101 protein-coding genes and 1 pseudogene (2 of these 102 cut by a window edge) are annotated in these 115,343 nt (G+C 45.9%); 41 read left to right on the top strand and 61 right to left on the bottom strand.

What is annotated here, in order from left to right; genetic code table 11:
• The 3 genes and pseudogenes from ACMA1I_RS11160 to ACMA1I_RS11150 all read right to left on the bottom strand — a co-directional run.
• Positions 1 to 817, bottom strand: the 5' portion of a protein-coding gene (locus tag ACMA1I_RS11160) for an Rne/Rng family ribonuclease (RefSeq protein WP_337068410.1). The gene continues 788 nt to the left of window position 1, outside the view; only the first 817 of its 1,605 coding nucleotides appear in the window; its start codon is at positions 815 to 817; the stop codon falls past the left edge of the window.
• A gap of 210 nt (positions 818 to 1,027) precedes the next feature.
• Positions 1,028 to 1,888: a tetratricopeptide repeat protein gene (locus ACMA1I_RS11155; protein WP_337068409.1), complete on the bottom strand. Its 861-nt coding sequence runs from the start codon at positions 1,886 to 1,888 to the stop codon at positions 1,028 to 1,030.
• A gap of 64 nt (positions 1,889 to 1,952) precedes the next feature.
• Positions 1,953 to 2,282: pseudogene (locus ACMA1I_RS11150) on the bottom strand (HU family DNA-binding protein); the annotation flags it as partial.
• Positions 2,283 to 2,770: 488 nt separating this feature from the next.
• Here ACMA1I_RS11150 and mutY point away from each other — a divergent pair.
• The 5 genes from mutY (at position 2,771) to recG (ending at position 8,998) form a co-directional block, all read left to right on the top strand.
• Positions 2,771 to 3,865, top strand: coding sequence for an A/G-specific adenine glycosylase (gene mutY, locus ACMA1I_RS11145; RefSeq protein WP_337068408.1), 1,095 nt, complete (start codon positions 2,771 to 2,773; stop codon positions 3,863 to 3,865).
• A 126-nt stretch (positions 3,866 to 3,991) separates the two neighbouring features.
• A complete protein-coding gene (locus tag ACMA1I_RS11140; protein WP_337068407.1) occupies positions 3,992 to 4,465 on the top strand; it encodes a single-stranded DNA-binding protein in 474 nt (157 codons plus the stop codon).
• 26 nt (positions 4,466 to 4,491) lie between these two features.
• On the top strand, positions 4,492 to 5,862 hold the full coding sequence (gldE, locus tag ACMA1I_RS11135) for a gliding motility-associated protein GldE (protein ID WP_337068406.1): 1,371 nt from the start codon (positions 4,492 to 4,494) through the stop codon (positions 5,860 to 5,862).
• A gap of 25 nt (positions 5,863 to 5,887) precedes the next feature.
• Positions 5,888 to 6,439, top strand: coding sequence for a gliding motility lipoprotein GldD (gldD, locus tag ACMA1I_RS11130; protein ID WP_414703904.1), 552 nt, complete (start codon positions 5,888 to 5,890; stop codon positions 6,437 to 6,439).
• A gap of 465 nt (positions 6,440 to 6,904) precedes the next feature.
• Positions 6,905 to 8,998 (top strand): ATP-dependent DNA helicase RecG, encoded by a 2,094-nt coding sequence (gene recG / locus ACMA1I_RS11125; protein ID WP_337068404.1) that lies wholly within the window; start codon positions 6,905 to 6,907, stop codon positions 8,996 to 8,998.
• A 6-nt stretch (positions 8,999 to 9,004) separates the two neighbouring features.
• Here recG and ACMA1I_RS11120 read toward each other — a convergent pair whose 3' ends face one another.
• A complete protein-coding gene (locus ACMA1I_RS11120) occupies positions 9,005 to 9,190 on the bottom strand; it encodes a hypothetical protein (RefSeq protein ID WP_337068403.1) in 186 nt (61 codons plus the stop codon).
• 515 nt (positions 9,191 to 9,705) lie between these two features.
• On the opposite strand from ACMA1I_RS11120, the gene ACMA1I_RS11115 reads away from it, so the two are divergent.
• Positions 9,706 to 11,187, top strand: coding sequence for a hypothetical protein (locus ACMA1I_RS11115; protein ID WP_337068402.1), 1,482 nt, complete (start codon positions 9,706 to 9,708; stop codon positions 11,185 to 11,187).
• On the opposite strand, the gene ACMA1I_RS11110 is transcribed toward ACMA1I_RS11115, so the two are convergent.
• The 7 genes from ACMA1I_RS11110 to ACMA1I_RS11080 form a co-directional block, all read right to left on the bottom strand.
• A complete protein-coding gene (locus ACMA1I_RS11110) occupies positions 11,150 to 11,902 on the bottom strand; it encodes a glycosyltransferase family 2 protein (protein ID WP_337068401.1) in 753 nt (250 codons plus the stop codon). The two genes, ACMA1I_RS11115 and ACMA1I_RS11110, sit on opposite strands and share 38 nt — an antisense overlap.
• Positions 11,903 to 12,351: 449 nt before the next feature.
• Positions 12,352 to 14,145: an acyl-CoA dehydrogenase family protein gene (locus ACMA1I_RS11105; RefSeq protein WP_337068400.1), complete on the bottom strand. Its 1,794-nt coding sequence runs from the start codon at positions 14,143 to 14,145 to the stop codon at positions 12,352 to 12,354.
• A 95-nt stretch (positions 14,146 to 14,240) separates the two neighbouring features.
• Positions 14,241 to 14,570, bottom strand: coding sequence for a four helix bundle protein (locus ACMA1I_RS11100; protein WP_337068399.1), 330 nt, complete (start codon positions 14,568 to 14,570; stop codon positions 14,241 to 14,243).
• Positions 14,571 to 14,614: 44 nt separating this feature from the next.
• The gene (locus ACMA1I_RS11095; RefSeq protein ID WP_337068398.1) at positions 14,615 to 15,793 is read right to left on the bottom strand and encodes an acetyl-CoA C-acyltransferase; all 1,179 of its coding nucleotides are present in this window, start codon (positions 15,791 to 15,793) and stop codon (positions 14,615 to 14,617) included.
• A gap of 78 nt (positions 15,794 to 15,871) precedes the next feature.
• A complete protein-coding gene (locus ACMA1I_RS11090; protein WP_337068397.1) occupies positions 15,872 to 18,274 on the bottom strand; it encodes a 3-hydroxyacyl-CoA dehydrogenase/enoyl-CoA hydratase family protein in 2,403 nt (800 codons plus the stop codon).
• A gap of 25 nt (positions 18,275 to 18,299) precedes the next feature.
• Positions 18,300 to 18,734 (bottom strand): MarR family winged helix-turn-helix transcriptional regulator, encoded by a 435-nt coding sequence (locus ACMA1I_RS11085; RefSeq protein WP_337068396.1) that lies wholly within the window; start codon positions 18,732 to 18,734, stop codon positions 18,300 to 18,302.
• A gap of 288 nt (positions 18,735 to 19,022) precedes the next feature.
• Entirely contained in the window at positions 19,023 to 20,783 is a 1,761-nt protein-coding gene (locus ACMA1I_RS11080) for a long-chain fatty acid--CoA ligase (protein ID WP_337068447.1), read from the bottom strand.
• 240 nt (positions 20,784 to 21,023) lie between these two features.
• Between ACMA1I_RS11080 and ACMA1I_RS11075 the strand changes: the two genes are divergently transcribed.
• The 4 genes from ACMA1I_RS11075 (at position 21,024) to murQ (ending at position 24,605) form a co-directional block, all read left to right on the top strand.
• Entirely contained in the window at positions 21,024 to 22,184 is a 1,161-nt protein-coding gene (locus ACMA1I_RS11075) for a formimidoylglutamase (protein WP_337068395.1), read from the top strand.
• Positions 22,185 to 22,460: 276 nt separating this feature from the next.
• Complete coding sequence (locus ACMA1I_RS11070; protein ID WP_337068394.1) at positions 22,461 to 22,733, top strand: cytochrome b5 domain-containing protein; 273 nt, start codon at positions 22,461 to 22,463, stop codon at positions 22,731 to 22,733.
• Positions 22,734 to 22,792: 59 nt separating this feature from the next.
• A complete protein-coding gene (locus tag ACMA1I_RS11065) occupies positions 22,793 to 23,650 on the top strand; it encodes a hypothetical protein (RefSeq protein ID WP_337068393.1) in 858 nt (285 codons plus the stop codon).
• Positions 23,651 to 23,798: 148 nt separating this feature from the next.
• On the top strand, positions 23,799 to 24,605 hold the full coding sequence (gene murQ / locus ACMA1I_RS11060; RefSeq protein WP_337068392.1) for an N-acetylmuramic acid 6-phosphate etherase: 807 nt from the start codon (positions 23,799 to 23,801) through the stop codon (positions 24,603 to 24,605).
• Between the two features lie 430 nt (positions 24,606 to 25,035).
• On the opposite strand, the gene ACMA1I_RS11055 is transcribed toward murQ, so the two are convergent.
• Positions 25,036 to 26,100, bottom strand: a complete 1,065-nt coding sequence (locus ACMA1I_RS11055) for a hypothetical protein (RefSeq protein ID WP_337068391.1) — start codon at positions 26,098 to 26,100, stop codon at positions 25,036 to 25,038.
• Between the two features lie 266 nt (positions 26,101 to 26,366).
• Between ACMA1I_RS11055 and ACMA1I_RS11050 the strand changes: the two genes are divergently transcribed.
• Positions 26,367 to 26,936 (top strand): hypothetical protein, encoded by a 570-nt coding sequence (locus tag ACMA1I_RS11050; RefSeq protein WP_337068390.1) that lies wholly within the window; start codon positions 26,367 to 26,369, stop codon positions 26,934 to 26,936.
• A 48-nt stretch (positions 26,937 to 26,984) separates the two neighbouring features.
• Here ACMA1I_RS11050 and ACMA1I_RS11045 read toward each other — a convergent pair whose 3' ends face one another.
• The 4 genes from ACMA1I_RS11045 to era form a co-directional block, all read right to left on the bottom strand.
• Positions 26,985 to 27,158, bottom strand: a complete 174-nt coding sequence (locus tag ACMA1I_RS11045; protein ID WP_337068389.1) for a hypothetical protein — start codon at positions 27,156 to 27,158, stop codon at positions 26,985 to 26,987.
• A 177-nt stretch (positions 27,159 to 27,335) separates the two neighbouring features.
• Positions 27,336 to 27,512 carry a hypothetical protein gene (locus ACMA1I_RS11040; protein WP_337068388.1) on the bottom strand — a complete coding sequence of 59 codons (177 nt, stop codon included), beginning with the start codon at positions 27,510 to 27,512 and terminating at the stop codon, positions 27,336 to 27,338.
• Between the two features lie 73 nt (positions 27,513 to 27,585).
• Positions 27,586 to 28,899: a ribosome biogenesis GTPase Der gene (gene der, locus ACMA1I_RS11035; RefSeq protein WP_337068387.1), complete on the bottom strand. Its 1,314-nt coding sequence runs from the start codon at positions 28,897 to 28,899 to the stop codon at positions 27,586 to 27,588.
• A gap of 78 nt (positions 28,900 to 28,977) precedes the next feature.
• Positions 28,978 to 29,865, bottom strand: a complete 888-nt coding sequence (gene era / locus ACMA1I_RS11030) for a GTPase Era (RefSeq protein WP_337068386.1) — start codon at positions 29,863 to 29,865, stop codon at positions 28,978 to 28,980.
• A gap of 891 nt (positions 29,866 to 30,756) precedes the next feature.
• Here era and hemH point away from each other — a divergent pair.
• Complete coding sequence (hemH, locus tag ACMA1I_RS11025; RefSeq protein ID WP_337068385.1) at positions 30,757 to 31,785, top strand: ferrochelatase; 1,029 nt, start codon at positions 30,757 to 30,759, stop codon at positions 31,783 to 31,785.
• A gap of 249 nt (positions 31,786 to 32,034) precedes the next feature.
• On the opposite strand, the gene ACMA1I_RS11020 is transcribed toward hemH, so the two are convergent.
• The 3 genes from ACMA1I_RS11020 to glmM form a co-directional block, all read right to left on the bottom strand.
• Positions 32,035 to 32,616, bottom strand: a complete 582-nt coding sequence (locus ACMA1I_RS11020) for a TIGR00730 family Rossman fold protein (RefSeq protein WP_337068384.1) — start codon at positions 32,614 to 32,616, stop codon at positions 32,035 to 32,037.
• Between the two features lie 138 nt (positions 32,617 to 32,754).
• Positions 32,755 to 33,897: a cysteine desulfurase family protein gene (locus ACMA1I_RS11015; protein WP_337068382.1), complete on the bottom strand. Its 1,143-nt coding sequence runs from the start codon at positions 33,895 to 33,897 to the stop codon at positions 32,755 to 32,757.
• 138 nt (positions 33,898 to 34,035) lie between these two features.
• Entirely contained in the window at positions 34,036 to 35,427 is a 1,392-nt protein-coding gene (glmM, locus tag ACMA1I_RS11010; RefSeq protein WP_337068381.1) for a phosphoglucosamine mutase, read from the bottom strand.
• 390 nt (positions 35,428 to 35,817) lie between these two features.
• Between glmM and mazG the strand changes: the two genes are divergently transcribed.
• The 8 genes from mazG to ACMA1I_RS10970 all read left to right on the top strand — a co-directional run bounded on the left by mazG (position 35,818) and on the right by ACMA1I_RS10970 (position 43,456).
• Positions 35,818 to 36,627, top strand: a complete 810-nt coding sequence (gene mazG, locus ACMA1I_RS11005; RefSeq protein ID WP_337068380.1) for a nucleoside triphosphate pyrophosphohydrolase — start codon at positions 35,818 to 35,820, stop codon at positions 36,625 to 36,627.
• A gap of 515 nt (positions 36,628 to 37,142) precedes the next feature.
• Positions 37,143 to 38,024, top strand: a complete 882-nt coding sequence (locus ACMA1I_RS11000) for a MotA/TolQ/ExbB proton channel family protein (RefSeq protein WP_337068379.1) — start codon at positions 37,143 to 37,145, stop codon at positions 38,022 to 38,024.
• A gap of 17 nt (positions 38,025 to 38,041) precedes the next feature.
• Positions 38,042 to 38,647: a biopolymer transporter ExbD gene (locus tag ACMA1I_RS10995; protein ID WP_337068378.1), complete on the top strand. Its 606-nt coding sequence runs from the start codon at positions 38,042 to 38,044 to the stop codon at positions 38,645 to 38,647.
• Between the two features lie 15 nt (positions 38,648 to 38,662).
• On the top strand, positions 38,663 to 39,178 hold the full coding sequence (locus ACMA1I_RS10990; protein ID WP_337068377.1) for a biopolymer transporter ExbD: 516 nt from the start codon (positions 38,663 to 38,665) through the stop codon (positions 39,176 to 39,178).
• A 15-nt stretch (positions 39,179 to 39,193) separates the two neighbouring features.
• Positions 39,194 to 40,030 carry an energy transducer TonB gene (locus ACMA1I_RS10985; protein WP_337068376.1) on the top strand — a complete coding sequence of 279 codons (837 nt, stop codon included), beginning with the start codon at positions 39,194 to 39,196 and terminating at the stop codon, positions 40,028 to 40,030.
• 609 nt (positions 40,031 to 40,639) lie between these two features.
• Positions 40,640 to 40,897, top strand: coding sequence for a hypothetical protein (locus tag ACMA1I_RS10980; protein ID WP_337068375.1), 258 nt, complete (start codon positions 40,640 to 40,642; stop codon positions 40,895 to 40,897).
• Complete coding sequence (locus ACMA1I_RS10975; RefSeq protein WP_337068374.1) at positions 40,878 to 41,828, top strand: substrate-binding domain-containing protein; 951 nt, start codon at positions 40,878 to 40,880, stop codon at positions 41,826 to 41,828. Before ACMA1I_RS10980 ends, ACMA1I_RS10975 begins: the two co-directional genes overlap by 20 nt.
• A gap of 41 nt (positions 41,829 to 41,869) precedes the next feature.
• Complete coding sequence (locus tag ACMA1I_RS10970) at positions 41,870 to 43,456, top strand: tetratricopeptide repeat protein (protein ID WP_337068373.1); 1,587 nt, start codon at positions 41,870 to 41,872, stop codon at positions 43,454 to 43,456.
• Between the two features lie 352 nt (positions 43,457 to 43,808).
• Here the strand turns inward: ACMA1I_RS10970 and ACMA1I_RS10965 are convergent, their stop codons facing one another.
• The 14 genes from ACMA1I_RS10965 to ACMA1I_RS10900 all read right to left on the bottom strand — a co-directional run bounded on the left by ACMA1I_RS10965 (position 43,809) and on the right by ACMA1I_RS10900 (position 57,441).
• Positions 43,809 to 44,843, bottom strand: coding sequence for an RluA family pseudouridine synthase (locus tag ACMA1I_RS10965; RefSeq protein WP_337068372.1), 1,035 nt, complete (start codon positions 44,841 to 44,843; stop codon positions 43,809 to 43,811).
• 84 nt (positions 44,844 to 44,927) lie between these two features.
• Complete coding sequence (locus ACMA1I_RS10960) at positions 44,928 to 45,548, bottom strand: OmpH family outer membrane protein (RefSeq protein ID WP_337068371.1); 621 nt, start codon at positions 45,546 to 45,548, stop codon at positions 44,928 to 44,930.
• 38 nt (positions 45,549 to 45,586) lie between these two features.
• Positions 45,587 to 46,267: an OmpH family outer membrane protein gene (locus ACMA1I_RS10955; protein ID WP_337068370.1), complete on the bottom strand. Its 681-nt coding sequence runs from the start codon at positions 46,265 to 46,267 to the stop codon at positions 45,587 to 45,589.
• A 15-nt stretch (positions 46,268 to 46,282) separates the two neighbouring features.
• The gene (bamA, locus tag ACMA1I_RS10950; protein ID WP_337068369.1) at positions 46,283 to 48,775 is read right to left on the bottom strand and encodes an outer membrane protein assembly factor BamA; all 2,493 of its coding nucleotides are present in this window, start codon (positions 48,773 to 48,775) and stop codon (positions 46,283 to 46,285) included.
• A gap of 9 nt (positions 48,776 to 48,784) precedes the next feature.
• Positions 48,785 to 49,528 (bottom strand): isoprenyl transferase, encoded by a 744-nt coding sequence (locus ACMA1I_RS10945; protein WP_337068368.1) that lies wholly within the window; start codon positions 49,526 to 49,528, stop codon positions 48,785 to 48,787.
• 59 nt (positions 49,529 to 49,587) lie between these two features.
• Complete coding sequence (locus ACMA1I_RS10940) at positions 49,588 to 50,352, bottom strand: DUF6089 family protein (protein ID WP_337068367.1); 765 nt, start codon at positions 50,350 to 50,352, stop codon at positions 49,588 to 49,590.
• A 48-nt stretch (positions 50,353 to 50,400) separates the two neighbouring features.
• On the bottom strand, positions 50,401 to 51,402 hold the full coding sequence (locus tag ACMA1I_RS10935; protein WP_337068366.1) for a DUF6089 family protein: 1,002 nt from the start codon (positions 51,400 to 51,402) through the stop codon (positions 50,401 to 50,403).
• A 109-nt stretch (positions 51,403 to 51,511) separates the two neighbouring features.
• Positions 51,512 to 52,399: an NAD kinase gene (locus tag ACMA1I_RS10930; protein ID WP_337068365.1), complete on the bottom strand. Its 888-nt coding sequence runs from the start codon at positions 52,397 to 52,399 to the stop codon at positions 51,512 to 51,514.
• Positions 52,400 to 52,479: 80 nt separating this feature from the next.
• The gene (locus tag ACMA1I_RS10925) at positions 52,480 to 53,883 is read right to left on the bottom strand and encodes a BamA/TamA family outer membrane protein (RefSeq protein WP_337068364.1); all 1,404 of its coding nucleotides are present in this window, start codon (positions 53,881 to 53,883) and stop codon (positions 52,480 to 52,482) included.
• A 6-nt stretch (positions 53,884 to 53,889) separates the two neighbouring features.
• Complete coding sequence (locus tag ACMA1I_RS10920) at positions 53,890 to 54,555, bottom strand: CBS domain-containing protein (RefSeq protein WP_337068363.1); 666 nt, start codon at positions 54,553 to 54,555, stop codon at positions 53,890 to 53,892.
• On the bottom strand, positions 54,552 to 55,328 hold the full coding sequence (locus ACMA1I_RS10915; RefSeq protein WP_337068362.1) for an alpha/beta hydrolase: 777 nt from the start codon (positions 55,326 to 55,328) through the stop codon (positions 54,552 to 54,554). The genes ACMA1I_RS10920 and ACMA1I_RS10915 overlap by 4 nt, the downstream gene beginning before the upstream one ends.
• A gap of 55 nt (positions 55,329 to 55,383) precedes the next feature.
• Positions 55,384 to 55,950 carry an aminodeoxychorismate/anthranilate synthase component II gene (locus ACMA1I_RS10910; protein WP_337068361.1) on the bottom strand — a complete coding sequence of 189 codons (567 nt, stop codon included), beginning with the start codon at positions 55,948 to 55,950 and terminating at the stop codon, positions 55,384 to 55,386.
• A gap of 164 nt (positions 55,951 to 56,114) precedes the next feature.
• The gene (locus ACMA1I_RS10905; protein ID WP_337068360.1) at positions 56,115 to 56,633 is read right to left on the bottom strand and encodes a CvpA family protein; all 519 of its coding nucleotides are present in this window, start codon (positions 56,631 to 56,633) and stop codon (positions 56,115 to 56,117) included.
• A gap of 346 nt (positions 56,634 to 56,979) precedes the next feature.
• A complete protein-coding gene (locus tag ACMA1I_RS10900) occupies positions 56,980 to 57,441 on the bottom strand; it encodes a GatB/YqeY domain-containing protein (protein ID WP_337068359.1) in 462 nt (153 codons plus the stop codon).
• 169 nt (positions 57,442 to 57,610) lie between these two features.
• Between ACMA1I_RS10900 and ACMA1I_RS10895 the strand changes: the two genes are divergently transcribed.
• The 4 genes from ACMA1I_RS10895 to ACMA1I_RS10880 all read left to right on the top strand — a co-directional run bounded on the left by ACMA1I_RS10895 (position 57,611) and on the right by ACMA1I_RS10880 (position 61,010).
• Entirely contained in the window at positions 57,611 to 58,324 is a 714-nt protein-coding gene (locus tag ACMA1I_RS10895) for a pyridoxine 5'-phosphate synthase (RefSeq protein ID WP_337068358.1), read from the top strand.
• A 338-nt stretch (positions 58,325 to 58,662) separates the two neighbouring features.
• Positions 58,663 to 59,169, top strand: coding sequence for a hypothetical protein (locus ACMA1I_RS10890; protein ID WP_337068357.1), 507 nt, complete (start codon positions 58,663 to 58,665; stop codon positions 59,167 to 59,169).
• Positions 59,170 to 59,273: 104 nt separating this feature from the next.
• The gene (locus tag ACMA1I_RS10885; RefSeq protein ID WP_337068356.1) at positions 59,274 to 60,041 is read left to right on the top strand and encodes an alpha/beta fold hydrolase; all 768 of its coding nucleotides are present in this window, start codon (positions 59,274 to 59,276) and stop codon (positions 60,039 to 60,041) included.
• A gap of 255 nt (positions 60,042 to 60,296) precedes the next feature.
• Positions 60,297 to 61,010 (top strand): SAM-dependent methyltransferase, encoded by a 714-nt coding sequence (locus ACMA1I_RS10880; protein ID WP_337068355.1) that lies wholly within the window; start codon positions 60,297 to 60,299, stop codon positions 61,008 to 61,010.
• 165 nt (positions 61,011 to 61,175) lie between these two features.
• Here the strand turns inward: ACMA1I_RS10880 and feoB are convergent, their stop codons facing one another.
• From feoB to ACMA1I_RS10865, 3 genes are all read right to left on the bottom strand, one after another.
• A complete protein-coding gene (gene feoB, locus ACMA1I_RS10875) occupies positions 61,176 to 63,329 on the bottom strand; it encodes a ferrous iron transport protein B (protein WP_337068354.1) in 2,154 nt (717 codons plus the stop codon).
• Positions 63,330 to 63,334: 5 nt separating this feature from the next.
• Complete coding sequence (locus ACMA1I_RS10870; RefSeq protein ID WP_255474278.1) at positions 63,335 to 63,547, bottom strand: FeoA family protein; 213 nt, start codon at positions 63,545 to 63,547, stop codon at positions 63,335 to 63,337.
• Between the two features lie 308 nt (positions 63,548 to 63,855).
• Positions 63,856 to 66,312, bottom strand: a complete 2,457-nt coding sequence (locus ACMA1I_RS10865) for a bifunctional UDP-N-acetylmuramoyl-tripeptide:D-alanyl-D-alanine ligase/alanine racemase (RefSeq protein ID WP_337068353.1) — start codon at positions 66,310 to 66,312, stop codon at positions 63,856 to 63,858.
• Between the two features lie 352 nt (positions 66,313 to 66,664).
• Here ACMA1I_RS10865 and ACMA1I_RS10860 point away from each other — a divergent pair, with 352 nt between their 5' ends.
• Positions 66,665 to 67,615 (top strand): EamA family transporter, encoded by a 951-nt coding sequence (locus tag ACMA1I_RS10860; RefSeq protein WP_337068352.1) that lies wholly within the window; start codon positions 66,665 to 66,667, stop codon positions 67,613 to 67,615.
• A gap of 408 nt (positions 67,616 to 68,023) precedes the next feature.
• Here ACMA1I_RS10860 and ACMA1I_RS10855 read toward each other — a convergent pair whose 3' ends face one another.
• Together ACMA1I_RS10855 and ACMA1I_RS10850 are read right to left on the bottom strand one after the other, a co-directional pair.
• A complete protein-coding gene (locus ACMA1I_RS10855; RefSeq protein ID WP_337068351.1) occupies positions 68,024 to 68,377 on the bottom strand; it encodes a hypothetical protein in 354 nt (117 codons plus the stop codon).
• 291 nt (positions 68,378 to 68,668) lie between these two features.
• Positions 68,669 to 71,272 carry a DUF5686 and carboxypeptidase regulatory-like domain-containing protein gene (locus tag ACMA1I_RS10850; RefSeq protein ID WP_337068350.1) on the bottom strand — a complete coding sequence of 868 codons (2,604 nt, stop codon included), beginning with the start codon at positions 71,270 to 71,272 and terminating at the stop codon, positions 68,669 to 68,671.
• Positions 71,273 to 71,502: 230 nt separating this feature from the next.
• Here ACMA1I_RS10850 and ACMA1I_RS10845 point away from each other — a divergent pair, with 230 nt between their 5' ends.
• Positions 71,503 to 71,982: a regulatory protein RecX gene (locus ACMA1I_RS10845; RefSeq protein ID WP_337068349.1), complete on the top strand. Its 480-nt coding sequence runs from the start codon at positions 71,503 to 71,505 to the stop codon at positions 71,980 to 71,982.
• 96 nt (positions 71,983 to 72,078) lie between these two features.
• On the top strand, positions 72,079 to 72,381 hold the full coding sequence (locus tag ACMA1I_RS10840) for a PLD nuclease N-terminal domain-containing protein (RefSeq protein WP_337068348.1): 303 nt from the start codon (positions 72,079 to 72,081) through the stop codon (positions 72,379 to 72,381).
• 39 nt (positions 72,382 to 72,420) lie between these two features.
• Here ACMA1I_RS10840 and ACMA1I_RS10835 read toward each other — a convergent pair whose 3' ends face one another.
• Complete coding sequence (locus tag ACMA1I_RS10835; protein ID WP_337068347.1) at positions 72,421 to 73,056, bottom strand: DUF4230 domain-containing protein; 636 nt, start codon at positions 73,054 to 73,056, stop codon at positions 72,421 to 72,423.
• A 714-nt stretch (positions 73,057 to 73,770) separates the two neighbouring features.
• On the opposite strand from ACMA1I_RS10835, the gene ACMA1I_RS10830 reads away from it, so the two are divergent.
• Positions 73,771 to 74,424 (top strand): hypothetical protein, encoded by a 654-nt coding sequence (locus ACMA1I_RS10830; protein WP_414703902.1) that lies wholly within the window; start codon positions 73,771 to 73,773, stop codon positions 74,422 to 74,424.
• 1,140 nt (positions 74,425 to 75,564) lie between these two features.
• Here ACMA1I_RS10830 and ACMA1I_RS10825 read toward each other — a convergent pair.
• The 4 genes from ACMA1I_RS10825 to ACMA1I_RS10810 form a co-directional block, all read right to left on the bottom strand.
• Positions 75,565 to 76,464, bottom strand: coding sequence for a 1-aminocyclopropane-1-carboxylate deaminase/D-cysteine desulfhydrase (locus ACMA1I_RS10825; RefSeq protein WP_337068345.1), 900 nt, complete (start codon positions 76,462 to 76,464; stop codon positions 75,565 to 75,567).
• 246 nt (positions 76,465 to 76,710) lie between these two features.
• Complete coding sequence (locus ACMA1I_RS10820) at positions 76,711 to 79,158, bottom strand: YfhO family protein (RefSeq protein WP_337068344.1); 2,448 nt, start codon at positions 79,156 to 79,158, stop codon at positions 76,711 to 76,713.
• Between the two features lie 42 nt (positions 79,159 to 79,200).
• Positions 79,201 to 79,476 carry a DUF4834 family protein gene (locus ACMA1I_RS10815; RefSeq protein WP_337068343.1) on the bottom strand — a complete coding sequence of 92 codons (276 nt, stop codon included), beginning with the start codon at positions 79,474 to 79,476 and terminating at the stop codon, positions 79,201 to 79,203.
• 345 nt (positions 79,477 to 79,821) lie between these two features.
• Positions 79,822 to 80,724, bottom strand: coding sequence for a hypothetical protein (locus tag ACMA1I_RS10810; RefSeq protein WP_337068342.1), 903 nt, complete (start codon positions 80,722 to 80,724; stop codon positions 79,822 to 79,824).
• A gap of 240 nt (positions 80,725 to 80,964) precedes the next feature.
• On the opposite strand from ACMA1I_RS10810, the gene ACMA1I_RS10805 reads away from it, so the two are divergent.
• The 5 genes from ACMA1I_RS10805 to ACMA1I_RS10785 all read left to right on the top strand — a co-directional run bounded on the left by ACMA1I_RS10805 (position 80,965) and on the right by ACMA1I_RS10785 (position 87,122).
• Complete coding sequence (locus ACMA1I_RS10805; RefSeq protein WP_337068341.1) at positions 80,965 to 81,594, top strand: RNA polymerase sigma-70 factor; 630 nt, start codon at positions 80,965 to 80,967, stop codon at positions 81,592 to 81,594.
• A 356-nt stretch (positions 81,595 to 81,950) separates the two neighbouring features.
• Positions 81,951 to 82,967, top strand: a complete 1,017-nt coding sequence (locus ACMA1I_RS10800; protein ID WP_337068340.1) for a FecR family protein — start codon at positions 81,951 to 81,953, stop codon at positions 82,965 to 82,967.
• A gap of 18 nt (positions 82,968 to 82,985) precedes the next feature.
• A complete protein-coding gene (locus ACMA1I_RS10795) occupies positions 82,986 to 85,592 on the top strand; it encodes a TonB-dependent receptor (protein WP_337068339.1) in 2,607 nt (868 codons plus the stop codon).
• A gap of 6 nt (positions 85,593 to 85,598) precedes the next feature.
• Positions 85,599 to 86,531 (top strand): DUF4249 domain-containing protein, encoded by a 933-nt coding sequence (locus tag ACMA1I_RS10790; RefSeq protein ID WP_337068338.1) that lies wholly within the window; start codon positions 85,599 to 85,601, stop codon positions 86,529 to 86,531.
• Between the two features lie 18 nt (positions 86,532 to 86,549).
• Complete coding sequence (locus tag ACMA1I_RS10785) at positions 86,550 to 87,122, top strand: hypothetical protein (protein ID WP_337068337.1); 573 nt, start codon at positions 86,550 to 86,552, stop codon at positions 87,120 to 87,122.
• Between the two features lie 181 nt (positions 87,123 to 87,303).
• Here the strand turns inward: ACMA1I_RS10785 and carB are convergent, their stop codons facing one another.
• Together carB and ACMA1I_RS10775 are read right to left on the bottom strand one after the other, a co-directional pair.
• On the bottom strand, positions 87,304 to 90,117 hold the full coding sequence (gene carB, locus ACMA1I_RS10780) for a carbamoyl-phosphate synthase large subunit (protein ID WP_337068336.1): 2,814 nt from the start codon (positions 90,115 to 90,117) through the stop codon (positions 87,304 to 87,306).
• Positions 90,118 to 90,895: 778 nt separating this feature from the next.
• A complete protein-coding gene (locus tag ACMA1I_RS10775) occupies positions 90,896 to 93,430 on the bottom strand; it encodes an L-rhamnose mutarotase (protein WP_337068335.1) in 2,535 nt (844 codons plus the stop codon).
• Between the two features lie 225 nt (positions 93,431 to 93,655).
• Here ACMA1I_RS10775 and ACMA1I_RS10770 point away from each other — a divergent pair, with 225 nt between their 5' ends.
• The 6 genes from ACMA1I_RS10770 (at position 93,656) to ACMA1I_RS10745 (ending at position 99,408) form a co-directional block, all read left to right on the top strand.
• Positions 93,656 to 93,814: a hypothetical protein gene (locus ACMA1I_RS10770; RefSeq protein WP_337068334.1), complete on the top strand. Its 159-nt coding sequence runs from the start codon at positions 93,656 to 93,658 to the stop codon at positions 93,812 to 93,814.
• 428 nt (positions 93,815 to 94,242) lie between these two features.
• A complete protein-coding gene (locus ACMA1I_RS10765) occupies positions 94,243 to 94,641 on the top strand; it encodes a hypothetical protein (RefSeq protein WP_337068333.1) in 399 nt (132 codons plus the stop codon).
• 144 nt (positions 94,642 to 94,785) lie between these two features.
• On the top strand, positions 94,786 to 95,712 hold the full coding sequence (locus ACMA1I_RS10760) for a M28 family peptidase (RefSeq protein WP_337068332.1): 927 nt from the start codon (positions 94,786 to 94,788) through the stop codon (positions 95,710 to 95,712).
• A 3-nt stretch (positions 95,713 to 95,715) separates the two neighbouring features.
• Positions 95,716 to 97,059: a lysophospholipid acyltransferase family protein gene (locus ACMA1I_RS10755; RefSeq protein WP_337068331.1), complete on the top strand. Its 1,344-nt coding sequence runs from the start codon at positions 95,716 to 95,718 to the stop codon at positions 97,057 to 97,059.
• Between the two features lie 221 nt (positions 97,060 to 97,280).
• Positions 97,281 to 97,799 (top strand): hypothetical protein, encoded by a 519-nt coding sequence (locus ACMA1I_RS10750; protein WP_337068330.1) that lies wholly within the window; start codon positions 97,281 to 97,283, stop codon positions 97,797 to 97,799.
• Positions 97,800 to 97,896: 97 nt separating this feature from the next.
• Complete coding sequence (locus ACMA1I_RS10745) at positions 97,897 to 99,408, top strand: HTTM domain-containing protein (protein ID WP_337068329.1); 1,512 nt, start codon at positions 97,897 to 97,899, stop codon at positions 99,406 to 99,408.
• 153 nt (positions 99,409 to 99,561) lie between these two features.
• On the opposite strand, the gene ACMA1I_RS10740 is transcribed toward ACMA1I_RS10745, so the two are convergent.
• From ACMA1I_RS10740 to ACMA1I_RS10725, 4 genes are all read right to left on the bottom strand, one after another.
• Positions 99,562 to 100,020, bottom strand: a complete 459-nt coding sequence (locus ACMA1I_RS10740) for a hypothetical protein (RefSeq protein WP_337068328.1) — start codon at positions 100,018 to 100,020, stop codon at positions 99,562 to 99,564.
• Between the two features lie 97 nt (positions 100,021 to 100,117).
• Positions 100,118 to 101,206 (bottom strand): DUF3616 domain-containing protein, encoded by a 1,089-nt coding sequence (locus tag ACMA1I_RS10735; protein ID WP_337068327.1) that lies wholly within the window; start codon positions 101,204 to 101,206, stop codon positions 100,118 to 100,120.
• Between the two features lie 127 nt (positions 101,207 to 101,333).
• Positions 101,334 to 101,654: a hypothetical protein gene (locus tag ACMA1I_RS10730; protein WP_337068326.1), complete on the bottom strand. Its 321-nt coding sequence runs from the start codon at positions 101,652 to 101,654 to the stop codon at positions 101,334 to 101,336.
• A 177-nt stretch (positions 101,655 to 101,831) separates the two neighbouring features.
• Positions 101,832 to 102,644, bottom strand: a complete 813-nt coding sequence (locus ACMA1I_RS10725) for a phosphatase PAP2 family protein (RefSeq protein ID WP_337068325.1) — start codon at positions 102,642 to 102,644, stop codon at positions 101,832 to 101,834.
• A gap of 340 nt (positions 102,645 to 102,984) precedes the next feature.
• Between ACMA1I_RS10725 and ACMA1I_RS10720 the strand changes: the two genes are divergently transcribed.
• On the top strand, positions 102,985 to 103,542 hold the full coding sequence (locus ACMA1I_RS10720) for a DUF4864 domain-containing protein (RefSeq protein ID WP_337068324.1): 558 nt from the start codon (positions 102,985 to 102,987) through the stop codon (positions 103,540 to 103,542).
• Between the two features lie 191 nt (positions 103,543 to 103,733).
• Here ACMA1I_RS10720 and ACMA1I_RS10715 read toward each other — a convergent pair whose 3' ends face one another.
• From ACMA1I_RS10715 to ACMA1I_RS10695, 5 genes are all read right to left on the bottom strand, one after another.
• Positions 103,734 to 104,210 carry a GNAT family N-acetyltransferase gene (locus tag ACMA1I_RS10715; protein WP_337068323.1) on the bottom strand — a complete coding sequence of 159 codons (477 nt, stop codon included), beginning with the start codon at positions 104,208 to 104,210 and terminating at the stop codon, positions 103,734 to 103,736.
• 154 nt (positions 104,211 to 104,364) lie between these two features.
• A complete protein-coding gene (locus tag ACMA1I_RS10710) occupies positions 104,365 to 105,462 on the bottom strand; it encodes an efflux RND transporter periplasmic adaptor subunit (protein WP_337068322.1) in 1,098 nt (365 codons plus the stop codon).
• Positions 105,463 to 105,523: 61 nt separating this feature from the next.
• Positions 105,524 to 106,774: an ABC transporter permease gene (locus tag ACMA1I_RS10705; protein ID WP_337068321.1), complete on the bottom strand. Its 1,251-nt coding sequence runs from the start codon at positions 106,772 to 106,774 to the stop codon at positions 105,524 to 105,526.
• Positions 106,775 to 106,880: 106 nt separating this feature from the next.
• Positions 106,881 to 108,125 (bottom strand): ABC transporter permease, encoded by a 1,245-nt coding sequence (locus ACMA1I_RS10700; protein ID WP_337068320.1) that lies wholly within the window; start codon positions 108,123 to 108,125, stop codon positions 106,881 to 106,883.
• A 218-nt stretch (positions 108,126 to 108,343) separates the two neighbouring features.
• Entirely contained in the window at positions 108,344 to 109,063 is a 720-nt protein-coding gene (locus ACMA1I_RS10695) for an ABC transporter ATP-binding protein (protein WP_337068319.1), read from the bottom strand.
• Positions 109,064 to 109,383: 320 nt separating this feature from the next.
• On the opposite strand from ACMA1I_RS10695, the gene ACMA1I_RS10690 reads away from it, so the two are divergent.
• The gene (locus tag ACMA1I_RS10690; RefSeq protein WP_337068318.1) at positions 109,384 to 109,965 is read left to right on the top strand and encodes a hypothetical protein; all 582 of its coding nucleotides are present in this window, start codon (positions 109,384 to 109,386) and stop codon (positions 109,963 to 109,965) included.
• A 41-nt stretch (positions 109,966 to 110,006) separates the two neighbouring features.
• Here ACMA1I_RS10690 and ACMA1I_RS10685 read toward each other — a convergent pair whose 3' ends face one another.
• The 7 genes from ACMA1I_RS10685 to lpdA form a co-directional block, all read right to left on the bottom strand.
• Positions 110,007 to 110,807 carry a nuclear transport factor 2 family protein gene (locus tag ACMA1I_RS10685; protein ID WP_337068317.1) on the bottom strand — a complete coding sequence of 267 codons (801 nt, stop codon included), beginning with the start codon at positions 110,805 to 110,807 and terminating at the stop codon, positions 110,007 to 110,009.
• 232 nt (positions 110,808 to 111,039) lie between these two features.
• Positions 111,040 to 111,237, bottom strand: coding sequence for a hypothetical protein (locus ACMA1I_RS10680; RefSeq protein WP_337068316.1), 198 nt, complete (start codon positions 111,235 to 111,237; stop codon positions 111,040 to 111,042).
• A 48-nt stretch (positions 111,238 to 111,285) separates the two neighbouring features.
• On the bottom strand, positions 111,286 to 111,654 hold the full coding sequence (locus ACMA1I_RS10675) for a GntR family transcriptional regulator (RefSeq protein ID WP_337068315.1): 369 nt from the start codon (positions 111,652 to 111,654) through the stop codon (positions 111,286 to 111,288).
• A gap of 1 nt (position 111,655) precedes the next feature.
• Entirely contained in the window at positions 111,656 to 112,405 is a 750-nt protein-coding gene (locus ACMA1I_RS10670; RefSeq protein ID WP_337068314.1) for a hypothetical protein, read from the bottom strand.
• A gap of 38 nt (positions 112,406 to 112,443) precedes the next feature.
• Positions 112,444 to 112,617: a hypothetical protein gene (locus tag ACMA1I_RS10665; protein WP_337068313.1), complete on the bottom strand. Its 174-nt coding sequence runs from the start codon at positions 112,615 to 112,617 to the stop codon at positions 112,444 to 112,446.
• Between the two features lie 3 nt (positions 112,618 to 112,620).
• On the bottom strand, positions 112,621 to 113,457 hold the full coding sequence (locus ACMA1I_RS10660) for an ABC transporter ATP-binding protein (RefSeq protein ID WP_337068312.1): 837 nt from the start codon (positions 113,455 to 113,457) through the stop codon (positions 112,621 to 112,623).
• A 787-nt stretch (positions 113,458 to 114,244) separates the two neighbouring features.
• Positions 114,245 to 115,343 carry the 3' portion of a dihydrolipoyl dehydrogenase gene (lpdA, locus tag ACMA1I_RS10655; RefSeq protein WP_337068311.1) on the bottom strand. Its footprint extends 305 nt past the window's final position, so only the last 1,099 of its 1,404 coding nucleotides appear in the window; its start codon lies off the right edge, out of view; its stop codon occupies positions 114,245 to 114,247.

Raw genomic sequence — 115,343 nt, 5'->3', positions numbered from 1 at the left:
GTTTATCTGGTGCAATGCTGCCGATGTATGTTTTGATCTCTTCATAAAGCTGGACATCATCCACTATTATGTTGTCAAAACTTTCGTTTAGTAAATCTCTCAAAATGGACGAAGAACGGCCTAACTCCCCGATAACCTTATCGCTTGTTTTAGCTGTCTTCAACGCTTTAAAGCCCTCATCCCAGTTGTCGAGCATGTTGCGCATGTCTCTGTCGAGTTCTGCCACTTCACGCCCTTCGGCCACCGTCCTGATAATTACGCCAAAATTTTCTGGCTTGATCGACATGATCAGGCGTTTTAGGCGTGTGCGCTCTTCTTTGCTAACGATTTTTTTAGATACGCTTACCGTATTAGAAAACGGCACGAGTACCAGGTATCGTCCTGCAAGAGAAAGCTCGCAAGATAAGCGGGGCCCTTTGGTAGAAATAGGTTCTTTTACAATCTGAACTAACAGCTGCTGCCCTTTTTTAAGCACATCAGCTATTTTGCCTAGTTTGTCTATTTCAGGCTCAAATTTTAACTGGTTGAGTTTTGGAGAAGCGTTTTTTTGTGTCTGGGCTACTTTTATAAACTTGTTGAGTGTTTTGATATTGGCTCCCAGGTCATGGTAATGCAAAAAAGCATCTTTATGGTAACCAATATCAATAAAAGCAGCATTAAGACCGGGCATTACTTTTTTTACAGTACCCAGAAAAATGTCACCAACAATATAGTTTGTATCCTTTTTCTCGTGGTGAAACTCAACTAGTCTTTTATCCTGCAAAAGCGCAATGCGCTCCCCATCTTGAGTAGAATTGATGATTAATTCATTACTCAATTTGTCTTAAAATAATTATTTGTATGTATAGACCAAAGCCCACTATCGCCTAAGCAATGTGGGCCTCAAAGTATTAAAAAGAAATTACTTCTTCTTATGTCTGTTCTTTCTAAGACGTTTCTTTCTTTTGTGGGTAGCGATCTTATGGCGCTTTCTTTTTTTTCCGCAAGGCATAATTTTAATTTTTTATTTTATGAATTATTTCTTTTCCTATTTCAGTTCTGCCAGGTACTCATCTACAGAAGCAGCAAGTGCCGGGTCGTTGCTTAAGCCTTTTACTTTGTTAAAGTAGGTCACTGCCTCCTCTTTCTTACCTGTTCTTGCCAGCGACACAGCCAGGTAAAAAGTTCCTTCTACGTGCTCCGGATTAACCGAAACCAGCTTTCGGAAACGCTCTTCGGCTTTATCAAACTGGTTAGACTGCATAGACAACAGACCAAGGTTGAATAAAGCCTTTTGATTATTGGGATCTGCTGTAATTACCTCTCTTAACAATGTAATGCCCTGCATCGGATTTTCTGTCGCGATGTAGGTCATGGCAATATTTGTCTTAGAATCCAGATCCGACGGGTTATTTTTCAGCACTTGCTCGTACATAGCACGCGCTTTGGCTCCCAGTTCACTGGCTCTTCCCTGCGAAGGCGCATACGTGAAGGCTTCAAAATAGCTGTCGCCAGCTTGTTTGTAGCTCTTCTCGCCTGGGCGGGCATTAGCAGCTAGTTCATAATAATAGCCGGCACTGTCGAATTTGCTTACTGTAGTGTAAGCGGCGGCCAATTCAGTAGCCACCCGGCTACGGGTCTGGTCGTCAGAAGCTTTGTTATACCGGGCACGCACAGTAGCCAGTTCCAGTAGTTGCTCCGGACTTGCCGTCATGTGAGCGTTGCCAGCATTAGCTGTTTCAGCACCATGGTTATGGCCGTCGTCTTCGGAGTGTCCTTCGGGTATGGCGGTGTCGGTCTTAGTAAAGCTCTCTTTATCTTCCTCATTAACAACTACCTTAGGCAAAAAGAATAGAACGACTACTATGGCAAGAGCCGCTACTAAAACTAGTATTTGAGACCGTGACATTCTTTTCGCCTAAGTTAAGTTGATTACAAGTTGATAAGTTTAGAACCGCAAAGATACAAAAGAATTAAGAATGAGCTAACTCTTTGATTTTTTTGCTGTTCTTAATCTTTTGAATAAATGTTTTTGACGGCTTAAAGCTAGGAATAAAATGCTCGTCAATGATGATGGATGTGTTCTTCGAAATATTGCGAGCCACTTTTTTTGCTCGCTTCTTATTTACAAAGCTACCAAAACCTCTCACATAGATGTTGTTACCATTAGCCATTGAGTCTTTCACAACTTTGAAAAAAGCCTCAATCGTGGATTGTACATCAGCTTTATCAATCCCTGTTTTATCAGCAATCTCTGATATTACTTCTGCTTTAGTCACTTTCTTATAATTTATAAATTGACAATAATATGATTTTCTTTATACAACGGGCAAGAATTCCTGTCCTTTCAGGGATTTTCGGGGCACAAAGGTAGCCCTTCTTTTCGATAAGTAAAAGCTTTAGTGTTAAATTATTAGAGCTTTCTACTCCCGGCATTTCTTACTTGGTGTTACAACACAACACCTGTGCCAATAGTGCCTCCCTCTTCCCACCTAACGTGCTGCCAATCATTATATTTTATTATGCAATGTCCGTTACTTGGCCTGTATCCAGCTAAAATATAGTGCAAAACATTTTGCCATTATGGCTTGTTGAAACACTGCCTGCAGGTTATCAGCGGCTTACTTCCCGCCTGCAAAAAGGCTTCTGCTTTTTTTAGTGAATACTACAAAAAAACTTCTCAACCCCCTTCTTTTAAACGTCTTTACAGGAATTTAAAAAAGAAAAAAGGTAAATTCAGTTTCTTATTCGGCAATTTGCAACGCAAAACACGAATTTCTGACAAGCAGGTATGGCAACAACTATCGATCCAAAATTTATTTCCTCCTCCCTTATTCGTTGGTACGGGCAACATAAGCGGGCTCTCCCCTGGCGCGATACTCGTAACCCCTATTATATCTGGCTCTCAGAAATAATTTTGCAGCAAACAAGGGTGGCACAGGGGCTCCCCTACTACCTGAAGTTTGTAGAAACATACCCTACTGTGCAGGAACTGGCTGCCGCCCCAGAAGATGATGTGTTACGGCTGTGGCAGGGCTTAGGCTACTATTCCAGAGCCCGAAACATGCATCATACTTCGCGCCAGGTAGTGCAAGAGCACAATAGTATTTTCCCGGACAGCTATGCTCAACTGCTCCGGCTCCGCGGAGTAGGAAGCTATACGGCAGCCGCCATTGCCTCTTTTGCTTTTCAGGAGAAAGTGGCCGTGTTGGATGGCAATGTGTTCCGGGTACTGGCCCGGATTTTTGGAGTAGCAGATGACATTGCTGTTCCGGCTTCGCGCAAAACGTTTCAGGCAATTGCCGACTCACTTATACCTGCCGATGCACCAGACACCTTTAATCAGGCCATTATGGAATTTGGCGCTATCCAATGCACGCCGCTTATGCCAGATTGCCTGTTTTGTCCGCTACAGCAGGTCTGCTTTGCCTTTAACCATGGTATGGTGCAGGAGTTACCTGTAAAAAAGAAGGCTAAAGCCGCACAACCACGGTTTTTTCATTACTTTGTGTTCAGACATCAAGGCCAGTACTATATGCGGAAGCGCCTGGCTGGCGATATCTGGCAGGGGTTATACGATTTCTACCTTTTCGAAAGTACCGATAAGGCCACACAGCCAGCCGAACTGGCAAAAGAGCTGCAGAACAGTGGTTTGGAGGTACAGGAGGAGCAGATTCAGCTTCCGCGCAAAGACTATAAGCATGTACTTAGTCACCAAAAAATAACCGCCAGATTCTATCTTATAGAATTAGAATCTCGTTTAAGGGAAGAAATAACACAAGAGACAAGATTAGCCGCTTTTACCACCGCCGAAATAGAAGCGCTGCCAAAGCCGGTGCTCATCAGCAGCTATTTGAAAGATGCGGGAATTTTAGTAAATTTATAATCTTGAACCTTTGGCAGGGCAAAAGCATTATATGTTTCTTACAGAGCAACATACGCAGAAACATGTAAGGTGTAGCCCACAAAAAAGAAAGACAGAAACAGCTTTTATAAACAAAACTCACACCACATGGCAAGTGTTAACAAAGTAATATTGATCGGTAATTTAGGCAAAGATCCGGAAGTACGTCATTTAGAAGGCGGCGTGGCCGTAGCCCGTTTCCCGATTGCTACTTCCGAAACATTTAAAGACCGTAACGGAGCAAAACAGGAAAGAACAGAATGGCACAACATCGTGCTCTGGCGTGGCTTGGCCGAAGTTGCTGAAAAGTACTTACGCAAAGGCCAGTCTGTTTTTATAGAAGGCCGCATCAGAACAAATAATTACCAGGATAAAGATGGCATCCAACGTTACAGCACTGAAATTGTGGCCGATAACATGACCATGCTCGGCGGCAAAAGCGATGGAAGCAACAACGGTGGCAGCAATGGCGGCTACCAGGAGTCGTCTGCATCATCTTCGGCAAACAACTACAGCAGCGCTCCTTCGCAAAGCGGAGCTTCTGCCGGCGCGAACGACGAGCCAGACGACTTGCCGTTCTAAACTATGTTTAACTAAATAATAGAACTTTGGACAGTATAGATCCCGGAGACCCCCTGAGTTATAGCTTTTTTCAATTCATCCAGATAATAACCGCTGTACTCAGTTTTGAATATGTGGCAGCCAGCATGGCTTGCTTCTTCTTACTGCTGCTCTCTGCGCTCGCCTCGGGCGCAGAGGCAGCTTTTTTTGCTCTACCAAAAGAAGAGCTGGAGAAATACAAAAACAGCCAAAACAAAGCCGAGCAAAAGGTACACCATCTGCTGCAAACGCCCCGTAGGCTACTCACCACCCTCCTTATTATCAACAACGGCATTAATGTAAGCATCATAACCTTATTTGCCTATATCTCCTGGCAGGTATTTGGCACACAATCTTTATCGGCTCTGGCTATTATAGGCTGTATGTTGGTTGCCACCTTTTCCATCGTTTTTTTTGGCGAGGTACTGCCCAAAATTTACGCTAACAAACGTGGCGCAACTGTTGCACGCAAAACAGCTCCTGCTATTAGCCTTTTGCAGGAGCTCTCAGAGCCTCTCTCTAAACTGTTGATGGGAATTAGTGCCTACATCGAAAAACACTACCTCTCTAAATCTTACACCCACTCCTTGGAGGAGCTACACCACAGCCTGGACATTGCTTTGATAAACGAGGAGAGCTCGCCCGAAGAGCGCAAATTGCTGCGTGGCATCGTAAACTTTGGCTCTATTACTGTAGGCCAGATCATGCGTCAGCGAAAAGATATTGTCGCCTTCAGCCTCGATGCCACTATACCAGAGCTGCTTCCGCTTATTCTCAAGTGGGGCTACTCCCGTGTGCCGGTTTATGCGCAGAGTAAAGACAAAATAAAAGGCATCTTGTACATTAAAGACCTGTTGCCGCACATTAACGAAGGGCCTGACTTTAAGTGGCAGCACCTGATCCGGACACCGTTGCTGGTTACAGAACAAAAGCATATTTCCGAACTCCTCAACGATTTTAAGGACAAACATGTGCACATGGCCATTGTGGTAAACGAGGAAGGCTTGGCCACTGGCTTACTTACCCTGGAAGATGTGGTGGAAGAAATTGTAGGTGAGATCAACGATGAGTTTGATGACGATGAAGAAATTATCTACTCTCAACTAGACGAAAATACTTTTATCTTTGATGGCAAAACATCTTTGCACGACTTTTGCAAAATTGCAGAGATCCCGTTCGATGCCTTTAACGAAGTAAAATCAGAAGCCTCAACGGTAGCCGGACTGATGCGATCGTTTTTTGGCCGCGTACCCCGTGTAGCAGAAAGTATATCGTACGGGCGTTTCCATTTCACAGTAGAGTCGGCGGACATGAAGCGTGTAAAGCGAGTAAAGATTAATGTTGCAAGCAAAAAAGAAGTTCTCCAGAAAGCCGGTTAGCCTTAAAATCTTTTTATGGGGCCTGATGGCAGCAGCCATGGTCGCCTGTGGCGCAGAGTATACCCCCAAGCCTAAAGGATTTAACCGCATAGATTTACCAGAGCCAGCTTACCAGCAGTTGCAGGAAGAGCACCCCTACACATTTGAGTTTTCGAAGTACGCCAAAATAAGGCCAGACTCCTCCTCTATTGCACAGCCGCATTGGATTACCATTATTTACCCAAGGTTTGGAGCTAACGTGCAGCTCACGTACAAAAAACTTAATAACAGTCCCAAGGTACTTGACGACCTAGTAGAAGACGCCCGCAAGCTTACGTCAAAACACCAGGTAAAAGCTTACTCTATAGAAGAAACAGAGGTAAAAACCCCACAGGGTGATGTAGCGGCCGTGTTCGAGCTGACAGGTGAGGTTCCTAGCCAGTTCCAATTTTATGTAACGGATACCACTACTCACTTTCTGCGCGGTGCCCTTTACTTTAGAACAGCAACCCAAAACGATTCGCTTTCTCCAGTAATTGAGTTCATGAAGAAAGATATTATGCACCTGCTCAACACACTGGAGTTTAAGGATAAGTAACCCACGTGCTCACTGTTTACCTAAAGGCTAATACACTAAAAACACCTCAGGAAGCTCCTTTCTATTAGAATAATTTGGTTGTTGGTTGTTAAATGGCTAAATGATTTAACAGTTGACCAAAGATAGCTAGAAGAGCTCACCGTATGCGCAGCTCCTGTGAGTGTCTAGGAGAAGTAAATCCACTATCAAAAACCAGTTTTAGAAAAATTCTGGCATCTACCATCTTAGATCTAAAGTCTCAAAAAAGCCTCTGGAAGGTCCTTTTCATTAGCAGAATTCATTTATTAAAAGATCTGCGAGCAACTGCCCCAATAACGCAGGCCGCGGCAGGCATGCCAAATATAACCTGATGTTGGCAGCAGATGAAAGACACAAAATCACTGCTTAACAAGGTCTTTTGCGCTTCCTCTTTTATCTTTGTAGCCGTACAACTGTCAGTCTCTCACTAAAACCGGCCAAACTGCCTTGAGCAACTTTTTCCATACCAAAATTGAATTTCTGAAAGGCGTGGGGCCGCAGCGGGCAGAGCTGCTGCAGAAGGAGCTCGGCATTTTCACTTACGGCGACTTAATTCAGCATTACCCCTTCCGCTACCTCGACCGCACGCAGTTCTACAAAATCGCAGAACTCGACGAATCGCTGCCTTATGTGCAGATAAAGGGCCGGATACGAGGCAAAGAGTTGCTGGGCGAAGGGCGCAAACAACGGCTATCGGCAAGGCTGGTAGACGAAACCGGCGAGATTGAACTAGTTTGGTTTAAGGGGGTGAAATGGGTGGAGAAAGCCTTAAAGAACCACACCGACTATATAGTATTTGGCAAGCCCACCGAATTTAACGGCCGCTACAACATAGCGCACCCCGAGCTGGAAGAAGTAACCGAGGTAAAGCAATCAAATGCTTTTCTGCAGCCCGTTTACAACACCACCGAAAAACTTAAAAGCTTCCGCGTAGAGAGCAAAACCATCTCAAAAATGATGGAGGTGCTGCTCAACATGGCAGCTCCGCAGATTCAGGAAACCCTTTCGCCCGACCTGGTGGACCATTACCGGCTCATGGGCAAGCGCGATGCACTGCTCAACATCCACTTTCCGGAGTCGGCTGAAAAATACAAGGCAGCGAAGTTTCGACTGACCTTCGAAGAGCTATTTTATATTCAGTTGAGGCTGCTGCGCCAGCGGGTGGTGCGCCGTGTGGAGCTAAAGGGGCAGATTTTCAAGAACATCCCTACCCTGAACGAGTTCTATAAAAACCACATGACCTTTGACCTAACCAATGCGCAGAAGCGGGTGGTAAAGGAAATCTACAAAGACCTGACAGCCGGCAAGCAAATGAACCGCCTGCTGCAAGGCGATGTGGGCAGCGGCAAAACCATTGTGGCTTTTATTACTATGCTTATAGCCGCAGACAACGGGGCACAGTCGGTACTAATGGCTCCTACCGAAATTCTGGCCGACCAGCATTACCAGGGCCTCAAAAAATTTGCCGATAGCCTGGGCATTTTGCTAGGCAAACTTACGGGCTCCACTAAAACCAAAGAGCGCAAGGTGTTGCACGAGCAGCTACGCTCCGGCGAAATGAAAATGATTGTAGGCACCCATGCGCTGCTGGAGGATGTAGTACAGTTCCAGAACCTGGGCCTTTGCATTGTAGACGAACAACACCGCTTCGGGGTGGAGCAGCGCTCAAAGCTATGGCGCAAAAACCCCCAGATTATACCGCACGTGCTCGTTATGACAGCTACACCCATACCACGCACCCTGGCCATGACCCTGTATGGCGACCTCGATGTGTCGGTGATAGACGAGCTGCCGGCCGGCCGAAAAGAGATCGTAACCGTTCACCGCTTCGACAGCCACCGGTTGCGCGTATTTGAATTTATCCGGAAAGAGATTAAGCTGGGGCGGCAGGCCTACATTGTGTACCCGCTCATAGAAGAATCGGAAGGAATGGATTACAAAGACCTGATGGATGGCTACGAAAGCGTAAGGCGGGCCTTTCCGGAGTTCCAGATCAGCATGGTGCATGGTAAAATGAAAGCGCAGGACAAAGATTACGAAATGCAGCGGTTCGTCAAAAACGAAACCCACATTATGGTAGCTACTACCGTTATAGAAGTAGGCGTAAATGTTCCGAATGCATCTGTAATGGTTATTGAGAGTGCCGAACGATTTGGGCTCTCGCAGCTACACCAGTTGCGTGGACGAGTTGGGCGGGGCGCCGAGCAGAGCTACTGTATCTTAATGACGGGCTACAAACTCAGCAAAGACAGCAAAACACGCCTGGAAACGATGGTGCGAACCAACAACGGGTTTGAAATTGCAGATATAGATTTAAAATTACGGGGCCCCGGCGACCTTATGGGAACGCAGCAAAGCGGTGTGCTGGATCTGCTAATTTCTGACTTGGCGAAAGATGCGCCCATTCTTCAAGAAGCGCGTGCAGCCGCCCAAAGAATACTAGAAGAAGATCCCCAGCTAGAAAAGGACCAGCATCAGAACATCCGGAAGCACATCCAATCGCTGAGTGCGAATACCGTGAACTGGAGCCGGATAAGTTAAGAGATATTAGTTAAAGAGCTTATCGGTTTGCTCATCCCGCGAATCATTAACAAGTGCAGTTTGCTTGTCGTAACTAACAACAGTGCGGGTTTGTCTGGCAGGAGCTTTTATTTCAATGATGTCGGCTTCCCGAGTAATTTTGCTAATAACGATCAAAGCCACAAACACTAAAACTTTAAGTAAAGACTTCATATCATAAATTTGGGTAAACGAGTAAAATAAACGCTTTTGCAAAAGTACGGATAAAGACTAAAAAGCGATTACTAACAAGTGTTAAATTTTGTTAGTATTTTTTAACAAAATGTTAACTCCCAAAACCTTGTTAATCTACCGATCACCTAATTGCTTCACCACCAGAACCTTGGCACTAAAAACACTAACGTGCATTAAGGTCATAAATATTTTATCAAAAGGAAGAAAATTTTCAACTTTCTGATTATTAGATATCTTATCCCGGATCAATATCCGCTCAGGCAATCCATTTCCGGCAGCTGATTTCCGCCTGTTGTATCGTTTGCTGGTATATAATCTGATTGGCTGTGGGCTCCCGTGGCTGGCTTGCCGAAATATAATGTTGCTTGCCCAAACATTTTGCCTCTGCTGCTGCTACCTGCCTATGAGCTTGTTTCCTTCCACAGGCTTTGAGTTGCTAATCTGATTTAATCAGGTTAATTTTCGCATGGATTCATCTTTACAACACCCAAACTGTGATAAGACTTTCAGTTATTCTGCTCTCGCTATTATTGCTGCTGTACCCTACCGCTCCTACTCAGGCACAAGCAAAAATCAAGGCAGCATTGCCGTTTGCCTACACGCTAGATCCTACTGAAGATGTATACAACGAGCAGATTTCGCGCAAGACTCGACCTTTAAGCGCGACAGAGTTTGTGGTACTGCAAAAGCAGGGGCAAAGCGAATATAGCGTAGATAAATACACCGATAACCTGAAAAAAGCCTGGAGTGCCAAGGTACCAGTGGCAGGCGTCGAAACAGTAATTGCTTTTATAAGGGCCAAAGATGCCGTGCTGGTAATTACCCATCGCGACAATGGCCAAGGCTCGCAACAGTTACACGGTCACCAGATAAACCTGGCCACTGGTGCAACAGAAAAAAGCCTGATGCTGCTCGAAGCGCCTATGACCTTCAGAAAAGCCAATGTGGCCGCCTCTGAGGACGGCGGGCGGTTGCTTGCGTACCAGTACCAGACAGACCAGAACCAGCAAATCACCAACATCAGAGGACATCTTTATGATAGTCAGCTCACGAAGATAAAAGACACTAACTACACCCTTGGCGACCTCAGTACCATATTCTCAGCCGACATTCAGCTCAGCAGCAACGGCGACCAGTATGTAAGCCTGATTTCGGACAACATGCAGCGCCTGACGGTAAGGAGATATACCCTTGCCGGTGCCACACCCAAAAGCCTTTCGGTGCTGGCAGGTGGTGCAACAGGAGGCAACAAACTATATATTCTGGATGGCAAGTACAAACTCCTGCCCGATGGAAAACTGTTTGGGGCTGTATTAACAGCCGACGAAAAAACAGCCGTTTACCACAGCCTCAGAACCATTAAATTCGATTTTGAGGCAGAAGACATGATATTTGCCGAAGAGTTTAAGTTTACCCCTGCTTACCTGGAGAGCGTGAACAACATGGGCAAAGTAAGAGGTGTGGTGGCAGAACGCCTGGAAGACATTTATCTATCTGAAATTCTGATGACCTCTGAAAACAGGCTGATCGTGCTGGCTGAGAAGAAGTTTGCTGCCGGTGGCGAGAATGCACCTTATTTTGGTTTGGAACTGCACCTGTTTGCCTACAACGATGTGTTAAACGTGTCGTGGAATTCTGTAGTGATGAAGCAGCAGGAGGCGCCTGCCAGCCAGGGTTTTTCCGGCATCTCGTATAAAGCTAACCTCTCCGGAAACACATTGCTCTCCGGAAACACATTGCAACTCCTGACACTGGAACAACTAAACGGTAAGCACGATCTGTTTCTCCGTTCCATCAATACTGTAACGGGTGCTGCCAAAGCCCCCGTTGCACTTGGCCTTGGTGTAGCAAAGGGCAGCGAGGTACCTTACATCAAAAGTTTTACAGCCTGGCTTACCGAGAAAGAACTGGTAACTATAGCCCGAACGGCCAAAGCATCTAGTAGTTTGCAGCTGCTCCGGCTAACACTAAAATAGCGCGAAACGTTTTTACAGGCAACTTGTGGGCGCCTCCTGTATCGAGGCGCTTAGTGGCAAAGGAGGTCAGTTGCAGCACCATGTTCAGAAGGCCTACATACGTTACAATGTCGGCGTACATTTTAAGCTCCTTAAAAGAACCGTCTAGCTTTCCCCACTTTTGCACTTTGTACGTATTAAGCGCAGAGCAAGGCAGCCAACGCACTTGCTTGTGGTGCCGGAGCATGTAATTATTGATAGCAACCTCGAGTTGGTACCTCTCCACCTGACCTGCCAATATTTGCTCCAGGTCGTTTTTTTTCACTAGCCTCTCTCCTGAAAGCAAAATGTCGCTGCGGTAAAATTTAACGAACCAGGGCGAGTTCATGCGCCGGAGAATAAGCATATCTACCCCCTTGTTGTCGACAAAGGAGGTTACTGCCATCTCCAGTTCCGCTTTGTTAAGCCCCTGCAAATCAGCGTCCATTAACAGCACCGACTCGTTTTTCACAAACCGAAGACCGTGCTTAATGGCTGCAGCCTTACCCTGATTGCCCGACATCTCCACCACCTGCACCTTTGGCCAGTTTTGTCTTATATATCGGGCTGTTCCGTCTGTAGACCCATCGTCTACACACAGCACCTGCTCTATATTTTTCACTTTTAACACTACCCTCAGAACCTGCGCAATCCGGTCCTTTTCGTTATAAACGGGTATCAGACATGTTGCTCCCATAGTATATTTCTTCTGCTGCCTATTACATACGGCTATAGATTATTTTGTATCGTTTTACAATAAGAATGAGGGTTTTATCATGAGCCGAAATAAGTATAAACCCTTATTGTTTCTTCCACCTTTTTGTCTATTTCCATTTAAATTATTCTAATGAAATGGCTCTTCCGGAGGCTTATACGAGATTTTAAACACTAGATGTTAGACGATGAATTTTGTCTTGGTTAAGAGTTAACTCATAAAACAGTACCATCACCCTAAGAAAAATCATTAAGTAATTTCCCTTATACTAATTGAACCCTTTAGCAAGGGTAATCAACAGCCAAATTCTTCTAATGAAAAAGGCCTTCAGGAGCTATTTCTGGATTTCGGAGCATAAGGGCATGATAGCTTGTAAAAGCCAGAAAGGCCAACTCTTTGAGAGTGGGCCCTTCTAAAATAAATGTTTCTAATTAATAAATGTATTCGTTTGCTTCTATGAGCGTGGCAGCTATACGGCGGCGGGCTTCTTTTGTGTTGTAAAGATCTTTTTTAGTGAACCGCTTAAGGCCCATAAACAGCAGACGTTGCTCATCTCCTTCTGCCATGGCGGCAATAGCCTCTTTTCCTGCTTTAAATGCAATATCCACAGCATCATTCACCACTATTCGCGCCATATCTATCTGGTTAGCTACTGCTTCTTCGCCTTTTTGGCCGATCAGTTTCTCTACGCGCAGCAGCGTAGACTCTGCCACATAAGTTTTGATGGCCATATCCGAAATGTTCATGAGCACCTCCTGCTCCTTGGCAAGCGAGTTCATGTACTTTTGCACTGCTGTACCGGCTACCAGCAAAATGGCTTTCTTCAGGTTACGAATCGCTTTATGCTCGGCAGCGAACAAGCTCTCTTCTTCTTCAGCGCCAAAATCCGGTATGGCCATAAGCTCCTGCTGCACCGACTGTGCCGGCCCCATCAGGTCGAGCTCGCCTTTCATGGCTTTCTTCAGGATCATGTCTACCGTTAGCATACGGTTGATTTCGTTGGTGCCCTCAAAAATGCGGTTAATGCGGGAGTCGCGGTAAGCACGGTCCATGGGGTAGTCGGCAGAATAGCCGTAGCCGCCATAGATTTGCACACCTTCGTCCACCACATAATCTAACACTTCAGAGCCTTCTACTTTTAGAATAGCACACTCTACGGCAAATTCGCGGGCTGCTCCCAGCAATGCTTCGTTCTCGTCTTTACCTGCGGCCAGCAGCTCCTGCTCCATACGGTAAACATCCATACCAAGTCGGTAGAGGGCTGATTCTACAGCAAATATTTTGATGGCCTGCTCCGCCAGTTTGTGCCGAATGGCTCCAAACTTAGAGATGGGCAGTTTAAACTGCTGCCGCTCGTTGGAGTATTTCACCGAAAGATCGGCCACGCGTTTGGAAGCTCCCAATGTAGCAGCGCCTAATTTTATGCGGCCAATGTTCAGGATGTTGAAGGCAATGAGGTGGCCTTTTCCAATTTCGCCCAGCACATTTTCTACCGGCACCTGGCAATCGGTAAAGAACACCTGCCGGGTAGAGGAGCCTTTTATACCCATTTTATGTTCTTCGTTGCCAAGGCTTACGCCCGGGAAATCTTTCTCCACAATAAAACCTGTAAACTGGTCGCCGTTTACCTGCGCAAACACAATAAACACATCGGCAAAGCCTGCGTTGGTAATCCACATTTTTTGGCCGTTCAGGATGTAGTGTGTTCCTTCTGCATTTAAAACGGCTTTTGATTTGGCAGCCAGGGCGTCAGAACCAGATCCTGGTTCGGTCAGGCAGTATGCCGACATCCACTCGCCGTTCACCAGTTTAGGCACATACTTCTCTTTCTGCTCCTCGGTACCGAAATATAAAATTGGCAGCGTGCCAATACCTGTGTGTGCCGCAAAAGCCACCGGAAAAGAATGGCCGCCCCCTACCGATTCTGTTACCAGCAGGGCCGTGTTAAAGTCCATGTTCAGGCCACCGAATTGCTCGGGCATCGACACGGCAAACAAACCGAGTTCTCCTGCCTTTTTCATGAGGTTCTCCATCAGTCCCTCCTCGTGGTTATCGAGGCGGTCGAGCAGCGGCAGCACTTCTTCACGCACAAAATCGCGGCAGGTCTGCGCCATCATCTGCTGCTCTTCATTAAACTCTTCTGGTATAAATACATCCTGCGGATTAGTCTCCCTAATCAGGAACTCCCCGCCTTTTATGCTAGCTGCTTTTACTGAATTTTCCATTTGCTTGTCTTTTATCTTTTTTAGTATCACGATGCACGTATCATGTATCACGAGATTTCTGTAGTGAAGTAGTACCCTCCAGAATATTCAAATTTTCACAACTTGTTTATCAACCCATTTAACATTATTTGCACATTAAATACCTGTTGTGCCAATTTCTGATGTTGTGATGCCGTAACATATCCAAAAGCTTCTGCTAAAATCATCTGTGTCTCCAATTCGAAAGCAGAGCCTAATGCTATCTTCAGAAATTGTGCAAATTCTTTATTTGATCCTCTTCCTGCCCCTTCTGCTATATTAGAAGGCACCGACACAGCAGCTCTATTGATTTGTGACCTCAAGCCATACTTTTCTTCCAACGGATAAAGCGCAGATGATTCGTACACAAGTTTAGCCAGCTCCATCGCCTCTTTCCATACCCTCAAGTCTTTGAAATTATCGTTTGTCGTGATACGAGATACGTGATACGCTACCGAAGAAGTTCATACACACCAGCTACACCTTGTCCGCCTCCTACACAGGCTGTTACAATACCGTATTTCTTGCCGAGACGGCGCAATTCGCTGAACTGCTGCACGCTTAACTTGGCACCAGAACAGCCTAATGGGTGGCCCAGGGCGATGGCTCCGCCACTAATATTGAGCTTGGCCGGATCGAAGTCTAGGTGGCGCATAACGGCAATAGATTGTGCAGCAAACGCTTCGTTCATTTCTATCAAGTCTATGTCAGCGAGTGTCATGCCAGCTTGCTTTAGTGCTTTAGGCACAGCTGCGATTGGCCCCATGCCCATAATGCGCGGGTCTACGCCGCCGGTACCATAGCTGATGAGGCGGGCAATAGGTTCCAGGTTCAATTCTTTGACCATGCGCTCGCTCATGACCAGTACAAAAGCGGCTCCATCTGATGTTTGAGACGAGTTACCGGCTGTTACAGTGCCTCCTGCTGCAAATACTGGCTTTAGCTTGGCTAATCGTTCTAATGAAGTGTCGGCTCTTGGGCCTTCGTCGGTGTCTACTACATAGCTACGGGTTTTCTTTTTGCCGTTTTCGTCTACATAAGTCTCCTCCACTGTTATGGGTACAATCTGATCTTTAAAGTAGCCATTGGCAATAGCGTTAAGCGCCTTCTGGTGCGACTGAAAAGCAAACTCATCCATGTCCTCGCGGGTTACATCGTAGTCTTTGGCTACGGCTTCTGCTGTAAGGCCCATGCTCAGGTACCAGTCGGGATTATTTTTTGAGATTTTATAGTTCGGTACTGTTTTCCATCCTGCTGTAGGTACCATCGACATAGATTCTGTGCCACCAGCAATAATACACTCCGCCATGCCTGCCTGAATGCGGTTACAAGCTATGGCTATGGTTTCTATTCCGGAGCCACAGTAGCGGTTCACTGTCATACCGGACACCGACAGCGGCAGCGACAACAGCGAAATCATACGGCCGATCTGAAGGCCCTGCTCCGCCTCCGGCACTGCGTTGCCCACAATCAGGTCGTCTACCCGCTCCGGATCCAGCTCCGGCACAGCGGCCATCAAATGCTTGATTACGTCGGCGGCCAGGTCATCGGGTCTGGTGAACCGGAAAACACCGCGAGGCGCTTTTCCTACGGCACTGCGAAATCCGGCTACGATATAGGCATTGTTCATATTTTTAATTGTTGAATTTCTGAATTGTTAAATTGTTGTTCTTTCTGCTATCGCACGGACAGGTTGCGACCTGCCCCCTTAATTGCGCAGCGGCTTGCCTGTTGTCAGGATGCTTTGGATGCGCTCCAGTGTTTTGCGCTCGCCTGTCAACGACAGGAAGGCTTCGCGCTCCAGGTCGAGCAGGTACTGCTCACTCACCTCGGTAGGCGCAGACAAATCGCCGCCGCACATCACGTAAGCCAGTTTTTCTGAGATTTTCCGGTCGTGCTCCGAAATATAGCGGCCAGTCATCATGGCATTGGCACCGGTCAGGAACATACCCAAGGCTCCCCTGCCCTGTACTTTGATGTTGGTTTTGGGCACTGGCTTTGTATAGCCTCTTTCTGCCAAAAGAATAGCCTGTGCTTTGGCATCGGCCAGCAAGCGGTTGTTGTTAATGGTAATACCATCGCTTTTGCGGATATAGCCCAGATCAACCGCTTCAGCGGCTGAGGTAGACACCTTGGCCATACCTATGTTGAGGTAAATATTTTTGAGCGTGTTCAGCTCTATGTCGCCTTCTTCATACAAATCTGAAGCTCTCAGAGTCATTTCTTTTGTTCCGCCGCCACCTGGTATCAGGCCAACACCAAACTCTACCAGACCCATGTAAGTCTCGGCAGCCGCCTGTATGTGGTCGCAGTGCAGGTTTAGCTCGCAGCCACCACCCAGAGTCAGGCCATGCGGCGCTCCTACTACCGGAATGGCAGAATACCGCATGCGCATCATAGTGTCCTGGAACTGCTTAATCATGAAGTTAATTTCGTCGAACTCCTGCTCGATGGCATACATGTAAATAAGGGCCACATTGGCACCCGCCGAGAAGTTAGCCGCATCGCTACCCACTACCATGCCTCTGAACTCTTTTTCGGCTATCTCTATGCCTTTGTGCAGACCAGCTACCACATCGCCGCCCATGGTGTTCATTTTGGTATGAAACTCCACATTAAGGATGCCGTCGCCCAGGTCTATGAGGCTGGCTCCACTGTTTTTCCAGACAACTTTGCTGCCACGCAGGTTATTCAGTATGATGAAGTTTTCGGCTCCCGGAATGGCTTTATACTCTTTTGACTCGATGTCGTAGTAGCGGCGCTGGCCGTTCTCTACAACGTAGAAAGACTCTTTGTTGTGGCTCAGCATGTCCTCTACCCAGGCTGCCGGTTCATAGCCTGCCTCTATCATGCGCTGTACTCCTTCGCGAGCTCCTATGGCATCCCAGTACTCGAAGGGGCCAAGTTCCCAGCCAAAGCCAGCGCGAAGAGCATCGTCTATGCGGTAGAGCTCATCCGAAATCTCCGGAATACGCTTAGATACATACTGGAACAAGCCGAACAAGGTCTCGTTGAAAAACGCAGCTGCCTTGTCGGTTTGCGCAGAGAAAGTTTTAATACGTTTTTTCAGGTCCTCTATTGGTTTCAGCACCTCCAGACTCTGGAACTTTACCTTCTGCTTTGGCCCGTACTCCATGGTGTTAAGGTCCAGCGTCAGGATATCGGTTTTACCTTTGGCGTCTTTTGTTTTTTTGTAGAAACCCTGCCCGGTTTTGTCGCCCAGCCATTTGTTCTCAGCCATCTTTTCGACGTATGCTGGAATTTTGAACAGGTCGCGCGACTCATCCTGCTCCCCTGCCTGGTACAGTCCATTGGCTACGTTGATGGTGGTGTCTAAGCCAACTACATCTAAGGTGCGGAAGGTAGCGGATTTCGGACGGCCCACTATCGGACCAGTTATTCTATCAACCTCATCTATGGTGAGGCCAGTTTTTTCCATGGCCTTGAGGGTTTGCATAATGCCGTAGATGCCTACGCGGTTAGCAATAAAGGCGGGAGTGTCTTTGGCCAGCACCGTGGTTTTTCCCAGGTACAGGTCGCCGTAGTGCATCAGAAAGTCTACTACTGCCTGGTCGGTTTCCGGAGTTGGGATAATTTCGAGCAGTTTGAGGTAGCGTGGCGGGTTAAAGAAGTGGGTACCGCAGAAATGTTTCCTAAAGTCGTCGGAGCGGCCATCTAGCATCAGGTGAATGGGTATGCCAGAAGTGTTAGAGGTGATGAGCGTGCCGGGCTTACGATGCTGCTCCACCTGGTCGTACACCAGCTTCTTAATCTTCAGGTTCTCCACCACCACTTCTATAGTCCAGTCGGCAGTCGCGATGCCTTTCATGTCGTCTTCGAAGTTACCGGTTTGAATAAGGCTGGCATCAGACTTCCGGTACAAGGGCGAAGGGTTAGAAGCAATGGCCGCCTGCAATGAATTGTTTACAATACGGTTCCGAAATTGCTTACTATCGATCGTTACTTTTTTAACCTGATCTTCAGGCGTAAGCTCCTTAGGGACAATATCCAGCAGCAGTACCTGCACACCTATATTGGCGAAGTGGCAGGCAATGCGCGAGCCCATTACACCGGAGCCAAGCACGGCTACTTTTTTAATAATTCTTTTCATAGAAATGTTTGTGATTGCCTATGTATTAGAAGATTTTTTTATTTTCTACCATATTGATGAGTTTGCTGCACACCTGGAAAAAGGTTTGCAGTTCCTCCTCCGGAATTTCATCGCGCACGATGTGGTTAAACTGCTTTACCGTACGTCGCGATACCTCCTTCTTCTCCAGTCCCTTCTCTGTTAAGAAAATGCGCACCAGCCTTTTGTCTTTTTCGTCAGATACCTTGTAGATCAGCCCATCTTCTTCCATGCTTTTAAGAATACGGGTAAGGCTGCGGGCTTCCAGGCCCAGGAGAGGAGCAATTTTGGTGGCCGGGGTGCCTGTTTCCTGGTTTATGTTCAGGAGTACAAACCCAATGGACGTAGTGATGCCATTTTTGCCCGCCTCTGTATTATACATACGTGAGATAGCATGCCAGCACACTTTCACATTATAATCTACGGTTTCTTCTGGCTTCATAGTCGTTTGGTGGTTATACCAAATATAAAAATAAATGTTATGCTTGCATACTATTTTAACGAAAAAATAATGCCCCTGTTGCGGGCTAAGGCTCATAAATTTTTAAGTCATGCGTATCGACTTTCCGGAGCAGTCACAAAAAAGCCCTGCTGCAACAGCAAGGCTTTTTGAGTAGCATAATGGCCTCTTTAACAGCAAAAAGTTAAATACAGCCTTGAAAGGCCTAGTGCGAAAACAGCTTATTTTATCTCCGGAAGAGTCTTTTCATTAAAAGAATTTGCTAAGCTGCTAATACATGCTGTTGATTTCGTTGGAGTACCTGGCAGTGATAATACGGCGCTTAACACTTAGTTTTGGCGTTAGCTCTCCGCTTTCTATGGTCCAAAGCTTAGGGAGCAGCTTGAATTTCTTGATGGTTTCGAACTGAGCCAGCTGCTCGTTTGCCTTGTCAATCTCCCGCTGAAACTTCTCCAGTATTTCTGGCTTGGTTATCATGTCTTCGTCTGTAGTGTAGGTGATGCCTTTAAACTGACAATAGTCCTGCAAACCTGCGAAAGAAGGCACAATAAGAGCTGCAGCATATTTCTGCCCGTCGCCCACCACCATCGTCTGCTCTATTAATACCGATTCTTTGAGCTTGTTCTCAATCATCTGAGGCGCAATGTATTTACCACCCGAGGTCTTGAGCATCTCCTTCTTGCGGTCCGTTATTTTCAGGTACTTGCCCCCAATAATTTCACCAATATCGCCCGTATGCAGCCAGCCATCTCGGTCTATTATTTCGGCCGTCAGCTCCGGCTGCTTGTAGTAGCCTTTCATAATGTGTGGCCCACGGGTCAGAATCTCGCCATCTTCAGGCGAGATTTTAACCTCAACGCCATCTATGGCTGGACCTACAGTGCCTATCATATTGTTTTCAGGCTCCCAGCGGTTTACAGCTATTACAGGCGATGTCTCCGTTAACCCGTAACCTTCCATTACCCTGATTTGAGCAGCCCAGAATACCCGCGCAAGCCTTGGCTGCAGCGCAGCCCCACCAGAGACCACAGCGCGCACATTGCCACCCAGTGCTTCGCGCCATTTGTTGAAAATAATTTTGTTTGCCAGTTTTAGTTGCTGCTCATACAACCAGCCTTGGTTTGCCTGGGTATCGTACTTCAGGCCAAGCTCCAATGCCCAGAAAAACAGCTTGCGCTTGATGCCAGTAAGCTCCATGCCTTTGGCCACAATCTTATCGTATACCTTCTCGAGCAGGCGTGGTACAGTGGCAAATACATGCGGCTGCACCTCCCTCAGGTTATCGGCTACTTTCTCTATACTTTCGGCATAGTAAATAGAAACCCCCGCATAAAAATACAGGTACAGCAGCATGCGCTCAAACACGTGGCTAAGCGGCAGAAAGCTAAGGGCACGGTGTGTATGGTCTACCGGCACATAAGGCATGGCACCCAGCAGGTTGCTTACGAGGTTGTTGTGCGTCAGCATTACGCCTTTGGGGTTGCCGGTAGTGCCGGAGGTATATATCAGCGTTAAGATATCGTCGGGTGCCACAGCCGCTTTCAGAGGCTCCAGTTCCTCCGGATCATCGTGCTCGCCGAGCTGTGCCACCTCGCTCCAGTGGCTTGCCCCCTGCACCTGATCAAAGGTATAGATGCCTTGTATGCTGCTCATGCCGGCAGTAGCAGCCGATACCTTGTTGTACAGCGCGCTATCCGCCACAAACACAACACTAACGCCTGCATCATTAAAAATAAACCGGTAATCTTCTACCGTTATGGTAGGATACATGGGCACGCTAACAGCACCCAGCTGCTGAATTCCAAAATCCACCAACACCCACTCCGGCCTGTTGAAGGAAATAATTGCCACTTTATCATCCTTTTTAATACCTAATTTCCTGAGCCCCAGGCTAATTTGGTTTGCTTTATCCTGAACATCCTGAGTGCTGTGCTTTACCCAATTATTGTTAACTTTTGCGGCAAGACAATCAGGCTGAGGGTATTTCCGGAGTTGGTGGCTTAAGAGGTCAAATGTACGGGTAACCGTCATAACCTTCTTATCTGTAGTCGATTGCGTAGTTATCATATGAATAGCATTTCTCTGGATCAAACTCTTTTTTACTTACGCATGTTAGTTAAAATTTCACTAAAATGCCATGCTAAGTAACTAGATTTTTTTGGGTTAATGCGATTTCTTGAAAAATTTAACCCCACTACTATCTAGTCAAAACACAGAATAGAGCCGGTGTTCTATTCTTTTACTATTTTTGAGGCTTTCGGATACAATTGTATGAATCTTTCTATTTTCTTTGAGCCTCTGAACGAGGATTTGTTCGCCATGTTCAGCAAGCCGCGCACACTGGGCTCCTACATCAGCCGGTTTGTGAGCAGCTTTCCGGACTGGCGCTCTGCTGATATTGCCATTATAGGTATACACGAAACCCGTGGACGCGACCAGGTAGACCCGGACACGCAAACCTCTCCACCTCCTGCCCGTGCCGTGCGCAAAAAGCTCTATGGCATGATGAAAGGAACAGGAAGCTGCAAAATTGTAGACCTGGGGAACCTCCGCCCCGGTATTACCCTCGACGATACTTATCTGCGCCTGAAGGAGATCGTGGAGCTGCTGGTATCGCATAACACAGTTCCGGTTATTATAGGCGGCTCCCAGGACCTGGAGTATGGGCAGTATTTAGGTTATGAGCATCTGGAGAGGGCCGTGAACATGGTAACCATAGACAGCCGCGTAGATATGCTGGAGGAACTCGATGAACCAGCTAACCGCAAACAGCTCCGCCAGATACTCATGCACGAGCCCAATTACCTTTTTAGTTTTGGTCAGATTGGCTACCAGTCGTACCTGGTGGAGCCCGAAGTAATGGCTACGCTGGAGAAACTGCATTTTGAGGCATACCGTGTGGGCGAGGTGCACCAAAGCCTGCAGGAAATGGAGCCGGTGATCCGCGGAGCCGACCTGCTGACTTTCGATATTTCGGCCATCAGGCACCAGGATGCCCCTGGCTACGACCCAGCCAACCCGTTTGGCTTAACCGGCGAAGAGGCCTGCCAACTTTGCTGGTACGCCGGCCTCAACGACAATCTTACTTCCATTGGTTTTTACGAATACCAGCCCGAGCTCGACAAGCGGCAACTAACAGCCACCACCCTGGCCACCATGATCTGGTATTTTATAGAAGGCTACTATCACCGCAAAAACGAAATGCAGTTCAGTAGCAACAAGTTCACCAAATATGCAGTAGGTTTTCATGACAACCCCGATAAGATGATCTTCTACAAGAGCAAGAACAGCGAAAAGTGGTGGCTCGAAGTAGAAGCACTTTCGGCAGACAAAGGCTCTCGAATTGTACCCTGTAGCTACGAAGATTACCTGCAGGCTATAAAAGGCGAAGTACCTAACCGCTGGGTGGTAACGCAGGCACGGATTGGTTAATCTGGTTTTGTAGTACTAAGTGGTTGAGCAAAAAGTGAACTAGCCATTTTACCTGTTCGCCACCAACAAGGGCTAATACCAGCAATGTTCAATATGCTTCCGGAAGGCTGTTTTGATTAGAATAATTTGATTGCCAGCTAAGCTTTATTGAACGAAATAGAAAGCTAATTTCAATTAAACCGAACTGCTTGCACAACACTGCAAAAACAAGCGTGACAGACAAAAATATTTTAACTATGTTTGAGTATACTCTCAACCCGTTAACCCTTAGAGCTAATGCCTGATGTAGAGGACAAGGCAAACAACGCTCTGCCGGAATACACGCTGCAACAGCTCGCCCTGCGCAACGGGCAGGACCGGGATGAAGTGTGGGTGGCCTACAAAGGCATTATTTATGATGTCCGGAAGTCGAGGTTGTGGCGCAGTGGCAACCATTATGAGCATTGGGCCGGGCAGGACTTAACGGCAGAACTGAAAGATGCCCCACATACAGAATATGTTTTTGATAAGTTTACAGCAATAGGAACTGTAAAAAACTCTAAATACTAAACGGATATCCGCAGAAGGACTGTAGTCTTTTGTTTGGGTACATTATTATCTATAACATTATGATCTTATTAGCAGATAGCGGCTCAACCAAAACAGACTGGCGCCTCATGGACGAAACCGGCTCTCACCAGCAGGTTTTCACGGCAGGCATAAACCCACAGTATCTCGATTCTGAGGAGATATATGCCATACTGGAAAATGAGCTTGTGCCAAACCTGGAGCAAAAGAACCCAACATCTATTTACTACTATGGTACCGGATGCAGCTCGCCAGACCGTAACAAACGTGTTGGAGACGCGCTACGTTGTGCCTTTCCGGCAAGCACGGTGCAAGTGGACCATGACTTGATAGGTGCGGCCCGGTCGCTCTGCGGACACCAGCCAGGCATTGCCTGTATTCTGGGCACAGGCTCTAATTCCTGCCTCTACGATGGCAAAAAGATAGTGGACAATGTGCCATCGCTTGGCTTTTTAATGGGCGACGAAGGCAGCGGTGCTTACCTGGGCAAGCTACTGATTAGAGCTTACCTGTATCGGGAATTGCCTGATGAACTGGCAGCGTCGCTGAAAAACACGTATAACCTTACCAAAGATGGCATTCTGGACGCAGTGTACTACACCGACATGCCTAGCACCTACCTGGCTACTTTTGCTAAATTTATGGGCCAAAAGAGCAAGCATCCGGTTATACATGCTATGATCTACGAGAACTTCAATGAGTTCTTTGAGCGCCATGTTTGCAAGTACAAAGATTTCGATAAGCTTCCTATTAACTTTGTCGGTTCTATTGCTTATCATTTCTCAGACATTCTGCACCAGGTAGCAAAGAAATTTGGCGCCCATATTGGCCTTATTCTCCAAAGCCCAAGCGAAGGCATGGTACGCTACCACCAGGAGCAGCTTGAGAAGGGGCAATAAAAAATTTGAATGAGTGGATGAGTGGCAGAGTGAATATTACAGAAACATGTAAACAATTCTACTGCACCTCCTCCACCCATTTCCATGCCTTTATTTAGCCACACCGCCCTTTACAACTTTCTAACTCTTTAACTTTATAACTCCCAACGTGTCTACTACAGAATCTGCGTCTCATTACAATAACCTGGAGCAGCTATCGGTGCAGGAATTATTGGTATCTATTAACCAGGAAGATAAAACGGTTCCGCTTGCTGTAGAAAAAGCTATTCCGCAGCTGGAGCAACTGGTGGAGGTTACTGTGCAGAAACTCCGAGAAGGAGGCCGGCTGTTTTATATTGGTGCCGGAACAAGCGGCAGACTCGGCGTTGTAGATGCCTCAGAATGCCCGCCAACTTATGGTGTTCCGCATGGCATGGTTGTAGGTATTATTGCAGGAGGCGATGGCGCTATCAGAAAAGCAGTAGAATTCGCTGAAGACGATGAAGCACAAGCCTGGAAAGATTTACAGGCGCACCAGATTAGCACGAAAGATATTGTGGTTGGCATAGCCGCTTCTGGCCGCACGCCCTACGTTATAGGCGGGTTAAACGCCTGCCGCAGTGCCGGCATCAGCACAGGTTGTATTGTGTGCAATGCAGGCAGTGCCGTAGCCCATTCAGCCGATTATCCAGTAGAAGTGCTTACTGGGCCAGAGTTTGTTACCGGCAGCACTCGCATGAAGGCCGGCACCGCTCAAAAGCTGGTCCTCAACATGCTCACCACCGCCACCATGATCCGGCTAGGCAAAGTAAGAGGTAATAAGATGGTAGACATGCAGCTCTCGAACCACAAGCTTGTAGACCGCGGCACCCGCATGCTCATGGAAGAACTGCAGATTACGGAAGCCGAAGCAGCAGCCCTGCTACAACAGCACGGCAATGTGCGTGCAGCCATAGACGCATATGGCAAACGCTAAATCAAGGTAAGCCCTAGCCTCAATATCCACAAAAACGCCTCCGGAAGGCTATTTTCATTAGAATAATTCACTGAAAGCTAATCAACCCCTGTATTGCGGCAGGAAGCTACGGAGCGAACACTCTTGCCAGGTGCATTCATTGACGATTATTTGTTTGAGCGTTCAGCGAGTTTAAAATCGTCTTGATTTTTTTGGTTCTTTTTGTATCAAGACAAAAAGAACAAAGACTCCAGCAATGCAACAGCTTCACTCCAAAGTCACAGCAAAAAGAGAAGCTATGCGAACTTACACTAAAAAGCCGGTAGCTACTACTTTTGCCTCTCGCCCACAAGATCCTTTCAGGATGACAAAAGTATAAACCATTTACATTGTTCATTACCCCACAACTCAAGTTAGCATACTTGGTTGATACTCTAAATGCGACATCAACTTAGTCAATAGTTATTAACTTTTCCGTGAGCACATGCGCGGCTTCGTTGCTGGGAGCAATATAATAAGACACGGCACCAGGGAAATTAAAATCAAATTCCTGCTGATTCAAGCTGAAGAGCACCTTCTTTCTATAGTCTGTAAGGCTTTCGAGACCCAGGGCCAGGCGCTGCTCGTTTATTTGTTGCTCCTGGGTTTCGTTCAGGTTCTCCTTCATAAACTTGCTCAGGTCGGGCAGCCTTTTATCGTTTTCACAATCTTTTGGTTTGCCACAGGTTATTTTTACCAAAGCCCTTGTTTTATACTCGCCAAAGCCCTGTTTCTCTATCAGAAAGGCAGCAGCATGTGGAGCAAGTCTACCCTGCCGCACGGCCTCCTGCAGAATGTTGGTAAAGTCGTAGCCATCCATAAACCTCGTTTGCCGCTCTATTACAATGGCAAAGCGGGGCAGCAGCTCCATGGTGTCACCAACACCAATCAGGTTTTCGCCAGGGTAGCCATGGGTTTCTATTGCACTGAGCAAACGCTTTACGTTAGAGGCTTCAATTTTACGCAAGGTATCGGCATGCATGCGCAAGCCACCTTTAGCCTGCCTGAAAAACTGGTCGCGGGCATATAACTCATCCAGGTCGGCGCGCAGGTCGAGGTTTACCCGATCACGATACTTTCTTCTGTGCTTCGGATATTTACGCTCAAATTTCCGCCATTTTTTCGATTCCTGAAGTGGCTTAAATCCCCGTTGCCGTTTCAGGAAATCCAGGTCTACGCCTTTTAGCGCCAGCTCTTCCAGGTAGTTGTAAGTCAGTTTTTCTCTGCCTTCGTGTGTGGCACACACGGCTGCGTTAAAGTAGTCTCTGGCAAACGGAGACGGCACAGCGGCAAAAGCCTGCTGATAGTGTTCTAAAGCAGTTTCATACTTTTTCTGTGCCAGCGCCAGCTCCGCCTTGTTAATGTGTGGGTGGTAAACTTCTGTATAATCCGGAGAAGCAAACGCATAAAAAGAACCTAACAAAAATAGCAGCAGGAGCGGCAACTTATTCAGCTCCCTGCGTAAAACATGTCGCATAAATGGATAGTTGTAAAAATCTGGCATTCAAAATCAGAACGCATAAAAGTGCCTCTACAATATAGCACATTTCTAGGCTTCAAAAAACCAGCACCTGTTTTCTGTTAGTATATTACCCGATTAATTGGGAGTAAATGGTGCAGCCGCCTTCAATGCTTTGCCAGAAGCCGTGCAGGTTCCTGTAATTTATGCCAACTTTGTGCCCACTGTTAAAGTAAATCAGAAATAGCTGCTTGTGCTGAAGCGGCCCATAACATGGACTTAATATGCATACGATAGAGCCTTACTATAACTGGCTGGAACTATACTCTGCCGCCGAGGATCCTCGATCTCCTTTGTACGGCACAGAAAACAGCCTCACCGACTTTACCCATACCATTTATGGGTATTATATACATCCGCAATGGGACGACATAGATTCCGAAACGCTGTTTATAAAAATTCTGTTTACCGACTATGACCTTGGCTACACTATTATAGAGTTTATCGGGGAGTGGAATGACACCCTCAACAACGACATCATGAAACTGAAGCGCAACATCATAGATCCTATGGTGTATGAGGGCATTAAGCATTTTATTCTGATCGGCGAAAATGTGTTTAACTTTCATGGGTCAGATGATGCTTATTATGAAGAATGGTTTGAAGACGTGGAGGATGGCTGGATTGCAGCTCTCTGTTTCAGAGACTTTGTGCTGGCGGAGATGCGCAATTACAGCATAGACTATTATATAAACTCTGGTGGAACCATGGAAGAAGTTCCCTGGCGCACCTTTACACCAAAAATACTATTTGGCCTTGTAAATGGCATGATCCAGAAACGACTCGGGAGCTAACCCTCAGAAACAGAAAGAGGAGCTTACTGGCTCCTCTTTCTGTTTTATTTAGTCTTTTTTCTCTGTTGCCTCTTCAATGTCATCGGCTACATCTTCTGCTTTATCTTCCACATCCTCGGCAGCGTTTTCTACTTTATTTTCTGCTTTGTCTTGTCTGCTGGTTTCGCAAGATGCCAGCGAGATTACACTTGCTGCCATCATCGTATACATTATCTTTTTCATGTTGAGAAACATTAATGTTGAATGAAAATAATTCTGTTTTGTCTCCTGCCACTGCAGGACCTGCACAGCATACGGCAACTGCTATATTAAGTTAAGCTAAAAACAAAAAGGCGCCCAAAGAGCGCCTTTTTACAGAACCCAGGCTTGCGCCAGAGCCCCAAATAATTATTATACCAATTACAAAGAAGTAGTATCTATCTCAGTAGTAGTGGTATCTACTTCCATCATAGTGGCATCTTCTTCTTCTACAATAACTTCGTCAGTAGTTGTTTCTTCAGTAGTTGTTGTACCTGACTCGCAAGAAGCGAATACGAAAAGACCAGCAACGAATAATAAACCGAATACTTTTTTCATGTTGATATGATGATTGGTTGATTGAAGCCTCAAATATAACAGCATATCTGAATATAGTAATAAAAGCCGGCAATTATTTCTTGCGGAACACCAACTTTATCGGCACACCATCAAATCCAAAATGTTTACGGATGGTGTTTTCCAGGTAGCGCGTGTACGATTCTTTAATGTACTGCGGCAGGTTACAGAAAAACGCAAACGTAGGATTGTGTGTTGGCAACTGCGTGATATACTTTATCTTAACAAACTTACCTTTAATAGCTGGCGGCGGATAACGGTCGATTTCCGGCAATATTTTATCGTTAAGCTTAGAGGTAGAGATCTTCTGTGTTTTGTTCTCATACACCTCCATCGCTGTTTCTATGGCTTTGTGCACCCGTTGCTTTGTAACTACCGAAGTAAAGATAACCGGCACGTATTTGATAGGTGCAATTTTGTCCAGAATCTCCTCTTCAAACTCTTTGGTAGAATTTGTTTCTTTCTCTACCAGGTCCCACTTGTTCACCAGTATTACAATGCCTTTGCGGTTTTTCTCAGCCAGTGTTATCAGGTTCACGTCCTGCGCCTCTATGCCGCGTGTGGCATCCAGAATAATAATACATACGTCGGCATCTTCAAGAGCACGCATCGAGCGCATAACAGAGTAAAACTCTATGTCCTCGCTTACTTTACTCTTGCGGCGCACACCGGCCGTATCTACAATAATAAATTCTTTACCGAAGGCATTGTAGCGGGAGTCGATGGCATCGCGGGTGGTGCCGGCAATATCGGTTACAATGTTACGCTCCACACCCAGCAGCAGGTTCACAAACGATGACTTACCAACATTTGGCCGGCCAAGCACCGCAAATTTTGGAATACCGGCATCAGGATCTTCTACGCCTTCGTCTTTAAAGTGCGTAATAACGGCATCTAGCAATTCGCCGGTACCGGAGCCATTCTGCGACGAAATAGGAAATATCTCAATTCCAATTCCCAGCGCATAAAATTCGCCCATCTGGTGTGCCCGTGCATTGCTGTCGGCTTTGTTGGCTACAATGTAAATGGGTTTGTCGGTGCGGCGCAGGTAGTTTGCAAATTCCTCGTCGAGGCCAGTAAGACCAGCATCTACGTCTACCATAAACAAGATCACGTCGGCCTCTTTTACGGCCAGTTCCACCTGCTTATTTATTTCTTCTTCAAAAATATCGTCGGTGCCGTGCACGTAGCCACCGGTATCAATTACCGTGAAGTACTTGCCTACCCAGTCGCCGTGGCCGTAGCTACGGTCGCGGGTAACGCCGCTCACGTTGTCCATAATGGCCTTGCGATGGCCAATCAGGCGGTTAAAAAGCGTAGACTTGCCCACGTTAGGGCGTCCTACAATAGCAATGATGTTTGATGACATCGTATTAAAAAATAAAATAGTTAAAGTGCCCCCGGTGCCCCTTGCACCGAAGCTTTATCTGTGCCCAAATCTACTCACTTACTCGCTGTAGCCGAAGCGCCGTAGCAGCTTCTGGTCAGTTCGCCAGTTTTCGTTCACACGCACATACAAATCAAGAAATATCTTTTTCTGGAAAAACTCCTCCATATCCACACGAGCCTGTGTGCCTACTTTTTTGAGCATTTCGCCTTTGTGACCAATAATAATGCCTTTCTGACTCTTGCGCTCCACACTAATTTCAGCCCTGATGCGGATAATGGCTTCCTCTTCCTTAAATTCTTCTACTACTACCTCGGAGCTGTAAGGAATCTCTTTTTTATAGTTAAGGAAAATCTTTTCCCGGATCATCTCCGACACAAAGAAACGCTCTGGCTTGTCAGTCAGTTCATCTTTTGGAAAATAAGCCGGATGCTCGGGCAAATAATGCAGCAGCCGCTGGAACAGGTGGTCGAGGCCAAAGTTGTGTAGGGCCGAAATCGGCAGTATCTCTGTTGGCTGCATCTTCTCCTGCCAGTAAGCTACCTTCTCGGTTAGTTCTTCTTCGGTAGCCTGATCTATCTTGTTAATAAGCAGCAGAATAGGCACCTGCGCATGCTGTAACCGCGCAATTACATCGTCTTCGTCGTGCTGTTCATAAATATCAGTCATGAACAGAATTACATCGGCATCTTCAAGCGAGGTGCGCACAAAACTCATCATTGACTCATGCAAGGCATACTGTGGTTTTATAATGCCGGGTGTATCGGAATACACAATCTGGAAATCATCGCCATTGAGAATGCCCATAATACGGTGCCGCGTGGTTTGGGCTTTTGATGTAATAATGGAAAGCTTTTCGCCCACCAAAGCATTCATCAGGGTAGATTTACCTACATTGGGCTTACCCACTATACTTACAAAACCAGCTTTATGAGGAGTTTCGGACATGCGCTTAAATTTGAGGATGCAAAAGTACTTCTTTTTTACGTAGAATCCTTGTAAGTGAATTAATTATGGATTCTGAATGAATAGGTAGTTAAATTTAATTGTAGAGGAGATGGAGGATAACCCTTAAGCCGATGCAGGCAATTTTAGCTCTGGAAGGCGGTTTTCATTAGAAGAATTCTAGTTATGCGGTAGGCTATGATTTCATGACTCTATTTTCGCTCCCTCTGTCATCCTGCAAGGATCTTGTGAGCCAGATCCGTCAACAATGGCTACTGCTAGTGTTTAGTCTAAGTTGGCATAGTTTTATGTTTTGTTATAACAGCGGCGTGAAGCTATTGTATTGCTGGAGTCTTTGTTCTTTTTGTCTTGATACAAAAAGAACCAAAAAAATCAAGACGATTTTGTCCAAAGGGGGCCCCTGCACCCCCACTCGCTGAACGCTCAAACAAAAAGTCGCCCATAGGTGCACCGGGCTCAGGTGTTCCCTTCTTAGCCTGCCGCCGAAAACTGTGTTTAAGTTTAGCTACAGCACAACTTGAGTTAGAATAATTTGTTATGCTTGCTGCTACTACTCTTTATCTTCTTTAATTCCTGAAACCGCCCATAGCCTTTGGTATCTCTTTTTTGCTCCGGAAGGGCAATTTGATTAGCATAATTTGTCCTAAGTGCCGCGGCTTGTTTTTCTAATAAGCTGCAACTAACTATCCATGAGTTAACCAGGCTGCTAAAAAGTACATTGCTTCAATTGCCACCATCATTAAACGAATCTAAAAACTTTTTCGGGAGTTTGCGCTTTATGATATATTCTCTCTATCGGTCATAAATAGATAATATCAACAACTAACGGGTTCTTGTTCGTATCTTTGCACCCGGAAATCAGTTAAAGATTTTATGAGTAAAAAATCAACAGGCAAGATTGGCGTACTGCTGGTAAACCTGGGCACTCCAGACACACCCAACACACCCGATGTAAGAAAGTATTTGCGTGAGTTTTTGCTAGACAAGCGCGTAATTGATATACCAGCCGTGCAGCGCTATGTGCTGATAAATGGCATTATTGCTCCGTTCCGGGCACCAAAATCTGCCAAGGTCTACAAAGAACTTTGGACAGAACGCGGCTCTCCGCTGCTCTACCACGGACTGGACCTGCAGAAGAAGCTGCAGGAGTCGCTAGGCTCTGGCTACCATGTTGCATTTGGCATGCGCTACCAGAGTCCGAGTATAAAAAGTGCACTGGAGGAGCTGCGTGAGCAAAGCGTAGAACGGATTATTGTTTTGCCGCTCTTTCCGCAATACGCTTCGGCCTCCACCGGTTCGGTACAGGACAAGGTAATGGAGATCGTAAAAGACTGGTGGGTTATTCCGAGCATCAGCTTTATATCTTCTTTCTGCGACGACGAAGGCTTTATAAAAACGTTTGCTACACTTGGCAAGCAGCACATGGCCCAAGATGATTACGACCATGTAGTATTTAGCTACCATGGAGTACCGGAACGGCACGTGCTAAAGGGCAGCGACAAAGGCTATTGCAAGCTCGGCTCCTGCTGCAACACCTACAACAAGCGAAACAAATACTGCTACCGCGCCTCCTGCTATGCCACCTCCAGGCTATTGGCGGCAGAGCTTGGCCTGCGCGAAGATCAATACTCAGTGGCTTTTCAGTCGAGGTTGGGCAAAGACCCGTGGCTCACACCTTACACCGACTTTATTCTGAAAGATTTGCCTAGTAAGGGCTTTAAAAAAGTATTAGCCTATAGCCCCGCCTTCGTAGCCGACTGCCTCGAAACAACTATTGAGGTAGGCGAAGAATTTAAGGAGATGTTTCTGGAAGCTGGTGGTGAGAAGTGGCAACTGGTAGAGAGCCTAAACTCACACCCTATGTGGGTAGAGGCTGTGAAACAGATGGTGCTGAAGAACTAATTCTAACAGTGCAGTTTTTTGCGCTGATGCTCCTTAACAGCAAGAGCCGCTGCCCCAAAAGGCAGCGGCTCTTGCTGTTAAGGAAGGACTCGTAGCTATACCAATGCCACCGGCCAACGAATTATTCTAATGAAAAAGGCCTTCCAGAGATAAAAACAACGGAATTCAGCTCTGATTCTGTAGTGCTGCCAAAACCTCTCTACCAGCCACCTTGCATTAGCAGCTTCTTTCATAGCCTCTTCAGAAGGATTATATCCTTTTAAAGTCAACCCAATCGTCAGAAGCAGTAGCCGCTGCCTGCACAAGCTTTTGCAGCAGCAGCTCCGGATTAGCCTCTATAATCAGCTTATCACGCAAGCCCGGATTTATAAACCCCTCTCCCACGCTATGGTCTATCATTTCAAAAAAGCGATCGTAGTAGCCCGCTACATTCAGAAAAGCAACCGGCTTTTTGATAATACCTAACTGGTTCCAGGTAATAATCTCGCAGATTTCGTCGAAGGTGCCGAAGCCGCCGGGCATCGCAACAAAAGCATCAGCCCTGGCAGCCATCAGCGCTTTTCGCTCGTGCATCGTCTGCACCACGTGCTGCTCTGTAATGCCTGTGTGTGCCACTTCCCTATCTACTAGGCTCTGCGGAATTACACCTACCACTGTACCGCCTCCCGCCAGCACGCTATCGGCAATGGCACCCATGAGCCCAACTTTGCCACCGCCATATACCAATGCAATTTGCTGCCGGGCCATTAGTTTACCTAATAGCTCGGCAGCTTCTGTATACAAACAATTATTACCGGGGTTTGCCCCACAAAAAACACCTAAGCTATTCATTTCCTGTTTCAATTTATATGCCAAAAAACATACGTATAAATTTCATTCACAAAAAAAGCTCCCTCAACTTTGAAGGAGCCTTCTTTGCATAGTAACTCCGTACAAGTTCTGCAGAAGCTGCCTCATAGGTAGTATGGCCTAAGCAGGCACTTTCTTATATAACTGCGCCAGCTTCGCGGCTACATAATCTATTTCTTCGGGGGTATTGTATTTGCTGAAGGAGAAACGGATGTTGCCGCGGTTAGGATCTATGCCTAATGCCTCCAGTACATGAGAGCCTGCGTTTGCCCCACTACTGCAGGCACTGCCTCCTGAGGCCGAGATTTTGTTTATATCGAGACTAAAGAGCAGCATTTCGGTTATATCGGATGGCGGCAGGCTAACGCTCAGCACCGTATACAGACTTTTATCTGCCTCTGCCGACAAACCATTAAACGTTAACCCCTCCACCTGCTCTTTCAGCTTGTGTATCAGGCGATCTTTCAGGCCCTGAATGTGCTGCTGGTGCTCTGCCATGTCGCGGTATGCTATTTCTAGCGCCTTTGCCAGCCCGATAATGCCATAAACGTTTTCGGTCCCGCCCCGCATGTTGCGCTCCTGCGAGCCACCATGTATAAGCGGCTGCACTTTTATGCCTGCATCGGCATATAAGAAGCCCACACCCTTCGGACCATGAAATTTATGCGCTGAACCAACAATAAAGTTGGCATTTAACTTTTGCAGGTCGTGCCGGTAATGTCCCATAGTCTGCACTGTGTCGGCATGAAACACGGCATTATGCTGCTTACAGATCGTGCCTATTGCTTCTATGTCGTTCAAGTTACCGATTTCGTTGTTGGCATGCATTACCGATACCAGCGTTTGCGGGTTTTGGGCCAGCAACTCTTCCAGGTGCTCCAGATCGAGTACGCCCTGAGCATTGTGGCGCAGATAGCTCAGGCTAAGTTCTCCTTTTTTCTCCAGCATTTGCAGAGTGTGCAGCACCGCGTGGTGCTCCAGCCTGGAGGTTATAGCATGCTTTATGCCTAATGCCCGAATGGTACAGACAATAGCTGTATTATCTGCCTCTGTGCCCCCTGAGGTAAAAAAAATTTCAGCTGGCGAAGTGTGCAACAGGTTAGCAATAGTTTTGCGTGCTTTCTCGATAGCAGCTCTTACCTCGCGCCCGTGCCCGTGTATAGACGACGGATTTCCAAAATGCTCGAGCATATAAGGGGCCATGGCATCAAACACTTCTTTATCAAGGGGAGTAGTGGCAGCATTATCTAAATAAACACGCATACAGGTAACTATTAAATTGTTCTTACTATTCGAACCACAAAATTACATAAAAAAGTTGCGCCAAGTGCCGCAGACTTATTGTCTCTACACTTGGCGCAACCAACCAGGTCTTTTAAGCTATGTGTTTACAACAACACATTATGCTTTTTCAGAGATGATCTCTTTTATATCGGCAATAATTTTATTAGCCAAATGCTCTGCAGTGGCATTGCTATCAGACTCTGCATAAATCCTGATAATAGGCTCCGTGTTGGATTTGCGCAGGTGCACCCATTCTTTACCAAATTCTATTTTTACGCCGTCGATGGTATTGATAGGCTGCTTGGCATAACGGTGCTGCATTTGCACGAGCACATTATCTACATCTACATCTGGGGTGAGCTCTATTTTATTTTTGGAGATATAGTAACTCGGGTAAGAGTTGCGTAAGCGCGTCATGCTCATGTCCGATTTTGCCAGGTGCGTCAGGAAAAGTGCTATCCCAACTAAGGCGTCGCGGCCATAGTGCAGTTCCGGATAAATGATACCGCCGTTGCCTTCACCTCCTATGATGGCGTTCTGCGCCTTCATCATGTTTACCACATTCACCTCTCCTACTGCCGCTGCATAATAGTTGCCTCCGGCTTTCTCTGTTACATCGAGCAGGGCTCTTGTAGAAGACAAGTTAGAAACAGTGTTGCCGACTGTATTTTTCAGCACATAATCTGCTACTGCTACCAGTGTATACTCTTCGCCAAACATGCTGCCGTCTTCGCTCACCAGTGCCAGTCGGTCTACATCAGGGTCTACGACTATGCCCAGGTCGAACTTGCCTTTCTCTATTACTTTAGAAATTTCGCGCAGGTTTTCTGGCAACGGTTCCGGATTATGAGCAAAGTTGCCGTCTGGTTCGCAGAACAGCTTTTCTATTTTAGTTACGCCAAGCGCCTCCAGCAGCATAGGCACTGCTATGCCACCACTAGAGTTCACACAATCTATGGCCACTCTAAAATCTTTGGCGGCAATGGCTTCTACATCTACCAAAGGCAGGTTAAGAATAGCTTCAATATGCTTCTGAAGCGCGTCCTCGGCTTGCTTGTACTGGCCAAGATCATTTACCTGGGCAAACTCAAACGCTTCTTTCTCGGCAATCTCCAGCACCAGTTTTCCTTCCGCATCAGAAATAAACTCGCCATGCTGGTTTAACAGCTTCAGCGCATTCCACTGCTTAGGGTTATGGCTCGCCGTTAAAATAATGCCGCCACCTGCTTTTTTATCCGGCACTACCATTTCTACAGTTGGTGTTGTAGAGAGTCCAACATCAATAACATGAATGCCCAGTCCCTGTAAGGTTGCGCACACCAGCTTGTTTACCATGTCACCAGACAGACGCGCATCGCGCCCGATTACGATGGTGTTGTTGTTTGTTGTTTGAAGCACCCATGTACCGTAGGCAGCAGCAAACTTTACGACATCCACAGGAGTTAGCCCATCTCCGGCCTTCCCTCCTATAGTACCTCTAATTCCAGAAATTGATTTTATTAAAGCCACTTGCTATTCTATTTTACAGGGCAAAAGTAATAATAAATGTTTAATAGCTAAATTGTTGAATTTAATTACTTGACAGCAGCAGGCACAAATGCATATTATGTTATAATGAAATGCTTTAAAAACACCTATTCTATCAAAATTTTGGGTTTTTGGTTAAAAAGGACTTAAATTATACAAGCAATCATTTAATTAAAGCTGAATTTATATCTAAACCCCCTGTTTAAATAAAAATAAATGGTTGGCCTTGCTTAATTTTTTAAAGCGGCCAGAGCGGCTATAGGCTAAGCATCAGCAAGATCTATTGTTTTACCTTATGTTAACAATAACTTAACACACTTTGAGCACTGGCAATGCAATGACTTGGCCGTCACTTTTAATACCTTTGTACTCATGGAAAAAACTCATTTAGATGAAAGTCCACGTGGAAAGCAGCTACAAGCTTTCAACCGGCTGCTCGACATAATGGAGGAATTGCGGGAGAAGTGTCCTTGGGACAAGAAGCAAACGATAGAGAGTTTACGCCATCTAACCATAGAAGAAACCTACGAACTTTCTGATGCGATTATCCGCAACGATATGTCGGAAATAAAGAAAGAGATAGGCGATATAATGCTCCACATGGTGTTCTATTCCAAAATTGCTTCGGAGCAGAAAAGCTTCGATATAGCAGATGTGCTTAACTCTTTATGCGAAAAACTAATTTTCAGACATCCTCATATTTATGGTGATACTGTAGCCAATACTGAAGAGGATGTTAAAAAGAACTGGGAACAGTTAAAATTAAAGGAAGGAAACAAATCTGTGTTAGGTGGCGTACCAAGCTCGCTACCCGCTCTCGTAAAAGCCATGCGCATTCAAGAAAAAGCGCGTGGGGCAGGCTTCGACTGGGACGAACGGGCTCAGGTATGGGAAAAAGTACAGGAAGAGCTTGCTGAATTTGAAACAGAATTTAATGTAGCTGAGCAAGCTAGCATCAATCAGGAGAAGGCAACCGGAGAGTTTGGAGACCTACTGTTTTCGCTTATTAATTTCGCCCGATTTATAGATGTAAATCCGGAGGAGGCCCTAGAAAGGACCAATCTTAAATTTATAGATCGGTTTCAATACCTGGAGACAGAAGCTGCCAAAGACGGCAAAAAATTACAGCACATGACGCTGACAGAGATGGATTATTACTGGAACAAAGCAAAAAAACGCTAAAAAAATAAACAAGTTGCAACATCAATTATTATATTTAAAGCTCTGTTTCCTATGATTAGATGGCGCAAATATTTTTTTCAGTATTTTAAACGTTAAAACAACACCTCTACCTCTAAGATCAGGAACAGCAAGTTTTTTGCTTTTATAGCCTACAAAGCATCATTTAAAGATATTTATCATTTTTATTTATGCATTTTGAGTGGTATTTGAATCATGGAGGAAAGGAATAAAATTAAGTAAGTCAGAAATTTGATTTTGCATCCTTTTCCTAATTTAGTTAAGTTTGTAAAGGAGTAATATGCAGCCTTACTTACGCTAGTTAAAAAAGTAATAATGGATTCTTTTTTAAGGGTTTACGCAAAAAGAACAAAAAAAACACCATATTTTATTTATAAATTGCGGAAAAAATAGATATTGCAAACTAATAAAGAACTAAAACCTAATCTAAAACATTTAGTCATTACACAAACAATTTATTACAACACAAACAGCTAAACTTTAAACTTTTTAAGAAAATGGAAAAAAAGACTGCAGTAGTGAGCAAAGATGCTAATGTAGAAGCCAAAGGTAGCTCAGGGGGCTCTTTATTTGCTACTATCGTAATACCGGTTGCAATTTTTGCCTGCTTCCTGATTTATATTTTTGTATTAGGTAACGGCGCAAACTTTGAAGGCGGTGACAACGAGAACCACCCACTACCTGGAAATTATTTAGGCATCGTTTACAAAGGAGGTTATGTAGTTCCTATCCTGATGTCGTTAGTATTGTTGGTATTGATCTTCTCCATCGAAAGAACACTTACCATCAGCAAAGCAAAAGGAACAAAGAGTGTAGCTGGTTTTGTACGCCTTATCTCTTTAAAACTGAACCAACGTGACGTTAACGGCGCTATTGCTGCCTGCGACACTCAAAAAGGTTCTGTGGCAAACGTTGTAAAATCAGGCTTGCTGAAGTACAAGGAAATGCAGAACGATACAGAACTGCTGAAAGCAGAGAAAATTGCTGCTATCCAGAAAGAGATCGAAGAATCTACTTCACTGGAGTTGCCAATGCTGGAGAAAAACCTGGTAATTATCTCAACTATTGCTTCTATCTCTACCCTAACAGGTCTGATTGGTACAGTACTTGGTATGATTAAGGCGTTCTCGGCTCTTGCAGCTTCAGGTACGCCAGATGCCACAGCACTTTCTAACGGTATCTCCGAGGCCTTGATTAACACGGCACTTGGTGTAACTGGTTCTGCTATCGCGATTATTGCTTATAACTACTTTACAAGCAAAATTGATGAGTTGACTTACAGCATCGACGAAGCTGGCTTCAGCATCATCTCTACTTTCGCAGCTCAGCACGAAACTGCTGCTCCTGCCAATACTACTGCCAGACAGCAAACCATCTAATATTTTAAATCAGCAAAATGCCTAGAGTAAAAATAAAAAGAAGCAAACCTACCCTGGATATGACCCCCATGGTAGACTTGGCCTTCTTGTTAGTTACTTTCTTCATGCTGACCACTAAATTTGCTCCAGACGATGCAGTAATTGTAGATACTCCTACTTCTGTATCGGAAATAAAAATACCTGAGTCTAACGTGATTACCATTGCGATTGACAAAGACAACCGGGTTTTTTATGGTGTAGATGGGCAGCAAACAAGAGAGAAGCTTCTTGATAAAATAGGCCAAAAGTACGGCGTTAGCTTTAACGAAGATCAGAAAAAAGCTTTCTCACTAACATCTAACTTTGGTGTGCCAGTAAGGCAGCTTCCAGGGTTCCTGTCTATGGGCATAGATGACCGCAAGAAAGTGAACCAACCTGGTATTCCAATAGATTCTCTGAATAATGAGCTTTCTGAATGGGTATGGCAAACACGTTTAACTAACCCGCAGGTTATTGTAGCCATCAAAGGTGACGTGGACGCTAACTTTACCACTATCAACAAGATCATTAAGACGTTGGAGGATAGAAAAGTAAGCAGGTTCAACCTGATTACAGACATGGAAGCACGACCAACATCACTATAAGAAAGGAGATAAGAAATGGCAGAAGTACAAGAAAAAGCCGACTCCGGTAAGGGGGGGAAGAAACGTGCCAAGAAAATGTCTGTCCACCTGGACATGACACCAATGGTAGACCTTGCCTTCCTGTTGCTAACATTCTTCATGCTTACGACTACTTTTAGTAAGCCGCAAACCATGGAGATTCAGATGCCTGTAAAGCCAGATAATATAGAGGATTTAACGCCTGTAAAAGCGGAAAATGCCACAACTATTATTTTGGGAGAGGATGATAAAATCCACTATTATTTTGGTTTAGTTGATGATAACCCAGAGTTAATAACAACGGATTACTCAGCAAACGGCATCAGAAAAGTTTTGCTAACGCCACGTATCCGTCAAAACCCCAAAATGGTGGTTATGATTAAACCGATGGAAGGGTCGCGTTATAAAAACATGGTAGATATTTTGGATGAGATGAAAATCACAGATACCAAAAGATTTGCCATGGTAGATATAACACAGCAAGACAAGGATTTAGTACAGAGTCAGAAATAATTTAAACTAAGCACAATGGAAGTTAGTAAGTTAGCAAAAGCATCGCTCGATGATATCGTCTTCGCAGGACGAAACAGAGCATATGGTGCCTACCTACTTCGAAGACTTTACAACAAGCATATTACCCAGGCTGCTATTATTTCTATCCTTTTGTTTGCTGCTTTTATAAGCATTCCGCTTGTAAAGGAGGCACTTAAAGGAGATGAGCCACCTGCACCTGTAATAGAGCGTGTTGTAACGGAAGTAGAACTGGCCCAGCCACCCCCAGTAGAGAATACACCACCGCCGCCACCGCCACCGCCGCCGCCACCAGATGCGCCGCCGCCACCGCCACCACAACAGGCTACAGTAAAATATACTCCGCCAGTTGTGAAAAGAAATGAGGAGGTACGTGATGATGAAGAAGACCTGGCAGAAGCAAAAGAGCTTGTTGAAATATCGGCTGGCCTTAAAACGCAGGAAGGTGTTAAAAACATAGCAGCCGCTCCGATAGGCGACATAAATGGTACAGGTGCTGTAGCAGAAGTAGTGGAAGAAAAGCCTTATACTTTTGCAGAGCAAATGCCATCGTTCCCAGGAGGAGAAGCAGCCATGTTCGGTTTCATCAGTAAAGCAATTAAGTACCCTCAGCAGGCTATTCGTGCTGGTGTGGAAGGAACAGTTTATGTTTCTTTCGTAGTTAGCAGAACCGGTGAGATCAGTGATATAGAAGTACTGAGAGGCTTAGGAGCCGGTTGCGACGAGGAAGCTATTCGGGTAATCAAAAGTATGCCTAAATGGACTCCTGGTAAACAAAACGGTAGAGCAGTACCAGTAAGATATAATATTCCGATTAAGTATACACTTAAGTAATATTAGTTAAACTGTTGAAAAGAGCCTCCTTGCATGCAAGGAGGCTCTTTTGTTTTACATAGAATTAAGGTGGTACATTACACCCAGTTAAGCAGCACCTGCTAACCTAAGGCAAAAACAAAACACAAAGGCTCAGGGAGACTACTTTCATTAGAATAATTCAACATAAATCAAAATATCTCCTTGTATAACAGAAGTTATAACAACTCTCTGAGTTTGGTTAAGCAGCGTTATTACCAAAAAATATAAAAGCGAAAGCATATAGCTACAGCACTAGTAGACTCAGCATGCCTACCTACATTAGAAGAAAAAAAATATACATAAGACTATTGGTAACACGTTGTACACTAACCACAAAAAACATCAGGAGTTTGTGCCACTATGTGTAAAAATCCGTATAGAAAGGCGAACTGTGAAACCTACATTTAACTATAGTAATTGAAAATTTCTACTAAGCAGAAGGCATAACAACAGTCAAAAAATGAAGTAAAACAAAATTATGGGGATTTGACAATATGACTATCCTAAAATAATATTAAATTACGATCTAGAAGAATAACTGCCACTTATGGAAATTTGGTAAAGGGCAGGAAACACCAAGAAATAGCTATGCTACAACCAAGAAAAGAAAGGCCACAATCCTCAATGTTTCAAAAAGTAGTTTTCTACTTCACCCTCGTCATGACCTTAATATACATTGGAGCAGGCCTTTTCCTAATTTTTGCAGACACAAGAAAATTCAATCTGGATTTGCCAGAAAATATGAAATTTATATTAGGAGGGGCACTTATTTTATACGGAATTGTTAGATTTGTAAGAGTTTACCAAAAAAGTTCTCAAAGAAGGCATGATAAATTTAATAATTAATAAACATGTTGTTGTATTAGCTACAGTTATCGTGCTGTTACTCTCTGGTTGCAATGATTCAGGTACACCTGCCGACACTCCAACATCTGGAAATATAACAATTAGTATAGACGAATCTTTCCAGCCGATAATGGACAGTCAGGTATATACTTTTGAAAGTATTTATAAATATGCCAAGCTTAACCCACAATACAAATCAGAAGGTGCCGTTATACAGGATCTTCTACGCGATAGCACTAGAGTTGTGGTATTATCGAGAGATCTGAAACCTGAAGAAAAAGAGGTTTTTGAGCAAAGAAAGCTTATTCCAAGGGTTGTAAAAATTGCTATTGACGCAGTAGCATTAATTGTGAACAAAAACAATACCGATACCCTGCTTACGTTAAACCAGGTGCAAGACATCTTTAGCGGCAAAATAACTTCTTGGAGCGACTTGAAACCTGGGAATAATATTAAAGGATTAACTATTGTATTTGATAATAACAATTCAAGTACGGCGCGCTTTGTTAAAGACTCTGTATTAGCTAATCAGCAGCTCCCAGCCAATACGTATGCCAGCAATTCGCATGAGGCTCTAATAGATTATGTATCTCAAAATGAAAATTCAATAGGTGTTATTGGCGTTAACTGGATAAGCGATTTTGATGACTCAACGGCTGTTCGATTTTTGGAAAAGATAAAAGTAGTAGGTATAAGCACCGAGACTAACCCTGAAACAACCGATAGTTACTACCAGCCTTACCAGGCCTATATAGCGCAGGGAACTTATCCGCTACGCAGATACCTTTATATTATAAGCACGGAGGGTAGAACAGGCCTTGGCACAGGTTTTGCCTCCTTTATAGCAGGAGACAAAGGACAGCGAATATTTTTGAAATCTGGGCTTGTGCCAGCTACCATGCCAGTTCGTGTAATTGGCCTGCAACAATAGACAAACTAAGCTAAACAATAACTACATTAAACTTTAGAACGATGACCAACAAGTGGAAGTATATCCTCCTAATGGCAACAGTTCTTCCTACAGCAGGTGCAATAGCACAAAATGTTGATCAGGGTAGAATGGCCGTTGATTTGGAAAAATATCAGCAAGCTAAATCATATTACAAATCACAACTGAATAGCAAAGAAGCTGATAAAGCGTACTTTGCGTTAGGAGATGTTTATCTAAGAACAGATAAAACTGACTCTGCTGCTTATTACTTTAATCAAGGTTTAGCTAAAAATTCTAAGTCTGCTATCAATATGGTTGGCTTAGGTAAGCTAGAGTTGGAAAAAGGAAACAAAGCAGCTGCTGAAAGCCATTTCGAAAAAGCAGTAAAGCAAAGCAAGTCTAAAGATGCCTATGTGCTTACTATGATTGGTGAAGCCTATGTGGAGTCTAATGAAATAGACATGACAAAGGCTATTGAATACCTGAACCAGGCTATTCAGCGCGATAATAAGAATCCATTAACATTTGTCATTCTGGGCGATGCCTACCTGAAACAAAACGATGGTGGCAAAGCTTTAACAAATTACGATCAGGCAATTCTAATAAACGATAAATACCCTAAGGCACACTTACGTGTTGGACAGGTGTATACTCGCTCCCGCAACTACGAAGCGGCAGAAGAAGCCTTTAACAAAGCCATAGCCGCTGATCCGAACTATGCTCCTGCTTATCACGATTTAGGAGAAATGTACTACTTTGCCGGCAAGTTCGACCAGGCAGTATCTACATTTAAAAAGTATGTAGATATGGCAGAGAAAACAAACGAAACGCGTGCTAAGTATGCTTCATTCCTCTTCCTGACAAAAGATTACCAGAAAACATTGGCTGAAGTACAGGAAGTACTGAAGAGTGAGCCAAACCACACGGTAATGAATCGTTTGCAGGCTTACTCTATGTTTGAACTAGGCCAGCATGAGCAGGCACTGAAGGCGATGGAAGATTTCTTGGCCAAAGTAGACAAAAATAAAGTGCGCGCTGGCGATTATGAGTACTACAGCAAAATGCTGGCAAAAAACAACCAGCGTGCCAAGGCAATTGAAAACCTAGAGAAAGCCCTTGCCATGGAACCTAACAAGCCTGAACTCTACACAGACTTAGCCAACTTGTACGCGAACAACGAAGAATACGATAAGGCTGTAGCTGTTTATGATCGTAAGGCAGAGAAAATAGACGTTTCAAACATCGACTATTACTACATCGGCAATATTTATATGATGGCTGGTCAGTTTCAAAAGGCAGATGAGACCTACGCTAAGATTACTGAAACTAACCCTACTTATGCCTACGCTCACTTATGGAGAGCACGCGCTAAAGCTAGCTTAGACCCAGAGACAACAGAAGGCACAGCAAAACCGCATTATGATGAATTCATTAAACTTGCGCAGGCTGATCCTGAGAAGTTTAAGAAAGAGTTAGTAGAATCGAACGTGTACCTTGGTTACTATTATTACTTAAAAGCAGACAGAGAAAACGCTGCCAAACACTACCAAGCTGCTAAAGATCTTGATCCTACCAATGCTCAGGCTGAAGCTGCTCTTGCAGAGCTAAGCAAGACATCTAAAAAATAAATATTGTAATGAACAGCATAAAAAAGGCGGCCTCTCTTATCAGAGGCCGCCTTTTTTATGCTGTTCCATTGCACCAGGTAAACTATGGCCTAAATCAAAAACCCGGTATTTGGGCTCTGGGAGGTCGTTTTCATTAGCAGAATTGGCAAATGTGCTAACCTGTTATTACCTGATGAACTGGTAAGCCCTTGAAGCATACCCAGTTCCTGCAAGTGTGGGCAAAGCAGGATGGAGGCAAGAAACTGGCTTCAGAAGTATCTAGCGTCTTTGGTATAAAAAAGCCTACAAAAGGCCATTTTCATTAGAATAATTTTACCTCAACATCTCATTAAGCTTAGTAAAGGAAAGCTAGCTACAGCGGCTCCTCATATAAGGCCCACTTGCGAAGTACTTCAGCAAAGTCTTCTGGCAACTCCGAATCAAACTGCATAAACTCTTTGGTAGCCGGGTGCTTAAAACCTAATGATTTGGCATGTAAAGCCTGCCTAGGCATCAGCTTAAAAGCATTCTCAACAAATGACTTATATGTGCCGTTATGGCTTCCTTGTAAGATTTTATCCCCTCCGTAGGTGGCATCAGAAAAGAGTGGGTGCCCCAGGTACTTCATATGAGCGCGAATCTGGTGTGTTCGGCCTGTTTCTAGATTGCACTGTAACAGCGATACATACTTAAAGCTTTTTAGGACTCTATAGTGCGTTACAGCATGTTTACCATACTCGCCATTAGGATACACAGCCATTACCCTCCTATCCTTCGCGCTGCGGCCTACATGACCTACTATAGTACCTTCCATAGCTTTTGGCACTCCCCAGACCAAGGCATAATAAGTCCGTTCTATGCTGTGGTCATAAAACTGCTTAGCCAGGTAGGCCATGCTGTAATCGGTTTTAGCGATTACCAGAAGCCCTGAGGTGTCTTTATCTATTCTATGGACTAAGCCTGGTCTGGCAGCTCCATTTTGACTTGTGGGCAGGTTCTGGAGGTGGTAAGTAAGGGCGTTTACTAAAGTACCGCTCCAGTTACTGTAGCCTGGGTGTACTACCATGCCGGCCTCCTTGTTCACTAGTAGCAACTCATTATCTTCATAAGGAATAGTTAACGGAATAGCCTCTGGCAGTATTTCTGTGTCGCGGGGTGGATCGGGGAGTGTAACGGTAATAATGTCTCCTGGCTTCACCTTGTAACTCACCTTTACCGGCTTATGGTTTACTTGCACCGACTCAGACCGAATTGCTTCCTGCAGTTTATTGCGGGTTACATTTGCCAGGCGATCCATCAGGAATTTGTCGAGACGCAACAAGGCCTGACGTTTGTCTGCCACTATCCGATGGTGCTCATAAAGCTCATCAGAGTCTTCTGCCGATTCCTCTTCAGTATAATCTATCACAAATCAATTACAAAAGGTTATTAAAACAAAGAAAGCCGAGGTAGAACACATCGGCTTTCTTTAAAAAAGGTAAGAAACTATTACTTATTTCTTTTTGGCTGGTGTAGTTTTAACTGGAGCTTTAGCCGGTGTTGTAGTAGTGCTCGCAGGGTTAGTAGCTGCAGGAGCAGGTTGCTCTGTTACTTTGCTTGGATCTACACCTAACTTCCTCAGAACAAGTGGAGAGATATCACCATCCTCTGGACCTGAAAGAAGCGCCTGGTTACTGATAACCCAGGTATAACCATTTTCTTTCGCCACGTCTTTAATAGCCTGATCAATTTTGTTGATTACCGGATCTACTAAAGATTTCTCTTTTTGCTGTAAAGAGGCCTGAGCATTACGCTGAAATTCCTGAATAGAATTCTGCATGTTCATCAACTCTCTTTCTTTGTCATCACGAACCACTTTATCCATAGTAGAAGCGCCTTTCTCCAGGGCGGCCAGCTTAGTCTCGTACTCGGAGTATTTTGTTTTAAGCTGATTTTCTAATTGGGTACTGTGTGTTTTTAATTCAGATTCTATTTGACGGCTTTCAGGCAATTGCAACAAGATATACTCTACGTTGGTGTATCCTATTTTAATTGGCTGGTTGCTTGTCTGAGCAAAAGACGAAAAGCCGATCAAAAGGAAAGCTACTACTAATGTTTTGATTTTGTTCATCATTGGTTGGTTAAGTAATAAATTAATAGATGTTGGTTGTTCTACTTCTTTTTAGGTGCCGCTTTAGACTGAGCCGGGTTGGTGGCTCTGCCTTTGGCAGGCGAGTTTGTATTTTCTTCTGGTGCACCTTCTGTTTCACCCACTTCAGGTAAATTTTCGGGCGAGTCTATAATAGAGTTTGTTCTGTTACCGGCTGTATTCTGCTTATCTGATGCCAGCCCAAGCTCTTCTATCACATATTCTGTATAATCATGAACCGGATTGGTATAGATCATTACCATGTCGCCGGACTTATCGAAAACAACCTGTAAGCCTCTGGCCTTGGCCACTTTTTCTACTGCCGTAAAAACTTCGTCCTGTATCGGGCGAACCAGGTCCTGCCGGCGCTTAAACATCATGCCTTCGTATCCAAAAACCTTGCGCTGGTAATCCCTTACCTCTGCTTCTTTCTTGGTAATATCGGCCTGACGCTTCTGCTTCATTTCATCAGTCAGCAAAACTTCTTCTGCCTTAAACTCCTGCTTCAGCTTTTCTACTTCCTGGTGCATGGTTTCGATTTCTTTTTGCCATGCATCTGTATATTTATTAAGTTCTTGCTGTGCTTTGGTATAAGCCGGCATTTTACTCAGTATGAACTCTGAGTCAATATATCCGAATTTCTGGGCTTTTGAAGTAAAGCATACCAAAAAACCAAATATGAACGCTAACAAATATTTCTTCATACAAATTCCCTCCTGCTATCGAATCTGCTGCCCGATAATGAAGTGGAATTGCCCACGCTTCATATCAGGCATTCCCGGAATTGTATCCAGTCGCCAGCCATAATCAAATCCTAACAAGCCGAACTGCGCCATAAATATACGAGCTCCTACACCAGCCGAGCGGTACAACTTGAATGGGTTATAAGTATCGAATGATCCAAAGTTGTTACCTGCTTCCAAGAATGCCAGACCATAAATAGTGGCTGCCGGATTAGGAGAAATCAGATAACGGGGCTCTATTACAAACTTATTATAAGCAACACCACCAGCGTTCAACAAACTAGGATCGGAAGTATTAACAACTCGCTGGTCGTCGTAACCACGGAGGCCGATAAACTCTGTTGCAATAAAGAAGTTACCACCTGCCATACCAGATCCACCTACTTTGAAGCGCTCGAAAGGTCCAAGAGGCGTGTCTTTACTATAACTTCCTAAGAAACCAAAGTGCGCTCTTGTACTTAATACCAAATTCCCTGCCAAGTTTATAAAGTAAGAGGCATCGAACATCCATTTATGATATTCCAGTAACTTGAAGTTCTTACCCTTATCAGTAACCAAAGAGTAAGGAGGCGTTGCGTTTACGCTAAGCGATAAGGAAGATCCTCTTCTAGGGAAGAGCGGGTTATCTAGGTTGGTTCTGGCCAACGTATTGTTAATGGTAAAGCTGTGTGAATCGCCAGTGTTAAATCCTAATACCCCTTCAAACGCCCGGTAATTGTCGAGCCTGTACCTGCTATATGAAAGAGCATGGCTCATCTGGAACCATTGGTCTGGCCATGAGAGGCGTCTACCTAAACCTATAGTGGCACCATCCACATTCAACCGGCTGTCTCCGCCTTCAGCAGTAGGTTGTCTGATTACTGTTTTATAAGCACTAACGGTAAAGGCATTTGGCTTACGGCCACCTAACCATGGCTCCGTGAAGGAGAGCGAATAAGATTGGTAGTACTTGCCATTGGCCTGCACGTTCAGAGCCAGGCGCTGTCCATCACCTGCCGGAATTGGCCGCCAATTGGAAAGGTTCAGCATTTTTCTGCTGGAGAAGTTATTAAGAGTAAGACCTACTGTAGCAACTGCTCCAATGGCACCACCCCAACCACCTGACAAGCTAATCTGATCATTAGCACGCTCTGTTACACTATAATGTATATCTACAGTGCCATCAGCCGGGTTTGGCTCCGGTACTAAACCAATCGTTTCAGGGTCGAAGTAACCAAGGTTCGATAATCTGTTGCGGGTATCTATCAGGTCAGCGCGGCTGTACTTTTGTCCAGGTAACGTTAGCACTTCGCGCAGAATCACGTGCTCGCTTGTTTTGTCGTTTCCTGTTATAGTTACTTTGTTGATAGTAGCCTGTGGACCTTCTGTTACGCGCATTTCCAGGTCAATAGAATCGCCTTCCACCTTAACTTCTACAGGTTCGATGTTAGAGAACAGGTAACCATCGTTTTGGTAAAGGGCAGATACATCGACACCTCCTGTAGGGTTAAAAGATAAGCGTTTTTCTAGTTCCTGCTTGTTATATACATCCCCTTTCGATATACCTAAAACTCTGGAAAGATAGGCGTCGTCGTAAATGTAATTACCTGTCCAGGTGATGTTTCGATAGAAGTAGCGAGAGCCTTCATCTATAGTTATCGTCACACCCAGCCTATCGTCTCCAATTCTATAAACCGAATCAGACACAATAACAGCATCACGGTAACCCTCATTATTATAGAAATCTATCAAGAGCTGCTTGTCATTTTCGTACTCAGAACGTACAAATTTTGAAGAAGTAAGAAGCTTGTACCAGCGCTTCTCCTTTGTTTTTTTCAATTGCCTTTGAAGCTTTTTCTCTGGGAAGGCTTCGTTTCCGACAAAATTGATATCTGCGATTTTTACTTTATTGCCTTTGTCTACATTAATATTAAGCACCACGCTGTTAGGCAGTACAGAGTCTGGTTTCTGGGTGATATTGATTTTAACGTTAAGGAAGCTTTTTTCTAAGTAGTAGTTTCGGATAGTGTTTCTAGTTCTGTTTAATACTTCATCTGTTACTACTTTTCCGCGAGTAAGGGCAATTTTGCCTTCCAAGGCATCGCGTTGGGTCTTATTAATGCCTGTAAAGTTAAATCTGGAAAGGCGAGGACGTTCTTTCAGGCTAAAATTGAGATAAATGTTCTCCCCTTCTATTCGGGTAACGTATACCTCAATGTCACCCAAAATACCCTGGTCCCACAGTTTTTGTATTGCCTTGCTGATCTCATCCCCAGGCACCGTGATCTGGTCACCAATCTTAAGGCCGGCTACAGAAATCAGAGCATTCGGATCCAGAAAATTGGCACCGCTAACTGTAATACCCCGCAAGGTATACTGTTTTGGCTGTGAATAATCAACAGGGTTAGACTGCAGAGGAATATTTTGAATTTGGGACGAAGCTGTGCCTGAAAGAAGCAGAAACACAAGGACCCAGATGTACTTTGTCATCAATAAAAATTACTTAGTTAGTTGTTCACTAGTCTTCCCAAAGCGGCGCTCACGGCGCTGGTAAGACAATATTGCTTCATAAAGATGCTCCTTCCTGAAATCTGGCCAAAGCAGTTCGGTGATATAAAGTTCTGTGTAAGCCAATTGCCATAACAGAAAGTTACTTATTCGCATTTCTCCACTTGTCCGGATCATCAGTTCGGGTTCAGGTATACCTGCTGTAGAAAGATACTTATTTATAGAAGCTTCTTCTACATCAGTGGCTGCCAAAGTACCATTAGCCACATCTGCTGCAATGCGCTGCACCGCCTGCTTAATATCCCAGCGGCCGCTATAGCTTAAAGCCAATACTAGCGTCATCCGGGAATTATCCTTGGTCATGTCTATTGCTTCAAGCAATTCTTTCTGACAAGACTTTGGGAGACTGGCCGTGTCACCGATAGTTTGCAATCTGATGTTGTTTTTATTCAACGTAGTAGTTTCTTTCCGAATGGTAGAAACCAGCAGCTGCATTAGTGCCGAAACTTCTATTGCAGGTCTGGACCAATTCTCTGTAGAGAAAGCATAAAGTGTCAGATACTCTACTCCAAGCTCTGCAGCGCCTTCTACTGTTTCTCTTACAGCAGTTATAGCACTTTGATGTCCGAATATCCGCAAGCCACCACGTTGCTTAGCCCAACGCCCGTTACCGTCCATGATAACGGCAATGTGCTTGGGTAAATTGTCCAGATCAACTTGTTCCTTTAAAGTCATTTAATCAAATTTCCTTGCAAGTTACAAAAAGCAAGACAAATTTGTAAAATTTAAACCTGCTAATCTAGCAAGCCTGGCTTGTTCTTGTATACAGGAGGGCAATTAATTCTATAGAAGGTGTAAGATAGGCTGATGCCATTATAAAAGTACCAGTCTTTATCATAGGGGTTGGAAATGCTTTTGTCCTGGCCGTAGAGATTATCAATGTTATCATTAAGTAATTTTCTGGCCCCGAACTCAAGACCTAAGTTCCAATGCCTGCTTAAAGCATACTTTACTCCCACACCTACCGGTATGGCTACACTTAAGGTAGTTCGATATGGATCTTCTTGCGATTGAAGGGTACTATTCCCAAAAGTTGTTTTCTGATTATAAAGAAAGCCTGCAATGCCAGCAAAAAAGTAGGGAGAGATTCTTATAGGTTGGTCAAAATCATAATAATCAAGAAAGTTATACTCCATTACCGCCGATAATTCCAGTAATGATAACTTTAACTCAGCCTGTCTGTAGTCAGCTAAAGGCAGGTCAAAATCTTCGTCCTTCATCGTATTACTGCCCACAATACGATGACTTGCCAAGAGACCTCCACGCACAGTTATAGGAGCAGAAATATCCCGTCTGTAGAATGCTGTTATAGCTGGCTGGTTATTTAGGAACCGATAAGACGGAGCTATTTCGCCTTTGTAATTTACACCACCTATCCCCACTCCTATTTCGCTGGTGGTGATGTACCGTTGCGCTAAGGCCGCATTGGTAAAAAAAACACTCCCTACTTGCACTATCAGGCAAATAAGGAGTGTATGCTTAAGTTTACTTAAAGTCATGTAGTAAATGAACTGAGTTTGGATAACAACGATGGGTTGCTCAAACTATTATCTGAATTTAGGTCTTCTTGGGGCCGTGTTAAGGATATAGCTTAACTGGAAGCTTGTTGTAACGTACCAGTCATCATCCGTTCTGTTGCCACGCGTCTGGTTCTGAGGTGTACCATAACCAGAAAGACGACTATATGGAGTACCACTTGGATCAGGCTGAACTTCTGAACGGAATGGGCCTTCAGCACTTCTGTCAGAGAAAATGGCGGCTGCACGTGGGTTGCTGCTGGTACCTGCCAGAATATCTGATTTAGACACATAACCTCTGCTTACATCATCCAGGTAATCGGTGAATGTTTTTCTCCAACCTACTTCCAGACTCAAATCCCAGAATCTGTTAATTCTGTATCTTAAACCAACACCTACCGGAATGGCAATCTGAATACGGCTATATGGGCTTGGAGTGCCTTCTAAATTAGTATACTGGCCTTCGGTTCCCAATGGCTGCAAAGCATACCAGCCTGTTGCGATATCTTGGCTTTCAGATAAACCAGGGTGTGAACCTCTTTCATAATAAGCTTTTGGATTATGATGAAAAACTGCAACACCAACAAAACCATAAGGTACAAAGTCCGGACGAAGCTGGTATCGGCTTCTGTTTTCAAAGAGATCGATTATGGCAACACCACTTAGTTCTTTTATATCATTCCGGAAAGAGAGGTTGCGTCTGAAACGGCCAACGTTTTCTGCTTCATTTCCTAAGTTACTATTCACATCGTCACCAGAAATTCTGCCCCATGTAAAACCACCTCTCAGCGACACTCGGGGGCGAACACGACGGGTAAAGTTGATACCAACTGAGGGCCTAGTCGCATTAGAGCTGAAACTTGAAAAGTTTGCTTTTGGCACAATATCACCAAAGTAATTCATAGCACCAACCGTAACACCTACAGAGTTGTACCGCTGACGTGCTGTGAAGCGTCGTTGGGCCTCCGCGTCCATTACATCAGCAAGAATTATAGTGAATACTAATAAAATAAGAGTAGAAATTTTCTTCATGGCACTCAGTTATTATTGTGGCAGCAACTCTTTCCAATTATTATTATGACTGGCAAATATATATTTAAACAATTACAAATAAAATAATATATAAATATTTTACCGTTACTTAACCTAATAGGACATTACGTTTATCGTAGCCCCAATTAAGTTTATTCCGCAAGGTCGACAAAAAATTCACATGATGTAATTTTATTAATCTGGCAGTAAAGCTTTCTCTTCTCACAGCTAATTGTACATTCATATCTACAGAAACCGACCTGGAATCTAAGGAAGCAAGGTAACTGCTACTGCGGCCTTCCACCTCAAACGAAATAACGCTTCTGTCGGACACAATCATGGGGCGAACATTTAAATTATGTGGGCAGACAGGCGAAATCACAAAATTGCCTGTCTGGGGCAGCACCAGCGGGCCACCGCAGCTAAGCGAATATCCTGTTGAGCCAGTCGGAGTGGCTACCACCAGACCATCTGCCCAATAGGAGTTCAAGTACTCCCCGTCTATGTAAGTGTGTACCACAATCATAGAAGAAGTGTCGCGCTTTAGCACACTAAACTCGTTTAATCCAAAATTAATCCCATCGAAAACATCCAGATCCGAGTCTACTCGAATCAGGGCTCGCTCATCTATGGTATAGCGTCCTTTGTAGAGTGCATCAAGGGCTGCCGTAATACTGTCGTGCGGAATAGTGGCCAGGAAACCTAATCGGCCAGTATTAATACCCATGATAGGAATTTGCTGTGCTCCCACATAAGTTACAGAGTCTAGCAACGTACCATCACCGCCAATACTAAAAACCACATCAACTCCATCCAGCTTATCGCCGCGAGTAAATGACAAAACTGTATCGGGTATATTTATGGTGTTGCTGAGGTACTGCTTAAAATGATCGACAACGTATAACTCTGCCTTTCTGCGAGCTAACTCATCGAATAATACTTGTATATAGGAAGCTGTATCGTCAGAAAAGGGTTTGCCTAGTATAGCTATTCTCATAAATCCAAAATTAAGCGCAAGTATCGGGATGTCAGATACAAGACTATAAAAAATTTCATCAGTTACAAAAGCATTGTTGCCTAGAATGGAAAACCAGTGGTAAAGTATAGACCTTTATCACCTTCTCGGTTAATGGCGTATTCCATCCTAAAAACCATATCGTAAAACGTAACAACGTGCACGCCCAGGCCGCCCCCAATCAGCAATTTGTTCGTCAGCTGATTGCTTTCGTGGTAAATGTTATCGTGTACGTAACCTGCATCGGCAAAGGCATTGAGATAAAGTGCCAGCGGTATACGATTAAATTTTGCACTTTTCAGCTGCTTTACTCTAAATCCGCTGATGTTTACCAGCTCCCGCGACAACCCTTGCTTCACCAGGCCATAATGCTGCCCTCCTACTACAAAAAGCTCGTAGCCGCGAACCAAAGAACGGAAGCCGAGTGCAATGTTGTCAGCAAAAGTATAGTGGTCCGACAATCGCACCTGTCCTTCGGCAGACGCAGCGTAGTAAAGCTTTTCTGATAACTGGAAATACTCAGAGAATTTGGCGCGAAAGGTAGTTACGGGTGCTCCTGTATTCTTAAAAAAGATAGCTTGTGAAGCCGACACATCGTAATAGCGTCCGGTTAAGGGGTAAGAAAAATTGTTACGCAGGTTCACAACTTTCGAAAGTTCTAAACGGGCATACTGTCTTTCTTGGAGCTGGTTTCGGAAATAATCGGGGCTAATGGCTAAAGCGGAGTCTGAAATTGCCTCCTGATGTAACGAAAAACGGAGAGCTTCGTAACGTTGCACGCTCTGCCTGTGCACAAGGCCAACAGAAAAAGCATTTCGCTGGATCGGGAAAACATCATCCTGCACCAGGAACCGCTGCCGGTTATAACTGTTGGTATAGTTCATGGTACGGCTACGGTAGTGCGCTAATCCCAGGTCCAGCCCCAATTTAAGCCGGTGGCTTATGTACGGGATTCTGTAGGAGAGCTCCACCTTACGGTTAAAGCCATGCTGAAGCTTAAGCCGCACATCCTCATTTCGCCCCCTGAAATTGCGTCTGGTCAGCGAAATACCATAGTCAAGCCGACCCAAGTCTTTTTTTTCGAGCCAGGCGTTGAAATTGCGGTCGGCATAATCGAAGATGAGCACCGGGTACAGATACCAGCGCTCCTGCATAAAATAAACAACTGATAGCTGGCCGCCTTCACAATCGTAGCGAAAACCTACTTCGTGAAAAAGACGCAGGTTCAGAAGTCTTTTCCGGTTCTCCTCCAGCCTTTCCTCCACCTGGTCGGTGGCAATGGTATCGCCTGAGGCAAAGTCGAGTTCCAGGAGCAACACATTCTCTTTAGTTGTCTCATTTCCCTCGAAATCGACACCGGAAACAATAAAATAAGTACTGTTATTGCATGTTCCTGCCTTGGCTATAATACTCACCGCCAGCCCACAAAAGAGCAACACCACCAACCGCAACCAGAACAGGGGCATAGAAAATTAAATATCCAGGTACTTCAGCAACATGTCCAGTCGGTCTCTGCCCACATCGTAGTTGGACCCGTCCTGAAACTGGGCTGTGATGCGGTATTCAAATCGCTCCAGGGTGGCGATAATACGGGTAAGATCGGTTGTGTTAAGCTTTAACGTAAGCTTAATGTTGTAAGGGTCTAGCTCGTCGGGCGAGACGTAGGCACTTAGTATTTTGGCGCTATCTTCTTCTATCAGGCGGCTGATCTGGCTCAAAGAGTAGTCACGCTCCGGCATGGAGAGCACCAGTATGCTTCCCTGCCCCTGCAGCGCCGACATTTGCCCAAAGGCCGCCAACGTATCGTTTATAGTAATAATGCCCATGAACTCCTGCAGCTCGTCGAGCACGGGCACTACCTGAATTTTATTTTTAATGGCTACTTCCATCACATCGTAAAAGTGCTGAAAGTGCATGACGTGTACATCCTGAAACTCCAGCTTTACTTGCTCAAGGGTCAGGTTGCGATCGTTTAGCTCTATAAGACTTACCTCGGTGGCAAGTCCAATGTATTTGCGATTTCGGGCAACGGCGAGCTCGTTTACACGAAATTCATCCATCCAGCGCAAGGCCTTATCTACAGTGTCGTAGACCTTGAGCGGCGGAATCATTTGGTTGATGAGCTCTTCTGCAATCATGTGACTATTTCTGTTGTTTTAGTTCTACTAAGAAATTTCTTTAAGATACTGTTAAACTTCTCCGGATGTTCCATCATTGGCGCATGTCCGCACTTATCTATAAAATAAAGCTCCGAATTCTTAATAAGCCGGGCAAACTCGTGCGCTACAATAGGAGGCGTAATGGTATCGTTCAGCCCCCAGATGAGCAACGTCGGGATGTTAATCTGAGTGATATCCTTTGCCATGTTGTGGCGCTGCGCCGACTTGGCAATGGATATAATTCGCAAGCACTTAGAATTACTGTTTGTGATGTCAAACACCTCATCTACCAGCTCTTTTGTAGCCGTTTCTGGTTTATAAAAGGTATGCTCGGTGCGCTCTTTTACATAATTATAGTTTCCGCGTTTCGGAAAGGAGCCTCCCATAGAATCTTCGAAGAGGCCAGAGCTACCTGTTAGCACGAGCCGCTTTACCTTATTGGCATTTTTTAAGGTAAACACAAGGCCTACATGCCCTCCAAGAGAGTTGCCGAGCAGCGTAAGGTTATTTAACTTCTTAAAGTTAACAAAATCTTCTACAAAAGCAACCAGGCCAGACACACCAGCTTTATGAAGTGGCATCTCATAAATAGGCATTAGCGGAATAATAACGCGGTAATCTTTAGAGAAAAAGTCGACAACGCCCTGCCAGTTGCTTAGAGCACCAAAAAGCCCGTGCAGCAGCAGTAATACTTCGCCTTCTCCCTCGTCTATAAATTTAAAGTCGCCTTCTTCTTTGACCTGTAGATTCATTGGATATAATATTGTTTAAAAAGGTAATGGTAATCGGGACTATGTAATGTTACAATTACGCAATATTAGCAATTGTAAGCCAATTATAAAGCATACGTAATCCATAAGTGGTTAGGGCAGCTTCCGGATGAAACTGTAGCGCGTACAGTGGCAGGCTCTCGTGCCTGAAGGCCATTAGCTCTCCTTCGGCTGTATAAGCCAGTGGCACAAGGCTGGCTGGCATTTGTTGTAGCACCAGCGAATGATACCGTACTACCTGCATTTTTTCGGGTAGACCATTAAAAATGGGGTCAGGGAGGCAGGTTATCTCCGACAGTTTGCCGTGCATGGGCCGGAGGCCTTTCGCCAGCTTTGCTCCATAGAACTCGCCTAAGGCTTGGTGCCCCAGGCATATACCCAGCATGGGCAACTTGCTGTGGTACTCTCGTATAACCTCTGCCAAACATCCTGCCTGTGCTGGCACACCTGGCCCCGGCGATAACACAATGGCTTTTATAGGCAACTGCTTTAACTCCGCAAGTGGCACATCATTACGAACCACATGCGCCTCCACTCCCAGTTGCCCAAAATAGTCGACCAGGTTGTAAGTAAAGGAATCAAAGTTATCGAGCAGCAAAAGCATGTTTTCTGATTCAGTAAATTTATGGCTATTGCTGTTTAGTGAAGCGGGCTCATATAATAGTTTAATTCAGGAGCGCTGACACCTCTTAACAGAGCGAAGCTCTTGTTTGCTCCATCTGCCCCTGCTTTTATTTCGGGCTGTTGGTAGGCTCTTTCTTGCAATTCTTAAAAATGCTCTGTTACAGAAAGGAAGAGCGCTTTTACAAATGGCACCACATAACCAATTACATCGAGGGCATAGGGTGTAGATTTGAGCACATACGGATAAATAGTAGAACCAGCAGCTGTTTCTGGCGTAATGCCGACACCAGCCAGGTCAGATACGTACAGCAGCAGGCTTAGTGCAAAGCACCATTTCAACGCACCCAACACGGCCCCCAAAAAATTATCGAAGAAGCCAAATGGAGTAAAGTCGAGTACTTTTTTAAGGAGAAGCCCTAATAGGCGAACACCAAAAATAATAGCAATAAAAACAAACAAGAAGGTGACGTAAGGCAACAGCACACCGGCATCGCCTACAAATTCTTTCATGAGGGGCAGCGCCGTATCGAGCAGCTTGAGCCCGAGCAAAATAGCCAGCACCAGGGCAAACAGCGACACCAGCTCCAGCAAAAGCCCTTTCCGGAAGCCCAAAAAGGCGCCGTACAAGAGCGGCAGCGCCAGAAAAATATCGAAAGTACTCAAGTTGGAAAAAGTTAAAGCAGAAGCGACTTTATTAGCTGCTCCTGCCTGTTACTGAACTTATTTATGCTGAAATTAACCAGGAAACGTAATGCAACATGGGGCATTCTTCGCCCCTGGCTTAAATTATTCTAATAAAATTGGCCTTCCAGAGGCTTTAATTAGATTGTAGATGCTAGACTTTAGATGTTAGATTTTTCTCAGGCTGCTTTATTTTGCCCAGACACCCGCAGGAGCTGTGCACGCCGGCTACCTTTGGTCAACCATTTAACTTCTCAGCAATCAAATTCTTCTAATCAAAACGCCCTTCCAGAGGTATTTTGCCTGCTTTCAGGCCGAGGGCTGATGGTTAGAAATCGGTGTTGTTGAGCAGGGCTCCTACGGCAGACGAGATAGCACGACCATCGGCCAGGCCAGCCAGTTCTTTAGAGGCCACTCCCATCACCCTTCCTAAGTCAGACGGACCGGTAGCGCCTACCCGCTGAATAATCTCTACCAGACGCACCCGTAGTTCGCCTTCATCGAGTTGCTTGGGCAGGTAGCTTTCTATTACAGCCAGCTCGGCCAGCTCCACTTCTGCCAGGTCAGCGCGGTTTTGCTTGGCAAAAACATCTGCCGACTCACGACGCTGTTTCGCTGCTTTGGTAAGCAGCTTCATTTCAGTGTCCGGAGTTAAGCCATCAGTTCCGCCTTTCTCTGTTTCGGCAAGCAATATCTGCGACTTAATGCTGCGGAGCGCCTGCAGACGGGTTTTATCTTTGGCCAGCATAGCCTGTTTAATGTCGGCTTCTACTCTTTCTTTTAATGTCATAGCTTTATATTTTATGTTACTTAAACTTTTGAGCTGGTGCTGTTTCCGCCTCTGAACCGGGCATGAGCAAACACCAGTATGTATCAACTTAAACAAATTTGCTTAATTTAGTCTCTTTAAAACTACAGGATATAAACAGGGCATTGCTGCCATTCGTATTTAAAAGACTATGACTAAGCTGAGCGTAAATATAAACAAAATAGCCACGCTTCGTAATGCCCGGGGTGGCGACAGGCCAAATGTTGTGCAGGTAGCCAAAGATTGCGAACGCTTCGGCGCGCAAGGAATTACGGTGCACCCACGCCCCGACGAGCGCCACATCCGCTTCCGCGATGTGCATGACCTGAAGCAAATAGTAACCACCGAGTTTAACATAGAAGGCAACCCTACGCCTGAATTTCTGAAGCTGGTAAAAGATGTGAAGCCGGAGCAGGCCACACTCGTACCCGATGCCCCCGATGCCATTACCTCCAATGCTGGCTGGGACACCATCCGGCACAAAGACTATCTGACAGATGTTATTCTGGAGCTGAAGGAGCTGGGTATACGCACCTCTATTTTTGTGGACCCCGACGAAGCCATGGTAGAAGGTGCCGCCTCAGTAAACACCGATCGTATAGAGCTTTATACCGAAGCCTATGCCACAGGTTATCATCAGAACCGCGAAGCCGCCATTGCCCCCTACGCCAAAGCAGCCCTTAAGGCAAAAGAATTTGGACTGGGCCTGAATGCCGGCCACGACCTCGATCTCGATAATTTAAGATATCTGAAAGACAACCTGGTAGGGCTGGAAGAGGTAAGCATTGGCCACGCCCTGATCTGCGATGCTTTATATTATGGTCTGGAAAACACAATTCAGCTCTATCTGCGCCAACTAAAGTAATCCTTAATCAACTTTAAGACAAAGCATCTCCGGAAGGCTATTTTTATTAGAATAATTTGATTCTTGGTTGTTAAATGCCTTAATGGTTAAATGGTCGACCAAACATAGTTCGTAAAATCTCGCAACGTGCGCAGCTCTTGCGGAGCTAGGGCAAATAAGGGGTAAGGCCGCAGCTCAAGAAAAAATTTTGCGTCTTACGTCTTGTGTCTGATGTCTCCGAAGCAGACTGTTGCAGGACAATTTAACCTCCATCGTCAGCACATCTCATTATTTGAATATCTATTTACTTGCATGAATCTGAAATTTTCAGCAAATTAAGTGGGCCTATTTGAAAGCAGATGAAATACAACTTTTACACGAATCAGTTCGGAGTAGATAAAAAAGGTCTGCATCTGCTGCGCAGCAAACAAAAATTTATTCCTTACTCCAACATCGACTCTATTACGCTAAAAAGAGGCAGAGTAGTAAAAAACTGGCTACTGCTGCTCCTTTTTGGCCTGTGCTGTCTTTTATTTGCCAGCTACAGCATCTTCACCTTAAATGTACTTTCTGGTTCCGAATTCCTTTTTTCTCTCCAGGCAGAAAAAACAATTGCACCCATTGTCTCCGCGTTTATAGGAGTAGGAGCCGTACTCATGGCCCTGCAGGAACGCGATATTATGATTGTTCGCCGTAAAGGCAAAAAAGCGGTACTACTCATGAGCCAGCTGATAAAGCAGCACCAAACCGACGACTTTATTGCATTTATAAGCCAGCGGCTCGGCTACAAAAAAGTGTTTGTAAGTCCCGATTTCGACAAAGAAAACAAGGCCACACCTGTACCACGAAAAACCAGAAGGGCCTAAGCTACCTTGCCACCGTTTCCAAATCGCATGAGTTAGCTAAATAGTACTCGCTTCCGTAAGCTACATTTTAAACATCCTTTACCTCAGAACCGACAAATAAAAATATGAAGTTACACTACAAAGAAATGGGTCATGGTCAGCCGCTGCTTATTCTGCACGGCCTCTTTGGCACATTAGACAACTGGCAAACGCTGGCAAAACGCCTGGCAGAACACTACAACGTTTTTCTGGTAGACCTGCGCAACCATGGCCGCTCGCCTCATGCCGATGAGCATACCTATGAGCTTATGGCCGAAGATGTGCTCGAACTGATCGATGACCTGAACATTCCGACGCCTGCTATTATGGGGCACTCCATGGGCGGCAAGGTGGCTATGAAATTTGCCCTTACCCACCCCACCCGCCTTACCAAACTAATTGTAGTCGATATCGCACCCAAGGCTTACCCACCGCACCACGACGAAATTATAGAAGCCCTAAAGTCGATAGACCTGAGCACCGCCACCAAGCGCAGCGACATAGACGAGCAACTGGCAAAATCTATCAGCCAACCCGACGTGCGCCTGTTCCTGATGAAGAACATCTACCGCCTGGAGGACAACACCTTTGGCTGGCGCATGAACCTGAATGGTTTAGATACTAACTATGAAAACATAAGTGCTGCCATCACCTCAGATGTTCCCTTCAAGAAGAGTGCTCTATTCATTAAAGGAGGCAGATCGAGGTACATTACCCAGGAAGATCAATACACCTCCATTGAACACCTTTTTACACAGGTCGAGATCGAAACAATACCGGGTGCAGGCCATTGGGTACATGCCGAAGCGCCTGATCAGGTGTTTGAGCTGGTGCATAATTTCCTCACGCACTAGCAGCTCTTGCGAATATTAGTTATAACTAGATTAGAACTGCCACAGCCTATGAGAGTGCTGTGGCAGTTCTGTTTTAACACCAGCAGTGCGCCGCAAAAACAATTCTTCTTTTTACCTTTACAGCTAATAAATAAACCTGTCAGAATAAATTCACAAATTCCTGGATTAGGAACAGTTAAGAATGCTCCGATAGCTGTTATTAAAGCATATTTGCTGTAATTTCCAATTTTGAATTTTTAATTTGACGACGTCCCTATGGCACAAACAGGCATTTTATACCTTATACCCACTGTACTGGCCGATGGCACAGCCGAACAGGTTATATCGCCGCAGATAAAAGAGACGGTACAGCACCTTACTTACTTTATCGTGGAGAACCTGCGGACTGCCAGGCGGTTTGTAAAAAGCATTTGCCCGGAACTGGTAATTGAGCAGCTTAGCTTTGTGCAGGTAGACAAAGATGCCACGCCCGCCCAGGTGCAGAAATCGCTGGAGCCCTTGCTGAAGGGGCAGCATGCCGGTATTATTTCGGAAGCAGGCTGCCCGGGTGTGGCAGACCCAGGTGCAGAGGTTGTAAAATACGCGCATCAGAAAAACATTAAAGTAGTGCCTTTTGCCGGTCCGTCTGCTATCTTGCTGAGCCTGATGGGCAGTGGCTTTAACGGGCAGCGTTTTGCTTTTCATGGCTACTTGCCTATTGAGCGTGGCCCCCGTTTGCAGGCACTGCGCCACCTCGAAAAAGAGATGCAGCAGCGCGACCAGACCCAGATTTTCATGGAAACGCCTTACCGCAACAACAAGCTGCTCGAAGACCTGGTGCAGACTCTCCATCCCAGCACACGCCTCTGCATTGCCGCCAACATTACCTCACCAGAGCACGAGCTTATCCAAACCAAAACCATTGCCGACTGGAAAAATACGCTGCCAGACATCCATAAGCAGCCTGCCGTATTCCTGATTTATAAGTAACCTGTAAGAGTAGAAAAAGGCCTTCCGGAGGATTTTTCTACTGAAAATCCTCCGGAAGGCCTTTTTCATTTAAATAATTTGGGCAGGAGTAAATAGTCGTTTCAATTTTAGAAAAAGCTATCCAAAACTAAACCTGATGGACACCATTTCTTATTTTGCGTAGCCTTAGCTAAAAATCTGAAAGGTGATAAAGGCCATTACATACGCCAGGCCGCTCATGTACACCAGCTGCGCCATAGGCCAGGTCCAGCTTTTGGTTTCGCGGCGCACAATGGCCAGCGTGCTGATGCATTGCATGGCAAACAGGTAAAACACCATAAGAGAGAAAGCGCGTGCCGGCGTAAAGAAAGGATCTCCGTTGGCATCTTTCTCAGACATGAGCTTATTTTTGATGGTGCTCACATTTTCTTCTTCGCCAATACTATAAATGGTAGACATGGTACCTACAAATACCTCGCGGGCAGCAAAGGATGTGAGCAAGGCAATTCCAATCTTCCAGTCGTAACCCAACGGCCTAATAGCTGGCTCTATAGCATGGCCCACTCTACCAGCATAAGATGACTCTAGCTGAAGCGAAGAAATCAGGTTCTCAGTTTCAAGTTCTGATAACTTAGAGGTTTCTGCCTGCTGCAGCGCCCGCTCTTCTGCCTTTTCGAAACTATTGCCAGGGCCATACGAGGCCAGCACCCACAGCACAATAGATACGGCTACAATTACTTTACCAGCCTCCAGCACAAAAGTCTTCGATTTCTCGAAAATGGTAAGTCCAACATTTTTCCAGCGTGGCATCTTGTATACCGGTAGCTCCATAATAAAGTAGCTGCGCTCACGGGCTTTCAGGAGCACCTTCAGGAGTAAGGCAGAGAAAATGGCAGACAGAAAACCAAGCAGGTACAGCCCCATCAGCACAATACCTTGCAGGTTCAGGAAGCCGAAATAATAAGTTTCCGGCACAACCAGGGCAATGAGTACCGTGTACACTGGTATGCGGGCAGAACAGCTCATAAGAGGAGTCACGAAGATCGTAATCATACGGTCTTTCCAGTTCTCAATAGTCCGGGCCGACATAATAGCAGGCACGGCACAGGCTACACCAGAAATAAGCGGTACCACTGATTTTCCGTTCAGGCCAAATTTACGCATGATCTTATCCATCATAAACGTAACCCGCGCCATATAACCGGTTTCTTCCAGCACAGCAATAAAAGCAAAAAGCAGGGCAATCTGTGGGATAAAAATAAGTACTCCACCCAGTCCGGCTATTACACCTTCGGTAAGTAAGTTTATCAAAGGCCCATTAAAGTTCTCTTGTATAGTAGCGTTCAGGCTGGCAATGCCTTCATCTATTAGGTCCATAGGATAGCTGGCCCAAGTGAAAACAGCCTGAAAAACAAGAAATAAAATAACAAAAAAGATCAGGTAGCCAAACACCTTGTGCGTCAGGATCTGGTCGAGGCGGTTGCTGAACTTTTCGTCCTTGTCGGCTTTCTCTACCCGTACCACATCCAGCAACAGCTCGTTTATGCGGGTGTAGCGGGCTATGGTTTCGTTTGCCTGCTGTGTGTTAGCCTGAAAAGCCTCCCGTTCCAGCAGCTCATTCAGCCAGGCAACATCTGCTTCTTTTAAGAATTTAAGGCTGCGGCCCTGGTGCGCGTAGTGCAGTGCCAGGTAATCGTTCCGCAGGCCAAACCGCTCTTTTATAGGCTTTACTACTGCTTTAAGAGCTTCCGGAATAGTATAAAAAGTTTCTTCGGCAGCCTGCAGCTGCTGCGACATTACAATTTTCAAGGCTGCCATACCGGTACCTGTCCGGGCATTTACCGGAATAACAGGTACGCCTAATTGCTCCTGCAATGCCAGTACGTCAATTTTTACACCCTCGGCCTCTGCTACATCTACCATGTTCAGGGCCAGTACTGCCGGAATCTTCAGGTCGGCCAGCTGTGTAAACAGCAAGAGGTTACGCTTCAGGTTAGAGGCATCGGCAGTTACAATAACCAAGTCTGGCTGGTGCAAAGAGCTGGCATCGTAGAGCAGGTTTATCACCACCCGCTCATCCAGCGACTTTGGATAAAGGCTATAGGTGCCGGGCAAATCAATAATCTGCGCCTTTTGCTTGGGAGAAAGCAGGCAAACGCCTGTTTTTTTATCTACTGTAACACCCGGAAAATTACCAACCTTCTGATTAAGGCCCGTAAGCTGGTTGAACAGTGAAGTTTTGCCAGAGTTCGGATTACCAATAAGGGCCACTTTTGCCATTTGCACTTTTGGTGCCACTGGTTTGACCTGTTTTTCTTTCGCTTGGGTAGTTACAGCCATAGGGGTTAATCTTTCAGCAAGATGGTTTCTGCTTCGTCCAGGCGCAACGAGAGCGTATAATCATTTACAATAATCGTGATAGGATCGCCAAGGGGAGCTTTGCTGTTCAGCTTCACGGAAGTGCCGGGCAGACATCCCATTTCGAGCAATTTCAAAGCCATTTCCGGATCGTTCAGGCCAGAAATCTCTCCAGATTCCCCAATTTTAAGATCGCGCACAGTTCTTTGTGCCTGTTTTTTGTTTGTTTGCTGCGCCACCACCTGCGTTATTTAGACTGGTTATAAACAACTGCAAGTTACAAGGCGTTCCTCTTTAAACCAAAAGATTTGAACAATTGTATTCCGATTTCAGTGTAGGCACATCAGAAATAGAACTTTTTATTACAAAAAACAGGCAAAAGCTTCTTCAGCAGCAGCAAAACAGTGATTTATCAGGATAACAGACTTATAGTTGTTTAGAATTTTCCGTAGAAGTGATTTGTACCGCAGCTGCTTTATTAGAAATTTCATAAGCTGCGTCTATTTTTTTACTCAGCAAAAAATACGCGTTTTACCCGTGCACTTACGTTGGTGAGCAATTCGTATGGGATGGTCCCTATTTTTTGTGCCAGCTCCACCAGCGGCAGCTGCGGCCCGAATACAATGACTTCATCTCCTGCCTTTACCTCCAGCCCGGTTACGTCTACCATGCACATGTCCATGCACACGTTGCCTATTATAGGAGCTTTGCTGCCTCTTATCAGCACCTCGCCCACACCATTGCTAAAGCGGCGGTCGTAGCCATCGGCGTAGCCAATGGCAATGGTAGCAATAGTTTTGGCCTCGGCAGCCACTCCTTTACGGCTGTAACCTACAGTTTCGCCTTTGTTGATAGATTTTACCTGCGACACGGTGGTTTTAAGGGTGCTTACCGACTGCAGCGCCTCCTGCTCATTTCCGGTAGCCTCCACGCCATAAAGGCCAATGCCCAACCGCACCATGTCCAGCTGATGCTCCGGGAAGCGCACAATTCCAGCCGAGTTGAGAGCATGCCGGATTGTCTTATAGCCCAGCCGCTCCTCCACCTGCTCCGATAGTTGCCGGAAGGTAGCAATCTGTTGGGTGGAGAAATCGTTGTGCAGGGCTTCGTCTGCTCCGGCCAGGTGAGTAAATATACTTACCACACGCACCTGCGGGTATTGGTGTAGCATAGAGAAGAGCTGCTCAAAATCGTTTTCGGTAAAGCCGAGCCGGTGCATGCCGGTATCAAGCTTCAGGTGGATACTGGCCGGTGCGCCAGCCGATTCTAAAAGAAACTGCTCCAGCAGCTCCAGCGAATAGATCTCGGGCTCCAGGCTGTATTGGCGCAGCTTGGAAAAACTATCTACCGAAGGGTTCATGACCATAATCGGCAAGGTAATACCGTGTTCACGCAGGCTTACCCCCTCATCGGCATAAGCCACAGCCAGGTAGTCTACCTGGTGGAACTGCAGCAGGTTGGCCACTTCAAAGCTGCCGCTGCCATAGGCAAAAGCCTTTACCATCACCATTAGTTTGGTGTCGGGCGTGAGCCTGGAGCGGTAAAAGTTGAGGTTGTGCACCAGCGCATCTAAGTTCACCTCGAGCATCGTTCCGTGCACCTTCTGCTGAAAGGCCTGCACTATTTTCTCAAAGCCAAACACCCGTGCACCTTTTATCAGAATAACCTCGTTCCGGAAAGCATCAGCCTTAAACTGTTCCAGAAAGGCGGCTGTACTACTGTAAAATGTCCCGGTGCCGGGAAACGCTTCGGCGTGTTTCTGTATGGTTGGGCCAATACCCAGTACCTTATCTACTTTCTTTACCCGCACCAGGGCTGCCACCTGCCTGTAAAGCTCTTCCTCCGGCACCCCCGACTCCAGCAAGTCAGAAAGGATGAGGGTGCGTTTGTTGCGCTGTGGCTGGCTGGCCAGCAGGTCGAGAGCAATGGACAGGCCGGCCAGGTCGTTGTTGTAGGTGTCGTCTATCAGGTAGCAGCCGTTGATGGCTTCTTTCATTTCTAGGCGCATGGCCACCGGGTGCAGCTTGTCGAGGCGGTTCTGGATGTCGGCGAGCGACAGGTTACGGTACAGCAGCACGGCCAGGCAATGCAGCGCATCTTCTACAGAGGCATCGTCGGTAAAGGGGATAGCCAAACGCTGCTTCTGCCCCTGATAAGTGTACACCACAATGGTTTTAGCACCGGCTACTGTTGTGCCGGAAATGGCAAGATTAGCCTTTTTGCTTTTTCTGGACCAGGTAAACGAGGGAATGCCGCTTGCCTGAACAGCCTCGTGCAGTTGAGGGTAGTCGGCACAGTAAAACAGTAAGTCAGTATGGGTAAACAGCTTCAGCTTCTCTTCAATTTTCTGCTCCACCGATACAAAACCCTGATTATGGGCACTGCCAATGTTCGTAAAAATGCCAATAGTTGGCTGAATGATGTGCTGCAGCTTCTCCATTTCGCCGGGCTGCGAAATGCCTGCCTCAAAAATAGCTAGCGTGTGCTTTTCGTTTAGTTGCCACACCGAGAGCGGCACCCCTACCTGCGAATTGTAGCTGCGCGGACTTTTTACCACCAGCTCGTCCGGCGTGAGCAACTGCGCCAGCCATTCTTTCACTATTGTTTTGCCATTGCTGCCCGTTATGCCAATTACCGGCACCTTAAACTGCTGCCGGTGCCAGGCGGCCACAGCCTGCAAAGCAGCTAAACTGCTCTTTACCTGCAAAAAATTGGCTTCAGGATGGTAACTAACGAGCTCGCTGGCCTCCTGCTCCTCTACTACAAACTGCCGCACTCCCTGCGCATAAAGCTGCGCCATATATTTGTGCCCGTTGTTGAACTTGCCACTAATAGCAAAAAAGACCGTGCCCACTGGCTGCGACAGCTTTCGGCTATCAATAAGCAAATCCAGCACAGGCCAGTCCTGCACAAATTGAACAAGAGAACCTTCTGTAACAGAAGCAAGCTTTCGGAATGTAAGCATAAGCTATTGGTTAAAGCGCTGCAATTTACTAAACCCCCGCCTGTTTTCCTGCAACTGAGCCTTGCTGTAAAATACAAGCCTAAAGCCTTTCAAGCTTAAAAAGGCTCTGGAAGGTCAATTTCATTAGAATAATTTAAACTTTGTTTACTGGCTGTTGATTGATGAGGAGATTAACGGTTGAACTGAGAGCACAGAAGCTTCTTTCGACATTCAACCTTAACTTTTAGATAAGGAAAGGGTTTGTGTACTTCAGGTAAAATAAAACTAGCAAAAACAGGCGCTGCAAAATAATATGCTTCTGCACCGAAATTATTAGCGTTACAACTTGTAGTTTTGTGCTCTTTTTTAAATTATGAAATCTCAGTCTACCAAGTCATATTATGCAGCCGGCCTTACTGCCTTCATTATCTGGGGCTTTATTCCAATTCCGCTGAAGGAGCTGGCAGCATACTCCAGCGCACAAATCCTATTTTACCGCATTGCTTTTTCGGTGGCCATTCTACTCCTCCTTTCAGGGTTTTTCAGGCGAAAGGAGCTACTGGTAACCTGGCAGCAGGTAAAGGCAGCCTCTGGAAAAGAAAAGCGCTCCTTTACCCTCTATACCTTACTGGGCGGTCTCCTGCTTACAGTAAACTGGCTGGCTTTTATTTATGTAGTAAATCATATCAGTATACAGGCGGGCTCTTTCTCTTACCTGCTCTGCCCCATTCTTACGGCTGTGCTGGGTTTTCTTCTCCTGAAAGAGAAGCTGCGGCTAAACCAGTGGCTTGCTATCGGGTTAAGCGCGATAAGCTGTGCCATGATTGGCAGTGGCGACTTAATAAGCCTGCTATTCAGCTTGCTAGTAGGATTATCTTATGCACTGTACCTCATCACGCAGCGCATTCTGAAGGGATACGACAAAATTGTGCTGCTCACCCTGCAGCTCATACTTTCTTTTGCTCTTATTGCTCCACTATATATTTCTTTCTCCGACACAGCAGCAGTGCCCGTTAACCCTTCTTTTTTTGGTGTGGTGGCCATTTTGAGTGCTGGCTTTACAGTGCTTCCCCTTTTTCTCAACCTGTTTGCCCTTAAAGAGCTAACCTCCGGCTCGGTGGGTATTATGATGTACATTAACCCAGTCATCAACTTTTTGGTAGCCTTTATTTACTACAACGAACAAACCACACCTACCAAGATAATGGCTTATTTTCTCATATTTGTCTCGGTTATTATTTATAACCTGCACCTGAAAGGCCGGAAGAAACGTGGCAATGGCTTGGTAATTCCTGCTGCGGGTGCTAATGCTGTAATCAAGTAATTGATGCTACACACATTCTATTAAAGAGGCTCCTAAAAGTTGGTTCTAATACTATTAGCATCAGTTCTATTCAGCGTTCTTGTTCTTTTCTGTTGCATTGTATAATATAAGCGCTCGTGGCCGCGAGGCCCCGTTCTTAGGCATCGCGCTGCTGCATCTTTCCTGCCTTCGCTCTCGCTCAGGCTGCCTGCGGCACCGGAATCCTGCAAAGGCGCTCAACCCAAGAACTGGTATAAGCACTCCTAGCTAGCGTTAAAGAGCCGGCAACTGTATTTTATTGCTGTGGAATTACAATACTTCGCTAGTGGCAAAGGTGTGTAACGTCAGGAAATAAGATACACCTATAGAACCCAAAAGGCCTTACACTGCTTGAGCGTAAGGCCTTTTGGGTTCTATAGGAAATAAAACCTATTGCCTGCTACCGTCTATGCGACGCTCAGGCGTTGTAACCGTTGGTTTCTGATTCGGATTTTGCTCTAGCTGCCGTTGCTTCTCAAATTCTATCTGAGCACGGGCTGCTGAGTCCTGGTTCGGGTTCATCTGGCCAAATCTATCAGCTTGCTCCCCGGTTTTAGAGGTGTCGCCAATAGGGGCCGGACGTGGGTTGTTCAGGTTAGCAGCCGATGGATTTCCTTCTACAATGGCTTCTGCGGTACCAGTGCTAGTATCAGATTCATCTATGGGTCTTTCTTGTCCACAGCTAAAACTTATTGCTGCCACAAATGCCACCATAGCGCCTTTTTTTAATATATCAAGTATCATAGTTATAGTCGTTAAAATTAAATCACCCTATTTTTAACGGTTACAACGCATTTAGGTTTGACTGAAGCAGGCATAAGCTGTAGTGCGGCTACTTAAGCACCGGCAAAACAGTTCAATTGCCCTGACCTCCTATAGAGCCATAATACCTCGGGAAGGGCAATTTTATTAGCAGAATTTTATGTAACAGATTAACAGGATAATAAAGCAAGTGGCCCGTGCATAACATATTAGGCTGATACCTTTCACTGCCTGCTTCATTCTCTATATCACTAAGAAGCAGCAACAGGCAATCTAAAAACCTAGCCCGATCATCAAACCGGTGCGGGCTTTGTTTCCTTCCTGAAAAGAAGTTACAAAGTCTACCCGCACTACTTTAAAGATATGCTCTATGCCAAGCCCAAGCTCCAGGTAATTTCCGGAGGCTACGGTGTTCAGGTAGTTCAGGCTCACCACTTCCTGCCACTTTAATTTGCGGAACAGCGGAATCTTGTTGAACAAAAAGCCGTCGAAATGGTGCTCAAAATGCCCCTCCAGGTACTTGTTGCTGGTGCTGTAGCGGTAATAGTCGAGGAGTTGGAACCCGGTGTACACGCCCGCAAAAATGGTGCGATTGCCGTTAAAGTGTTTAAAGTCCATGAGCTGCATGTTCTCTTTGCCCCAAAAGGTGCCGGCAGTAAAACTGTAGTTGCTCGACCCAAACAGCCCCAGGCTTACATAATCGCTTACCCGAAAAGCGGCGGTGTGGTACTGCACATCGCCACCCAGCGCCTTCAGACCTGTGCGGTAACCAAAGCTTAACCATGGCCATTTAGAGCCCAGGTTTATCTTTTGGTTAGGACGAGAAATGTAGCGCATGCCCGGCTTATAGCTCACATTAAAAGAAGCTGTGAGCGCCTGATGCGGCGTAAAAGCAGCATCGGCTATTTCGGCATTCACCGGCACATTAGATGTAAAACGGCTGTTCCCATCTTCGTTGGTACTTTTCCTGAAACTAAAATCAGTTGTGTTCTGCAGCGGCATGCGGTGCGCGTAGTCCAGGGTCATGTTCAGGCGCAGTCCGTTTAGCAGTTCAGAGCCGTAGCTGAGGGTGGCAAAGTCGCGCTGGTAAAGCTTCATGTAATTGCGTTGTGCCAGGAGCGTGTACAGCGTGTTTACAAAAGGCGAAATAGCGTTCACGTTATTAATATCCTGCACGTAGCGGCCACCTTCCAGGCTAATGTTGCTGTAGGGCACTGGGTCGAACCTATAACTCATCCGCAGTTTGGCATTTAGCTTTTCGTTGGAGAAACCATAGCGCACAGCCGGCTCTATTTCGTAGCGGCGGCGATCCTCCATCGTTCTGGTATAAGCCATCCTTACATCGGCCACCAGCCCCTCTACAGTATTAAACTGCAGCATACTGGGGCCACCGGTTACGGCTACCAGCGGATCAAAATTATAGCTGATGCGTCGGTAGGTATTGGAGTAGGTGTAGCCACGCAGAAAAAGCTTGGCTAGCGAGAACTCGTTGCGCACCCGGTCCAGCGAGTCCTGGTAAGGCTTAGACTCTTTTATTACCTGTAGGCTGTCTTTTACCTGGTAATCCTGCTCCTCCTCCTGCGTGAGCGGTACCGGCCTCACAGTGGCCCAGTAATCGGCATCGCGCTTATTGGCATCCAGCTCCACAAACAGCACCTCCTTACTAAACAATCCTTCTTCGTGTATGGGCTGCTGCTCCTGGGGGATGGCTTCCTGCGGCTCTACCAGCACAACTTTTGGTTTCCGCTGGCGCCGGGCAGGGGCAGCATCGGCAAGAGGGGCTGCTTCGGGCTCTGGCAGCACCTCGGCCAGCACCGGCGGCTTGCTGTAGGCTGGCTGCACTCTGTAGTTCGAGTACACGCCCGTAGCATAGCCACTGCCTTTAAAGCCAAGCCCGGAGGCCTCAAACGTAAAACGCTGCGAAACCGGCATCCACACATGCTCCTGCACCGGCGCATACACCTGCCGCACCCGCAAATAATCTATGAATTCGATGCCGGAGTTTTTAGAGAGCCGCAGGTCGGTGCTGTGGATGCGCCAGGTGCCATCTACAATATAGATGCTGCCTGCAAAGGCGGGGTCGTTTTTGCGCCGTGGCGTTACTTTTATTTTGTTGATGGTGAGCCCGTTTTCCTCAAAAGCGCCCAGATACTCATACTGGTAATAGAACATGGCATTGTTAGCCAGCGGCGATACAAAACCGCGTTCGTTTAGCCCTTCCACTTTCAGCAGGTTTTCGTAAAAGCTGATGTTCATTTCAGAGGCCTGGTTAAAGCTGAATCCTTTTTTCTGGCCGCTCACCTTGCTGGAGATCATGCGCTCGTTTATCTTGTTCGGCTTCTTAAAATGCAGCTCCGATACCGATTCCGATAAATACACAATACCGGTATCGATATCGACCAGCTTCACACCCAGAATTTTGGCAGGCACTTTCTCCATGCGGCCCATAGTTTTCATATACACGCGGGCACTCCAGGCGTTTGTTTCGTTGAGGTGATATTTGCGTAACCTGATGGCATTGCGCATGATTGGATAAGCCGGGTCTTCATCGGCGGCACGTACTACCACCTCGTTCAGGCTGAGCACCTCCGGCTCCAGTTGCACATTCAGGAGTTGCTTCTCTTCGGTGAGGGTTACCGTTTGCCTGCTGGCTTTGTAGCCCACATACTTAAACTCAATGGTGTAGGTGCCGGGGCTAAGCTGCAATTGAAAATCGCCGTTTTCGTTGGTGCCGGTGCCGCTGGCCGTTTCGTGGATGTAGATGCTCGCGTAAGGCAGTCCTTGCCCGCTCTCGTCGGTTACGCGCCCGTGTACGATAGCAGCCAAAGAAATAACTGGGAAGCATAAGATAAAAATAGCTAAGCAAAGGGTACGCATGCACTTCAGATTTTGGGTACTAAGGCAAATATTTAGGTACCTCCCGTAAATATCCTGCCAGAATTGATAAATCTCTACTCTTAAACCAGCTAATTTGTTTACAGCCCCGGCTATAGGTGCCACACTTTCTGGTTCTGTTGATTATAGCTTTAAAATTGGCGGTCCTGCACTTCAGAACTCTATTCTGGTGCAGCTTGTTTATATTTGAACGACCAAACGCGACTCAAAATTTGGAAAACGAGAACAGAAAGAAAAGCTATACACCCAAACAGGCCCTTATTAAAGCAGCCGCCTATTGTGCCTACCAGGAGCGCACCCAGCAGGAAGTACGGACTAAGCTCTACAGCTACGGCCTTTCGCCCGACGAAGTGGAGGAACTGATCGTGCGCCTAAGCCAGGAAAAGCTGCTCGATGAGGAACGCTATGCGCAGGCTTTTGTGCGGGGCAAATACGGCCTCAAAAAGTGGGGCCGCCGAAAAATTATGCAAGGGCTAAAAGCAAAAGGTATCTCCGACTATTGCATTAAACAAGGGCTCAAGGAAATAGATCCGGAGCAGTACGAACAGAACCTGCACCAGCTGCTGGAAAAGAAAAACAGCACCGAGAAAGAGAAGAACCCTTTCCTGCGCCGCCAGAAGCTGGCTTACTTCCTTATGAGCAAAGGCTATGAAAATGACCTTGTGAATGATGCGCTGAAAGGGCTGGAGTAGCTTTTATTGTGACAAAACTTGAAGACACTTTTTGCATGGTCATGATAAAATTTACTCGACCTGTTGTAATGAAAAAAGTCTTGAGTCTAACTAAATATGTCTTTTTGCTTACCTTATGTCTTCAAGTATATTGAATACAATGAAATCCGGTGTATCATGATTTTAAACGCGCTTCTTCTTGTTCGCTTAGGTGGGCCTGAGCTCCTGCTCATCCTATTTTTTATGGGTATACCGGCTATGCTTTGGCTGTGGGCTCTGGTAGACCTGCTCAAAAGTGATTTTAAGAACCAGACTAACAAGTTGGTATGGGCAGTTGTTATTATCTTTTTACCAGTTTTAGGAGCACTCTTGTACCTTTTAATCGGAAGAGGACAAAAAGTGAACGCAGTTAATTCTTAACCTTCTGTTTCTTAGGCCTGCACTGAGCCTACGGTTAGCTTACCTCTTTGGAGCAGCCTGCGGGTTTTGGATGGCTCGCTGTGGCACCAGCACCACTTTTCGGCCAGTTATTTCCTCTAGAATGGGCTTCAGCACCTTTTCGGCGTTTACTTTTGTCTGCTGTAGTATGCCGGAGTTAAGAGCAGCCTGCTCCACGTTTTTTTCAGCATAGCGGTAGCTTTCCTGCACCAGGTCCGCATCCTGAAAGTAGGTATATTCTTTGGAGAAGACTTTAGTTTTGGAGTGGTCTATTTTGTAGTAGCAGATTTCAGGAGCAGGCAAACTCACCTGCACCAGCGTATCGCCCTGAAACTGTATATCTTCGGGACCCATTTTCGTAAAATCGACACATCCCACTGCTTCGCCAGCCACTATAAGCACCACTTTGGAGTTAGGCACCCACCGTGAAGCATTTTTCTCGTACTCCACCACATCTTTAAAGTTATAACGCACCAACTCCATCCGGCCTAGTTCTTCTACAGTAGTAAGTATAGTGTTGTAGTTTACGATTACTTCTGGTTTGTCATCAGCTTTGCCAAAGAAGGAAAAATCTTTAAAGTTAGCCCAGATGTAAAACCCGACAGTACCGATAAGAAGCCATGGCAGCAGCTTTAAAAACAGTCTGAAAAGAGGCATTTATTTAGTTTGGTTATGGTTTTGCTTCTGTATCTACAACTATTGTACTACTTTTGATAGTTCGAGGCTCTACCCCTAGCCGCTCTTTTGTGATTAGCTGTAGTTCTATCATGAGTAACTTATATAAGTAATCGTCTTAAGACTAAGGCAGACCTTTATATTTAAAATATTTTTACTTTTACAAGTACAGTTAAAGTATCACTTAGATTGACAAAGAAAATTCATTTAAGTATCATTTCTTTCATACTTAAAAAGCCTATCCTCCTTTTAAACTTGGCATGGATTATTGTTAATCTAGGGCTTTTTCATGAATATGGAATTAGAGTTGTTCATGACAGCCACAGATATATTGCATATGCCAATTCTATAAAATTGGGAACACCTCTTTGGCACTTATCAGACAGTATATTTTACGCAAGCTACTCTGTCATCCTTTACATTTTTCTGCACGTCCTGACTCTGCCTATTTACGCTGTAATTATATTTCAGACTATTACATCAGCTATAGCTCTAATTTGCTTCTACAAAACCATTATCAATTTAACTGCAAATAGAATAACAGCATTTATCTGCTCCAGCCTATTTATCTTATGGCCTGAATTACATATGTGGAACCTATATATTCATACAGAATCCCTTTATGTAAGTATTACAATCATTATTCTATATTTGTTGACTACCAGGTTCTGGCATATAAGAACATTGCCTCTCCTTATGATTATTTTGATTGTATCAGTCTTCTTGCGGCCTAATGGATTTTTTTTAGTTCTTGGGGCTATTATAAGCTGTGCAGTTTATATAATTAAAAAAAGCAATTTAAGACTTACTATAAATCAGCTTCTGTTTCCCTTAGCTATGGTTCTAGCCATTTTGGGATATGGTGCTACAGAAGCTTTTGAAGTTTATTCTCCTCTTCAATATTTGCTACAAGGGCAGGTTTTGCAAGGATATAACGCATTTACTATTCCAATTGAAGCACCACCATTAATAGAATCTCAATCTGTTTTTAGGCAAATGCTGACTGTCTTTTTTAATCAACCATTTAATTACTTCAAATTAATACTGATGCGCTTCTTACTTTTTTGGGCGCAAATTAGGCCTTACTATTCATTTTCACATAATGCTTGTATTATTCTGTTTTTTGTACCTGTGTATGTAGCCGCCATATATGGGTTCTGGAAGACTCGCTTAAATCCTAAATATCTCTTTTTATCAGTTGTGATAGTATTGCAGACTGTTATGGCAATTGCAGTTGCCGTAGACTGGGATAATCGTTTCATAGTCCCAATCCTCCCCTTTGTTTTTATTTTTGCTTCTATTGGATTTAATTCGTACTTCCGCTTCACGAATGCTACAAAAGATATATAGTCTCCATTTAACGTTTAAAAAGCTATCTCCACTGGCAATATCTTCCAGCCTAATAATTCTATGGCTCGCCGTTCAACTAATTTTCTTTCTTGACCAAGGTGTAAAATTAGTTCCTGACAGTATTTTCAGATATATACCTTATGCTACTAGAGTAGCTGAAACAGGCTGTTTTGATATGAGGCAAGAAAATAGATATATATTATATATAATTATTTTAATGTTCTCGATTAAGGCTGCCGCAGGTTTAAAGGTAACTATGCTATTTCAATTATTAATTTCGGGGATGGCTTGTATAGCTCTTTATCACACAGTAAAGCAATTGACGAACAATAATAAATTGATGGCATATGTTTCAACAACTATATTTATTCTTTAGAAAGATATACAATATTTGAATTCCTACATATTTACAGAATTACTATTTACTAGCTTCACAATTTTTGTACTGTATAGTTTAACAGTTTAACTAAAAACAGGAATACAATAAGCTATATTGTAGCTATTGCACTTAGCCTTTTACCAACTTTATTGCGACCAAATGGTTTTATTATTTTACTTGGGGTCTTAACATGTATTTGCCATCACTACGGCTATTTTTTAAGCATCACAAAACCTTAACGTGTAGTATGGCTACATTAATTTCTATTATTTTTGTTATTGTTCTTGATAGATATTTACTCACTACATTTCAGATAGTCGAGACATACGCAAGAGGAGAAGTTATTTATGTAGCGGATATTTTTTCTGTAACTACAAACGGAATAAGGTTTCCGGAAGAGAACAACTCACCTATACTTCGGATCATTTATTTTATAATTCAGAACTCCATATTCTTCATTAAAATTTCTTTCTTAAAACTTTCAATATATATATTATATGTCAAACCTTACTATTCAGCAATTCATAATATAAGTATCATTAGTATTATTTATCCTCTCTATTTTTTTACAGCATGGTTCTTTGTTAATAGTAAGAATCCGTCCAAGGCTTTTATTACTGTATTTGTATTACAGGCAGCCATAGTTTCTGCTACATCGGAAGATTGGGATAGTAGACATATAATACCTCTGTTACCAATATTTATAACGTTTGGAGGAGCGGGAGCCTATCATTATTTTAAAATTAAGCTACAAAAGATACCTACACCTTCAGCCCCAGTCGCTCCCTGAAACCGGCCTTGCCTTGGAGTCCGCCGGTATGCACCGCCACAAGGCGGCTACCGCTGGCAAAGTAGCCTTTGCGGAGCAGATCGAAAACACCGAACATCATTTTACCGGTATACACTGGATCCAGCGGCACTTGATGCTGCTTCGTAAACTCCTGCATAAACGCAAGCAGCTCCGGCTTCACTTTGGCGTAACCGCCGAAGTGGTAGTCGGTGATCAGTTGCCAGTTGAAGTATTGTTTGCCGTTGTAGTTCCGTATGAGTTCCTCTATTTCCTGCTGCAGAAAATCACCACCCTTTAGCGCCGGGAAACCCAGCACCTGCTTCTCCCCCTCTAAACCCGCAATGAGCCCGGCCAGCGTACCACCTGTGCCGCTAGCGCAGCAGAGGTAGTCGTACTCTAATGCTATATCGGTTATAATTTCAGTACAGCCTTTAACGGCAAGGCTGTTGGTGCCACCTTCCGGTAGTATGTAGGGCTCCTGAAACTGCTGCGAGAGCGCCTGCAAAAAGTCAGCTTCGCTTTTCCGGCGGTATACCTCCCGCGCCACATAATGCAGTTCCATGCCTTGCGCGGCTGCCAAATGCAAAGTTGGGTTCAGGGGCAAGTGCTCTATGCCCCGAATAATGCCGATGGTCCTGAAGCCGAACTCCTCGCCTGCCGCCGCCACAGCCGCTATGTGGTTTGAGTAGGCTCCTCCGAAGGTAAGAAGTGTGCTCTTCTGTTGCCGCTTCGCCTCCTGCAGGTTGTACTTCAGCTTCCGCCACTTATTCCCCGATATAGCAGGGTGCAGCAAATCTTCGCGCTTTATCCAAAGCTCCAGGTTTTGCTCTTTTAGCAAAGGGTGATGTAGCTGTTGTAGCGGGGCTTCCATTTATTAGATGCTGTAAAAGAGGTTGTAGTTACTGGATTATAAAATTACAGAAGAAAGCATTAATGTGAGTATGAAGCTTTTTAATTTACCTGAAAACGCAGAAGCCCCGGCAATTGCTGGGGCTTCTATATTAAAAATAATTCTGTCAAAGGCTTATTGTGAAATTATTCTAATGAAAATGCCCTTCCAGAGGTCTTTTAATCATTAGAAAGCCTTGGCTTAGCATTGCTAATGACTTCGCCAGCTTTATACGATCTCTTTCTGCATGACCGGTTTTACTGCAGGTCTGGTGCGGGCTCCGTAAATGGCGGCACTAACCAAAATAATTAAGAGTAAAAACGACGAGATCAGCGATACAGCATTGCCAACTTCATAGGACCTTGGCTCAAACCTAAATTCGATAGTATGCTTGCCGGCGGATACAGGCATGGCTCTGAGAATATAGTTGGCCCTTACATGCTCCACCGGGTTACCGTCTATAAAAGCTTTCCAGCCATCGGCGTAATAAATTTCTGAGAATACCGCAAAACCCGCCTCGGCTGCATTGGCTTCGTATTTCAGGTAATTGGGTTCATATTCGGTTAGTTTAATGGTGGAGCCTTCGCTGTTAAATTCCGTTTGCGGCACTTCAAACTTCGAGACGTCCACAATAGCGGTCATACTGGCATCCAAGCCGTTCAAGGCTTCAATTTCTTCGTCAGGGTTATTTACTTTTTCTACCTTCTCTACAAACCAGGCGTTGCCTAAGGCTCCTGGCAGGCGCTGTACCGGCTGCTGCTCGTTGCCTGTAATAACGTAGCGCGTGTTCAGCATACGGAGCACATCGAGGTTATTCTGCGAAATGTGGCGATCTATTACATCCTGATAGCGGCGCATTTTAGCTCCATGGTAACCACCAACTGATTTATGGAACCACGAGGTTCGGGCATCGTTGAAAGGGTTTGGCAGGTAAAACACGCGGTAGTGCGGGTCTTTGTCCTGCAGAATCATTTTATCAGCCTGCGTTGGCTGAAAGTAATTTTCTACGGCACGTTTCTGAAAATCCGCTTCGTTCAGGTAGCGTTTATCTACGCTCCAGAGGTCGACTAGCACCAGCACGCCCACTCCGGCAATAGCGAGAGTGGCAGTTATTTTATTTTTGAGGTAGAAATATAGTAGGGCCGCTGCCAGCAAGATAAATGCCATAGAGCGGAAGGCATCGCTGCGCATCAGGCTTTCACGGTCGGCCCGAATGGCATCTACAGGGTATTGCGCTTGCAGCAGTTGCTGATCTACGGTGCCAACAAAGCCGAAAGTACCTGCCAGCAACCATACCAGCAAACAGATACCAGCCGTTATGCCAACTGCATACAGCACCTTTCTATCCAGGTCGCGCACCACATCTTTGTCGCGGAAAACTTTGTAGAGCGCCAGCATGCCCAGCAGTGGAATTGTGATTTGCGCAATCACTAAAGCCGACGACACTGCTCTAAACTTATTGTAACCCGGAAAGTAGTCGAACATCAAGTAGTTGAAAGCTTCGAAGTTCTTACCCCAGGCCAGCATAAACGAAAGCAAGGTGGCAGTGAGCAACCAGATGCGGGCACGGGTGTTTACTATAAATAGCCCCAGCACAAACAGAAAGCAAATAATGGCTCCGACATAAACGGGGCCGCTTGTCATGGGCTGGGCTCCCCAGTACATTGGCATGCCTTGTTGCACAATCTGTGCAGCCTGCCCTGGCGGCACGCCCATGCGGGTAAAGGCTTGGTATGTTTCGGAGTCGGAGTCGAGAGAGGAGGAAGAACTGCCGCCGTAGAAGTTCGGGATGAGCAGTGTCATGGTTTCGCTTACGCCATAGCTCCAGTTAAATGCGTATTCACGGTCGAGGCCGCTGGATGTTTTGTCGCCACTATTCGCCACCGACAACTCCGATTTGCCCCTGATGCTGTGCTGGCTGTATTCGGCGGTAGTATATAACCTGCCAAAGTTTACGCCTACGGCCAACAATGTGGCAACTCCTAACACCAGTCCGCGCTTTACCAGGTCTACAATAGTCCCTTCTTTAATAGCGTATACAATTTCCACTACTATAAACACAAGCACCATCAGCAGCATGTAGTACGTCATCTGCAGGTGGTTAAAGTGGATGTTTAGGGTTAGGCCAAGCGCAAAAACAGCTGCCCCGATCCAGAGGTTGCGGCGTAGCGCATACAGCATGCCACCCAGTACCATGGGTATATAAGCAATGGTAAGCGACTTGGTGTTGTGCCCCGCCTCAAGAATGATGATATTATAAGACGTAAACGCAAAAGCAATAGCTCCCACCACCGACAGCCACACATTGAGCCCCAGCATCACCATGAGAATATAGGCGCAGAGTAGCGTTATAAAGATATTGGCGGCCATAGCCGGCATATCAAACGTTAGGATTTTATGAATGTAGCCGGAGAGGTCGCCGGTGTAATGCGTGTTAATGAGGTAAGAAGGCATGCCTCCGAACATGGAGTTAGTCCAGAGGGTTTCTTCGCCGGTTCGGGCCCGGTAATCCTGAATTTCTTTAGAACCCCCTTTCGACTGCAGGATGTCGTGCTGCGCTACGCTTTTATCGTCGAAGAGAACAGGCGAGAAATAAACAGCCGTTAAAATGAAGAAAATGAGAATGGCGATGGCATGTGGTAACACATCGCGCTTAAAGTTAATAGAAGCCATCATATCGTTCAAGAACCTCAAAATAGAGCTTGAAAGATAGGATTTTTATTTTACTTCTTCATAATCCACGTATTGTCCACCGTCAAAACCCTTCTTGTTCTGGTTTTCGGGAATGTAATCGATCTTTACGTTTCCTTCAGTTTTGGCCTGCCCATTGTGTCGCTCCTGCGGTGGCTGCTGCTGTTGCGTGTTGGTGTAGAAGAAGGTGCCATTGCGCATCTGCTTTTTCACGAAAGCCTGCAACAGCCAACGGAACAATACAGGCGCAACCAGCCTGATGAAGAAAAGAATGAGAATAGTGACGAATATGAACTTGATCATGGTGTATAGTAATAGGCCGCCTTGATGCAAAAACCGCGGCTGCCTGTGTTTCCAAAATGTTGCGCCCTGACTAAAATTGCCAGCCTAGCCTGAAAAGACTTGTATCTTGCTGTTTTAGTTATACAACTCTCTTGCCAAAACGTTATTGCCTGCCATTTCGACTGAAAAATCTTTTTGACAAAGATAACAGGTCTTTTATAAAGGACTTCCGGAAATGTATAGTTCCAGTTAGGCAGGAAACGGCGAGTCAGCAACAAAAAAGCCCCACCTGCTATAGGTAAGGGCTTCTGATAGAGAGGTGGTGCTGACTCTTGCAGCCAAAACTTAAATTTTAACTTCGGGCTCTTACCTCCCCTTCCCAAAGCTAGCCTGCACTCCGAGCGAAGGAATGAGGGTGAGGCCGGAGTAGCTATGACTTTTGCCGTTCAGGACCTGATAGGTGCCGTAGTTTTGATAATAAATGCTCAGCGCCGGAAGCACGTACACATATTTAAAGCCTAACTTGGCATTCAGGAACACACCGAAAGAAGGGAAACTGTTCTTGCCTGAAAATGCCGGCACTTTTACCGCATCGCGCCCAATTCTCTCGTAAACGCCGCTCGGGTCGAAACCATAATTAATGAAGGTGTGGCTGTACACTACACCAAACGACACATTCCCTCTTTCCTCTTCCGGCCCAAAAGACTTGCTGAAAATAAGGGGCACGGTAAGGTCTCTGCGTCTGGCTGTAAACTGCAGCACAGGCTGGAGCTTATCCAGAAAAATAGCATCGAGTATGCCCGAACTTTGCCCGGCATATTGCAACCCAAAGCTGCCGTACCACCTGTTCTCGCTACCCACACCAGGGTTATCGATGGTACCTGTGGAGCCCATAAACTGGTACATGGCATCAAACACATGCACACCCGAGGCATATTTATAGCCTACGTCTACACGTTCCACCAGCCCGTAGCGCAAATAAAAGTCGAACGTTGGCCCTACCGGATCTAAGGCATAGGCCATCATAGACTTGGAGGCTACATCGATCTGGGCATCGTAAAACACGGAGTCGCGGGTACGAATAGCATCTACAGCCGCCTCTGTAATATCTTTTAGTTGACTGATAGGCTCTGTGGCAATGTTGCCGCCAAAGTTAATACCGGCTTTAAACTGCCCGGGCGCTGTTACTTTGCCCGAGTTTATAATAGACCGTGGCGCTGTGCAGCCAGCAGCCAAACAAACAAGCACGAGCAGCCATGCCTTTTGCATTTTTGCAAATTTAAATCGCATTGTAAATTTCTGATAAAAGAGGTTGAACTACGTAAACGAAGTCTTTAAAGAGAGGTATAGCAGCACATTTAGTCCCCTAAGCTTAGCCTAAACACAGGCCTAAGATCATTTCCCTACAAAAGCTCTTCTTTCTTCCTAACCGGCTAATAATGAGGCAAAATTATGCAATACAGCAGCAGCAGGCAAGCAGAAAGACAGAATTAATCTGATAGTGCATCGTTGAAATATACTTTAGATAGCTATTTTTGGCTTTTAGCAGTTTTCGGAGCAAACAGAAGAAACCAGGTGGAGCAGGAAGAACAGGAATTACTTATTAAAATCAGGCTTGGAGAAGAGGCTGCTTTTAAAAAGCTATTCCATACCTACTACCCCTCCCTCTGCCTATATTCTCAGAAACTGTTGGGCGATTTAGACAAAGCCCGGGAGGTTGTTCAGGATGTGTTTGTACGACTCTACGAACAACGTGAGGCGTTACCTGCTATTGCCTCTGTTAAATCTTACCTCTATAAGTCGGTGCACAATGCCTGCCTGAACCTGCTAAAACAAACGGCTGTGCACCAGGACCACCAACAGCAGATGCTCTACCTGGCGCCCACCTCTCATAGTACAGACCAACTGCTGCAGGCAGAGCTGGAGGCTCGGCTCGGGCAAGCTATTCAACAGCTCCCAGAGCAGTGCCGCAGAATTTTCGAGATGAGCCGCTTCGATGGCAAAAAAAATAAGCACATCGCCGAAGAGCTGCAGCTTTCGGTGCGAACCGTGGAAACGCAAATCAGCAAAGCCCTAAAAATACTGCGCACAGAACTGGCCGACTTCTTTCTGCTGCTCCTTGTGCTTTTTAGACTCTAGATGCTAGATTTTAGATCGTAGATTTTTGGGCAAGTACCGCTGCCGCGAACTTTCAGCCCGTGGCTATTCATGATGGCAGGTTTTCAACTCGCGGAAACCGGCTCACTAACTATACAATTTCACTTTATTTTTTAATAAGAATTCTTCTTCTGTGGCTTAGGGTTCTAATTCCCTAAGACCTTGATCTTTTAATTTAAGAGCAAAGTTGAAAATTCTATGATAGAAACTCAGATTATTCAAATGAAAATGACCTTCCAGAGCTATTTCCCATCCTGCACCCTCAAGGGTCTAAAATAAATTTTAAAACCCGATACGTGTAAATATAACTTCACTTGTCTTAGCTATAGATACTACTTATGAATATTTCTTCTAACTTAGATATACCGCACGAGCTGCTGATACGAGTTCTCTCTGGCGAAGCCAATGCCGAGGAGAAGCAGTTGGTGCAGGAGTGGCTGCAGGCCGATGCAGCGCACCAGGCTTACTTTCAGGAACTGTCCGTGCTTTGGAACAGCAGTGCCAACAGCAGCGCAGTAGGTCAAATAGACACGGCTGGCGACTGGCAGAAAGTACGCAGCCGAATAAGGCAGCAACCAGTTGAAACACCTGTGCTGCCGCTCCATCCGGACCGCGCCTGGCTGACGCCACTCCTGAAAGTAGCGGCTAGCATTGTACTGGTTTTAAGCATTGCACTTGGCTTCAGCCCCGATTTGCGCCAGCGCCTGTTTAACCAGCAGCTGGTTGTAACGGCTACTAATGGGCAACAGGAACTGCTGCTGCCGGATGGCACTAAAGTTTACCTAAACAGAAACGCCCGGCTTACTTACAGCAAAGCTTTTACAGGAGGTAAGCGGGAAGTGCATCTGAAAGGCGAGGCTTTTTTTGAAGTGGCAAAAGACCCAGATAAACCATTTGAGGTTACCTCAGGCGCAGTGGTTACACAGGTGTTAGGCACCTCTTTCAATATAAATGCTACTGCCCCTGATACCGTAGCCGTAACCGTGGTAACAGGCAAGGTTGCCGTGTTTGCTGCAGGCAATGAGCAGGAAAGATTACTCATGCTGCCTGGCGAAAGCAGCTCTTATCAAAGCGGCACCCTGCGCAAAGCCACTGAAAAGGACCTAAACTTTTTAGCCTGGAAAACAAACTCACTAATTTTCCGGAACACACCGCTGCCACAGGTACTCAAAGATTTAAACAAACACTACCATGTGTCGCTGCAACTTAGCACCAACAACCTGCAACAATGCGAACTAACCTCCACCTTCGAACAGCAGTCGCTGGAGGAGGTACTGGAAGAAATAGCATTGGTACTACCCATAACCGTTGAACGAAGCCAAACAACCATCCTGATCAGCGGCAAAGGCTGCTAATTTTTAAACTTTATTCTAATGTTGAAAACCACTGCTCTCCTGCTATTATTCCTGCTCCTACACACTCCACTCCTGCTGGCCCAAGATGCCATATTGCAAAAGCAGGTAGAGTTGCAGAAAGCAGAAGGTTCGGTAGAGGAAATACTGCAGGAGTTGGGGCAGCATGGAGGTATCACTTTTTCGTACAGCAACAGCATTGGCCTAGAAAGGCAGGTAAAACTACAGCGCACCAAACAGTCGCTGCAGGCGCACCTGGCGGAGCTGTTTAAGGGGCAACCGGTGGCCTATGTGGTTAGAGGCAACAAAATTATTTTATATGCAGTGGCAGAGGGCAAAACAACCCAGGCAGCTGCACAAAAAGTAACCATAAGCGGTTATGTAACCGATGCCGCCTCCGGCGAGGCGCTAATTGGCGCTACCATTCAGGAACTTGCTTCTAAAAAAGGCGTTACCAGCAATCAATATGGCTTTTACAGCCTTACGCTACCCGCAGGAGAGGCTATGGTTGCCGTTAGCTACATCGGTTACCAAACCAGGCTGCTCCCTTTGCAACTGCACCACACCGACACCACGCTGGCTCTTGCCTTAACTCCATCCAGCAGCAACGTGCAAGAGGTAACCGTAACAGCACAAATCGGGCAGCAACTGGCTCCCACCGGCCTGACCAGCATACCCATACAACAGCTTAAAAATGTGCCTACCATACTAGGCGAGCCCGATATAATAAAAGCACTCACACTTACACCGGGAGTTTCCATTGGCAACGAGGCTACAACAGGCCTGCTCGTGCGCGGAGGCGGCCCGGACCAAAATCTGGTTCTGCTCGATGAGGCTACTGTGTACAATGCATCTCACTTGTTTGGGTTTGTTTCGATTTTCAACCCCGATGCTTTAAACAAAGTAGACCTGTACAAAGGTGGATTTCCGGCGCGGTTTGGCGGGCGGCTCTCGTCAGTGCTGGATATGACCATGAAAGAGGGCAACAACAAGGAGCTGAAGTCAGAGGCTAGCATCGGCCTCATCAGCTCCCGCTTTAATATAGAAGGCCCTATCGGCAGCGAGAATACCTCGTTTATGTTTTCGGGTCGTGCTTCTTACCTGAGCCTGTTTATGTTGCTTTCTTACCTCAACTACCAGGCTGGCAACAGGCGATCGTACAACAACTACCTGCTCTACGATGTAAATGGCAAAGTGAACCACCGGTTTAAAGACGGCAGCCGCCTGTTTCTGAGCGTTTACAACGGCGATGACTCCTGGAGATCAAGAGAGCGCAGTTCTCTTGATGAAGATATTTTTAAACTCGGCTGGGGCAACACCACCGCCACCGCCCGCTACAGCCGTGTGCTGAACCCGAAGCTTTTTTACCGGTCGGTGCTCACATACTCGCAGTACCGCAATGGGCTTACTGCCAAAAACAAATCTTCTACAACCGAATTCGGTGGCATAACCAGTTCTTTTGAAACGCAATCTGCCATTCGTGACTGGACTATGCGCCACGGCCTAGACTACTTTATTACTCCCAACCACCAGCTCAAGTTTGGCCTTGAAACTACTCAACATGCTTTCCAAACCAATGCTATGGCTATTGATGTAGACACGCTTACTGGCGTCGAAAGACCCATCAACACCTGGGAACATGCCGTTTACATTGAAGACGAAGCCCAACCATTTACCTGGCTCAAGTTAAACGCTGGCCTCAGAGGCTCCGCATTTCAGGTGGAAGGCAAAACTTACAGCTCGCTGGAACCACGGCTGTCGGTTAACTTTTTGTTGCCGCATGAGTTCGCCATAAAGGGAGCCTATAGCCAGATGCGACAGTACCTGCACCTGCTCACTACCAGCGGCATCAGCCTTACAAACGATATTTGGGTGCCGGCCACCCGGTCTGTTGCCCCACAGTCCGCCCGTCAGGTGTCGGCGGGCATCAGCAAAAGCTTCCCCAAGCTACGGACAGAGGTAAGTGTGGAGGCCTACCACAAAACCATGACCAACCTGATCGACTACCGGCAGGGGTTTAACTTGTTGTACAGCGCCTTTAACAGCCGCTGGCAAGACGAAATAGAAACCGGTGGCACAGGCGAGGCCTATGGGCTGGAGTTCTTCCTCAACCGCACCGAAGGCCGCTTTACCGGCTGGCTTGCCTACACCCTTGCCTGGAGCAACCGGCGTTTCAGCAGCATAAACAACAACCAATGGTACCCTGCCAATTTTGATCGGCGGCATGTAGTTTCCTTTTCAGGCAATTATAAGATTTCCTCCGCTTGGAGCCTTTCCGCTAACTGGATGTACATGTCAGGGCTGCCGGCTACCTTGCCAGTTGCCGTACAGGAAGACACATGGGGTGGTAAGACTTTGGTGTACACCGGCCGCAACAATGGCCGTATGCCCGCTTACCATCGCCTCGATGTAGGAGCCGCTTATACGCTACAGACAAAACGCGGACGCACCGCCACCTGGAACTTCGGTGTCTACAATGCCTATAATCAAGTCAACCCTTTCTACCTCGAATTTAAAGGTAAATACGACTATTCTTCAGGTAAATCTGAATTTGTTGGCAACCGCCTGGTAATGCGCTCGCTGTTCCCGCTCATACCTTCTGTTAACTATACTCTTCGGTTTAACTAACTTAGCATGCTGAATAAAAACCTCATCATCAATTATTTAAATAAAAAGGCCCTTCCAAAAGCACTTTTGCTCCTACTGGCTTTAGGGGCACTCCTTGGCTTTACAGGCTGCTCCAAATACCTGGACTACGAACTGCCTTACCTCGGCGATAAGCTAGTGGTTAACGGACTTCTGTCGCCGGACAGTGTGGTGCACCTGCGGGTTAGCAGAACCTTGCCTGTTACCGGCGACTACCGGACCGATCTGGCAATTACAGGTGCCACTGTTTCTTTTTATGAAAACGACAAACATGTAGAAGATCTTCGCGACACTGGCAACGGCATGTATGCCTCCCCCTCCGGCTTTAAGCCTGTGCCAGGGATGGCTTACTCTGTGCAGGTTGCCGCCAAAGGCTTTGTGTCTGTTCAAACCATACCGGAAACAGTGCCCTTCCCACCAGACCTCGGCTCTGTAGTGCTCCAGGAGCAAATTAAGTCTATTTATAACAATGTGTATACACGGAAACTTGGCATTGAGATAAAAGCAAGAGAGGAGATCGGTGAGTTTTTTAATATTGACATCACACCGATGTACCAAGGCGAGCGAATATTTAGAATGATTTTTTTTACCGATCAGGTGCTGCAGGCAGGAAGCCCTTGCGGGTTTAGAGGCAGAGGAAGCTATTACTTTTCCGGCACCTGCTTTCGCGGCAGCTCCTACATGGCCACTTTTGGTGTAGAGCTTGAAGACTACGTCAGCGGCTCCCCAAATTATGCAGACCAGTTAACCATTACGTGCAGAAGCATCAGCAAAAGCTATTACGAGCACCTCGAAAAAGGTCACCAACCCGAAGATTACCTGATGGCAATTATGGAGCCCCGCTTTGTGCACACCAATGTTATTGGGGGCTATGGCCTGTTGGCAGCTTACAACGAACACAAAATTATTCTCAACTTATAACAGTATTTTGTTCCACACATGAATGTAAAACCATTTTTACTTACCGCTGCTTTGGCAGTTGGACTTACCTCTTTGGCAAAAGCGCAGGATGTTAGCGTAGAAAAATCAATTTATGGTGTTCAGACCGGCTTACTTGGAATCTGGGCGCAGAACGAATCCAGACTTTCAAACAAAATAGCATTAAGATCAGAAATAGGGCTGGACGCGGGGCTTTTTGGTGGTGGTGCTCGCGATAACATGGGCTTTATACTTACTCCTGTTCTTAACCTGGAACCACGCTGGTACCATAACATCAGCAAAAGGGCGGAAAAAGGGAAGCGAACGGCCAACAACAGCGCCAACTTTCTGACTGCTGCCATCAGTTTTCACCCCGACTGGTTTGTTATCTCTAACAAAGACAGTTGGATAGTGCACAACCAGGTGGCTATTATTCCTACCTGGGGTATTAGAAGAGTAATAGGCAGGCATTTTACTTATGAAACAGCTGTTGGTTTTGGCTACAGCTACATTTTCAGGAAGTACAATGGGCATGACGCAAGTTATGGAGAAACCGCCTTTAACCTGAAGCTTAGATTAGGCTATACTTTTTAAGACTTCTATCATCTTTCCTCTTGCTTGCAGCGCTAAAAAGCCCTGACATTATAAAGCACTAAAGACCTTCGGAAGGCCATTTTTATTAGAATAATTGGCCTTCGGCAGGTGCGAGTTCAGATAAAAGCAAAGAGGCTGCTCCGGGTGGAACAGCCTCTTTGCTTTTAAAAAATGGTATTGCTTACATACTCAGGTAGAGATTTCGCTCGGAGTATACTTTTACAAAATAATCGTCCTGCAGGTCGTCTATAAAGTAAATGGCCTCACCTGTCGATTTCATCTCTGGCCCAAGCTCCTTGTTCACTTCCGGGAACTTGCTATGAGAGAATACAGGCACCTTAATGGCATACCCATGCTTATAAGGGTTAAAGGTAAAGTCTTTTATCTTCTTCTCGCCCAGCATGAGCTTAGTAGCGTAGTTAATGTACGGCTCGCGGTACGCTTTGGCAATAAACGGAATGGTACGCGAAGCACGTGGGTTAGCTTCGATGATGTACACCACCTCGTCTTTTATCGCGAACTGAATGTTGATGATACCAACTGTATTCAGTGCCAGGGCAATTTTCTTAGTATACTCCTCTATTTTCTGAATTACGTTTTCAGAAAGGTCGAACGGAGGCAGCACTGCATAAGAGTCGCCGGAGTGGATACCAGCTGGCTCAATGTGCTCCATAATACCGCAAATATGCACATCCTCACCATCGGAAATGGCATCGGCTTCTGCTTCTATGGCATTGTCGAGGAAGTGGTCGAGGAGGACTTTGTTACCCGGATGATCTTTCAGCAGGTCGATTACGTGTGCTTCCAGCTCCTTCTCGTTAATTACGATTTTCATGTTCTGGCCACCTAACACGTAGCTTGGGCGAACCAGCAGCGGGAATTTCAGCTGTTTACACAGCTCCAGCGCCTCTTCAGCCGACTCGATTACACCAAACGGAGGATACGGAATATCCAGATCGCGCAGCAGCGAGGAGAAGGATCCTCTGTCTTCGGCCAGGTCAAGTGCTTTGTAGCTGGTACCGATGATTTTGATGCCGTAGCGATCCAGTTTCTCAGCCAGTTTCAGAGCTGTTTGGCCACCGAGCTGCACAATAACACCTTCTGGCTTCTCGTGCAGAATAATGTCATAAATATGCTCCCAGAACACCGGCTCGAAGTACAGCTTATCGGCAATGTCGAAGTCGGTACTTACGGTTTCGGGGTTACAGTTGATCATGATGGTTTCGTAGCCGCACTCTTTGGCCGCCAACACACCGTGCACGCAGCTGTAGTCGAACTCGATGCCCTGTCCGATTCGGTTTGGACCAGAACCCAGTACTACAATCTTTTTCTTGTCGGAAACAATGCTTTCGTTTTCGCCGTCGAAGGTACTGTAGTAGTATGGTGTTTTAGCCTCAAACTCAGCGGCACAGGTATCTACCATTTTAAAGCTTCGCAAAATGCCAAGCTCAGTACGCAGGCTGTGCACTTCGCTCTCGAGGCAACGCAGGATATGCGCCAGCTGACGGTCGGAGAAGCCTTTTACCTTTGCCTCGCGCAGCAGCTCTGCCGGCAGGGTTTTAAGGGTATATTTGCCTACTTCACGCTCTATCATTTCCAGCTCCTCTATCTGCTCCAGGAACCAAGGATCTATTTTGGTTAGCTTCTGGATGGTGCTGGTCGGGATACCGGCGTGCATGGCATCTTTAATGCAGAACAGGCGGTTCCAGCTTGGGTTCTGCAGGTTGTAGATCAGCTGATCGTAATCAGTCATTTCCTTGCCGTCGGCCCCGATGCCGTTACGCTTAATTTCTAAGCTCTGGCAGGCTTTCTGGAGCGCCTCCTGGAAGGTACGGCCAATGCCCATTACTTCTCCCACACTCTTCATCTGCAGACCCAGGGTGCGGTTCACGCCTTTAAACTTGTCGAAGTTCCAGCGTGGTATTTTCACAATCACGTAGTCCAGGGCCGGCTCAAAATAAGCCGAAGTGGTTTTGGTGATAGAGTTTTTAAGTTCGTCGAGGTTGTAACCGATAGCCAGTTTAGCCGCTACTTTGGCAATAGGGTAACCAGTAGCTTTAGAGGCCAGCGCCGAAGAGCGTGACACACGAGGGTTAATCTCGATGGCGATGATGGTGTCGTCGGCAGGGCTAACGGAGAACTGTACGTTACAGCCGCCGGCAAACTGACCGATGCCGTTCATCATTTTAATAGCCAGGTCGCGCATTTTCTGGTACACCGTGTCTGGCAGGGTCATGGCAGGCGCTACTGTTATAGAGTCGCCGGTGTGAACGCCCATTGGGTCGAAGTTCTCGATGGAGCAAATAATGATCACGTTGCCCACGTTGTCGCGGAGCAGCTCGAGCTCGTATTCTTTCCAGCCCATAATGCTTTGCTCCACCAGCACCTCGTGCGTTGGGGAGGCATGCAGACCACGGGTAAGGGCCGCGTCAAATTCTTCAGGGGTGTTTACGAAGCCGCCTCCTGTACCACCCAGCGTAAACGAAGGGCGAATTACAAGCGGAAAGCCGATTTCCTGCGCAATTTCTTTTCCTTCAAGAAAAGAGGTGGCTGTTTCGCCTTTACAAACATTTACGCCAAGCTCGAGCATTTTAAGTCGGAACTGCTCACGATCTTCTGTGGTCTCGATGGCTTTTATGTCCACGCCAATAATTCTGACGCCATATTTTTTCCAGATACCCGCGTTCTCGCATTCTATGGCTAGGTTCAGAGCAGTCTGGCCTCCCATAGTAGGCAGCACGGCATCAATCTGGTGCTTCTCCAGTATATCAATGATATACTTCTTTTCGAGCGGCTTCAGGTACACGTTATCTGCCGTGATACTATCGGTCATGATAGTGGCCGGGTTGGAATTGATAAGTGTTACTTCTATTCCTTCTTCGCGCAGAGAACGAGCGGCCTGAGAGCCGGAGTAATCAAATTCGCAGGCCTGGCCGATGATAATAGGACCAGAGCCGATAATAAGAACAGATTTAATACTGGTGTCTTTTGGCATGTGTTTGGTAGGTATAAATTGCTCAAAGTTAGTGCAAAATCTTTAGGCAATCAATAAAAAATATCACAGCTTTTGCTAAATATGCCCTCAGACAGCAGAATCAACGATTTTAGAGTGCTCTTTTTTGCGTTTTTTGTTGAGGACAGGGTGCAGGAGTGGTCTTGATTCTACTTCTGCTTCTGACTGGGATAACCGCAATGGCTTTTGGCTTTGCGCTAACTGATGTTGATTATGATAGCCCCTTTGTGAGGTAGTAAACTGATTGCTACTCCGCTATCCACTTCTGTCGTCCTGAAAGGATCTTGTGGGCGAGAACCATCAGCAGTGGCTACTGGCTTTTTAGTTTAAGTTAGCATAGCAACTTCTTTCGCTGTGACAGCGGCGTGAAGCTATTTCATAGCTGAAGTTCCTGTTCTTTTTGTCTTGATACAAAAAGAACCAAAAAAATCACGATGCTCCAAACTCGCTGAACCCTCAGACAGTGGAGCCTCAAGAAGTGCACCTGGCTGATGTATCCGCTTCGTTGCTCCTGCCGGAATACACTAAATTAGTATTGGCCTTCAACTAAAATAATTTTCAAATCTTTAGAACAGCCATTTAACAATTAAACCATTCAACAATCAGAAATTCTTCTAATGAAAACAGCCTTCCGAAGCTTTTATTACCTTTTAGAGCTCAGGGTCTGGTAGAGCAACCCTTGGCTATAAACAGCATAAAATACCTCTGGAAGGCTGTTTTTATTTAAATAATTTGAAACCCGAAGTTTGGGAATCTAAGTTTATTTAATGCTTACCGGTTTTAAGAAAACCCAGGTTTCGCCGGGTTTGGTGCCTGGTATACCTTCCTGGTACTGCTTCATGAGGTTGTTCCATTCCGTAACCCGTGGGTTGTTCTCGGTGGTTTTCGGGTCCAGCTCGTCCAGGCTTGTTCCTTTCGGGATACTGATGATCAGCATGAGCTGCCTTTCGTTTTTAAACATGAGCAGTTTCTGGAAGTTGGCATTGCAGAAGCCTTGGTGTACCTCCGGCCACTTTTTACGCTGTGTGGCGTGGTGGTCCAGGTACTCCTGCTGCAAATCGGGGTTTTTAACTAAATTGGCTGTTAAAATAACATGATCCCATTCCTTCACGGTAGTGGCATCTTTGCAGTTTTTCCAACGGTCGAACTCATAATAAGGAGCATTGTAAATTTTCACCTCATCGTTTTTAAACCGCTCCAATAGTTCTTTGCGGATGGGATACGGATTCTCGATGGCGCCGTAAAGCACTGTGCGGTTGTTCCACTGGTAGATGTTTGAGGCCGACAAGCCGTGCTTTTTCGCCACTTCCAGCACCAAGTCTGGGTTATGCGGCTGCCCGTTTTCGCTGATGATCTCTACTACCTTTGTATGCTCCGTGTGGTTTATCTGGCGATCCGGCGACATAGGCGCTCTGTCTTTGAGCAGGTGCTTGTAAGGCTCCTGCAGGCCTGCTTTTTGCCTGATGCTATCTGCCACCCAAGGGCCATTGTTTTCCCAGAGGTTGCCGGGGCCGTTGGCGTTTTGCAGGTATTTGTCGGAACGGGTCCAGTTATCTTTTACGGTAAAGAAAGAGGAGCCTTCATCGGTATATAAATAAAACCAATGGTGCGGATCGTGGGCATAAGGCGCTACATAAATGCTGTCGATGCTGTTTTCGACTATAAATGAAGCTGGCTGCGCCGATAAGGTATAGATGGCTGACACATCGTACATGTGCTTGCCATAGCGCTGAATTTTGTTGGCAGCAATGCGGTTGTTGCGCATGGTGTTTACTGTTCTGGTCCAGCCCCAGCCCATCGAAATGCCAGTATAAGATACTTCGCTAATATCGTTGTGCTCGATTTTGATGCCTTTTACGTGGCCTACTCCAATGCCTATTGCGCCCCAATCTTCGTTGGCGACATCAGTTACCAGGTTATTACTTACCTGCACGTTGGTGCATACATCACGTTCATCTTTTGGATTGTAGGGCAAATGCACCTCCTGCGCCTCATCTGAAAACACCCCCACCTGAATACCGGTGCCGGCTATGTCTTTAAACACGTTTCCTCTGATCACATCATCGTGCGTTCCTCTTTTGTAGTCGAGGCCTACGGAGCCCATGTGTTCGAACCGGCATCCTTCAAAACTAGTGTGGTGCGCAAAAGCCACCTCCACTCCTGCAGCCGGACGCCCTACCCATGCCTGGTTTTCCATGCCTTTTTTATCGGGGGTGCCCGGTATCTTCAGCTTATAGGCATCGAGCATGTACATGCCTGCCTGGTGTGGCACATGCCCCTCTTTAGATGGGCGCAGCCAGGTACTGTGCTGAAACGCGATATCTTTAAAACCTACATAAGCAACCGGCTGATCGATGGTGCCTTCCATTTTCACCAGCGTTTCCAGCACAGGCACCGTAACGGTGGCTTTTGCCAGATTTTCGTTGTTGCGGGGCCAGTAATATATCTTCCGGTTCTTTTTGTCGAGATACCACTCGCCCGGCTCATTTAAAAACTGAATGGCATTCATAAGGAAAAAAGCTGAGTTACCGGTCTCTTTCGAGATCCATGGCGCTGGCCACGGGTGCTCCGATTGTACGCGGCTTTCGGGCTGGTAAAAAGAAAGCACAGCTCCCTCTGGTTTCATCTCTACAGACTTGATGCGCAACACGGCAATAGCCCACCACTGGTGAATGAACATCTCCATGCCGGCCGCATTTTTTATATCGGCAGTTGGTTTAGGTATGGTGCAGGTCTCGTCTTTATGGTTCCAGGAGATAATTCTGCTCATGGTGCCGATCTTGGTGTCTTGTGAACGAACTGCTTTCACGTTGTTTACATACAGCTGGCGGAAGTCTAAAACATTATCGCCAAATACAGGCGCATCGGCTACCCATACCTTACCTTGCGCCTCTTTTGGCAAGCCTGCCACTTTAGCTCCGGCTCTTTTCCAGCCTTCTACCTGCATACCGCCACTTAAAACAGGTTTTTCGCCTGGAGCAGCCTGAAACACAGTTGGGCTACTGGGCGTGCCAGCATCCTCGGGGCGAATAAACAGCGGCTCCTGCAGGGTATAAACCCCTCCTCTCAGAATAATAAAAATACCATCGGCAATAGTTGGATCTGCCAAGCGCCTCATTTCGCGTGCTTTTCTCAAGGCAAGTCCGATATCGGCCAGTGGCTTGTCTTTCGTGCCGGGGTTGTCGTTAGCTCCTTTCGGAGATACCCATATTTCTGCCGCGCTTACTTTTAGCGTCACCATACTGAGGAGTAGGCACAAGCCTATCGCAACAGACTTGTTAAACAATCTGGTCATATAAGTAGGTAGTATTGGTTTAAAAACTTAGGAGCCTGCCACGCAGAACCTGCCGTTAATATTATTCGCCTAATTTCTATTTTAATTGTATAAGAGCCAAACCTTAGGTTATCTAAACCTGCCAATTTTGCCTCCGGGAGGCTAATTTCATCTGAATAATTTAACTTTAGTACAACTCCCCGCACAATGTTGCAGTACTATTACTATAACTAAAAGACTACCACTATGGAAGCGCCAAGAGACGATGACTTTATAACAAACTCTGATGAAAGCAAGGTTGTGCCCGATGACAACCCAGAGCCATTGGAAGGCATAAAAACCGATGAGCCCGATACAGACCCCGATACGGATAAGAAAGAAGAAGACAATAAAAGTAAGCAATGACACACAGCTAACAAACTGATGTAAAATGCTTTGCGCCTGAACGAAACCATTTCCAAATTATACTAACAGGCGGTTGAATGATGCCAGCAGTAAGACATAAATCAGGGAGTTATACTGTGCATGCCTGTTATTTTTACCACTGGTAACATGGCCTGAACTCGCTACATTTTCCGGCTTGCTTAAAAATTTTGCGGAGCTTTCTGCTCTATATTTCCCCCTTCCTTTTTGCTGCACCTTCCGCGTGGCGGTATCAGCTTTGAGTTCAATTAATTTATCTGCAAACTTTTTATGCGCATGTAAAATAAGTAGGCACTAATAAGGTTAGTAAAAAATTTTCAATTTATGATACAACATCGTGAGCTTTGATAAATTTTGTTTAAGCAATATTTTTTGTTATTATTACATCTTACTTTCCTTAAAAAAGCAGGATGATTTGCTTTGAATCCGAATATATTCATGTTGAATACCACGCAGAAGACAAGGTTTTGGTATGTCAATGGTATGGTGGCTGCAGCAGCCTGCAGTATAGGCAGGCGCTTATAAAATCCATCCGTTATACCAAGCAATTCGATGTGGATTATGCTATTTTCGACAGGCGCTTGCTCCCTCCCATTGCCGAAGAAGATTTTGAGTGGACGCTGGATTTTATGTACAAAACGTTTCACCTGCTCCCCCTAAAGCGCTTCGCCTCGGTAAGTGCCTTTGATGTGCTGGCAGAACGCCAACAACAAATTATTCTTCGACAAAGCAAGAAGAAGCTCCCCTTCGAACTTCGTAGTTTCGGAGATCTCACTTCTGCTTATGAGTGGCTGGTAGGACACTCGTAGGCCTGTGCCCTGGGGTGCCGTTAGCTATTGCAGCTCTGCTTCTGGCAACAAACAGAACAAAAATATAGGTTTGCCTGAAAACTACTTAGGTACATTAATGCTTATATTGCTTTAGATTCCACCACCTGATTTATCGCTCTAAATATGAGGTTTCTGCTTACGCTTTTTGCCGTGCTGCTCCAAATTGACGGAGCGCTACAGGCGGCTCCTTTACCCAAAGCGGATACGCTGCAGCTCAAGCAGCATATTACTGCCCTAACCTCTACAGCAGCTCCCCGAAACTACAAAAACATACCTGACCTCAACAAGGCCGCAACTTATATTAAAGATGAGTTCAGAAAACAGAGGGGACAGGTAGAGGAGCAGACCTACCTGGTGGGGCAGCAAGAGTATCGCAACATCATACTGACCTTAGGGCCTGCCAATGCTCCCCGGCTAGTGGTAGGCGCGCACTATGATGTGTGCGGCGATCAGGTCGGAGCCGACGACAACGCCAGTGGCGTGGCAGGCCTGCTGGAGCTGGCGCGCCTGCTGCACGAGCAACCGCTACGCCACCGCATAGAGCTGGTAGCTTACACCCTAGAGGAACCGCCTTTTTTCCGGACCGAGCATATGGGCAGTTTTGTGCATGCCCAGGCATTGCAGCAAGCACAGGCAAAGGTTATCGGTATGGTATCATTGGAAATGATCGGCTACTTCTCTGACGAGAAAAACTCGCAACGCTACCCGCTAAAGCCCATGAAACTGGTGTATGGCAGCAAAGGCAACTATATAAGCGTAGTACAGAAATTTGGCAACGGCAGGTTCGGGCGCCAGTTCAAGAAGCAGTTCCGGGCAGAGGCACCGCTACCGGTAAAGTCTGTTAAAGCACCTGCCTTTGTACCAGGCATCGACTTTTCTGACCACCGCAACTACTGGCACTTTGGCTACAGCGCTCTCATGATAACCGACACGGCTTTCTACAGAAACGGTAATTACCATCAACCATCCGACACGGCCGATACACTGGACCTGCTGCGCATGGGGCAGGTTGTAGACGGAGTACACCGGGCCATCCTTAAACTAAAATAAACCATGTTATACTTTTTGCTGAAGCAGATTGTAAGGGTGGGGCTTTGGGTGTTTTTCCGCCGGTTTGAGGTGCGTAACCGCTCTCTTATGCCAAAGCGTGGGCCACTGCTCATTGTGTGCAACCACCCTAATACTTTTATGGACCCTTTACTGGTGGCAGTGCTCCTGCGCCAGCAGGTGTTTTTTATCACTAAAGGCACCGTATTTAATACACCCTTCAAGAAATGGCTGCTCCAGCACATGAACATGATTCCGATTCATAGGCAACAGGATGCGCCGGGGCAAACGGTAAACAACTCCGCTGCGTTTCAGGCTTGCTTTGATGCGCTTAAAAACCACCAGACTTTACTTATTTTCCCGGAAGGCACCAGTTTTAACGAGCGCAGGCTACGCCCCTTGAAAACAGGCACGGCCCGCATGGCACTCGGAGCCGAGGTGGCAGGCGCAGCAGAGGCAGGCGTAGCCATACTTCCGGTAGGCCTAAATTACTCCGACCCTACCCGCTTCCGGAGCAATGTTTTTGTAAATGTAGGCAAGCCTATACAGGCCGCCGCATTTTTACCGGCTTACTACGATAATGCCATAACTGCTGCCAATGCCCTTACCGACCACATACGGCAACAACTCGAAAAATTAATCATTATAACACCTTCTGATGAAGACGATGCCCTTATCCGGCATATAGAGCAACTTTACAAGCGCCAGTTAGCAGCCGATTTGCCTCCCGATGCTCCCAAACATGAACGAGACTTTCTCATAACTAAAGCCATTGCCAACAGCCTGCACTATTTTAACCAGCACGACCCCGCACAGGTAGAACTGCTGAAGCAAAAAATGAAGCCTTATATGCAGGAGCTGGAGCAGATGGGCCTGAACGACTCGCTGCTTGGAGCAGCCGGAGAGGAGCATCTATGGCAAAGTCTAAAAACTGCCCTGTACCTTTTGCTTGGTTTCCCGGTATATTTTTACGGATGTATAAATAATTACCTGCCCTATATTATTCCTTCTAAGGTGGCTAACCTCCTCACCGAAGAGCAAGAATTCAGGGCACCGGTTATGCTAACTGTAGGCCTCTTTTCTTTCCCGCTCTTTTACCTGCTACAAGGTTTTATTTTCTGGAGTTTTATACCGTCTGCAGCTTACCTATTGCTATATCAGCTCAGTTTACCAGTTAGCGGCTTTTTTACGCTACACTACTGGCATATATTTCAAAGAGCAAAAGGCCGATGGCTTCTGATGCGCCTGTTTTCTAAGAGCAAAGAAAAAATAGCACACCTGCAGGTACAGCGTCAAAATATAATGGATGCGCTGGAGCAGGCAAAAAAGCATTATTTGAAGGCCAGGTAAAGTAGACTTAACATTCCGACAAATTAATTTGCGTCTTAAAAAGTAGGTATAAATACCGAACAAAGACCAGAACAACTACTTATTTGCTTTCTTATTACATACGCTTCAAGATCTTCATGAGCTTAAAATGAAATTTTTCTAAGGTATCAGATATCTATTTTTCGCATGTACCGTAAAAGGGGAACTAGAATTCAAATTATTATTCATCAATCATTAATACTATGAAAAAGACTTATGTATCATTGCTGGCTTCAGCGTTTATGGCTGCAACTGTATTTTCATCTTGCTCCAGCAACACGACAGCATCTGAAAGCGAAGGAACTTACGACACAACCGAAGATACCATGGATACTGATACCGGCATGACAACTACCGGTACTACCACTGGCACGACTACTGGTACAACTTCTGGAACCACATCTGGTACAACTTCCGGAACTACATCAGGTATGACTACCGGTACAACCACTGGAACCACTACTGGTACAACCACAGGTACTACAACAGGTACAACTTCCGGAACAACAACTGGTATGACTACTGGCACAACAACTGGAACCACTACTGGTACAACCACAGGTACAACCACAGGTACTACTACTGGAACTACAACCGGTACTACAACCGGTACTACAACCGGTACTACTACTGGCACCACAACCGGAACTACTGGTACAACAGCTGGTACTACTACAGGCGGAACTACTGCCGGAACCACTACAGGTACTACTACCTACTAATTACAGAACAAAAGATCATTTTTGATAAAGCAATGAAAGGCAAGCACTATCCTAGTGTTTTGCCTTTCTGCTTTATATATACCTTAGATTTTAGCAGATGAATTACCTGAGGTGGTATTTTCGGAAAACATTTACTGTTGACCTTCGCGCTATTGCTGTGATGCGAATCTGGTTGGCAGGCATTGTGCTAACCGATTTAGCCATTAGGGCAACAGACCTGGAAGCACATTACTCCAACATGGGTGTGCTACCCCTTCACGTTCTTCACCAACACGCCTGGAACCCCTACTATTTTTCTTTACATGCCCTGAGCGGCCTCTGGCAGTTTCAGGCGCTGCTGTTTATTGTTGCAGCTATAGCTGCATTCTGCCTGCTGTTTGGCTATAAAACAAGAATTTCCACAATTGTAACGTGGGTTCTCCTGCTCTCCCTCCAAAACCGCAATGTGCTTATTTCGCAGGGCGGCGACGATCTGCTGCGCATGCTCCTGTTCTGGGGCATTTTCTTACCATGGGGCAGGTGCTACTCCTACGATGCCACCAGAGCAGATAAGCCTGTGCTGGAAACACGCTACTTTAGTGTAGCCACCATTGCCTATATTCTGCAGATATTCTTGGTCTATTTTTGCACGGCTCTGCTTAAAAGAGCACCAGAATGGCGCGAAGAAGGCACAGCGCTCTACTATGCCCTAAGCCTCGACCAGATACTGATGCCCGTTGGCAAGCTCATTTATCCTTACCCGGAACTACTACGCTTCCTTACCTTCTTCACTTTTTACACAGAATTGCTGCTGCCTTTTCTATTGCTCATACCGTTCAGAAACCATATTTTCAGACTTATTGTAGCCGGCGTGCTGCTTGGTTTCCATATTGGTATTAGCCTGACGCTTTTTGTTGGCCTTTTCTACCTTATCAACATTGCCTCAGTGGTGGGCCTTTTGCCTCCCGGAGCCATGGATTGGGCCGAAAAAAGATTTTTGGCTTCTTTTAGGAGACCTTTTTCAGGGCAGTTCAGACATATTTTCAGGCGGGTAAAGCTGCCGGCCTCGGTGCGTGTGCAGTTTCACCTTCATAAGCCTTTTCTGCAACAGCCTGTGCAAAGGCAAATACGCGAGGGTGTGGTAGCTTTTCTGCTACTATACTGTATCTGGTGGAACCTAAGCGGCACCACCCTTAAACTGCCAAAAATGCCAGACGAGAGCCGCTGGTTTGGTTACCTGTTCCGTACCGACCAGCATTGGGGCATGTTTTCGCCAGCTGTATTCAAAGACGATGGCTGGTATGTGCTGGAGGGAAGCACGACAAACGGAACTAGCATAGACATAAACCAACAGGGAAAGGAGGTAGACTATATTAAACCAGCCTCTGTGGTATCGTTGTTTAAAAACGACAGGTGGCGAAAGTACTCAGAAAATTACCTCTATATCCACAACAGCTTTATGCGCCCGTACTACTGCAACTACTTGGTACGTCGTTGGAACGAGGCACATCCAAAGCAGCCCATAAAAGAGCTTCAGGTTATTTATATGAAAGAATTCTCTCTTCCGAACTATCAGGTAGCTACTCCTACCAAAGAAGTACTCTGCACCTGCGCCAACCTCCCCGAATAGAAATGTAGTACGATCTTCAAAAGCATAATCTAAATCCTGTAATGAAAAAGCCCTTCCGGAGGCTAAACAAGCTCTGGAAGGGCTTTTTCATTACAGGATTTAGCTGCTTGTTTAAGCAGAAAGCACAAAGGCTATAAATGCGTTTGGCAGCAATTATTTATCGGAGTCGGAGGTAATGGCATATCCTACTGTTGCCGCCACCAGGCCTCCCAAAAAATAAAGTCCGAAAGCCATGGCCCGGGTCTTATTTGTTCGGTTGCTTGGTGCCTCGCCTAAACCCAGTGGGCCGGGCAATGCGACAGCTCCTACCCCGGCACTTGCTCCCAATATAGCGCCACGCCACCAGGCACTATTACCGGTACCTGCCAGGCTGTAATACAACGAATTTGAAACAATATCGCCTATAAGTGCCCAGGTATGCAGCTCGTCGTTAGCTGGTGGTTCGGCACCTGCCTTTTTCATGGTTTTAGAAATGGCCCGCATGCCGAGCACATCCATGCGAGGCGCGTCTGGCACTAGCCTTCTTACACTTTCGTGCAGAACAGTTACAAAGCAGGCACCCGCCAGGCCACCTGCCATGGCTTTTAAAATGTTTGTGGTTTCTTTATTCATAGTTTTTGACTTTGTTGTTAAGTATACGCATTTAGCTATCGTATTGGTATTAACTGTAGCTTTCTTCCTTTTTCCGCGCATCTAACTATTTAACAACTTATACTTCAAAAAGATCTGCCACCACGGCATCTGCTCCGAGCTTGCGGGCATCTCGTGGGCTATCGAATACAACGAGCAGCGTGTTATCGTTGTAAACTGCCAGTCCTTCGGCTTTGTCTTTGCCCGATTCGACATCAGTGCCATGCGGAACTTCGTAAAGCCGCTCCAGGTCATGGTTCCGAAGCACTTGCTCAGTGCTTTGTTGCAGAGCATCTGGCCAGCGGTAAATCATGATCTTACCATCTAAATCCATAGTAGGGCCAGCCAGCAGGTAAAGGTCGTTGCCCAATAGGCAAAGCTCGCGTATTCCCTTGCCCCTTAGGTGCAGAAAGTGCTTTTTGTAGGGTCTTTCTTCCGTAATCTGCTTCAGGTGAAGGTAGCCTTTCTCGTCTTCTACTTCTTCTACTTCTATTTCCAGCACCATAGACCAGCCTCTCAGCACCGGGCCACGCAAACCCAGAAAGAGGCGTTTCCCTACTACTGTAAGCCCTTCAATGTCAAAGCCATTGTCTTTGCTTGGTATAGAGAGAAAGGCGCCCAAGTGCTCGTCTTGCTGCAGGGCCTCATAAAGTTCATTGCTGCACCCTTCCCCTCTAAGCTGAGCTGCCGTTAACTTTAGTGCTGGGTTGTCTGGGGCTGTGCATTCTTTGTAGAGGGTGTAGTCCCCGGTGGTAGGGTCCTGCAGAATGGGCACACGCGCCAGAAGGTACCTGTTGGCCTCTGCTTTTATTTTTGCCAGTCGTTTCATCTGGTATGCAATGGAGTCGTGTTTGCGCGGCTTTTTGCGTTTGAGGCTGTGCGACCCTACCACCCATAGGTAGTTGCCAAATACGCTCATACCCTCTATGTCTATCTCTTCGCCCTCTTTGCCCGGCAGGTGCAGGTAATCGCTCAACTGAAAAGATTGGTGACTTCCGAATGAGCCGTCTTCCTGAACAGTAAGGCGCTCAATGGTGGTGCGCTCATCGCAGCCGGTCCAGATGTTCTTGCCGGTGCGTAACACCGTAGACAGGCCATCGCGCACGTGTTTGCCTGCTGAGTTCAGACTTTGCGACGCATTAAAGTGCAGTGTTACATTTTTTGCCATGGTTAATTTCAAAAAGGAGCGTTCATAACTTTTCGGGAAGTATTATACCCCAGATAGCTCCAGAAATAGAAAAGCCGGGCTTGCAAGCCCGGCTTTTCTATTTCTGGAGCGTTTGTATAGGGCTATATTAACTGTTCTTCTTGCCCTGTTTTTTACCCGACACGTTCATGCCTGGCAAGTTCATGCCCTGCACCTTGTGAAGCAAGTTCTTGCCTTGTTTTGTGTTCATGGTTACCCAGCCGGCACCAATTGCCAATAAAGTACCTCCTACTACTTTTTGCGTAGTACTCAGGTGGCTTACTTTATCTACAGCGGTGCTGCCGAATTGCTGCAGCTTGCCTGAAATATCTTTTAAGCCACTTTTATTTAACATATCAGAAAACTGAGAAGCACCAAGCTTATCTTGCTGCGATTTATATTGCGAATTTTTATTCTGTGTATTTTCCATAGCTTTATCAATTTATAGTTTTAATTTTTACCTAATGCTTCGCGCAAATAAAAGTTAATATTTAACTCGCTACAAAAGCATTAGAGTTATTTTATCGGGATTTAGCACAGATAGTTACACATTCGCTTATATTTATATTTATTTGGCAGGCAGCTCGGAAATTATACATTTCTAATTTCAGGCGTTTCCGGCAGCTTCACCCTCCGGATTACCTGCATGCTTTTTAGCCACACGCTTGCTCCGGTAGAGCATCATTTCTGTAAGGCTAATGCCCAGCAGCAGCCACAGCCCGCCCAGCATAAAACCGGCCAGTACATCGGTAAGATAATGCACCCCCAGGTATATTCTGGAAAAACCCACAGCACCTATAAGCACAACAGCAGAGGCTATGATCAGGCGCCTCTGGCCCGGTTGCCGGTAGCGCCTACAAAGAAAATAAGCAAGAATACCAAACAGTGCTATTGCCGTGGTTGCATGCCCACTTGGGAATGAGAAATTATGCTCCTGGTAATAGGCTACATCTACCGGGCGCGGACGACTAATGAAAGTTTTGCCATAACGCACCGATAGGCCTACGCCGGCCATAACCAACCAGAAAGCTACAATAGTCACATATTGTTTCCGGTACAGGAATACAACGGACACTATTGCACCAACTATAAAAACCGCTGCCCTGGTGCCTAACTGTGTCAGGTAAAAGAATGCCTGGCTGAGCCAACCGGAGCGCACACCGAATAGTAGCGATGTAAGTTTTTTATCAAGGCGCACAATGCCTTCCGACTCTATTACTTCTTCGGTGAGTTGAGACAAAAGCATGCTGTTAAACAGGAATACCAGAACCAGCAGGGTAAGTGGGAGACCTGTAAAAGAGCCAGTATTGAATCTGTGTGCCAGAAACTGAAAGGGCTTTGGATATCGCTCCTGCAGCCGTACAACAGCAGGCTGCTGCATAAACTCCTGAAAATACTGGCGTACTTTGTCTGACAACATAATTTTGCTAAAATCAGATAAGGGGCATGCTTTCTGTCCGTTTATTGTCTTTTTACTACTCAGGCATTACCAGACGACTATCATGAGTCATAAATTAATTAATTGCCTGATTTCTAGAAACTATGCTCTGCCAAGGGCCTTAGCCAGGCAAGAGTTGTCGTACTAGTTGTACTAAAAGAAAAGAAATATGCTGTGATATGGTATACGCACGACCACCTGTTTGGTACCTCTTTTTCTTACAACACCCCTACAACATAACATTTGCTTCTAAAATTGCACTTTTCACACGGTAAAGCCTGATATACACAACCATATCATTCTAAATAAAGTACATATTTACATGAAAGGTTACGGAAAAATACTCGACAAACTTCTGCTTGGGGTTGGCCTTCTGCTGTTGGTATTGCTGTGGGTGCAGTTTCCGGCAGAGCCCATAAAAGATATGCATGTGTACAATGCCTACACCACTGGCTCTGGAACGGATGTGCTATCAAAAGAAAGCTTTTTACGTCCTTCTAAAGAACTTTCGCCGCACCAGGTCATGCGAATACAACTTCGGGCACTGCAACAAAACGACCGGAACGACAGCGGGGTTATTACTATTTTCAACTTTTCGTCGCCAGTAAACAAGATGCATCTTGGCCCGATAAACCATTTCAGGCTATTGGTACGCGAGCCTGCTTATCGTCCAATGCTAAACTTCAAATCGTACAAATCCGGAAAAATGGTTATTACAGACAATACAGCTTATCAGATTGTAGTAATTTCTGGAAAAGATGGCATAGAGACAGCTTACCTTTTTATATTAGCCAAGCAAAAAAGAGGCCCTTACAAAGATTGCTGGATGACAGAGGGTGTAGCCAGAATGGAACCCGAACCTGAGAGTCACCTGATTTAACCCTAAGCAGGAGCGTCCAACAGCGCGCAATGCTACAGCACTATGCAAATACATTCCAGCATTTACCTGGCTGGCGTGGCCAAAAAGGGCATGAGGCTCCCTAAAACCCCAGCACTCAGATAAGCCTCCGGAAGGCCATTTTCATTAGAATAATTTGATTGCAGATTCCCTCCTACTTCTCAACAGCTCTTTTAGCTTAGCGGAATTTCCATTTTTATGTCGGCCCTTTTGTAGATGCTCGGTGGCAAGGGTACTTCTTTGAACCCAAGCTTTTGGTAGAGTTGCAGGGCCGGAAGCAGTTGCCTGTTCGATACCAGGTACACCTTGCTGGCACCAGTTAACCTGGCTTTGGCGAGAGCAGCCTCTCCTAACGCCAACCCAATTTTGAGGCCACGGGCTTTTTCTGTCACGGCCATTTTAGCCAATTCAAATACGCCATTTTCTTCTTTTAGCAGCGCGCAGGTGCCTACAGGTTTCCCCTTATAAAGCGCCATCAGAATAAAACCTCCTTTACTTAAAATATAGCCTTGCGGATCGTTTAAAGATTTAAGGTCGGCTTCTTCCAGCTCAAAATAGCGGGTAATCCACTCTTCATTAAGTTCTCTGAAAGCAGCAGTGTGCTCAGGTTCAAAATCTATGATTTGTACGGCAGTAATTGCAGGAGTCATGGCCATTCGGTTAAAAAGCAAAAATACGGCAACACTGCTTTTTTTCCGAAAAAGAGCTTCATCATTTTAGTCACCTACACTATTACTGGCAAACACAAAAGAAAAAAGCGAGCTGTGCCCGCTTTTTTCTCCTATCAAATCTAAACAAACAACTCTAAATTTTCTGGGTAGCAGCTGCCTCTGGCACTTTTACCTTTTCTGTCTTTTGCAGGCCCGACACAACTTCTATGTTAATACCATCGGACAGCCCGGTTTTAACGGCACGCTTCTCAAACACCTGTGGCGCCGTTTCTACCTCCACAAATGTGTCGTCTTTCTCGAAGGTGAGCATGCTCTCTTTAATGGTGAGCACCTTTTCGCGCTTGTCCAGCACAATGTCGGCGTTGGCGCTATAGCCTGCTCTTATAAAATCTTTTTCATCGAGCAGTACCTGCGCTCTGATCGGGAACTTGATAGAGCCCTCTTCCAACACGCCTTTAGGAGCAATATACTCCAGCTTGGCATTGAACACACGTCCTTCTATGGCACCTATCGTCAGCATCAGATCCATGTTCTCTTTCAGCTTGCCCACCTCCGATTCGTCTATTTTGCCTTCAAATATAAGGCTGCGCATATCGGCTACGGTAGCAATGGTGGTGCCTTCGTTAAAATTGTTACGCTCTATAATGGAAGAACCCGCTTTAATGGGCACATCCAGCAGCATACCATCTATGGTAGAGTACACCAGGTTAGAGGCTTGCCCGCTGCGCTTGGAGGCGCCTTCGCGTACGAGTTGCAGGTTATTCTCCGCCGATTGCAGCGCTTCGCGCTTCAGGCTAAAATCTGCTTTGTATTTGCGGTATTCCTGCTCCGAAATTACTTTTTGCTGGTACAGGTCCTCATAGCGCTCCAGCTCGCGTTTGGCTTCATCGAAGTTGATTCTGGCCGTTTGTAAACCATTTTCAGCATTGTTCACGTTCACAATGTTCGGTACGATCCGGATTTTTGCCAGTAGCTGGCCTTTTTTTACAATTTCACCGGCCTCTACGTACAGCTCCTCTACCACCCCCGATACCTGCGACTTTACCTCCACCTCTTTGCGCGGCACAATAGAGCCGGTGGCTACCGTCTTTTTAATGACATCAGATGTAACCGGCACTTCTGTTTTATACACTACAGGATCTGTGTTAGACTTTTTGTAAAAGTAATAAATCAGCCAACCTGAAAGCGCCAGAAAAACCAACACAAAAACACCAAGCAAAATCTTTTTCATTGTCCAGTATGATTTAACAGTTAATATTTCTTGTATCCGATGTAAGATTTTTAAAACTGAATTACTCGTCGCGCAGGGCCACCACCGGGTTTACCCTGGCAGCTTTAGTAGCAGGCACCAACCCTGCAATGGTTCCGGCTATCACCAGCACCACAACAGCAGTAAGCGCAATGGTTACATTAATTTCGGGGTTACCAAAAAAGCCTGCTTCCACACTAAATTTCGTCATGGCATAATCTATGCCTGCTATCAGGCCTGTTCCTGCCAGTAAACCGAAATAGCCTGCCAGGCTTGTAATAACTACCGACTCCTGAATGATCATGCTGATAACAGACCAAGGTGTAGCGCCAAGGGCCTTGCGAATACCAATCTCCTTTGTCCGCTCCTTCACTACAATCAGCATAATATTGCCTACTCCTACAATGCCTGCTATAATGGTTCCGATGCTCACCCACCAGCTAAAAAGCGCAATGCCCGTAAACAGCCCTTGCATGTCTTTAAACTCCTCTTCTATGTTAGCCGACCCAAAGGCTTTCAGGTCCTGGGGCGCCACCTGGTGCCGCTGCATGAGCAGGGTCTTCACCTTTTCTTCTGCCACCTTGGCTGGTATGCCGTCCTTAGGTGTTAAAGCCATATAGCCCACCTTGTTCACCTGGTTAAAAGTTTGCTGTAGCGTTGTGAGCGGAATAAAGATAACCTGTGCATCATGCTGCCCATCTTCGTCGGAACTTTTGGGTTTAAAGGTGCCCACCACTAAAAAATAACTTCCTTTTATGTTGATGTATTCGCCAATAGGATTAGCGTCTTTGCCAAACAGCACCTCCTGCACCCGTGGGCCAATTACTGCAATTTTGCGTTTTTCCTTAATGTCGCGGATATTTACGAACCTGCCCGAAACCATATTGATCGAAATAACCTGTAGCATATCGGGGTATTCGCCATTCACACTAAACGAAGAGCTTTTGGTACCTCTCGACACAGTAAAGTCGCCGTTTAGCTGGCTACGCGGTGCCAGCACGCCCACTTCCGGAACACTGGCTTTTATGGCAGCCATATCATCATTAGTGAGTTGAATAAACCTGCCGGCCTTCAGCCCTTTGTGCGGCACGCTGGTGCGTTGTGTCCAGACGAACACAGCATTTTTGGCCACATCGAAATTTTTCATGATCCCGTTTTCCAGCCCTTTGCCAGCCCCCAGCAACAGCACCAGCATGAAAATACCCCAAAACACGCCAAAGGCCGTTAAAGCCGTGCGCATTTTATGCCGCTTCACGGTGCTATAAATTTCGGTCCATTTGTCGATGTCGATCATGCTGATAGACTTTAGATACTAGATTTTAGACCTTTTTGTGGAATCGTAAGGAAAAAGAATTACCATTTTAACTCTAAACTTTTAACTCTTAACTTTAAACTCATTATCAGTCTGCCATAAGCGCCTCTATAGGCTTTACACGGGCTGCTTTCAAGGCTGGCACCAAACCGGCCAGGGCGCCGGAAACGACTAGTATAAACGTGGCTGCCAGCACCACACCCAGGTCTACCTCAGGCGCGGCAAAAAACGGCATCTCCTCCCCCGACGACTCTATGGCATAGCGCGCCAGATCGAGCAGCCCCACTCCCAGCACCAGCCCCAGGTAACCTGAAAAAGCCGTTATCACCACCGACTCCTGCAGAATAAGGCTAACAATAGAAAATGGCGTAGCTCCCAAGGCCTTTCGGATGCCAATTTCGCGGGTACGCTCTTTTACAATAATGAGCATAATGTTGCTAACACCTACAATGCCGGCTATTAACGTACCGATGCCTACAATCCAGACAAAGATGCGAATGCCGCCAAAGAGCCCCATTAGTTTCAGGTACTCTGTTTCGGTGTTGCTGATATCGAGCGCCCGTACATCTTCTGTAGAGAACTTGTGCCGCTGCGCCAGCAGATTCCGGATGCGGTCTTCCATAGCTTTGGCACTTACACCAGGTTGGGCCGTTAGCGCCATCATCTGCACCTGGTTAGGCTGGTTAAAGGCAGCCTGTATCGTCGAAAACGGAATGTAGGCTCTTTCTTCGCGACGGCCGCTGTTGTTACCCTTCACTTTAAAAGTACCGACTACCTTGAACTGAATACCCTGAATGGCCACATATTTACCAATAGGATCTTCTTCCAGAAAAAGGACTTTGCTAGCTTGCTCACCCAGCACCACCACCTTGCGTTTTTCGTCTTCATCGAACTTATTGAGCAGGCGGCCCCGGAATGCCCGCTCACCATTTAGCTCCAGAAAATCGGGTTCGGAGCCAAACACCTGGTAAGAGCCAAATTGCTTTTGGTAATTAATGGTATATTCTCCGAACACCCTGTTGCGGGGAGCCAGAATATTGATGTTGGCAATTTCGCGGTCTATAGCTTTAAGGTCTTCGTTGGTGAACTTTATTTCCCGTCCGGGAGCCATGCCCTGGTGGGCCACTGCTGTTTTGCCAGTAAACACATACAGGCTGTTTTTGGCACCATCGCCAAAGCGGTTGATCACTCCTTTCTCCAGCCCCTTACCGGCTCCAAGCAGCAGCACTAGCATAAAAATACCCCAAAACACGCCAAACGCGGTTAGGAAGGTGCGGAGTTTGTTTTTCCGCATCGTACCTATTATTTCCTGCCATTTGTCTAAATCGAACATTCTTTTAGATATTAGATTAGAGGTGCTAGATACTGGGCTTCAGGTACTTGAAAGTCTATTTTCTTCAAGCACGTGCTTTCAAAATTCGCCTGTTCGTATTTCAATAATTTAACCAGTAGAAAATTGAACAATCAATAACCAGATTATTCTAATGATTTTGCCCTTCCGGAGGTGTTTATGGCACTGAGTGCCATAGGATGATGGGTGCCAGCAAAATTCTATTTGCCTGAGAAAACTGTTGTTTTGGTATGGGGGCTTTGTTCTGCTTCTGTTATGTCCTCTACAATAAGTCCGTCTTTGAGCCGGATGATGCGGTCTGTTTGGTCGGCTATGTCATTTTCATGTGTTACAATTACTACCGTCATGCCTTTGCGATTCACTTCTTTAAAGATATCCATTACTTCGTAAGAGGTCTTGGTATCGAGGGCGCCGGTTGGTTCGTCGGCCAAAATAAGCTTGGGTTGCGAAATAAGGGCTCTAGCAATGGCCACACGCTGCCGCTGCCCTCCCGACATCTCGTTTGGCGAGTGCTCCGCCCAATCTTTCAGCCCTACCATGTCGAGGTACTCCAGCGCCAGCTTGTTGCGCTGCTTGCGCCCGACCTGCTGGTAGTACAGCGGCAGGGCTACGTTTTCCATGGCATTTTTAAACGACAGCAGGTTAAACGACTGAAACACAAAGCCTAAAAATTTATTGCGGTAATATGCAGCCTTGGTAGCCGAAAGGTTCTTCATAAGAGTTCCTGCCAGCATGTATTCGCCTATGTCGTAATCGTCGAGAATGCCCAAAATATTGAGCAGTGTAGATTTGCCTGAGCCCGAAGATCCCATAATCGAAACCAGCTCCCCCTCCTGCACGTGCATGTCGATGCCCTTGAGCACATGCAGCTTGTTATGCCCCACAGTATAATATTTCTGGATGTTGTTTAACTGGATCATCGCAACAGGGAAATGGGTGACACAAAAAAAGCTAATGGGCTATACAAGGTACCGGATTCTAGCCAACTATTTATAAATCTTATACTTACCGCAGCTAAATATCGACCTATAGCCTTACTTTGTCTACAAATGCGAAGAAATGCACTTCGAAACGGGCCATATAGGCAGCTAAACCACCCGTTGCGCCCACACGTTTCAGGAGAATTGCTTATAGGATGCTGGATCTATAAGCAAGGTTGCCTGCGGCTAAAAGTATTTTACTCCTGCTGCTCAGGCTCCGGCAATAGAGTCAAATCTTAATTGTTAAAACCCAACAGTTTATGCACGCACCACAGCTGCCAAAGCCTGTTCTCTTCCACCCGCTCAAGCACCATCTGGGCTACATCCGGGAGTTTATAGGGCGAGGTGCGGCAGCCTCTGCGGCTGAGCAACAGGCTGCTCTACAAACCATTGGCAGTTCTCAGTTAGATTTCTACCTGGGGCAACTGTCGGCAAGGCAGCTGGCAGAGGAGGTGGTAACACTGTTAGAGGAACAGCAGGTGTTGGAGCCCGCCCCTTACCAGGTGTTTCTACAACAGACAAGCGCCGGCTACAGACTACTTACGCTATCCGATAGCAGCGACTGGGTGCTGCGCTGGGGCCTGGAGGAGGGGCGGCATGTGCACCTACACCCCGCCCGCTACGCTACTCATACTATTCGGCTCAAAGCTAATACACTTAAAACAGCTATAGTTTTGGCTATTTACAGGCAGAAACATGGCACAACAGCCTTCACGTTAAATCTTGTAAACCAGCTACGGCAGGAGTGGCTGGGGCTTCCGCCCATAAAAGCATTTGAGGCTACAGAAGGAACGGGCGCTGCCGCACTGCTGAATCTGGTTCAGCCAATGGAGCCTGGTTAATTTTCTGGGCCCACTTTTTGAATAAGCGGCTTCTCATCGTGCTATTTTACAATAATGGCTTCTTCTACCACTGCCCCGTTTTCACGAACAATAATGCCGGCAATCTTTCTCTTTCCAGATCTGGTAAACTCAAACGTCAGGTCCCGCTCTTTCGAAAAAAACAGATTGTCTGCTTCCGGATAGAGCTTTAAGTGCTGGTTGTTTGATATTATAACCAAATTATTATCACCCTTCTCTACAATCATACTGCCAGCATGCGGCCCTATGTATTTCCCTACAAATTCGCTCAGCCGCTTGTCAGGAAGCTGCATTTCTTTTTTGGTGATTCGGAAAGGTGCCGGCCCATGGTCGTAGCTAAGGATGCGCTTCATTTTCCAGCTGCCATACTCTAGTATCCAGAGGTGTGTGAATTTTGCCAGGCCGTCCACTCTCTCCTGCTTTCCTTTCTCGAGTACACTAAACTCATGATCACCTGAAATGATGGCACCATAAGTAGTACCTTCTTTAGTAAGCGGATAAACCTTTACACTTCCTTTAACAACATCGCGCCGCAGCCTGAAATCAGGATTTCCACACAAATTACTTTTGGTGTTAGCACTAAATCTTTGTAAGCCAAAGGTGGGGCCGCCTTTGTCGTGGTAAAACTCTACATCGTCTGCTATAAACTGTTCCATCTGCTTAGTATTGCAGTTGTTATAAGCCACCCAAAAGGTGCTATCCAGTTTTAGAATAGTTTCTTCTACTGTTATTTCATTATTTTTTTGAGCTAGCAACAGCTGAGGAAAGGAGCAAAGCAACAGCACAATGGCCGAAGCAAATAAGCTTTTTTTACTGATTTTCATAGTTGTATATTTTTAAATTGGCTTGGGTGGCAGTGTTCGTGTTGTGAGGCAACAGCACTACCTGGATCTTAAGGCTGGAGGACTGGTAAACGACAAGAAAATGGTTACCAGACGGAGGAAGCAATTTGAGGAGAGAAAATACCGGAAACCTGACTGGCCTGTTTCAGGCAATTCGGTTTCCGGTATTCAGTTTTTCATAGTTTTGGAGCGATGTATGGGAGCAGTTATTCAGTTACTCAGCTGGCTCGGGAGCAGCCGGGGCTTCAGGTGCCTCTGGTGCAGTAGGTGGTGCTGGTACCTCTGTCTCCTTATCGAAATCTAAATTTACATGAGACCCGATGCCGTGGTATTTGCCTATACTCATTAACACTGTAATAAAAAGCAGCACTGTTATGAGCAAGCCCAGCAGAAGTTTATTGCTTGTAGCCATTTTGTTTTTCGTTTAAGTGAAGAATCAATCTTTTTGTCAGTTCAAGAATCAGTTATCTGAGAGTGGGTATTGCTGCTCGTACTTCTTCAGGTCGTCGAGCGAGAGGCCTAACAGTTGCATGGTCTTTAAAAATAGCGGTAGCTCTTCCTGTAGAAACTGTTCCTTTTTAAGGGCGATCGTTTTCTCAAGGCCATCGTCGGCCAGAAAGTAGCCTATGCCGCGCTTGTTATAGATCACACCTTTATCTTGTAAAAAATTGAATGTTCGCATAGTAGTGTTGGGGTTCACTTCAAACTCTACTGCCATGTCTCTTATAGAAGGTATTTTATCTCCGCTGACCCATTTCTTTTGCAGTATGTTCTCGAAAAAACGTTCTGCGATCTGAAGATAAATAGCCTGGGTTTCTCTGAATTCCATCTTACACCTGCCTTTCTTGAAGTTTAAAATAAGATACCACTAACATAAAAGGAGCTAAAAGGTACCAGAATATAAAGGGAATGATCTGCGTGAAGATAAAGTCGAATTTATCTTTTAGCGCTGGGTTCATGGTCTGCTCAGTTACTACTTGCCCCTCGCTATTGAACAACAGGTAGCCTAAGGTGCTACCGTAAAGAGTTATGATAAAAGCAAATATAATCAGAGCCAGCAGCGTTTTTAGGAAATTATTGCCTTTAAAGGTGCAGGCACCCAAAAAGAAAATCGACTGTGTTACCAGGTACACCTTTACACAAACCCAGACGTTGTGGTCGAACAAATGCGGGAATACCTCCGGCTGTTGCGCCAGTGCTGAGCTGAAGAAGGCCAGTAGCAGCGTTATGAGGCCATAGAACACCACAAACACAGGTGCCGACACCAGCCACCCTCCTACCAGTTTCTCTAGATTAGAAACTGGCAGGGTAAAAAAAGCATAGCTCTTTTTAGGTGAATTCATTTCGCTGAAAACCATACTGGTAAAAACATACCCCGATAGGAAGAAGGCTACCAGGTACAGATTGCGCAAGCCATACAGTACTTCGGCATCTTCGCGGTTGAAGTAGGCAAACAGAGCAGAGATAATTAGCAGCGTACCGAAAACAGCTATGATGGCAATCCAGAGGGAGTTCAGGTTCAGATTCAGCTGGCGCTTTATAAAATAGCCCAGCCGGCCGAGGTCAAATACAGGATTCATAGTTTTAGATTGTACTAAGGTCAGAGGTATGGTCGTATTCATTTTATTAAATCGTTAAGCAACAGTTCTAAGGGATAAGCAAAGTTCACACTGCCCGACTGCACTACCAGGCCGCAGGATACGGCTGCCGCAGCCACTCCCAACGATTGTAAAGGCAGGTACCGGCCAGCAGCAAAGCGCAGTTTGCGGAGGTTAAGAATTGCTGTTTTCATGGCTTAGTTAGCAAAATGCCTGTTAATGGTGGCTGCATCTCTTATGATGCCATTAAACAGCAGCTCCATGTCCACACGGGTCTCAACACCCGACACGTTTTTGATGATACCTGCTCTGCGGCCATGCAGCTCTTCGGCATACAGCACCTCATCTTCCGGCACGCCATTCAGGTTATACTCAAAACTTACTTTCTCCGAGATATCTGCCATATTTTGGTTAAAGATGATATTACCCTGCTCCAGCACCACAATGTTGTCAATCAGGTTCTCGAGGTCGCGCACCTGGTGCGTAGAAATAATGATCAGCTTCTCCTCGTCTAATGCAGAAGCCATAATCTTGCGAAACTGGCTTTTAGAAGGTATGTCCAAGCCGTTCGTTGGCTCATCGAGTATAAGCAGGCGGGCATTGGTTGAAAGGCCAAAAGCAATCAGAAACTTCTTTTTTTGGCCATACGACAAGTTCGAGAGTTTGGTGGTACGAGGCAATCCGAACTCATCCAGGTAAGCCTCCATCTGGTTATAATCGAACCGGGAGTAGAACACGGCGTTGTTGTTCACATAGCTGGCAATGGTGATGCCGGGCAACTCGAACTCCTCAGGTATCACATAAATATCCTGAAGCAGAATCGGGCTTCTGTCTTGCGCCTTGTGCCCAAACACCTGGCACTCGCCACTATTTGGGTAGAGCAAACCAGCCATGTGCTTTAGCAACGAGGACTTGCCGGCTCCGTTCTTACCCAGCAGACCATAAATAAACCCGGGCTGCAAGGTGAGGTTCAGACGATCAAAAAGTGGCTTGCCTTTTTTGTAGCTGAACTGAATATCTTTTAAGGCTATCATAGTTTTATCTATTTGTTGTAGTAGTGTACTAGTTACTTAGTACACTACAAATGTACAAGAGGTTTTGATAATGTCAAATTATTTTTAGAAAATATTTTTTAGTAGAACAGAAACAGAGCAAAAAAGACGAAGAAAGCGCCTATACACTATGAATTAAGCACTTACACTACTAAAAGAGAGAAGCCCTGAGAGGTAAATAAATTAATAAAAGCTTCGAAAGATAGGCGAATAAGAGGCTGAATGAAAAATTGGAGGTGTACTAGCTGCACCAATCACCCTTGAATTATTCTAATAAAATTGGCCTTCCAAAGTCTTGTATTGCTGCTAACGCCTAAGGGTAGGCAGGTCGTTAGCCGCTAATTTGATTGGTGACTAATGCAGAATGTGCTTTTGTATAAAGATGAGCCTATGACAATTTTACTCAAACAGCCTCCGGAAGGGCTTTTTCATTAGAAACATTTGAGCCTAACACCTTCTCTCCCGCAAGCTTTTAGCTCGTGGTATAAATAGAGCAAGTTTTCGAGTTGCGAAGAACACATTGATGCTCATAAGTACTTTTCTGACCTACTCAGAGGAGGACATTCTCTTCCAAAGTGTCTTTAGGGGTAACTCAGCATAAAGGCAGACCGACTTTATGCTGAGTTACCCCTAAAGACACCATCATGATAATCACGAGCTGAAAACTCGCAGTAGTGATCTAATTTTAACATCAATTAAATATGCCTATAAACCAGCAGCGCCACCCTGTAGAGGTGGCGCTGCTGGTTTATAGCAATAGAAACTAAGCTTAGATATGAATAGCTCTGTTCTCGCTAGCTGCTAAACAGGCTTCTTTCATGGCTTCGGTGTAGGTTGGGTGCGCATGGCTCATGCGGGCAATGTCTTCTGCCGATGCCCGGAACTCCATGGCTACTACTGCCTCTGCAATCATGTCGGCGGCGCGTGGCCCAATCATGTGCACGCCCAGAATCTCGTCTGTCTCTTTATCGGCCAACACCTTCACAAAACCATCGGTGTCCATAGAAGCTTTGGCACGACCAGAGGCTTTGAATGGGAACGAACCGGATTTAAAGGCACGACCTTGCTCCTTCAGTTGCTCCTCAGTGTAGCCTACACCTGCTACTTCTGGCCAGGTATATACCACACCTGGTATCAGGTTGTAGTTGATGTGTGGCTTCTGCCCTACGATCTGCTCTGCCACCAGCACGCCTTCTTCTTCGGCTTTATGTGCCAGCATAGCGCCACGTACTACGTCGCCAATAGCGTAAATACCAGGCACATTTGTTTCGAGGTGATCGTTTACGGCAATCATGCCACGGTCGCCCATCTGCACGCCTGCATTCTCCAGACCAAGACCTTCAGTGTAAGGCTTACGACCCACTGATACCAGTACGTAGTCACCCTCAAACGTCACCGTCTCTCCTTTCGGATTTTCGGCTGTTACTTTTACCACATCGCCTTCGTTAGTAGCTCCGGTTACTTTGTGACTGAAGAAGAACTCGAACCCAAGTGTTTTCTTCAGCACACGCTGCAGTTCTTTACCTAGTGCCCGGTCCATGGTCGGGATAATAGAATCCATAAACTCCACTACCGTAATTTTAGAACCTAAGCGGGCATATACCGATCCAAGCTCTAGCCCGATTACGCCACCACCAATAATCACCATGTGCTTTGGCACTTCTGTTAAAGACAAAGCCTCTGTAGAAGTAATGATCCGCTTCTTGTCCACTGGCAAAAATGGCAGCGAAGTAGGTTTAGAACCTGTCGCAATAATAGTGTTGTCTGTCTCTATCTCCTGCACATTACCATCTACACCGGTAACCTTAATTCTGTTTTTGCTCACAAAAGAACCGAGGCCGTAGTAGGTATCAACCTTGTTCTTCTTC

The sequence above is a fragment of the Pontibacter sp. 13R65 genome (assembly GCF_047525655.1).
Lineage (GTDB): Bacteria > Bacteroidota > Bacteroidia > Cytophagales > Hymenobacteraceae > Pontibacter.
The sequence above is the reverse complement of the archived record's forward strand: the minus strand, read 5'-3'. Positions and strand labels throughout refer to the sequence as shown.

Coding starts and splice junctions, on each gene's coding strand:
- ACMA1I_RS10985 (WP_337068376.1), top strand. CDS start 39,194: ATGGAAGTTAGTAAGTTAGCAAAAGCATCGCTCGATGATATCGTCTTC.
- bamA (WP_337068369.1), bottom strand. CDS start 48,775: ATGACAAAGTACATCTGGGTCCTTGTGTTTCTGCTTCTTTCAGGCACA.
- ACMA1I_RS10955 (WP_337068370.1), bottom strand. CDS start 46,267: ATGAAGAAATATTTGTTAGCGTTCATATTTGGTTTTTTGGTATGCTTT.
- ACMA1I_RS10915 (WP_337068362.1), bottom strand. CDS start 55,328: ATGAATCTACAGGTCAAAGAAGAAGGCGACTTTAAATTTATAGACGAG.
- ACMA1I_RS10840 (WP_337068348.1), top strand. CDS start 72,079: ATGTCTTTTTGCTTACCTTATGTCTTCAAGTATATTGAATACAATGAA.
- ACMA1I_RS10995 (WP_337068378.1), top strand. CDS start 38,042: ATGCCTAGAGTAAAAATAAAAAGAAGCAAACCTACCCTGGATATGACC.
- ACMA1I_RS10880 (WP_337068355.1), top strand. CDS start 60,297: ATGGCACAAACAGGCATTTTATACCTTATACCCACTGTACTGGCCGAT.
- ACMA1I_RS10765 (WP_337068333.1), top strand. CDS start 94,243: ATGATTTGCTTTGAATCCGAATATATTCATGTTGAATACCACGCAGAA.
- ACMA1I_RS11040 (WP_337068388.1), bottom strand. CDS start 27,512: ATGAAAAAAGTATTCGGTTTATTATTCGTTGCTGGTCTTTTCGTATTC.
- ACMA1I_RS10975 (WP_337068374.1), top strand. CDS start 40,878: ATGATAAATTTAATAATTAATAAACATGTTGTTGTATTAGCTACAGTT.
- ACMA1I_RS10810 (WP_337068342.1), bottom strand. CDS start 80,724: ATGCAAAAGGCATGGCTGCTCGTGCTTGTTTGTTTGGCTGCTGGCTGC.
- feoB (WP_337068354.1), bottom strand. CDS start 63,329: ATGGCTGTAACTACCCAAGCGAAAGAAAAACAGGTCAAACCAGTGGCA.
- carB (WP_337068336.1), bottom strand. CDS start 90,117: ATGCCAAAAGACACCAGTATTAAATCTGTTCTTATTATCGGCTCTGGT.
- ACMA1I_RS10665 (WP_337068313.1), bottom strand. CDS start 112,617: ATGAAAACAGCAATTCTTAACCTCCGCAAACTGCGCTTTGCTGCTGGC.
- ACMA1I_RS10820 (WP_337068344.1), bottom strand. CDS start 79,158: ATGATGGCTTCTATTAACTTTAAGCGCGATGTGTTACCACATGCCATC.
- ACMA1I_RS10745 (WP_337068329.1), top strand. CDS start 97,897: ATGAATTACCTGAGGTGGTATTTTCGGAAAACATTTACTGTTGACCTT.
- ACMA1I_RS10945 (WP_337068368.1), bottom strand. CDS start 49,528: ATGACTTTAAAGGAACAAGTTGATCTGGACAATTTACCCAAGCACATT.
- ACMA1I_RS11140 (WP_337068407.1), top strand. CDS start 3,992: ATGGCAAGTGTTAACAAAGTAATATTGATCGGTAATTTAGGCAAAGAT.
- ACMA1I_RS10860 (WP_337068352.1), top strand. CDS start 66,665: ATGAAATCTCAGTCTACCAAGTCATATTATGCAGCCGGCCTTACTGCC.
- ACMA1I_RS10695 (WP_337068319.1), bottom strand. CDS start 109,063: ATGATCCAGTTAAACAACATCCAGAAATATTATACTGTGGGGCATAAC.
- ACMA1I_RS10790 (WP_337068338.1), top strand. CDS start 85,599: ATGCTGAATAAAAACCTCATCATCAATTATTTAAATAAAAAGGCCCTT.
- era (WP_337068386.1), bottom strand. CDS start 29,865: ATGTCCGAAACTCCTCATAAAGCTGGTTTTGTAAGTATAGTGGGTAAG.
- ACMA1I_RS10830 (WP_414703902.1), top strand. CDS start 73,771: ATGATTATTTTGATTGTATCAGTCTTCTTGCGGCCTAATGGATTTTTT.
- ACMA1I_RS10865 (WP_337068353.1), bottom strand. CDS start 66,312: ATGCTTACATTCCGAAAGCTTGCTTCTGTTACAGAAGGTTCTCTTGTT.
- ACMA1I_RS10760 (WP_337068332.1), top strand. CDS start 94,786: ATGAGGTTTCTGCTTACGCTTTTTGCCGTGCTGCTCCAAATTGACGGA.
- ACMA1I_RS10770 (WP_337068334.1), top strand. CDS start 93,656: ATGGAAGCGCCAAGAGACGATGACTTTATAACAAACTCTGATGAAAGC.
- ACMA1I_RS10775 (WP_337068335.1), bottom strand. CDS start 93,430: ATGACCAGATTGTTTAACAAGTCTGTTGCGATAGGCTTGTGCCTACTC.
- ACMA1I_RS11015 (WP_337068382.1), bottom strand. CDS start 33,897: ATGCGTGTTTATTTAGATAATGCTGCCACTACTCCCCTTGATAAAGAA.
- ACMA1I_RS10730 (WP_337068326.1), bottom strand. CDS start 101,654: ATGGAAAATACACAGAATAAAAATTCGCAATATAAATCGCAGCAAGAT.
- ACMA1I_RS10685 (WP_337068317.1), bottom strand. CDS start 110,807: ATGAAAATCAGTAAAAAAAGCTTATTTGCTTCGGCCATTGTGCTGTTG.
- ACMA1I_RS10715 (WP_337068323.1), bottom strand. CDS start 104,210: ATGACTCCTGCAATTACTGCCGTACAAATCATAGATTTTGAACCTGAG.
- ACMA1I_RS11065 (WP_337068393.1), top strand. CDS start 22,793: ATGATCTTATTAGCAGATAGCGGCTCAACCAAAACAGACTGGCGCCTC.
- ACMA1I_RS11050 (WP_337068390.1), top strand. CDS start 26,367: ATGCATACGATAGAGCCTTACTATAACTGGCTGGAACTATACTCTGCC.
- ACMA1I_RS10750 (WP_337068330.1), top strand. CDS start 97,281: ATGAAAAAGACTTATGTATCATTGCTGGCTTCAGCGTTTATGGCTGCA.
- mazG (WP_337068380.1), top strand. CDS start 35,818: ATGGAAAAAACTCATTTAGATGAAAGTCCACGTGGAAAGCAGCTACAA.
- ACMA1I_RS11055 (WP_337068391.1), bottom strand. CDS start 26,100: ATGCGACATGTTTTACGCAGGGAGCTGAATAAGTTGCCGCTCCTGCTG.
- ACMA1I_RS10795 (WP_337068339.1), top strand. CDS start 82,986: ATGTTGAAAACCACTGCTCTCCTGCTATTATTCCTGCTCCTACACACT.
- ACMA1I_RS10910 (WP_337068361.1), bottom strand. CDS start 55,950: ATGCTTTTGCTGCTCGATAACTTTGATTCCTTTACTTACAACCTGGTC.
- ACMA1I_RS11090 (WP_337068397.1), bottom strand. CDS start 18,274: ATGAAAAGAATTATTAAAAAAGTAGCCGTGCTTGGCTCCGGTGTAATG.
- ACMA1I_RS11120 (WP_337068403.1), bottom strand. CDS start 9,190: ATGAAGTCTTTACTTAAAGTTTTAGTGTTTGTGGCTTTGATCGTTATT.
- ACMA1I_RS10980 (WP_337068375.1), top strand. CDS start 40,640: ATGCTACAACCAAGAAAAGAAAGGCCACAATCCTCAATGTTTCAAAAA.
- hemH (WP_337068385.1), top strand. CDS start 30,757: ATGAGTAAAAAATCAACAGGCAAGATTGGCGTACTGCTGGTAAACCTG.
- der (WP_337068387.1), bottom strand. CDS start 28,899: ATGTCATCAAACATCATTGCTATTGTAGGACGCCCTAACGTGGGCAAG.
- ACMA1I_RS11070 (WP_337068394.1), top strand. CDS start 22,461: ATGCCTGATGTAGAGGACAAGGCAAACAACGCTCTGCCGGAATACACG.
- ACMA1I_RS10850 (WP_337068350.1), bottom strand. CDS start 71,272: ATGCGTACCCTTTGCTTAGCTATTTTTATCTTATGCTTCCCAGTTATT.
- ACMA1I_RS10940 (WP_337068367.1), bottom strand. CDS start 50,352: ATGACTTTAAGTAAACTTAAGCATACACTCCTTATTTGCCTGATAGTG.
- ACMA1I_RS10735 (WP_337068327.1), bottom strand. CDS start 101,206: ATGGCAAAAAATGTAACACTGCACTTTAATGCGTCGCAAAGTCTGAAC.
- ACMA1I_RS10885 (WP_337068356.1), top strand. CDS start 59,274: ATGAAGTTACACTACAAAGAAATGGGTCATGGTCAGCCGCTGCTTATT.
- ACMA1I_RS10755 (WP_337068331.1), top strand. CDS start 95,716: ATGTTATACTTTTTGCTGAAGCAGATTGTAAGGGTGGGGCTTTGGGTG.
- gldD (WP_414703904.1), top strand. CDS start 5,888: ATGGCAGCAGCCATGGTCGCCTGTGGCGCAGAGTATACCCCCAAGCCT.
- ACMA1I_RS10960 (WP_337068371.1), bottom strand. CDS start 45,548: ATGATGAACAAAATCAAAACATTAGTAGTAGCTTTCCTTTTGATCGGC.
- ACMA1I_RS11155 (WP_337068409.1), bottom strand. CDS start 1,888: ATGTCACGGTCTCAAATACTAGTTTTAGTAGCGGCTCTTGCCATAGTA.
- ACMA1I_RS11020 (WP_337068384.1), bottom strand. CDS start 32,616: ATGAATAGCTTAGGTGTTTTTTGTGGGGCAAACCCCGGTAATAATTGT.
- ACMA1I_RS10815 (WP_337068343.1), bottom strand. CDS start 79,476: ATGATCAAGTTCATATTCGTCACTATTCTCATTCTTTTCTTCATCAGG.
- ACMA1I_RS10785 (WP_337068337.1), top strand. CDS start 86,550: ATGAATGTAAAACCATTTTTACTTACCGCTGCTTTGGCAGTTGGACTT.
- ACMA1I_RS10970 (WP_337068373.1), top strand. CDS start 41,870: ATGACCAACAAGTGGAAGTATATCCTCCTAATGGCAACAGTTCTTCCT.
- ACMA1I_RS11105 (WP_337068400.1), bottom strand. CDS start 14,145: ATGGAAAATTCAGTAAAAGCAGCTAGCATAAAAGGCGGGGAGTTCCTG.
- ACMA1I_RS11000 (WP_337068379.1), top strand. CDS start 37,143: ATGGAAAAAAAGACTGCAGTAGTGAGCAAAGATGCTAATGTAGAAGCC.
- ACMA1I_RS10700 (WP_337068320.1), bottom strand. CDS start 108,125: ATGTTCGATTTAGACAAATGGCAGGAAATAATAGGTACGATGCGGAAA.
- ACMA1I_RS10710 (WP_337068322.1), bottom strand. CDS start 105,462: ATGAAAAAGATTTTGCTTGGTGTTTTTGTGTTGGTTTTTCTGGCGCTT.
- ACMA1I_RS11045 (WP_337068389.1), bottom strand. CDS start 27,158: ATGAAAAAGATAATGTATACGATGATGGCAGCAAGTGTAATCTCGCTG.
- ACMA1I_RS10690 (WP_337068318.1), top strand. CDS start 109,384: ATGCACGCACCACAGCTGCCAAAGCCTGTTCTCTTCCACCCGCTCAAG.
- ACMA1I_RS10935 (WP_337068366.1), bottom strand. CDS start 51,402: ATGAAGAAAATTTCTACTCTTATTTTATTAGTATTCACTATAATTCTT.
- ACMA1I_RS10920 (WP_337068363.1), bottom strand. CDS start 54,555: ATGATTGCAGAAGAGCTCATCAACCAAATGATTCCGCCGCTCAAGGTC.
- ACMA1I_RS10990 (WP_337068377.1), top strand. CDS start 38,663: ATGGCAGAAGTACAAGAAAAAGCCGACTCCGGTAAGGGGGGGAAGAAA.
- ACMA1I_RS10720 (WP_337068324.1), top strand. CDS start 102,985: ATGAAAGGTTACGGAAAAATACTCGACAAACTTCTGCTTGGGGTTGGC.
- ACMA1I_RS10740 (WP_337068328.1), bottom strand. CDS start 100,020: ATGAATAAAGAAACCACAAACATTTTAAAAGCCATGGCAGGTGGCCTG.
- ACMA1I_RS10900 (WP_337068359.1), bottom strand. CDS start 57,441: ATGACATTAAAAGAAAGAGTAGAAGCCGACATTAAACAGGCTATGCTG.
- ACMA1I_RS10925 (WP_337068364.1), bottom strand. CDS start 53,883: ATGCCCCTGTTCTGGTTGCGGTTGGTGGTGTTGCTCTTTTGTGGGCTG.
- ACMA1I_RS11075 (WP_337068395.1), top strand. CDS start 21,024: ATGAATCTTTCTATTTTCTTTGAGCCTCTGAACGAGGATTTGTTCGCC.
- ACMA1I_RS10800 (WP_337068340.1), top strand. CDS start 81,951: ATGAATATTTCTTCTAACTTAGATATACCGCACGAGCTGCTGATACGA.
- ACMA1I_RS10855 (WP_337068351.1), bottom strand. CDS start 68,377: ATGATACTTGATATATTAAAAAAAGGCGCTATGGTGGCATTTGTGGCA.
- ACMA1I_RS10660 (WP_337068312.1), bottom strand. CDS start 113,457: ATGATAGCCTTAAAAGATATTCAGTTCAGCTACAAAAAAGGCAAGCCA.
- ACMA1I_RS10895 (WP_337068358.1), top strand. CDS start 57,611: ATGACTAAGCTGAGCGTAAATATAAACAAAATAGCCACGCTTCGTAAT.
- ACMA1I_RS11095 (WP_337068398.1), bottom strand. CDS start 15,793: ATGAACAATGCCTATATCGTAGCCGGATTTCGCAGTGCCGTAGGAAAA.
- ACMA1I_RS11085 (WP_337068396.1), bottom strand. CDS start 18,734: ATGAAGCCAGAAGAAACCGTAGATTATAATGTGAAAGTGTGCTGGCAT.
- ACMA1I_RS10930 (WP_337068365.1), bottom strand. CDS start 52,399: ATGAGAATAGCTATACTAGGCAAACCCTTTTCTGACGATACAGCTTCC.
- ACMA1I_RS11110 (WP_337068401.1), bottom strand. CDS start 11,902: ATGGGAGCAACATGTCTGATACCCGTTTATAACGAAAAGGACCGGATT.
- ACMA1I_RS10680 (WP_337068316.1), bottom strand. CDS start 111,237: ATGGCTACAAGCAATAAACTTCTGCTGGGCTTGCTCATAACAGTGCTG.
- ACMA1I_RS10675 (WP_337068315.1), bottom strand. CDS start 111,654: ATGGAATTCAGAGAAACCCAGGCTATTTATCTTCAGATCGCAGAACGT.
- ACMA1I_RS10670 (WP_337068314.1), bottom strand. CDS start 112,405: ATGAATCCTGTATTTGACCTCGGCCGGCTGGGCTATTTTATAAAGCGC.
- ACMA1I_RS10725 (WP_337068325.1), bottom strand. CDS start 102,644: ATGTTGTCAGACAAAGTACGCCAGTATTTTCAGGAGTTTATGCAGCAG.
- ACMA1I_RS10705 (WP_337068321.1), bottom strand. CDS start 106,774: ATGATCGACATCGACAAATGGACCGAAATTTATAGCACCGTGAAGCGG.
- ACMA1I_RS10890 (WP_337068357.1), top strand. CDS start 58,663: ATGAAATACAACTTTTACACGAATCAGTTCGGAGTAGATAAAAAAGGT.
- ACMA1I_RS11080 (WP_337068447.1), bottom strand. CDS start 20,783: ATGACGGTTACCCGTACATTTGACCTCTTAAGCCACCAACTCCGGAAA.
- ACMA1I_RS10835 (WP_337068347.1), bottom strand. CDS start 73,056: ATGCCTCTTTTCAGACTGTTTTTAAAGCTGCTGCCATGGCTTCTTATC.
- ACMA1I_RS10825 (WP_337068345.1), bottom strand. CDS start 76,464: ATGGAAGCCCCGCTACAACAGCTACATCACCCTTTGCTAAAAGAGCAA.
- mutY (WP_337068408.1), top strand. CDS start 2,771: ATGGCAACAACTATCGATCCAAAATTTATTTCCTCCTCCCTTATTCGT.